The organism is Prochlorococcus marinus subsp. marinus str. CCMP1375, assembly GCF_000007925.1.
GTDB lineage: Bacteria > Cyanobacteriota > Cyanobacteriia > PCC-6307 > Cyanobiaceae > Prochlorococcus_E > Prochlorococcus_E marinus.
On sequence record NC_005042.1, the window covers coordinates 1 to 115,343 of the forward strand.

At 35.5% G+C, this 115,343-nt stretch carries 105 protein-coding genes, 1 tRNA gene, 1 pseudogene and 1 riboswitch (1 of these 108 running past the window's edge); of the genes and pseudogenes, 64 read left to right on the forward strand and 43 right to left on the reverse strand.

All coding sequences use genetic code 11. From position 1 onward, the window contains the following. The first annotated feature begins 173 nt into the window (after positions 1 to 173). Genes dnaN through purF form a run of 4 tightly spaced genes read left to right on the forward strand, consistent with a single transcriptional unit; the run spans position 174 to position 5,987 of the window. Positions 174 to 1,331, forward strand: a complete 1,158-nt coding sequence (dnaN, locus tag PRO_RS00005) for a DNA polymerase III subunit beta (protein ID WP_011124156.1) — start codon at positions 174 to 176, stop codon at positions 1,329 to 1,331. Positions 1,332 to 1,356: 25 nt separating this feature from the next. Beyond that, positions 1,357 to 2,079, forward strand: a complete 723-nt coding sequence (locus tag PRO_RS00010; RefSeq protein WP_164923190.1) for a PRC-barrel domain containing protein — start codon at positions 1,357 to 1,359, stop codon at positions 2,077 to 2,079. A 2-nt stretch (positions 2,080 to 2,081) separates the two neighbouring features. Beyond that, entirely contained in the window at positions 2,082 to 4,487 is a 2,406-nt protein-coding gene (gene purL, locus PRO_RS00015; RefSeq protein WP_011124158.1) for a phosphoribosylformylglycinamidine synthase subunit PurL, read from the forward strand. A gap of 42 nt (positions 4,488 to 4,529) precedes the next feature. After that, positions 4,530 to 5,987 (forward strand): amidophosphoribosyltransferase, encoded by a 1,458-nt coding sequence (purF, locus tag PRO_RS00020; protein WP_011124159.1) that lies wholly within the window; start codon positions 4,530 to 4,532, stop codon positions 5,985 to 5,987. Between the two features lie 4 nt (positions 5,988 to 5,991). Here the strand turns inward: purF and PRO_RS00025 are convergent, their stop codons facing one another. The 3 genes from PRO_RS00025 to queG form a co-directional block, all read right to left on the reverse strand. Next, entirely contained in the window at positions 5,992 to 8,478 is a 2,487-nt protein-coding gene (locus PRO_RS00025; protein ID WP_011124160.1) for a DNA gyrase/topoisomerase IV subunit A, read from the reverse strand. Positions 8,479 to 8,557: 79 nt separating this feature from the next. Beyond that, positions 8,558 to 9,433, reverse strand: coding sequence for a tetratricopeptide repeat protein (locus PRO_RS00030; protein WP_011124161.1), 876 nt, complete (start codon positions 9,431 to 9,433; stop codon positions 8,558 to 8,560). Then, positions 9,433 to 10,395, reverse strand: a complete 963-nt coding sequence (gene queG / locus PRO_RS00035) for a tRNA epoxyqueuosine(34) reductase QueG (RefSeq protein WP_011124162.1) — start codon at positions 10,393 to 10,395, stop codon at positions 9,433 to 9,435. Before queG ends, PRO_RS00030 begins: the two co-directional genes overlap by 1 nt. A gap of 125 nt (positions 10,396 to 10,520) precedes the next feature. Between queG and PRO_RS00040 the strand changes: the two genes are divergently transcribed. The 6 genes from PRO_RS00040 to PRO_RS00065 all read left to right on the forward strand — a co-directional run bounded on the left by PRO_RS00040 (position 10,521) and on the right by PRO_RS00065 (position 17,037). Then, positions 10,521 to 11,270: a DUF502 domain-containing protein gene (locus PRO_RS00040; protein ID WP_011124163.1), complete on the forward strand. Its 750-nt coding sequence runs from the start codon at positions 10,521 to 10,523 to the stop codon at positions 11,268 to 11,270. A 21-nt stretch (positions 11,271 to 11,291) separates the two neighbouring features. Then, positions 11,292 to 11,927, forward strand: coding sequence for a transcription antitermination factor NusB (gene nusB, locus PRO_RS00045; protein WP_011124164.1), 636 nt, complete (start codon positions 11,292 to 11,294; stop codon positions 11,925 to 11,927). Positions 11,928 to 11,965: 38 nt separating this feature from the next. Next, the gene (ftsY, locus tag PRO_RS00050; RefSeq protein WP_011124165.1) at positions 11,966 to 13,261 is read left to right on the forward strand and encodes a signal recognition particle-docking protein FtsY; all 1,296 of its coding nucleotides are present in this window, start codon (positions 11,966 to 11,968) and stop codon (positions 13,259 to 13,261) included. A gap of 66 nt (positions 13,262 to 13,327) precedes the next feature. Further along, positions 13,328 to 14,719 (forward strand): PP2C family protein-serine/threonine phosphatase, encoded by a 1,392-nt coding sequence (locus PRO_RS00055; protein WP_225866427.1) that lies wholly within the window; start codon positions 13,328 to 13,330, stop codon positions 14,717 to 14,719. A 50-nt stretch (positions 14,720 to 14,769) separates the two neighbouring features. Continuing rightward, a complete protein-coding gene (gene argH / locus PRO_RS00060) occupies positions 14,770 to 16,158 on the forward strand; it encodes an argininosuccinate lyase (protein ID WP_011124167.1) in 1,389 nt (462 codons plus the stop codon). A gap of 120 nt (positions 16,159 to 16,278) precedes the next feature. Further along, the gene (locus PRO_RS00065; RefSeq protein ID WP_011124168.1) at positions 16,279 to 17,037 is read left to right on the forward strand and encodes an RNA recognition motif domain-containing protein; all 759 of its coding nucleotides are present in this window, start codon (positions 16,279 to 16,281) and stop codon (positions 17,035 to 17,037) included. Positions 17,038 to 17,048: 11 nt separating this feature from the next. Here PRO_RS00065 and dusA read toward each other — a convergent pair whose 3' ends face one another. Further along, positions 17,049 to 18,050: a tRNA dihydrouridine(20/20a) synthase DusA gene (gene dusA / locus PRO_RS00070; RefSeq protein ID WP_011124169.1), complete on the reverse strand. Its 1,002-nt coding sequence runs from the start codon at positions 18,048 to 18,050 to the stop codon at positions 17,049 to 17,051. Between the two features lie 51 nt (positions 18,051 to 18,101). Here dusA and msrB point away from each other — a divergent pair, with 51 nt between their 5' ends. The 5 genes from msrB to rsgA all read left to right on the forward strand — a co-directional run bounded on the left by msrB (position 18,102) and on the right by rsgA (position 21,763). Beyond that, complete coding sequence (msrB, locus tag PRO_RS00075; RefSeq protein ID WP_011124170.1) at positions 18,102 to 18,602, forward strand: peptide-methionine (R)-S-oxide reductase MsrB; 501 nt, start codon at positions 18,102 to 18,104, stop codon at positions 18,600 to 18,602. A 104-nt stretch (positions 18,603 to 18,706) separates the two neighbouring features. After that, positions 18,707 to 19,435 (forward strand): nucleotide exchange factor GrpE, encoded by a 729-nt coding sequence (gene grpE, locus PRO_RS00080; protein WP_011124171.1) that lies wholly within the window; start codon positions 18,707 to 18,709, stop codon positions 19,433 to 19,435. Between the two features lie 45 nt (positions 19,436 to 19,480). After that, positions 19,481 to 20,617 (forward strand): molecular chaperone DnaJ, encoded by a 1,137-nt coding sequence (gene dnaJ, locus PRO_RS00085; protein ID WP_011124172.1) that lies wholly within the window; start codon positions 19,481 to 19,483, stop codon positions 20,615 to 20,617. After that, positions 20,617 to 20,847, forward strand: a complete 231-nt coding sequence (locus PRO_RS00090; protein ID WP_011124173.1) for a sulfurtransferase TusA family protein — start codon at positions 20,617 to 20,619, stop codon at positions 20,845 to 20,847. The genes dnaJ and PRO_RS00090 overlap by 1 nt, the downstream gene beginning before the upstream one ends. Next, entirely contained in the window at positions 20,834 to 21,763 is a 930-nt protein-coding gene (gene rsgA / locus PRO_RS00095; RefSeq protein WP_011124174.1) for a ribosome small subunit-dependent GTPase A, read from the forward strand. The genes PRO_RS00090 and rsgA overlap by 14 nt, the downstream gene beginning before the upstream one ends. Here the strand turns inward: rsgA and PRO_RS00100 are convergent. The 3 genes from PRO_RS00100 to murC are packed head-to-tail and all read right to left on the reverse strand — an operon-like array spanning position 21,747 to position 24,435. Beyond that, the gene (locus PRO_RS00100; protein WP_011124175.1) at positions 21,747 to 22,094 is read right to left on the reverse strand and encodes a YbaB/EbfC family nucleoid-associated protein; all 348 of its coding nucleotides are present in this window, start codon (positions 22,092 to 22,094) and stop codon (positions 21,747 to 21,749) included. The two genes, rsgA and PRO_RS00100, sit on opposite strands and share 17 nt — an antisense overlap. Positions 22,095 to 22,127: 33 nt before the next feature. After that, positions 22,128 to 23,012: a UDP-N-acetylmuramate dehydrogenase gene (murB, locus tag PRO_RS00105; protein ID WP_011124176.1), complete on the reverse strand. Its 885-nt coding sequence runs from the start codon at positions 23,010 to 23,012 to the stop codon at positions 22,128 to 22,130. Between the two features lie 4 nt (positions 23,013 to 23,016). Further along, complete coding sequence (gene murC / locus PRO_RS00110) at positions 23,017 to 24,435, reverse strand: UDP-N-acetylmuramate--L-alanine ligase (RefSeq protein ID WP_011124177.1); 1,419 nt, start codon at positions 24,433 to 24,435, stop codon at positions 23,017 to 23,019. A gap of 182 nt (positions 24,436 to 24,617) precedes the next feature. Between murC and gap the strand changes: the two genes are divergently transcribed. After that, the gene (gene gap / locus PRO_RS00115; RefSeq protein WP_011124178.1) at positions 24,618 to 25,640 is read left to right on the forward strand and encodes a type I glyceraldehyde-3-phosphate dehydrogenase; all 1,023 of its coding nucleotides are present in this window, start codon (positions 24,618 to 24,620) and stop codon (positions 25,638 to 25,640) included. Between the two features lie 35 nt (positions 25,641 to 25,675). Here gap and thiL read toward each other — a convergent pair whose 3' ends face one another. Together thiL and PRO_RS00125 are read right to left on the reverse strand one after the other, a co-directional pair. Next, positions 25,676 to 26,677 (reverse strand): thiamine-phosphate kinase, encoded by a 1,002-nt coding sequence (gene thiL / locus PRO_RS00120; protein ID WP_011124179.1) that lies wholly within the window; start codon positions 26,675 to 26,677, stop codon positions 25,676 to 25,678. Beyond that, a complete protein-coding gene (locus PRO_RS00125; RefSeq protein ID WP_011124180.1) occupies positions 26,670 to 27,746 on the reverse strand; it encodes a peptidylprolyl isomerase in 1,077 nt (358 codons plus the stop codon). Before PRO_RS00125 ends, thiL begins: the two co-directional genes overlap by 8 nt. Before the next feature lie 63 nt (positions 27,747 to 27,809). Between PRO_RS00125 and efp the strand changes: the two genes are divergently transcribed. Together efp and accB are read left to right on the forward strand one after the other, a co-directional pair. Further along, positions 27,810 to 28,370, forward strand: coding sequence for an elongation factor P (gene efp, locus PRO_RS00130; RefSeq protein WP_011124181.1), 561 nt, complete (start codon positions 27,810 to 27,812; stop codon positions 28,368 to 28,370). After that, on the forward strand, positions 28,370 to 28,891 hold the full coding sequence (gene accB, locus PRO_RS00135) for an acetyl-CoA carboxylase biotin carboxyl carrier protein (protein WP_036892082.1): 522 nt from the start codon (positions 28,370 to 28,372) through the stop codon (positions 28,889 to 28,891). The genes efp and accB overlap by 1 nt, the downstream gene beginning before the upstream one ends. A 3-nt stretch (positions 28,892 to 28,894) precedes the next feature. On the opposite strand, the gene pdxA is transcribed toward accB, so the two are convergent. Further along, the gene (pdxA, locus tag PRO_RS00140; protein ID WP_011124183.1) at positions 28,895 to 29,923 is read right to left on the reverse strand and encodes a 4-hydroxythreonine-4-phosphate dehydrogenase PdxA; all 1,029 of its coding nucleotides are present in this window, start codon (positions 29,921 to 29,923) and stop codon (positions 28,895 to 28,897) included. Here pdxA and PRO_RS00145 point away from each other — a divergent pair. Beyond that, positions 29,922 to 30,119, forward strand: coding sequence for a hypothetical protein (locus PRO_RS00145; protein WP_036892080.1), 198 nt, complete (start codon positions 29,922 to 29,924; stop codon positions 30,117 to 30,119). The two genes, pdxA and PRO_RS00145, sit on opposite strands and share 2 nt — an antisense overlap. Before the next feature lie 17 nt (positions 30,120 to 30,136). Here the strand turns inward: PRO_RS00145 and PRO_RS00150 are convergent, their stop codons facing one another. Beyond that, complete coding sequence (locus tag PRO_RS00150) at positions 30,137 to 31,030, reverse strand: oxidoreductase (protein WP_011124185.1); 894 nt, start codon at positions 31,028 to 31,030, stop codon at positions 30,137 to 30,139. Between PRO_RS00150 and PRO_RS00155 the strand changes: the two genes are divergently transcribed. Beyond that, on the forward strand, positions 31,029 to 31,283 hold the full coding sequence (locus PRO_RS00155) for a hypothetical protein (protein ID WP_036892078.1): 255 nt from the start codon (positions 31,029 to 31,031) through the stop codon (positions 31,281 to 31,283). The two genes, PRO_RS00150 and PRO_RS00155, sit on opposite strands and share 2 nt — an antisense overlap. A gap of 3 nt (positions 31,284 to 31,286) precedes the next feature. Here the strand turns inward: PRO_RS00155 and PRO_RS00160 are convergent, their stop codons facing one another. Both PRO_RS00160 and PRO_RS00165 read right to left on the reverse strand, forming a co-directional pair. Next, the gene (locus PRO_RS00160) at positions 31,287 to 31,679 is read right to left on the reverse strand and encodes an HNH endonuclease (RefSeq protein ID WP_011124187.1); all 393 of its coding nucleotides are present in this window, start codon (positions 31,677 to 31,679) and stop codon (positions 31,287 to 31,289) included. Positions 31,680 to 31,804: 125 nt separating this feature from the next. Then, on the reverse strand, positions 31,805 to 32,185 hold the full coding sequence (locus tag PRO_RS00165; RefSeq protein WP_052039707.1) for a DUF6554 family protein: 381 nt from the start codon (positions 32,183 to 32,185) through the stop codon (positions 31,805 to 31,807). Positions 32,186 to 32,246: 61 nt separating this feature from the next. Between PRO_RS00165 and PRO_RS00170 the strand changes: the two genes are divergently transcribed. Then, positions 32,247 to 32,492, forward strand: coding sequence for a hypothetical protein (locus PRO_RS00170; RefSeq protein WP_164923191.1), 246 nt, complete (start codon positions 32,247 to 32,249; stop codon positions 32,490 to 32,492). A 370-nt stretch (positions 32,493 to 32,862) separates the two neighbouring features. Beyond that, positions 32,863 to 33,150, forward strand: a complete 288-nt coding sequence (locus PRO_RS00175; protein ID WP_011124190.1) for a hypothetical protein — start codon at positions 32,863 to 32,865, stop codon at positions 33,148 to 33,150. A 38-nt stretch (positions 33,151 to 33,188) separates the two neighbouring features. Here PRO_RS00175 and PRO_RS00180 read toward each other — a convergent pair whose 3' ends face one another. Then, on the reverse strand, positions 33,189 to 34,343 hold the full coding sequence (locus tag PRO_RS00180) for a pyridoxal-phosphate-dependent aminotransferase family protein (RefSeq protein WP_011124191.1): 1,155 nt from the start codon (positions 34,341 to 34,343) through the stop codon (positions 33,189 to 33,191). 74 nt (positions 34,344 to 34,417) lie between these two features. On the opposite strand from PRO_RS00180, the gene cbiD reads away from it, so the two are divergent. The 6 genes from cbiD to mrdA all read left to right on the forward strand — a co-directional run bounded on the left by cbiD (position 34,418) and on the right by mrdA (position 40,956). Next, positions 34,418 to 35,563 (forward strand): cobalt-precorrin-5B (C(1))-methyltransferase CbiD, encoded by a 1,146-nt coding sequence (gene cbiD, locus PRO_RS00185; RefSeq protein WP_011124192.1) that lies wholly within the window; start codon positions 34,418 to 34,420, stop codon positions 35,561 to 35,563. Positions 35,564 to 35,616: 53 nt separating this feature from the next. After that, complete coding sequence (gene guaA, locus PRO_RS00190) at positions 35,617 to 37,203, forward strand: glutamine-hydrolyzing GMP synthase (protein WP_011124193.1); 1,587 nt, start codon at positions 35,617 to 35,619, stop codon at positions 37,201 to 37,203. 310 nt (positions 37,204 to 37,513) lie between these two features. Continuing rightward, positions 37,514 to 37,666: a hypothetical protein gene (locus PRO_RS00195; RefSeq protein WP_164923192.1), complete on the forward strand. Its 153-nt coding sequence runs from the start codon at positions 37,514 to 37,516 to the stop codon at positions 37,664 to 37,666. 491 nt (positions 37,667 to 38,157) lie between these two features. Next, positions 38,158 to 38,769, forward strand: coding sequence for a membrane protein (locus tag PRO_RS00200; RefSeq protein ID WP_011124194.1), 612 nt, complete (start codon positions 38,158 to 38,160; stop codon positions 38,767 to 38,769). Between the two features lie 48 nt (positions 38,770 to 38,817). Then, on the forward strand, positions 38,818 to 39,138 hold the full coding sequence (locus PRO_RS00205) for a hypothetical protein (protein ID WP_164923193.1): 321 nt from the start codon (positions 38,818 to 38,820) through the stop codon (positions 39,136 to 39,138). Positions 39,139 to 39,168: 30 nt separating this feature from the next. Continuing rightward, entirely contained in the window at positions 39,169 to 40,956 is a 1,788-nt protein-coding gene (mrdA, locus tag PRO_RS00210; protein WP_011124196.1) for a penicillin-binding protein 2, read from the forward strand. Between the two features lie 19 nt (positions 40,957 to 40,975). Here mrdA and PRO_RS00215 read toward each other — a convergent pair whose 3' ends face one another. The 6 genes from PRO_RS00215 to PRO_RS00240 all read right to left on the reverse strand — a co-directional run bounded on the left by PRO_RS00215 (position 40,976) and on the right by PRO_RS00240 (position 49,788). Next, positions 40,976 to 41,209 (reverse strand): hypothetical protein, encoded by a 234-nt coding sequence (locus PRO_RS00215; RefSeq protein ID WP_011124197.1) that lies wholly within the window; start codon positions 41,207 to 41,209, stop codon positions 40,976 to 40,978. A 203-nt stretch (positions 41,210 to 41,412) separates the two neighbouring features. Next, the gene (locus tag PRO_RS00220) at positions 41,413 to 41,946 is read right to left on the reverse strand and encodes an NAD(P)H-dependent oxidoreductase (RefSeq protein ID WP_011124198.1); all 534 of its coding nucleotides are present in this window, start codon (positions 41,944 to 41,946) and stop codon (positions 41,413 to 41,415) included. A 46-nt stretch (positions 41,947 to 41,992) separates the two neighbouring features. After that, complete coding sequence (locus tag PRO_RS00225) at positions 41,993 to 43,837, reverse strand: diflavin flavoprotein (protein WP_011124199.1); 1,845 nt, start codon at positions 43,835 to 43,837, stop codon at positions 41,993 to 41,995. Then, on the reverse strand, positions 43,837 to 45,609 hold the full coding sequence (locus PRO_RS00230; RefSeq protein WP_011124200.1) for a diflavin flavoprotein: 1,773 nt from the start codon (positions 45,607 to 45,609) through the stop codon (positions 43,837 to 43,839). Before PRO_RS00230 ends, PRO_RS00225 begins: the two co-directional genes overlap by 1 nt. Before the next feature lie 115 nt (positions 45,610 to 45,724). After that, positions 45,725 to 46,594 (reverse strand): SWIM zinc finger family protein, encoded by an 870-nt coding sequence (locus PRO_RS00235; RefSeq protein ID WP_011124201.1) that lies wholly within the window; start codon positions 46,592 to 46,594, stop codon positions 45,725 to 45,727. 5 nt (positions 46,595 to 46,599) lie between these two features. Then, entirely contained in the window at positions 46,600 to 49,788 is a 3,189-nt protein-coding gene (locus PRO_RS00240) for a DEAD/DEAH box helicase (protein ID WP_011124202.1), read from the reverse strand. A 195-nt stretch (positions 49,789 to 49,983) separates the two neighbouring features. Here PRO_RS00240 and alaS point away from each other — a divergent pair, with 195 nt between their 5' ends. Then, positions 49,984 to 52,662 carry an alanine--tRNA ligase gene (gene alaS, locus PRO_RS00245; RefSeq protein ID WP_011124203.1) on the forward strand — a complete coding sequence of 893 codons (2,679 nt, stop codon included), beginning with the start codon at positions 49,984 to 49,986 and terminating at the stop codon, positions 52,660 to 52,662. 2 nt (positions 52,663 to 52,664) lie between these two features. Here alaS and speA read toward each other — a convergent pair whose 3' ends face one another. Then, a complete protein-coding gene (gene speA / locus PRO_RS00250) occupies positions 52,665 to 54,611 on the reverse strand; it encodes a biosynthetic arginine decarboxylase (protein WP_011124204.1) in 1,947 nt (648 codons plus the stop codon). A gap of 149 nt (positions 54,612 to 54,760) precedes the next feature. Here speA and ndk point away from each other — a divergent pair, with 149 nt between their 5' ends. After that, complete coding sequence (ndk, locus tag PRO_RS00255; protein WP_036892097.1) at positions 54,761 to 55,216, forward strand: nucleoside-diphosphate kinase; 456 nt, start codon at positions 54,761 to 54,763, stop codon at positions 55,214 to 55,216. A gap of 42 nt (positions 55,217 to 55,258) precedes the next feature. On the opposite strand, the gene thiO is transcribed toward ndk, so the two are convergent. After that, the gene (gene thiO / locus PRO_RS00260; RefSeq protein ID WP_011124206.1) at positions 55,259 to 56,371 is read right to left on the reverse strand and encodes a glycine oxidase ThiO; all 1,113 of its coding nucleotides are present in this window, start codon (positions 56,369 to 56,371) and stop codon (positions 55,259 to 55,261) included. A gap of 106 nt (positions 56,372 to 56,477) precedes the next feature. On the opposite strand from thiO, the gene gatB reads away from it, so the two are divergent. Continuing rightward, positions 56,478 to 57,956, forward strand: coding sequence for an Asp-tRNA(Asn)/Glu-tRNA(Gln) amidotransferase subunit GatB (gatB, locus tag PRO_RS00265; protein WP_011124207.1), 1,479 nt, complete (start codon positions 56,478 to 56,480; stop codon positions 57,954 to 57,956). Between the two features lie 7 nt (positions 57,957 to 57,963). On the opposite strand, the gene coaE is transcribed toward gatB, so the two are convergent. Continuing rightward, a complete protein-coding gene (gene coaE / locus PRO_RS00270) occupies positions 57,964 to 58,542 on the reverse strand; it encodes a dephospho-CoA kinase (RefSeq protein WP_225866428.1) in 579 nt (192 codons plus the stop codon). A 57-nt stretch (positions 58,543 to 58,599) separates the two neighbouring features. On the opposite strand from coaE, the gene argJ reads away from it, so the two are divergent. Together argJ and PRO_RS00280 are read left to right on the forward strand one after the other, a co-directional pair. Next, a complete protein-coding gene (argJ, locus tag PRO_RS00275) occupies positions 58,600 to 59,883 on the forward strand; it encodes a bifunctional glutamate N-acetyltransferase/amino-acid acetyltransferase ArgJ (RefSeq protein WP_413315661.1) in 1,284 nt (427 codons plus the stop codon). Positions 59,884 to 60,126: 243 nt separating this feature from the next. Next, positions 60,127 to 60,273: riboswitch (cobalamin riboswitch) on the forward strand. 12 nt (positions 60,274 to 60,285) lie between these two features. Further along, positions 60,286 to 60,918: a HupE/UreJ family protein gene (locus PRO_RS00280; protein ID WP_011124210.1), complete on the forward strand. Its 633-nt coding sequence runs from the start codon at positions 60,286 to 60,288 to the stop codon at positions 60,916 to 60,918. A 148-nt stretch (positions 60,919 to 61,066) separates the two neighbouring features. Here PRO_RS00280 and PRO_RS00285 read toward each other — a convergent pair whose 3' ends face one another. Beyond that, positions 61,067 to 62,899 carry an ABC transporter ATP-binding protein gene (locus tag PRO_RS00285; protein WP_011124211.1) on the reverse strand — a complete coding sequence of 611 codons (1,833 nt, stop codon included), beginning with the start codon at positions 62,897 to 62,899 and terminating at the stop codon, positions 61,067 to 61,069. Between the two features lie 439 nt (positions 62,900 to 63,338). Between PRO_RS00285 and PRO_RS00290 the strand changes: the two genes are divergently transcribed. After that, positions 63,339 to 64,562 carry a glycosyltransferase family 1 protein gene (locus tag PRO_RS00290; protein ID WP_011124212.1) on the forward strand — a complete coding sequence of 408 codons (1,224 nt, stop codon included), beginning with the start codon at positions 63,339 to 63,341 and terminating at the stop codon, positions 64,560 to 64,562. A 4-nt stretch (positions 64,563 to 64,566) separates the two neighbouring features. On the opposite strand, the gene asnB is transcribed toward PRO_RS00290, so the two are convergent. Continuing rightward, positions 64,567 to 66,531, reverse strand: a complete 1,965-nt coding sequence (gene asnB / locus PRO_RS00295; RefSeq protein ID WP_011124213.1) for an asparagine synthase (glutamine-hydrolyzing) — start codon at positions 66,529 to 66,531, stop codon at positions 64,567 to 64,569. Between the two features lie 60 nt (positions 66,532 to 66,591). On the opposite strand from asnB, the gene PRO_RS00300 reads away from it, so the two are divergent. The 7 genes from PRO_RS00300 to PRO_RS00335 all read left to right on the forward strand — a co-directional run bounded on the left by PRO_RS00300 (position 66,592) and on the right by PRO_RS00335 (position 76,808). Next, positions 66,592 to 68,190, forward strand: coding sequence for an ArnT family glycosyltransferase (locus PRO_RS00300; RefSeq protein WP_011124214.1), 1,599 nt, complete (start codon positions 66,592 to 66,594; stop codon positions 68,188 to 68,190). Positions 68,191 to 68,268: 78 nt separating this feature from the next. Next, positions 68,269 to 69,663, forward strand: coding sequence for a glycosyltransferase (locus tag PRO_RS00305; RefSeq protein ID WP_011124215.1), 1,395 nt, complete (start codon positions 68,269 to 68,271; stop codon positions 69,661 to 69,663). Then, a complete protein-coding gene (locus tag PRO_RS00310) occupies positions 69,664 to 70,605 on the forward strand; it encodes a lysylphosphatidylglycerol synthase transmembrane domain-containing protein (RefSeq protein WP_011124216.1) in 942 nt (313 codons plus the stop codon). 187 nt (positions 70,606 to 70,792) lie between these two features. Continuing rightward, the gene (locus PRO_RS00315) at positions 70,793 to 73,054 is read left to right on the forward strand and encodes a tetratricopeptide repeat protein (RefSeq protein ID WP_036892072.1); all 2,262 of its coding nucleotides are present in this window, start codon (positions 70,793 to 70,795) and stop codon (positions 73,052 to 73,054) included. An 86-nt stretch (positions 73,055 to 73,140) separates the two neighbouring features. Continuing rightward, positions 73,141 to 74,268 carry a GDP-mannose 4,6-dehydratase gene (gene gmd / locus PRO_RS00320; RefSeq protein WP_011124218.1) on the forward strand — a complete coding sequence of 376 codons (1,128 nt, stop codon included), beginning with the start codon at positions 73,141 to 73,143 and terminating at the stop codon, positions 74,266 to 74,268. A gap of 14 nt (positions 74,269 to 74,282) precedes the next feature. Beyond that, a complete protein-coding gene (locus tag PRO_RS00325) occupies positions 74,283 to 75,287 on the forward strand; it encodes a GDP-L-fucose synthase family protein (protein ID WP_036892071.1) in 1,005 nt (334 codons plus the stop codon). Positions 75,288 to 75,659: 372 nt separating this feature from the next. Then, on the forward strand, positions 75,660 to 76,808 hold the full coding sequence (locus PRO_RS00335; protein ID WP_011124220.1) for a THUMP domain-containing class I SAM-dependent RNA methyltransferase: 1,149 nt from the start codon (positions 75,660 to 75,662) through the stop codon (positions 76,806 to 76,808). On the opposite strand, the gene PRO_RS00340 is transcribed toward PRO_RS00335, so the two are convergent. Together PRO_RS00340 and PRO_RS00345 are read right to left on the reverse strand one after the other, a co-directional pair. Beyond that, positions 76,805 to 77,191, reverse strand: a complete 387-nt coding sequence (locus PRO_RS00340) for a phage holin family protein (RefSeq protein ID WP_011124221.1) — start codon at positions 77,189 to 77,191, stop codon at positions 76,805 to 76,807. The two genes, PRO_RS00335 and PRO_RS00340, sit on opposite strands and share 4 nt — an antisense overlap. Further along, on the reverse strand, positions 77,192 to 77,656 hold the full coding sequence (locus PRO_RS00345; RefSeq protein WP_011124222.1) for a DUF883 family protein: 465 nt from the start codon (positions 77,654 to 77,656) through the stop codon (positions 77,192 to 77,194). It lies immediately after the preceding gene. A gap of 244 nt (positions 77,657 to 77,900) precedes the next feature. On the opposite strand from PRO_RS00345, the gene PRO_RS09565 reads away from it, so the two are divergent. From PRO_RS09565 to PRO_RS00365, 5 genes are all read left to right on the forward strand, one after another. Then, the gene (locus PRO_RS09565; RefSeq protein WP_011124223.1) at positions 77,901 to 78,032 is read left to right on the forward strand and encodes a hypothetical protein; all 132 of its coding nucleotides are present in this window, start codon (positions 77,901 to 77,903) and stop codon (positions 78,030 to 78,032) included. Between the two features lie 144 nt (positions 78,033 to 78,176). Next, complete coding sequence (locus PRO_RS00350; RefSeq protein WP_011124224.1) at positions 78,177 to 78,383, forward strand: hypothetical protein; 207 nt, start codon at positions 78,177 to 78,179, stop codon at positions 78,381 to 78,383. A 57-nt stretch (positions 78,384 to 78,440) separates the two neighbouring features. Beyond that, positions 78,441 to 78,821, forward strand: a complete 381-nt coding sequence (locus PRO_RS00355; RefSeq protein WP_011124225.1) for a hypothetical protein — start codon at positions 78,441 to 78,443, stop codon at positions 78,819 to 78,821. A gap of 63 nt (positions 78,822 to 78,884) precedes the next feature. Further along, entirely contained in the window at positions 78,885 to 82,493 is a 3,609-nt protein-coding gene (gene smc, locus PRO_RS00360) for a chromosome segregation protein SMC (RefSeq protein ID WP_036892070.1), read from the forward strand. 64 nt (positions 82,494 to 82,557) lie between these two features. Then, positions 82,558 to 83,631 carry a PRC-barrel domain-containing protein gene (locus tag PRO_RS00365; protein WP_011124227.1) on the forward strand — a complete coding sequence of 358 codons (1,074 nt, stop codon included), beginning with the start codon at positions 82,558 to 82,560 and terminating at the stop codon, positions 83,629 to 83,631. Between the two features lie 30 nt (positions 83,632 to 83,661). Here the strand turns inward: PRO_RS00365 and PRO_RS00370 are convergent, their stop codons facing one another. Beyond that, positions 83,662 to 84,957 carry a hypothetical protein gene (locus PRO_RS00370; RefSeq protein ID WP_011124228.1) on the reverse strand — a complete coding sequence of 432 codons (1,296 nt, stop codon included), beginning with the start codon at positions 84,955 to 84,957 and terminating at the stop codon, positions 83,662 to 83,664. Positions 84,958 to 84,969: 12 nt separating this feature from the next. After that, positions 84,970 to 85,051: transfer RNA gene (locus tag PRO_RS00375), tRNA-Leu, on the reverse strand. Between the two features lie 109 nt (positions 85,052 to 85,160). On the opposite strand from PRO_RS00375, the gene accC reads away from it, so the two are divergent. Next, on the forward strand, positions 85,161 to 86,510 hold the full coding sequence (accC, locus tag PRO_RS00380) for an acetyl-CoA carboxylase biotin carboxylase subunit (protein WP_011124229.1): 1,350 nt from the start codon (positions 85,161 to 85,163) through the stop codon (positions 86,508 to 86,510). 12 nt (positions 86,511 to 86,522) lie between these two features. Here the strand turns inward: accC and PRO_RS00385 are convergent, their stop codons facing one another. Then, a complete protein-coding gene (locus tag PRO_RS00385) occupies positions 86,523 to 86,843 on the reverse strand; it encodes a YggT family protein (RefSeq protein ID WP_011124230.1) in 321 nt (106 codons plus the stop codon). Between the two features lie 86 nt (positions 86,844 to 86,929). Between PRO_RS00385 and psbX the strand changes: the two genes are divergently transcribed. Next, complete coding sequence (psbX, locus tag PRO_RS00390) at positions 86,930 to 87,097, forward strand: photosystem II reaction center X protein (RefSeq protein WP_011124231.1); 168 nt, start codon at positions 86,930 to 86,932, stop codon at positions 87,095 to 87,097. Between the two features lie 86 nt (positions 87,098 to 87,183). Then, positions 87,184 to 88,242, forward strand: a complete 1,059-nt coding sequence (locus PRO_RS00395) for a Ycf66 family protein (protein WP_011124232.1) — start codon at positions 87,184 to 87,186, stop codon at positions 88,240 to 88,242. A gap of 37 nt (positions 88,243 to 88,279) precedes the next feature. Here PRO_RS00395 and PRO_RS00400 read toward each other — a convergent pair whose 3' ends face one another. From PRO_RS00400 to def, 4 genes are all read right to left on the reverse strand, one after another. Continuing rightward, on the reverse strand, positions 88,280 to 88,528 hold the full coding sequence (locus tag PRO_RS00400; protein ID WP_011124233.1) for a chlorophyll a/b-binding protein: 249 nt from the start codon (positions 88,526 to 88,528) through the stop codon (positions 88,280 to 88,282). An 8-nt stretch (positions 88,529 to 88,536) separates the two neighbouring features. Then, complete coding sequence (locus PRO_RS00405) at positions 88,537 to 90,525, reverse strand: ABC transporter ATP-binding protein/permease (protein WP_011124234.1); 1,989 nt, start codon at positions 90,523 to 90,525, stop codon at positions 88,537 to 88,539. 206 nt (positions 90,526 to 90,731) lie between these two features. After that, entirely contained in the window at positions 90,732 to 91,073 is a 342-nt protein-coding gene (locus tag PRO_RS00410) for a histidine triad nucleotide-binding protein (protein ID WP_011124235.1), read from the reverse strand. 194 nt (positions 91,074 to 91,267) lie between these two features. Then, positions 91,268 to 91,879 (reverse strand): peptide deformylase, encoded by a 612-nt coding sequence (def, locus tag PRO_RS00415; protein ID WP_011124236.1) that lies wholly within the window; start codon positions 91,877 to 91,879, stop codon positions 91,268 to 91,270. Between the two features lie 62 nt (positions 91,880 to 91,941). Here def and PRO_RS00420 point away from each other — a divergent pair, with 62 nt between their 5' ends. Next, complete coding sequence (locus PRO_RS00420; RefSeq protein ID WP_011124237.1) at positions 91,942 to 93,900, forward strand: alpha/beta hydrolase family protein; 1,959 nt, start codon at positions 91,942 to 91,944, stop codon at positions 93,898 to 93,900. On the opposite strand, the gene PRO_RS00425 is transcribed toward PRO_RS00420, so the two are convergent. From PRO_RS00425 to sufB, 4 genes are read right to left on the reverse strand one after another with little or no spacing between them, the layout of a single operon-like run. Then, positions 93,897 to 95,186 (reverse strand): aminotransferase class V-fold PLP-dependent enzyme, encoded by a 1,290-nt coding sequence (locus tag PRO_RS00425; RefSeq protein ID WP_052039706.1) that lies wholly within the window; start codon positions 95,184 to 95,186, stop codon positions 93,897 to 93,899. The genes PRO_RS00420 and PRO_RS00425 overlap by 4 nt on opposite strands. After that, entirely contained in the window at positions 95,159 to 96,376 is a 1,218-nt protein-coding gene (gene sufD / locus PRO_RS00430) for a Fe-S cluster assembly protein SufD (protein WP_011124239.1), read from the reverse strand. The genes PRO_RS00425 and sufD overlap by 28 nt, the downstream gene beginning before the upstream one ends. Before the next feature lie 7 nt (positions 96,377 to 96,383). Then, positions 96,384 to 97,175: a Fe-S cluster assembly ATPase SufC gene (gene sufC / locus PRO_RS00435; RefSeq protein WP_011124240.1), complete on the reverse strand. Its 792-nt coding sequence runs from the start codon at positions 97,173 to 97,175 to the stop codon at positions 96,384 to 96,386. Continuing rightward, positions 97,172 to 98,614 (reverse strand): Fe-S cluster assembly protein SufB, encoded by a 1,443-nt coding sequence (gene sufB, locus PRO_RS00440; RefSeq protein WP_011124241.1) that lies wholly within the window; start codon positions 98,612 to 98,614, stop codon positions 97,172 to 97,174. The genes sufC and sufB overlap by 4 nt, the downstream gene beginning before the upstream one ends. Positions 98,615 to 98,696: 82 nt before the next feature. Here sufB and PRO_RS00445 point away from each other — a divergent pair, with 82 nt between their 5' ends. The 5 genes and pseudogenes from PRO_RS00445 to PRO_RS00460 all read left to right on the forward strand — a co-directional run. Then, on the forward strand, positions 98,697 to 99,074 hold the full coding sequence (locus PRO_RS00445) for a hypothetical protein (RefSeq protein WP_011124242.1): 378 nt from the start codon (positions 98,697 to 98,699) through the stop codon (positions 99,072 to 99,074). Positions 99,075 to 99,370: 296 nt separating this feature from the next. Continuing rightward, positions 99,371 to 100,468, forward strand: a complete 1,098-nt coding sequence (locus PRO_RS00450) for a DUF4912 domain-containing protein (RefSeq protein WP_011124243.1) — start codon at positions 99,371 to 99,373, stop codon at positions 100,466 to 100,468. A gap of 21 nt (positions 100,469 to 100,489) precedes the next feature. Further along, positions 100,490 to 100,660 carry a membrane protein gene (locus PRO_RS09290; protein WP_011124244.1) on the forward strand — a complete coding sequence of 57 codons (171 nt, stop codon included), beginning with the start codon at positions 100,490 to 100,492 and terminating at the stop codon, positions 100,658 to 100,660. Positions 100,661 to 100,717: 57 nt separating this feature from the next. Further along, entirely contained in the window at positions 100,718 to 102,376 is a 1,659-nt protein-coding gene (locus PRO_RS00455) for an alpha-D-glucose phosphate-specific phosphoglucomutase (RefSeq protein ID WP_011124245.1), read from the forward strand. Positions 102,377 to 102,409: 33 nt separating this feature from the next. Beyond that, a pseudogene (locus PRO_RS00460) lies at positions 102,410 to 103,732 on the forward strand (AAA family ATPase); the annotation flags it as partial. A gap of 83 nt (positions 103,733 to 103,815) precedes the next feature. Here the strand turns inward: PRO_RS00460 and PRO_RS00465 are convergent. Then, on the reverse strand, positions 103,816 to 104,466 hold the full coding sequence (locus PRO_RS00465; protein WP_164923194.1) for a 4'-phosphopantetheinyl transferase family protein: 651 nt from the start codon (positions 104,464 to 104,466) through the stop codon (positions 103,816 to 103,818). Between the two features lie 4 nt (positions 104,467 to 104,470). Here PRO_RS00465 and bcp point away from each other — a divergent pair, with 4 nt between their 5' ends. Then, entirely contained in the window at positions 104,471 to 104,938 is a 468-nt protein-coding gene (bcp, locus tag PRO_RS00470) for a thioredoxin-dependent thiol peroxidase (RefSeq protein ID WP_011124248.1), read from the forward strand. Here bcp and PRO_RS00475 read toward each other — a convergent pair. Beyond that, entirely contained in the window at positions 104,886 to 105,626 is a 741-nt protein-coding gene (locus PRO_RS00475) for a type III pantothenate kinase (protein ID WP_011124249.1), read from the reverse strand. The genes bcp and PRO_RS00475 overlap by 53 nt on opposite strands. A 2-nt stretch (positions 105,627 to 105,628) precedes the next feature. Next, on the reverse strand, positions 105,629 to 106,378 hold the full coding sequence (locus PRO_RS00480; protein ID WP_225866393.1) for a phosphoadenylyl-sulfate reductase: 750 nt from the start codon (positions 106,376 to 106,378) through the stop codon (positions 105,629 to 105,631). A 61-nt stretch (positions 106,379 to 106,439) separates the two neighbouring features. On the opposite strand from PRO_RS00480, the gene PRO_RS00485 reads away from it, so the two are divergent. From PRO_RS00485 to PRO_RS00505, 5 genes are all read left to right on the forward strand, one after another. After that, positions 106,440 to 107,624, forward strand: coding sequence for an NAD(P)/FAD-dependent oxidoreductase (locus tag PRO_RS00485; RefSeq protein ID WP_011124251.1), 1,185 nt, complete (start codon positions 106,440 to 106,442; stop codon positions 107,622 to 107,624). Positions 107,625 to 107,725: 101 nt separating this feature from the next. Next, positions 107,726 to 109,546 (forward strand): SLC13 family permease, encoded by a 1,821-nt coding sequence (locus PRO_RS00490; protein WP_011124252.1) that lies wholly within the window; start codon positions 107,726 to 107,728, stop codon positions 109,544 to 109,546. 53 nt (positions 109,547 to 109,599) lie between these two features. After that, positions 109,600 to 111,003 carry a TrkH family potassium uptake protein gene (locus PRO_RS00495; RefSeq protein ID WP_011124253.1) on the forward strand — a complete coding sequence of 468 codons (1,404 nt, stop codon included), beginning with the start codon at positions 109,600 to 109,602 and terminating at the stop codon, positions 111,001 to 111,003. Between the two features lie 23 nt (positions 111,004 to 111,026). Continuing rightward, positions 111,027 to 111,731: a potassium channel family protein gene (locus tag PRO_RS00500; protein WP_036892153.1), complete on the forward strand. Its 705-nt coding sequence runs from the start codon at positions 111,027 to 111,029 to the stop codon at positions 111,729 to 111,731. Next, the gene (locus tag PRO_RS00505) at positions 111,732 to 112,865 is read left to right on the forward strand and encodes an anhydro-N-acetylmuramic acid kinase (RefSeq protein WP_011124255.1); all 1,134 of its coding nucleotides are present in this window, start codon (positions 111,732 to 111,734) and stop codon (positions 112,863 to 112,865) included. A gap of 8 nt (positions 112,866 to 112,873) precedes the next feature. Here PRO_RS00505 and PRO_RS00510 read toward each other — a convergent pair whose 3' ends face one another. Beyond that, on the reverse strand, positions 112,874 to 113,173 hold the full coding sequence (locus PRO_RS00510) for a ribbon-helix-helix domain-containing protein (RefSeq protein ID WP_011124256.1): 300 nt from the start codon (positions 113,171 to 113,173) through the stop codon (positions 112,874 to 112,876). A gap of 224 nt (positions 113,174 to 113,397) precedes the next feature. Between PRO_RS00510 and PRO_RS00515 the strand changes: the two genes are divergently transcribed. Next, positions 113,398 to 113,703, forward strand: coding sequence for a hypothetical protein (locus PRO_RS00515; protein WP_225866409.1), 306 nt, complete (start codon positions 113,398 to 113,400; stop codon positions 113,701 to 113,703). Between the two features lie 32 nt (positions 113,704 to 113,735). Next, complete coding sequence (locus PRO_RS00520; protein WP_011124258.1) at positions 113,736 to 113,966, forward strand: hypothetical protein; 231 nt, start codon at positions 113,736 to 113,738, stop codon at positions 113,964 to 113,966. Here PRO_RS00520 and PRO_RS00525 read toward each other — a convergent pair. Beyond that, complete coding sequence (locus PRO_RS00525) at positions 113,950 to 114,129, reverse strand: hypothetical protein (RefSeq protein WP_011124259.1); 180 nt, start codon at positions 114,127 to 114,129, stop codon at positions 113,950 to 113,952. The two genes, PRO_RS00520 and PRO_RS00525, sit on opposite strands and share 17 nt — an antisense overlap. Positions 114,130 to 114,222: 93 nt before the next feature. Here PRO_RS00525 and PRO_RS00530 point away from each other — a divergent pair, with 93 nt between their 5' ends. Next, a protein-coding gene (locus PRO_RS00530) for an ABC transporter ATP-binding protein (RefSeq protein ID WP_011124260.1) crosses the window boundary here: on the forward strand, positions 114,223 to 115,343 show its 5' portion. The gene runs 589 nt beyond the window's last position; the window shows 1,121 of its 1,710 coding nt (coding positions 1-1,121); it begins with the start codon at positions 114,223 to 114,225; its stop codon lies off the right edge, out of view.

Genomic DNA, 115,343 nt, shown 5'->3' on the forward strand with positions numbered 1-115,343 from the left:
AAAGCTAGATGGCAGAAAGGTTTTTGAATAATTTCCACAGATTCCACAAGACCTACTACTACTGTATTAATTTCATATAATTAAATTAGAATTACTAGAAGAAGAGAAAACTTTTATTAAAGCTATGAAAACTTTTTGTTCCTTTTTTGGTATTTCGTAGTTATGTTGAACCGATGAAACTTGTTTGTTCTCAAATTGAGCTCAATACAGCTCTTCAACTAGTTAGTAGAGCTGTAGCCACTAGGCCTTCGCATCCAGTATTGGCAAATGTATTGCTTACTGCTGATGCGGGAACTGGAAAACTAAGCTTAACTGGATTTGATCTTAATTTAGGAATTCAAACATCGCTTAGTGCTTCTATCGAAAGTAGTGGAGCAATTACAGTTCCCTCAAAACTTTTCGGAGAAATAATATCAAAATTATCTAGTGAATCTTCTATAACTTTATCAACAGATGATTCTAGTGAACAAGTTAATTTAAAGAGTAAAAGTGGAAATTATCAGGTAAGAGCTATGAGTGCTGATGATTTTCCTGATTTGCCTATGGTAGAAAATGGAGCTTTTTTAAAGGTTAATGCTAATTCTTTTGCTGTTTCATTAAAATCTACTTTATTTGCTAGTAGTACAGATGAGGCGAAACAGATTTTAACAGGTGTTAATTTATGTTTTGAAGGTAATTCCTTAAAGTCAGCTGCTACAGATGGTCATAGATTAGCTGTTTTAGATCTTCAGAATGTAATAGCTTCTGAAACTAATCCTGAAATTAATAATTTATCTGAAAAATTAGAAGTAACTCTACCATCTAGATCATTAAGAGAGTTAGAACGTTTTCTATCTGGATGCAAATCGGATTCTGAAATAAGTTGTTTTTATGATCAAGGTCAATTTGTTTTTATTTCTTCTGGGCAAATTATAACGACAAGAACACTAGATGGTAATTACCCTAATTATAATCAATTAATTCCTGATCAATTTAGTAATCAATTAGTTTTAGATAAAAAATATTTTATAGCAGCTTTAGAGCGTATTGCTGTTTTGGCAGAGCAACATAACAATGTGGTTAAAATTTCAACTAATAAGGAATTACAAATTTTGAATATCTCTGCTGATGCGCAAGATCTTGGTAGTGGTTCGGAATCTATACCTATAAAATATGATTCTGAAGATATTCAAATTGCTTTTAATTCAAGATATTTATTAGAAGGTTTAAAAATTATAGAAACAAATACGATTTTATTAAAGTTTAACGCTCCTACAACTCCAGCAATATTTACACCTAATGATGAAACTAATTTTGTATATTTAGTTATGCCTGTACAGATTCGTTCTTAAATTGAATATTCCAAGTCAATTTTTATTGAGCAATCTATTGAAGCTTAATGCTCGTTGTAGTAATGGTATTGATCATGGTATTGGAACAACGGCTTGGATGTATCCTCCTGTTCATCGGCTTTTAGGTTGGGCAAGCAGACCTTCTAAATTAAGTCTTAAGAGATCTGTTTGGCGTTTAGATCAAATAAAAGCAATTACTGATAAAGATTTATTTGTTAAGGGTGTTCCAGCAGAATCAGATCAGGCTACAATAAATCGATTTCCAACTTTGCTTGAAGCTTCTTTGTTGAGTAAACAATCAGAAAAAATAGCTAATATTGCTGATCTTGTATTTGATACTAAAACAGGTAATATTATTTATTATTTAGTTGCGCGTAGTAATCCTAAATTACCTGGAACTAGTCGATGGCGTTTTGATTTAGATAAAATTATTGATCAACAGCCTGGCTGTGTTTTTTCTACGTTAGAGACTTTAGATGAATTGCCTTTAGTTAAAAGTAGTATTAAGGAAGATTTTTTAAAAAGAAGTAAAGAAATTCGAGAAAATGTTTTAGAGTTTTCAAATATAGCTAATGAAAGATTAGAAGGATGGTTAGACGAAAATCAATTTGATAATCCTATTAATACTAACGATAATTGGGTTGATGATTATTCTAATAATAGAATAAATGATGACGAATATTATAATTCATCAGATTATGAGAGATCTAAGAATGTTTTTAATAATGGAGAAGATCCATGGATTTAGATATGATTGATATTTCATTTAATAGATTGATTAAATCTAAAGATTATTTAGTTGATTATAATGTTGAATTAGCTTTAAAAAAGGAAGGTTTAACGAAGGCTGATTATATTGAAATTTGTAATCGATTAAAAAGATCTCCTAATAGAACTGAATTAGGAATGTTTGGAGTTATGTGGTCTGAGCATTGTTGTTACCGTAATTCACGTTCTTTATTGTCCAATTTTCCAACAACAGGAAAAAATATTTTAGTTGGACCTGGTGAAAATGCTGGCGTTGTTGATTTAGGTGAAGGACAAAGATTAGCTTTTAAGATAGAAAGTCATAATCATCCTTCTGCTATTGAACCTTTTCAAGGAGCAGCTACTGGTGTAGGTGGCATATTGCGAGACATTTTTACTATGGGAGCACGTCCTATTGCTTTACTGAATTCATTAAGATTTGGTCCATTGGATACTCCTATAAATGTAGGTTTATTGGAAGGTGTTGTTTCAGGAATAGCCCATTATGGAAATTGTGTTGGTGTTCCTACTGTTGGGGGTGAAGTAGCTTTTGATAAAAGTTATTCAGGAAATCCTTTAGTAAATGCAATGGCTTTAGGCATTATGGAAACTAAGGAGATTGTTTGTTCAGGTGCAAAAGGAATAGATTTTCCTGTTATTTATGTCGGTAGCACTACAGGTAGAGATGGTATGGGAGGAGCTAGTTTTGCAAGTTCGGAGCTTACTCAAGCTTCTATAGATGATAGACCTGCTGTACAAGTTGGCGACCCTTTTCTAGAAAAGGGTCTTATTGAAGGATGCTTAGAAGCCTTTAAAACAGGTTATGTTGTCGCAGCTCAAGATATGGGAGCGGCAGGTCTTACTTGCAGTTGTTCTGAAATGGCTGCAAAAGGTGGTGTTGGTATTGAACTAGATCTGGATTTAGTTCCAGCAAGAGAAAAAAATATGACAGCATACGAATTTTTGCTTTCTGAATCACAAGAACGCATGCTTTTTGTTGTTGAACCAGGTAAAGAAGAGCTTATAATGAATAAATTTAGAAAATGGGGATTACAAGCTAAGGTGGTAGGGAAAGTATTAGAAGAAAATATTGTTCGTGTTATTCATGAAAAACAAATTGTTGTTAATTTACCTGCAGATTCTTTAGCTGAAGATACTCCTGTGAATAAACATGAATTGCTTGAAGAGCCTCCTGGCTTCATTAAAGATCATTGGAAATGGGATGAAACATCTCTTCCTAAAGTTTCAATTAAAGGAGTTCATTTTAAGGAAAATAACACTATTTTAGATTGGAATCAAATTATCTTGAGATTATTAGATGATCCCACAATTGCATCAAAAAGATGGATTTATAATCAATATGATTATCAAGTACAAAATAATACAATTATTGCTCCTGGTATAGGAGATGCAGCTCTGATTCGATTAAGAGAAATAGAGAATCAAAATCAAAATTCTAATCGTGGAATTGCTGCAGTAGTTGATTGCCCTAATAGATGGGTTGCTTTAGATCCAGAACGTGGTGCTATTGCTGCAGTAGCAGAGGCATCCCGAAATATTAGTTGTGTAGGAGCTAAACCTCTTGCTGTTACAGATAATTTAAATTTTTCTTCACCTGAAGATCCAATTGGGTATTGGCAATTAGCAAAGGCATGTAAGGGTTTATCAAAAGCTTGTGTAGTTTTAGAAACACCTGTTACAGGAGGTAATGTCTCTCTATATAACGAAACTGCATTGCCAAATGGATTAAAGCAACCGATTCAACCAACACCAGTTGTTGGAATGATTGGTTTAATCCAAGATATCAATTCTGCGACACGACAAGGTTGGAAAGATCAAGGAGATCAAATTTATTTATTAGGTACATCGATAGACCCCTCTATACTAAATAATCAAAATATTTCTTTAGCTGCAACCTCTTACTTAGAAAATATTTATGGCTTAAAAACAGGAAGACCTCCTTTAATTGACTTAGAGTTTGAAAAATTAGTGCAATTATTTTTAAGAGAATCAATTGCTAATAATTTAATAAAATCTGCTCATGATATTAGTGATGGTGGCCTCGTTATTGGACTTGCAGAATCATGTATTAGTTCTGGTTTAGGAATCGAATGCAATTTGCCGGAAATTGATAATCGCTTAGATAAACTTTTGTTTGCTGAAGGAGGCTCGAGAGTTTTAGTAAGTGTTTCTCCAAATAACATTCACAATATTAAAAATAGTTTGAATAATTTTAATATTGCTAACTCTGAACAAATTTCTTTTAATTATTTAGGAACAGTTACTGATAATAAATATTTTCAGATTAACATAAATCAGACAAAAATCATAGATTTATCAGTTAATGAAATTACAAATAAATTTGAAAGATCTATACCAAGAAGAATAAACTCTACTATAGTGAGCTAATCTTCAAGATCAAAATTATATATTTTATTTAAGGAGACAATTATGTGTGGAATAGTAGGAATAGTTTCTAATAATCAAATTAATCAAAAGATTTATGATAGTTTGCTTTTATTACAGCATAGAGGGCAGGACTCAACAGGAATAGCAACGATGGAAGGAAGTGTTTTTCACTTACATAAATCTAAGGGTCAAGTTAAAGAAGCATATAGAACAAGAGACATGAGAATTCTGACCGGCAATATTGGAATTGGTCATGTAAGGTATGCTACTTCAGGAGAGGCACATCGAGAAGATGAAGCACAACCTTTTTATGTAAATGCACCTTATGGAATTATTCTTGTACACAATGGAAATTTGACAAATACGCGTGAATTAGAAAAAGAACTTTTTAGTATTGATAGAAGACATACGAATTCCTCTAGTGATACAGAAATGCTTTTAAATGTATTGGCAACTGAAATTCAGTCTGAAAATTATGGAAGTTCATTATCTCCCGAACATATTTTTTCTGCTATATCATCATTACATAAAAGAGTAGAAGGTACATATTCAGCAATTGCAATGATTGCTGGTTATGGATTACTTGCTTTTAGAGATCCATATGGAATAAGACCTTTAGTCTTAGGTAAAAGAGTTTTAGATAATGGTAAAACCGAATGGATTGTTGCAAGTGAATCTTTGGTATTAGAAAATAATGATTTTGATGTAGTACGAGATGTTGTACCTGGTGAAGCTATTTTTATTTCTAATGAAGGAGAATTTTATTCAAAACAGTGTGCTGATAATCCACAATTGTTTCCTTGTTCTTTTGAATATGTTTATTTGGCTCGACCAGATTCTGTAATGAATGGTATTTCTGTATATGAAGCTAGATTAAGGATGGGAGATTATCTTGCCAAGACAATTCAGGAACAAATTACTTCGGGCGAAATTGATGTAGTTATGCCAATTCCTGATTCTTCTAGACCATCTGCGATGCAGGTTGCAAGACAATTAGGTCTTGAGTATAGAGAAGGATTTTTTAAGAATCGTTATGTAGGAAGGACTTTTATTATGCCTGGTCAGGCACAAAGAAAGAAATCTGTACGTCAAAAACTTAATGCGATGAGTAGTGAGTTTAAAGGAAAAAATGTATTATTAGTCGATGATTCTATAGTTCGTGGAACTACATCTCGAGAGATTGTACAAATGGCAAAATTAGCAGGAGCTAATAAAGTAACCTTTACTTCTGCGGCGCCTCCGATACGTTTTCCTCATGTTTATGGTATTAATATGCCATCAAAGATGGAGTTAATTGCTCATGATAAATCTATTGATCAAATACAAGAAACTTTATTGGCAGATGGTTTGGTATATCAAAAAATATCTGATTTAGAGCAATCTATTTTAAAAGGTTCTCAAGTGAAAAATCTTGACCTTTCTTGCTTTAATGGTGAATATGTAACTGGAAAGGTTACTGAAGAATATTTAGCTTGGGTCGGATCTAAATATTCTTCTTAATAGTTTAATTATAACTATTTTCTTCAATCAAAGGAATTATTTTTTCTAATAGTTCATTTTTTTCTAGGTTAAATGCTTTTTTTTGTTCTTCATTGAATTTTAGTTTTTCGATCTGATTTGAACTAACTCTTCCATGTTTACCTTGATTCGTTTTTATACCCACTAGTTGTTTTGCATTATAAGTTTGTATTAATCTATCTTTTTGATTGTTTTTGTCTTTAAAACTTATTCCTATTTCACCCAGATCCCCTTTAGAGGATTCTTTAATTGATTTTAGAGAATGTTTTATAACTGTTCCTTTCTCAGATATTAAAATTATATTGCAATTTTCTTTTTCTTTTGTAGTTAATGCACCAATGATATTTTCACCCGGGAAAAGCTTTATCATCACTGACCCTTGGGCAAGCTTACCCATTAATGGTATTGATTCTTCATTGATTTTAAGTTTGATAATTCTTCCTATATTAGTCACAACTAATAAATGACCATTTAATGGGCATAATAAAGCGGATTTTAGAAAAACCCCATCTTTTAATTTTAGTATTGTCGTTGCGCGTCCAGAAATATCAATTATTTCATTTAGATTAGTTCTTTTAAATCTTCCATCAGTACTCAATAAGCCAAGACTCAAATTTTCAGTATTTAATAACGGTAAAAGATTTGTGATTTTTTCTCCTTCAAGACCTGATGGTAGAAATCTATTTAATTGACCAGGTTGACTTCCAGCGAACTCCCATTTTAATAAGGCAATTTTTCCATGATTTGTAATAGCTAGAATTTTTGGTTGTTTTGCTATAGGCCAAAGTAATCTTGTTGGCACAGGTCCTTCACCTAGTAAACAACTTTCGGTTAAATTGAGTTTGGTAAGTATTTGTGGCCGTAAGATTTTAACTTGATCATCATCTTGAATTAGCAAATATCCATCTTTTGGAAGGCTTTCAAAAGCTTTTTTTCTTTGTAATTCTGCATTCGGTCTTAGATTGGCATTTCTTTCTGCTACTAATTCATCTCCTCCTTCTACAAGCTTTGTTTTTCTTTGACTTCCAAATTTCTTTTTTAATAATTTTAATTCATTGACCATCTCTGAAAGCAATTGGCTTCTATTTTCTAATATTTCACGAAGATTTTTTTCTAATATTTTTAAATCATTTGCTTCATTATAGAGACCTTGAGTTTCTAGATTAGTTAACTTCCTTAATGGCATAGAAAGTATTCCTTCAGATTGTTTTTCATTTAATTTTAATTCAGACATGATTTTGATTTTTGCATCAATTGAGTCTTTAGCATTTTCAATTAGATTTATTACTTTTTTTAAGTTCTTAAGAGCTTTAATTAAACCTTCTAATATTTCTAATCTTGCTAAAGTCTGTTTTAATTTATTTTTTGTTCTTTTTCTGATCGTTAATTCTCTATATTCTAGAAAAATTATTAATAATCTCTTTAAAGATAGTTGTTTTGGCTGTCCATTTACTAAGGCTAATAATGTAGCACTAAAGTTATTTTGAAGATTTGTTTTTTGATATAAAGTATCTTTTACTATTTCATGATCAATATCTCTTCTTAATTCTATAACTATTCTCATTCCATCTCTATCACTTTCATCTCTGATATCTGCAATTCCATCAATTTTAGAGTTGTTTACAAGATCAGCGAGTTTTTCAATCCATGCAGCTTTGTTTACTTGGTAAGGTAACTCTGTAATAACAATACCTTTTTTACGATGCTTGCCTTTTCCTGGATTAATTTCTTCTATATGTGTTATTCCTCTCATTGGAATACTTCCTTTTCCTTTTAAATATGTTTCTTTGATTCCATTACTTAAGAGGATTTCACCTCCAGTAGGGAAATCTGGACCTGGAATAATTTCAATTAATTTATCTTCTGATAATTCAGGTTTTTTTATTAGCGCAATTAATCCATTAATTATTTCATTGATATTGTGAGGAGGAATATTTGTTGCCATTCCTACGGCAATCCCAGAGCAACCATTAAGTACTAAAAATGGTAATTGAGCTGGTAGTACATCTGGCTCTTGTTGTGATCCATCAAAATTCTGACTAAAATCCACTGTTTTATCGTCTATTTCATTTAATAAGGCTTGATTAGCTATAGGGGCTAAACGTGTTTCGGTATAACGCATTGCAGCTGGAGGATCATCATCAATAGATCCAAAATTCCCATGACCATCTAGTACTGGATATCTGCTTGAGAAGCTTTGTACAAGCCGTACTAATGCGTCATATACAGCTTGATCTCCATGAGGGTGGTATTTACCTAGAACATCGCCAACTACACGAGCACATTTTCTAAAAGGCCTTTCAGGGGTCAATCCTAATTCATGCATTGCATATAGGATCCGACGCTGGACTGGCTTAAGACCGTCTCTTGCATCAGGTAATGCTCTACCCACAATTACGCTCATAGCGTATTCGAGGTATGAGCGTTGCATTTCCTGATGCAACGAAATAGGTTGAAAGCGTTCTTTAGCCATTCACTTTATGACTGTGCAAAAGGCTTAGATGATTCACAGTACAAATTTTTTTTCGTTACTACAAGTTTTATTGCTCTTTTTAATTTGTAAACCTTGAATTTGCAGAAGCTTTATTTATTACGGCTTTTAATTTCGGATTTTTGAAAAGGGTTTTTCCTGCTTCTTGTAGCTTTTCACCCCACAATTGCTCTTTTTGGTGCGCTTGAGAAAAGTAATTTGGATTTTCTTGTAATGCTTCCTTAGCTAATTTTATTGATTCTTTGTTAGCTGGTTCAATAGAATACAATGCTATTGCTAAAGCAAGCTTTGGTTCTGGATCTGATTTGATTTTTAGTACTTTCCTCCATATTTGGATTGCTTGTTTTTTATTCCCTAATTCAAAATAAATAAGGCCTTTATTATTTATTGCTTGCCAAAAGTTTGGTTTTACTTTTGTTGCTTTTGTGAATGCGTCTAAAGCTTCGGTGTGATTTTTTTGAATTAGTTTTGCATTGCCTAGTAAAAAATATGCATTTGAATTCTTCTTTTCTATCTTTAAGCATTTATTAATAGAATTAATTGCAAGTTGAATCTCACCCATTTGCATTTCTATTGATGCTTTTGTAAACCATAGAATTGGAATGTTAGGATTAATATTTTTAGCTCTTTCAATTGAAATAAGAGCTTCTTCTAGTTTATTATTACTTAATTGTGCTCTAGCGAGAATGATCCAAAGCTCTATTTCTTTTGGATTAAGACTGATTGCTAGTTTTGCAAGCCCAATTGCTTCTTTTGTTTGACCATATTTAATGTATTCAGAAGCAGTCAGCCCTATTCCTATGCTAGTGTCAATTAGTACTTTTGGATTTGGGCTATATATATTTGGTATGTAAGCATGCGATGGTTTGTTAATAACAAATAAATTTGTATTTAATATTATGCAAATTAACCAGTATATTTTTTTATAATTTTTCATTATTTTGACGAATTAAATTTATTATTTTTAAGAATATAATTTGCATTTCTACGCCACATCCATGGTTTAATTCTTTTTAATGAAGATCCTTTAAGCTTTTTTTGCCAATTTTTGTCATCCCATTCTTTTGCTTGTTTAGCTGTTAAATCTAATATCCATTCTTTTGGTTGCGTATCTGGATCAAGACTAATAGGAATTTTTTGTTGATTCCAAGGACATATTTCTTGACATATGTCACATCCTGCAATCCAAAGACCCATTGCTTTTTGAATTTCTATTGGAATGTCTTTATTTCTATTTTCAATATTATGATAAGCAATACATTTTCTTGAATCAATTACAAAAGGTTCAACAATTGCTTTGGTTGGGCATGCTTCGATGCATTTTTGACATTTACCACATAGAGATTCAGAAGGTTTGTCAGGTATTAGTTCTTCTGTAGATAAAAGATTACCTAGTACCATCCAAGATCCTTGTTTGGAGTTAATTAGATTACTGTTTTTTCCAATCCATCCTAAGCCTGCTTCTTCAGCCCATGCTTTTTCTAGAAGAGGTTTTGAATCTACACAGATTTTCCATTTTGAGTCTGGTCTTTTAGTTTGAAGCCATTTACCTATTTCTTTAAGTCTTTTTTCAATGACTTTATGATAATCATTCCCTTGAGCATAGCGACCAATTAACAATTGATTTGGTTTTTTATTTTCCGGAATAGTGAAATAGTTTAGCCCTACTACTAGTACACTCTTGACCCCATAAAGAAGCTTTTCCGCTTCGATTCTTGCTGGTGCTTTCATCCAATTCATGTCTGCATGATGACCTGCTTCTATCCACCTTTCCAGTGCATCAGTTCTCAATTTTATTCTTTTACTTTTTGTTATTCGTGCAATACCTACAGGTTGGAAACCCTTTTTTTCAGCTTCTCTTTTGAGTGAATAGCTTAATTCATCTTGACTTTCAGCCATGATTCATTCAACCCTCAGAAATATTTTGGGCTGTTATTTCGCTTATTTCCATTAAAAAATTCATTTATTCTAGTAAATTGTGTAACGTTAGTTGAATAAACTAATTAAAAGGCATTTGATCCTTCTTGGTCCAGTCCTCTCCTAGACAAGATCTTTCTTTACCTACGAGGCTTCAGCAAGATCTTAAAAACGACCTTATTGCAGGTTTATTGGTGGTCATTCCATTGGCCACAACAATCTGGCTGTCTACGATAGTCAGTCGTTTTGTTTTGGCTTTTTTGACGTCTATTCCAAAGCAATTAAATCCTTTTATTACGCTCAATCCATTATTGCAGGATCTGATAAACCTTTCTTTGGGACTAACAGTTCCTTTATTGGGGATTCTTTTGATTGGATTGATGGCAAGGAATTTTGTTGGTCGTTGGCTTCTTGAATTTGGAGAAGGAACAGTTTCTAGAATTCCATTGGCAGGTTCTGTTTATAAAACACTTAAGCAACTTTTAGAAACCTTTCTAGGAGATAATGCTTCTAGATTTAGAAGAGTAGTTTTAGTTGAATATCCCAGAGAAGGTTTATTTAGTGTTGGTTTTGTTACTGGATTGGTTGGCCCGACCTTGCAGGCTGAATTAAACGAACCTTTATTAAGCGTTTTTATTCCAACTGCGCCAAACCCTACAACAGGTTGGTACACATTAGTTCCTGAATCTTCAGTCAAGGATCTAAATATTTCTGTTGAGGATGCATTTAGAACTATTATTTCAGCTGGTATTGTGAATCCAGATGAAAGAAATAATAGTACAAATGCTAGTTTTTCTAGCTTATTACAACAGTTTAGATCTAGATCAACTCAATCTTCATTAACTAAAAAAACTTAAAAACTATTTAATATTTAATAAATGGAATCTAGATCTCTTGCTAGAGAAGTTGCTCTTTTAGTATTAGGCCAATTATCAGAAGACCATATTCAAAATTATACTTCCCTTTCTTTAGATGACCTGATTGGCTTGAGCTTAAATACACTTTTGAGTTATTGGCGCGAGCAATTAGATGATTGTGCTGCTCAAATAGATTTAGCCCAAGAGGAATTATTGAATACTGAATTACCTGAATCGGATAAAAGTTATATTCCTCGTACTAGGCAATATTTATTAAATACTTTAAAAAAGTCAGAGCATATTATAAATGTTCTTTCTGATACATTTGAATTGTCAAGGTTGCTTACTTTAAGTGATCAAGAACAAATTCGTAATGAAGCAATGAAAAGGGTTGATTTAGTAATTAATAAATATCAAATTATTAATGATGCATTAGATAATGTTATGGAAGGATGGAGATTAAAGCGCTTGCCTAGAATAGATCAAGATATTTTGCGGTTGGCTTATATAGATTTATATAATCTTAAAACCCCAATTGCAGTTAGTTGTAATGAGGCTGTTAATCTCGCTAATCGCTATAGTGATCAACAAGGTCGTAAAATGATTAATGGTATTTTGAGAAGATTGCAAAGCACTCCTTCACATAATACTATTTAACTATTCATAAACAAATAATAATCAATTCAATAACACATATGCAAGAACAAAAAGACAACAGTTTATTTGATAAGTCGAATGCTGAAGAACAAGATAGTCTGGACTGGGCTAAGGAAGCTTATGAAAAACTTAAAAAACAACAAGAAGAGAAGAAGAAATCAATTTTAGTTCAAGAAAGCAAAGAACTAAAATCTAACGATTCATTTTCTAATGCTTTTGAAGCAAGTTCACTGGATAATTCAATTACTTCAAATGATCAGTCTGATGTAAAAGAAAATGCTTCCGAAAATAAAGTTTTAGATAGCGAAGAACCAAGCTTGGGAGAATTTGATAAGACTTTTACTTGGTCAGCAAAAGTCTTGGAAGCACAAGGAAGAAAAGTAGAAAATATTTCATTAGATGAGATTAATTGGCTGTCTAGATTGCAACAAGGTTTGGAAAAAACTCGTAAGGGTTTTGTTACAGATTTACTTGATAAATTCGGAGATGATCCTCTTACCCCAGAGACATTAGATGAATTAGAAACTCTTCTTTTGCGTTCAGATGTTGGAGTTGATGCAACTGATCAAATTATTAATGCTTTAAGAAAACGTTTGAATGAAGAAGTTTTAGATTCAAAAGAAGGATTACGCTTTCTTAAAGAGCAACTTTGTAAAATAGTAGATCAACCTATTAAAAATAGTGGCAAAACTTTATTAATGCCTTCTGAAAACAGTCTTAATATTTGGTTAATAGTAGGTGTAAATGGTGTAGGTAAAACAACTACTTTAGGAAAATTGGCTAATTTAGCTTTGAGAAGTGGTTTTTCAGCATTAATTGCAGCAGCAGATACTTTTAGAGCTGCAGCAGTGGAGCAAGTAAAAGTATGGGGAGAGCGTAGTGGCGTTTCAGTTGTTGCGAATGAGACTCCAAATGCAGATCCTGCAGCCATTGTCTTTGATGCAATAGGTGCAGCTAAGTCAAAAAAGATAGAACTATTGTTAGTAGATACTGCTGGTCGTCTACAAACTAAAAATAATTTAATGGAGGAATTAACCAAAGTTCGGAAAATAATTGATCGATTGGCTCCTGAAGCTAATGTTGAATCTTTACTCGTTCTAGATGCAACCCAAGGACAAAATGGTTTGAGTCAAGCAATGTCATTTGCAAAATCAGCAAATCTTACCGGTGTTGTTATAACTAAACTCGATGGTTCAGCTAGAGGAGGTGTGGCTTTCGCAGTCTCTTCTCAGACAAATTTGCCTATTCGTTTTATTGGTGCTGGAGAAGGAATTCGGGATTTAAGACCTTTTAATAGTTTTGAATTTGTAGAAGCTTTGCTAGCAGATTCATGATTTATGCAGTCTTTTCTTGTTTTCTAGCTTTTAATTATTAAGAGATAAGTGAGCAATAATCCTTTAATTCCAAATAGAAATGAATCTTCCCAAGGTTTTCCGGAGCATGAATTGCCTTTTGAATCTGTTAGAGAGTTATTAGATAGTCTTTCTACTGAACAAAGTAGAAATCAAGAATTAATTAGTTCGATAGGCTTTAGCTTGCGAAGCTTTACCAATTTAGATCTTTTTTTAGAGTTAATTCCTGTAATTGCTTCTCGCTTAGTAGGTGTTAAAGGTGCTTTATTAATTCCTTTTCATTCTGATGGACGTATATCTAGAGAGCAGCTCCAAATTCTCCCTCAAGATAACTTTGATGTATTGATTCGCAAAATTCTAGATTTTCAACAAGCTCAAAGTGTTGCTTTTGCTAATGAGGGTAATCATATTAAAGCTTTGGATAAATTAATACATAGTCATATTGGTCAATCTGCGATTTTTTCCACTTCTTTGGTAGCTCGTGGAAAACAACGTGGGAGGTTGTATGTATTTGATTTGAATCGATCGTTTTCATTTAGTAATGTCCATAGACGTCAGCTTCAATTTATAGCTGACCTTGCAGGAGTTGCTATTGAAAATCACCTTTTGCTTCAACAAACTCGAAGTCATGAAAGTGTAGATAGGCAACTAAGTATAGGAGCAGAAATTCAGTCACAATTATTACCCGATCACTGTCCTGTTATTGAAGGTATAGAACTCGCAGCTTGTTGTAGACCGGCTTTCCAGGTTGCAGGTGATTATTACGATTTTATGCCTACTAGACCAGAGCTAATGGGAAAAAGTCGAGAGCGTGGTCGATGGGCTTTGGTTGTTGGTGATGTCATGGGTAAAGGTGTTCCTGCGGGGTTATTAATGACCATGCTTCGTGGCATGTTGAGAGCAGAAGTTTTAAGTGGCTTGCCACCTGATCGAATTCTTCATGATTTAAATCAACTGGCTTTAGATGATTTGACACAATCTCATCGATTTGTGACTCTTTTTTATTCAGATTATGAGCCAAAATCTAGAAGACTTCGCTTTGCTAACGCAGCACATAACCCTCCATTACTTTGGAGTGCCAAGGAAAAAGAAATTACACGATTGGATGCTCTTGGACTATTAATTGGGTTACAACAAGAAGCTGAGTATGTTTGTGGAGAAGTTACTCTTGATGCAGGTGATGTTTTGCTTTATTACACTGATGGTGTTACCGAGGCCTTAGGTATATCTGGAGAGCGTTTTAATGAAAAACGTTTAATTTCATTGTTAAATGAATCTGCTAGAAAATTTACAAAAGCAAAGGATATCTTGGACAATTTATTTAAACGTCTAGATAGCTTTGTTGGGGACAATCATCATTTAGAAGATGATGCGTCTATGGTAGTTCTCAAAGTCGATGAGGCAGTGAAGTTTCCTCATGTAAATAATTCAACTGCCTGACAAGACCAGTACAAACTGCTTTATTAGAGAAAAGGATTGGATTGCTTAATTTGCAAAAAACTTGGAGCGATAGATTTGAAGAAGGATTAAATCCTTTTATTGAAAGCTTTAATGCTTCTATTAATTTTGATTTTCTTCTTATAGAGGAAGATCTTGATGGTTCTATAGCGCATGCAAGAATGCTTGCTAAAACTGGGATAATTACTTCTGAAGAGGCTGATCAACTTGAGGCTGCTTTACAAAAAATTCGTTTAGAAGCTTCTCAAGGTCTTTTTAAGCCTGATATTTCTGATGAAGATGTTCATATGTCTGTGGAAAGACGTTTAATATCTATTCTTGGTCCTCTTGGTAAGAAATTACATACTGCTAGAAGTCGAAATGATCAAGTAGGTACAGATTTGAGATTATGGTTGCGTCGAAGAATTGATGACATAGATATTGAATTAAAGAAATTACAAGTTGCTTTATTTAAAAAAGCAGAGAAAAATTTATTAACTTTGATCCCTGGATATACTCATTTACAACGAGCACAACCATTATCTTTAGCACATCATCTACTTGCTTATATTGAAATGCTACAGAGAGATAGAAATCGTTTAGCGGATGTAAGAGAAAGAGTAAATATATGTCCTTTGGGTGCTGCAGCTTTAGCAGGGACTTCTTTACCAATTGATAGAGCATTTACTGCAAATCAATTAGGCTTTACAAGTATTTATTCTAATAGTTTAGATGCTGTTAGTGATAGAGATTTTACTGTTGAATTTACAGCTGCGGCATCTTTAATAATGACGCATATAAGTCGTTTAGCTGATGAAATTATTTTATGGGCTTCAGAAGAATTCTCCTTTGTACGTTTAACTGATAGATGTTCTACAGGTAGTAGCTTGATGCCTCAGAAAAAGAATCCTGATGTACCTGAATTAGTAAGAGGTAAAACGGGCCGTGTTTTTGGACATTTGCAAAGTCTCTTGACCATGATGAAAGGCCTTCCTTTAGCTTATAACAAAGATTTTCAAGAGGATAAAGAAGCAGTTTTTGACACTGTTAAAACAGTAAGGGATTCTTTAAAAGCAATGACCATTCTTTTAGAGGAAGGTTTAGAGTTTTCTCTTGAACGTTTGAAAGAGACAGTTGAAGCCGATTTTTCTAATGCTACTGATGTTGCAGATTATCTAGTGTCCAAAAATATTCCTTTTCGAGAGGCATATCAAATTGTTGGACGCGTTGTTAGGCTTTGCATTCAGAAGAAAATTTTACTAAAAGACCTAACTCTTAAGGAATGGCAAGAAATAAATACTTTGATTGATCATGATATATATGAAAAAATAACCCCTGAAAAAGTCGTAGCAGCTAGGATTAGTGATGGTGGAACAGGTTTTGATCGAGTTCGAGAAGAGTTGGAAAAGTGGCGAAATGATCTTATTTCACTAAATCAATAATCATTCTGCTTCGAAAGGCTATTAGGTATTAAAATTAATTGGTTAATGGTTTTTTTTAAATCATTAATTTTTTGGCTTTTAGCCTTTTAGGTACATTTTATTTTTCAGTCCAATTTTCAAGTGAGTATTTTTGTTGGCAACTTGCCCTTCCGCGCTGAGCAGGAAGATGTTATTCAATTGTTTGCTCCTTATGGAGAGGTTGCAAACTGTTCTTTGCCTTTAGAACGCGACACAGGTCGTAAAAGAGGTTTTGCATTTATTGAAATGGCTGATGAGGCAGCAGAAGCTGCGGCTATTGAAGCTCTTCAAGGTGCGGAATTGATGGGTCGCCCTTTGAGAATTAATAAAGCTGAGCCTCGTGGCGGCGGCGGCGGCGGTCGTGGCGGTGGCTATGGCGGCGGCGGTCGTGGTGGCTATGGCGGCGGCGGTGGTTATGGCGGCGGCGGCGGCTATGGCGGCGGTGGCTATGGCGGCGGCGGTGGTCAAGGCGGCTACGGCGGCGGTGGTCAAGGCGGCTACGGCGGTGGCGGTCAAGGCGGCTACGGCGGTGGTGGTCAAGGCGGCTACGGCGGTGGTGGTCAAGGCGGCTACGGCGGTGGCGGTCAAGGCGGCTACGGCGGTGGCGGTCAAGGCGGCTACGGCGGTGGCGGTCAAGGCGGCTACGGCGGCGGTGGTCAAGGCGGCTACGGCGGTGGTGGTCAAGGCGGCTACGGCGGTGGTCAAGATACAGAGCAACGTGCTTCAGGCGCTCAAGGTTGGGAGGATCGTAGTTATGGTTCTTCTGACTCTTCTGAAAGAGACGATACTCGTAGCAAGCGTAGAAGAGGGGCTTCTTCTGAAGCTGATCAAGATGCCGATTATGGAGGTGCTGAAGGTTAAATAACTAACTACTAAAGCCCGGCATCTTCTAGTTGTCGGGCAGCTTTTTCTAAAATAATTAATTCTGCTTTAGGGTTTTGTGCTTTTTGGCTTAGTTCATTTCGCCATTTTCGTGCTCCTTTTACACCTTGAACGAGATGCAGCGTATGTTTGCAAATATCCCACAATCGTCCATTTTTACTTAAATGTTTTTCTGCATAAGGAATTAAGCCTCTAAGAATAATAGAAGCATTAATTTTTACTTTTTTTTCTCCGAAAAAAATATCATCTATTTCTTTCCACATTAAAGGATTTGAATATATTGCTCTCCCAACCATTACTCCATCAAATGTTTTTAGTGCTTTTATACAATCATATTGATTTTGCAATCCCCCATTTAATTCTATTTTTAGATTAGGCCGACATTTTTTGATCTTTGCAACCTTTTCATATTCAAGCGGTGGAATAGAACGATTCTCTTTAGCATTGAATCCATTTAGCAATGCTTTTCTTGCATGAATTGAAAATCTGTCGGCTCCTGCAGAAGCCATTTTGTCTACAAAATCAAGAAGTAATTGTTCACTATCTAAATTATCTATACCTGTTCGATGTTTTATAGTTACAGGGATATTGGTCTTTTTTTTCATAGCTTCTATGCATTTAAAGACTTGGTCAGGTTGTCCCATTAAACATGCCCCAAAGTTCCCGGATTGCACTTTTGGACTAGGGCATCCTAGATTTAAATTAATTTCGTCATATCCCCATTCCTCTGCTATTTGAGCTGCTTCTGATAAAACTATTGGATCATCACCTCCCACTTGAAGCGCAATAGGGTGTTCTATTTCATCAAAATCCAAAAGTGATTTTCTATTTTTATATTTTAAAGCTTTAGCTACAATCATTTCTGTATAAACCAAAGCTCTACCAGTTATTTGGCGCATAAGCACTCTAAAATGTCTATCAGTACAATCGAGCATTGGAGCAACGCTGAATTGATAGGCTTCTGTAATCAGTGGTTTTGATTTCTGGACCATTTTTATTGGCCTACATTTAGGGTTTCCATAGAATGTTCAATTTTTTATCTTATGAATACAAACTTTTTTTTGTCTAGTCGCAGGAGTTTTTTAGTGGGAATTTTGTCAGCTTTTTTAGGAATTGTTCTAGGCCCTAAAAAAGTCTTAGCAGCTTCTAACTCAGATTCTTGGTCATTAACAAAAGATCAATGGAAACAACGTCTTTCAAGGGAGGCGTATTATGTGTTGAGAGAAGAAGGGACAGAAAGACCTTTTTCTAGTTTATTAAATGATGAGAAACGAGAAGGAATTTTTGCTTGTGCTGGATGTGATTTGCCTTTGTTTGATTCTTCAAGGAAATTTGATAGTGGAACAGGTTGGCCTAGTTTTTGGGAGCCCTTACCAAATGCTATAGAGACAAAAACGGATTTTAAACTAATTGTTCCACGTACTGAATACCATTGCAGTAGGTGTGGAGGCCATCAAGGTCATGTCTTTAATGATGGACCACGTCCTTCAGGTAAGAGGTATTGCAATAATGGGGTTGCTCTTGTTTTTACAGTAAGTAAGTAATCGACAGTCAAATTCAATGTATTTTTACTTGGTGCGGGCTTCCGTAGCTTGTTAGATCTTTACTCTTTGCCTCAATATTAATAATTAGAGTTTTATGTAAGCATATGAAAGAAGAAGTTTCCACTTCTAATCAAGAGGATCTAGTGGCAGATCAGGAAGTCATTGCATCTGAAGAAAGCGATCTTTCTCCAAAAGAAGAGAAAGTTTCTGAATCTACTATTGATGACGATGATTCTTTAAATGACGCTGAGCTTCAATCCAATAAGCAGACTCTTGATAATGAAGCTCGTCTTGAGCAGTTAGAAAAAGAGCATGAAACTTTACGAAGTCAATACGTAAGAATTGCAGCAGATTTTGATAATTTTCGAAAACGTCAAAGTCGAGATCAAGATGATTTAAAGCTTCAACTTACTTGCAATACACTTAGTGAAATTCTTCCAGTAGTAGATAATTTTGAGAGAGCTAGGCAACAAATCAATCCAGAAGGAGAAGAAGCATTAACAATTCATAGGAATTATCAAAATCTATATAAGCAGCTTGTTGATGTATTAAAGAAGTTGGGTGTTGCGCCTATGAGAGTCGTAGGACAATCTTTTGATCCCACATTGCATGAGGCACTCCTTCGAGAACCAAGTGAATTGATGGTTGAGGATATGATTTTAGAAGAATTAGTTCGTGGATATCATTTAAATGGTCGTGTTTTGCGTCATGCTCAAGTTAAAGTATCCATGGGTCCAGGTCCAAAAGTTGATGAAGAAGACAAACAAATTGATGAAGATAGTCAAGCTGATAAGAGAGATGAAGCTACAACTGCTTCTAATGAATTGGATTAAGAAGATGTTTTTTGACTTTTCCTCCAAATTTTTAATAAGCAGCTAATGGCAGATTTTTATGACACATTGGGCGTTAATAGAAATGCTGATGCTGACAGCTTAAAACGAGCATATAGGCGTTTAGCTCGTCAATATCACCCCGATATTAATAAAGAAGCAGGCGCTGAAGAACGTTTTAAAGAAATAGGGCGTGCCTATGAAGTCTTAGGTGACCCAGAGAAGCGTGCTCGTTACGATCAATTTGGAGAGGCTGGTTTAGGCGGAAGTGCAGGAATGCCCGATATGGGAGATATGGGAGGTTTTGCAGATATTTTTGAAACCTTCTTTAGTGGTTTTGGAGGTCCTGGATCATCTGGGGCTAGAACGCAACGTAGAGGTCCCCAGCAAGGTGACGACTTGCGATACGATTTAACCATTGATTTTAATCAAGCTGTATTTGGTCAAGAGAGAGAAATAAAGATTCCTCATCTAGAAACTTGTGATGTTTGTAGAGGAACCGGTGCGAAACCTGGAACTGGTCCAACAACATGTTCTACGTGTGGAGGGGCTGGGCAAGTTCGCCGAGCAACTAGAACACCTTTTGGCAGTTTTACGCAGGTATCTGATTGTCCTACTTGTAGCGGTTCTGGCCAGGTCATTTCAGATTCTTGTCAAAGTTGTGGTGGTCAAGGTGTTAAACAAGTTAGAAAAAAACTTCGTATCAATATTCCCGCAGGAGTTGATACAGGAACTCGTCTGAGGGTCTCAGGAGAAGGTAATGCTGGACCCCGAGGCGGCCCTTCTGGTGATTTATATGTTTTTTTGAAAGTAAAAAGTCACGCTCGCTTAAAAAGAGATGGTTTAAATATTCATTCAGAAGTTAATGTGAGTTATCTACAAGCAATTCTTGGAGATACTATTGAAGTTGATACTGTTGATGGACCTACAACTCTTCAAATTCCTTCAGGGACTCAACCAAGTGCTGTTTTAATTTTAGATAATAAAGGTATTCCAAAATTAGGTAATCCTGTTGCAAGAGGGAATCATTGTATTTCTGTAAACATTAAAATTCCATCTCGATTAACAGATGATGAAAAAATATTATTGGAAAAATTAGCCATTTATTATTCAGCTAAAGGACCGCAAAACCATCATCATAATAGTGGCTTATTTAGTAGATTATTTAAAAGTAATGCTAGTTGATGATTAAATCTATAGATCTTCGTGGAACTCCTTGTCCAATTAATTTTGTACGTTGTCGATTAGAGTTGGAAAAATTAAATGACGAACAAATTTTACAGATAGATCTTGATAGAGGAGAACCAGAAGAAATGGTTCTCTCAGGACTCAAGGATGAAGGACATAATATTCAAATAATTCTTGAAGAAAAAGATTGGATTAGATTAAGAATTATCTCCAATGCTAGAGATTAATAAAGATAGAATTAAAGGAATAGTCCTAGCATTAAAGGCCAATTATTATATAGTGCAGATTGATACAATTAATTTAATACCAGAGCTTTTTAAGAAAAAAATTGGCGATCATAATTTTAGATTACTATGTACAAAAAGAAGTCGGTTATCTTATAAAGGTCATTCTGTAAGTGTTGGTGATTTTGTGTTAATAGAAGCTATTGATTGGACTGCAGAAACTGGGGTTATAAGTTTTGTTGAGCCTAGAAAAAATCTTATTACTCGTCCTCCTGTGGCTAATGTAACTGATGTTATTATTGTAGTATCACTTTTAGATCCTAGCTTTGATTTAAATCAAGTTTCTAGGTTTTTGATGAAGGCTGAAGAAACAGGCCTAAAAGTAACTATAGTGTTAACTAAACGAGATCTTATTGATGAGAAAATCTTAGAGAAATATGATAAGAAACTACAAACTTGGGGTTATCAACCAATTCCAATTTCTATTGTAAATGGGGAAGGAATACAAAAATTATCTGCGCGATTAAAATCCATGAAATTAGGGGTCTTATGTGGGCCATCAGGAGTTGGAAAAAGTAGTTTAATTAACTACTTATTACCTAAAATTTCTATACCTATTGGTAAGTTATCTAAAAAATTAAAAAGAGGTCGGCATACAACCAGGCATGTAGAACTTTTTTCTATTTATTCTGATTCATTTATTGCAGATACTCCTGGATTTAATAAACCTGAATTTTATACAGAGCCTAGTCAAGTCCCTCAATTGTTTCCAGAATTGCGATCTCAGTTATTAATTAAAAAATGTAAGTTTCGTAATTGTATGCATTTAAATGAGCCAGACTGTGCAATTTCTAGAGATTGGGAAAGATATTCAAATTATAAGAATTTCTTACAAGAAATGCTTAATTATCATCATTAATACCTGGCAGATTGAGATTGAGCCCCCCTGTTAATTCCTGCATTCTGCTTTTCATATTACTCGTAGAAATTTCATGAGCTTTTTGCATGGCTTCTAGTATCGCTGCTTCTACGATTTCTTCTTCCTCTTTTAGAATAGAGTTCTCAACCTTGACTCGAATTGGTTGTTGATTACCTGATAGCCAAACAGTTACACGGCCATCTTCATTGGTCCCTTCGAGCTCCATGTCGTCCAATTCTTCTTGTAGCTTTTGTGCATCCTGTTGAATTTGTTGGGCTTTTTTGAAGGCCTCTGTGATTTGTCCAAAATTTGGGAGTCCGAATCCTGCCATTGTTTTAGTTAACCGAGTATTAGATTAAGAGATTTAGTGAAAACCAAGGCGTTTTACTTCTGGTTGGAGTATAAAGCCATGTTTTTTCTCAACCTTTTTTTGAATGATTGAGATTAGCTGAGTAATGTCTTTTGCAGTAGCGTCTCCTTTATTGACAATGAAATTTGCATGCATAGTTGAGACTTCTGCTCCTCCTTCACGGAGCCCTTTTAAACCAAGTTCTTCGATGATTTGACCTGCTTTAAGGTTAGCAGGATTCCTGAAAACACTTCCACAACTAGGTAGGTGGTATGGCTGTGTTTTTAATCGATGGTGCAGATTAATGTTTGTTGAATTGAGTACTTCTTCTTCACTATGACCAGGTTCAAGATGAAATCGTACCGATAAAACAATTAACTTTTCTTTTTGAATTAAACTTTGTCGATAAGAAAATTCTAGTTCTTTCTTTTTGATTTCATATATATTTCCACTTTTAGGAGAAATCACTTTCGCAGATATCAATCTGTCAGCAGTGCAGCTTCCTTGAGCACCAGCATTCATGACAGTTGCTCCACCAACTGTTCCAGGTATACCTACTGCCCATTCGAGTCCATGAAGACCTTCTCTAGCTACTTTTCTTGCTAAATTTGGTAATGGTTCCCCAGCTAATGCTTCAACAATACCAGTACGGTTGTTTAGCTCATATCCATGCATTTTCCTCATACATATTGCTAGACCTTGTATACCATTATCATTGATTAAGAGATTTGAGCCTGCACCTATTATCTCACAATTTATATTTCTTTCTTTAGCCCAAGATATTTGCTGGATTATTTCTTGAATATTTTCAGGTTCTCCTAGCCACTCTGCTTGTCCTCCAATTTTCCAGGTTGTTAATTTTGCTAGCTTTTTTGAAGGCTTAATATTTGTATTTAGCATATTTCTATTTTATTTTTTTACTTAGTTTTTCTGAAACTTTTGTTATATCACCAGCTCCCATAAATAAAAGAAGATCATTTTCCCTTGTTTTTAGATTAATAATATTTTCTAAGTCTCTTAATTGTTTACAAGTAAAAATAGGGAGGTTTGGATTATTTGCTAGTGTGCAAGATTTTAACTTTTCGCTAGTAATACCTTTAATTGGCTCTTCTCCAGCACTATATATTGGTGTTAATATAACTAAATCAGCGGCTCCAAGATTTTTAGCAAATTCCGTTATTAGATCTCTTGTTCTACTGTATCTATGGGGTTGGAAAATAACAACTATTCTATCAGCTGCCATAGGCAGAATACTTTTTTTAGTATTTATCATTAATCTTGCCATAGATAAAGTCTCTCTAATTTCACTTGGATGATGGGCATAATCATCAACAATTTGCCTGCCTTTCCAAATACCTTTGAATTGAAATCTTCTTTCTGGGCATTTGAGTGAACTTACATGTGGTTTAATATCTGAGAAATTTATATCTGCAGATCGGCATGCTGCAATAGCACCTAGTGTATTATTTAGGTTATGAACTCCAGGAAGAGATATGCTTATATCATCTATGTATTTACCATTTTCATAGTAACTTGCAAGAGTTATTTGACCGTTCATGATTTTGGGTATTGCAGCAAAATTAATATTTTTAAATTCATTTGTGGACCACCAAATTGTTTTATCTGGGCAAGCTTTTCTTAGATTATTGCAATCATAGTTTGCGACAATTTTTTTACAGTTTTTTGTGAATTTTTTAATAGTATTAATTAATGAATCAATATTTGTATAATAATCTGTATGGTCTAATTCAATATTTGTAAGTAAGCCTATATCCCCATCATATTTTGTAAGACTACCATCTGATTCATCGGCTTCTGCTATAAGAAATTTACCCTTGCCTACATAAGCATTGCTATTATAATATGGAACAATACCACCAATTATTGCTGTTGGATCTTGATTAGCTTTACCAAGTATTGTTGTAATTATTGTACTTGTAGTTGTTTTCCCATGACTTCCCGCAATTAATATTGAATATTGCTGCTTAATAAGAAAGGCAAGAATGTCTGAACGATGTAAAATTTTTAAATTTTTTTCATAGGCTTCTTTTAACTCTTCATTTTCTTGTCTTATTGCTGAGCTAATTACAATAATTAATTGCTCATTTTTGTCTTCAGAAAGTTGTGAGATATTGGATGCAGCTTGTTCCTTAAATATATTTATTCCCAGATCTTTTAAATTATTGATGGATGGATTGTTGCTTTTATCTGACCCAGATACTGCGAAGCCTCGTTGACGTAGAACCATGGCAAGACCTGACATCCCAATACCACCTATACCGATGAAGTGAAAATGCTTTATTTGATAAGGATTGTTAGTCAAATGGATCTACTAGTCGAATGAACGATAACTCCCTCTTCATAAGAAGGCCTATTTTTTGGCTTTTTTTGAACTTTTTGCATGGTTTTTCAACTTTTTTCATGAATAAAATCAAAAAATTTAGTTATTGCGCCACTTTTCTGTAGGATCATTGACCATTTACTATTTATTTGGCGGTTTAAAAAATGACTTTGCGTGTTGCGATTAATGGATTCGGCCGAATTGGTCGCAACTTCATGAGGTGTTGGTTAAGTCGAGGAGAGAATACGGGACTCGACCTTGTCGGAGTTAACGTCACTTCTGACCCTAAAACTAATGCTCATTTATTGAAGTATGACTCAATACTTGGCCAAATAAAGGATGCTGAAATTGATTACACAGACGATACTTTCGTAATCAACGGAAAGACAATCAAATGTTTTTCTGATAGAAACCCAATGAATCTTCCTTGGAGAGAGTGGGGAATAGATCTTGTAATTGAATCTACAGGTGTCTTTAATACCTTTGAAGGTGCAAGTAAGCATCTTCAAGTAGGTGCAAAAAAAGTTATTCTTACTGCTCCTGGTAAAGGAGAGGGTGTAGGTACTTTTGTTGTAGGTGTAAATGCTGATCAGTATCGCCACGACGATTTTAATGTTTTGAGTAATGCAAGTTGCACAACTAATTGTCTTGCTCCAATAGTTAAAGTGCTTGATCAGTCTTTTGGAATTAATAAGGGATTAATGACCACAATCCATAGTTATACAGGAGATCAAAGGATTCTTGACAATAGTCATAGAGACCTTAGAAGAGCTCGTGCAGCTGCAATGAACATAGTGCCTACTTCTACTGGGGCTGCAAAAGCTGTTGCTTTGGTATATCCAGAGATGAAAGGCAAACTTACAGGTATTGCAATGAGAGTTCCTACCCCTAATGTTTCTGCTGTTGATTTAGTTTTTGAATCTGGACGTTCAATTACTGCTGATTCAATTAACGCTGCTCTTAAGAGTGCATCTGAAGGCTCTATGAAAGGAATTATTAAATATGGAGATACTCCTCTTGTTTCTAGTGATTATGCAGGAACCAATGATTCTACAATTGTTGATACTGCATTAACTATGGCTATAGGAGATAATTTAGGCAAGGTTGTTGCTTGGTATGACAACGAATGGGGCTATAGCCAAAGAGTTGTTGATTTAGCTGAAGTAGTAGCTAAGAACTGGAAATAAAGATACAAATATTTTAATAATAGCGTTTTAAAACTTTAGAAGTGTTCAAATTTGGTGTCCATGGCTTTTTGAATTGTTTCTCCGTTAGACCACATTGCTTTGGCAGGACCTTCCTTCATTCTTCCAATTGCTTTTGTACATGGCATGGCTTTTAGCCATGCTTTGGCCCAATTAGGTGGCAAACTAACAACTAATTCAAAATCTTCTCCTCCTTCCAAGCACCAATCATTCCATTGCTTTCCTGATGGCCAGTCTGCATGTTTAGGAAGATTCTTATGGTCAACAACTGCTGTGCAGTTGCTACTTCGACAAAGACTTTCTATTGCTTCTAACAGCCCATCGCTACTATCTGTTGCGGCTGCATTCCATGGCATTGCATATGGCTTGCATTTAAGAAGAGTTTGGAGAGCTTTTATAGGTGGCTGAGGTTCTTGATGGGCTTTGATTGCATGTTCTTTTAGTAAATTAGGGACATTGATTGATTTTGTAATTGGATCTGATAGCAACAAACTTAGACCTAATCGACTTAGTCCATGTGGACCACTAGTGATTAGATAATCTCCAGGTCTAGCGTTTGATCGATGAAGGTTTAACGGCCCTTTTGTTCCTAGCGCTGTAATGCAAAGCGTTTTTTGTTTTCCATTAGAACAGTCCCCGCCTAGTAATTTTCCTCCAAATTTATTTAAGGCAGCTTTTATGCCTGTATATACTCCATCAACCCAAGACCAAGGAGTTGAACTTGGAGCTGATAAGCCAACAGTTATCCCTATGACTTCTTCTAAGCCACTACAAGCTAGATCAGATAGATTTGTGGCTACTGCTTTCCATCCAATATGGTTTGGATTAGTTGTTATTTCAGAAAAATGAACATCTTCAACAAGCATGTCAGTATTAATAATTAATTCTTTTTTATAAGATTTTATTAAGGCAGTGTCGTCATCAATTTGGCCATAATCCATATATTTTCTAAGGCGATTCAAAATCTCCTGTTCACCTAAATCATGAAGAATTTCTTGTGTATTTTCTTCTTTAAGCATGAGCGTGCAGATTTTCTGAGCCTGCTACAACTTTTATTGAAAGAATTCGATCATTTACACCTAATTCGTTAAGAATTTCTTCACCTTCAACTACATAGCCAAAAGCAGCATTTCTTCCATCAATTAGGTTTCTTCCTGCTGGATTTAACTCTGCTTCATACAGAAAAAAGAAAAATTGAGATGATCCATCATCAAGTGCTTGTTCAGAATGTGCCCATCCAAGAGTTCCAAGTGTTGCAAATGGTAGAACTGGCGTTTCTGTATAAAGGCCAAGCTCTTCAAAAGTTTGGTTATAAATTGTTTCTGTTTTTTTAGGAGCTCGTATTTCCAAAGGGACATGCCTTTCTTCCTTAGTTTCAGGATTGATATATCCGATAGCTTCTCCTTTAGGATCTCCAGTTTGTAGAACAAAAAATTCTTCAGCCCTATTCATAGGTAAACCGTCATAAAAGCCTTTACTGACTAGATCTATAAACGCACCGCCAGTTAAAGGGGCATTATATCCATCAATAATTGCATACATATCTCCTTTGGTAGTTTTAATATTTACACTTGCTCTTCCTAGCAGTCTAGGAAGAGAATCAAATTCTTTAGGAATGTCGTGAGGAAATTTCTCTGGCAGCATTAAGGCTTCTATTTCACCAATTTCTTTAAGAGATTTACGTCGTATTTCTATGAAGTCAGACTTATTTTTTAAACTGGCTTCTTCATTAAGTCTTGTTAGATTTTCTTTTAATTCAGATATAATTTTTTCCCCCTTATTTTTTTCTTCATCAGGAATTGATTGGAGAATCTGATTGGTTTTTGTATTTACTAAAAATTGGCTTCTGGATGCTGCTTGATTAATTGCTGGCCATCGGTTGCCTCTTACCAAGTCACTTGTATCTTCTAGAGTGTGTTGAATCTCTCTTAATTCCTTTTGATTGATCGGTAAGGAATTTCTTAGAATTGCATATGGGTCTTTTACTCGATTGCCCGTAGGGAGTGCTGCAGTTGCAGGATCTACCAACATAAAAACTATTGGAATTAATAGTGTTAGAAGAATTAGGAAGACAGTTTTTTTTGTCATGTGGTTTTCTACTCATGCATAACTCTGACACAGATTTATGATCGCGTGGTATGGTCAGCGACAATGATTTCAAGTAACGACTTCCGCACTGGCACCACTATTGAATTAGATGGTGCTGTTTGGAGAGTAGTTGAGTTTTTACATGTTAAACCTGGTAAGGGTTCAGCTTTTGTTCGCACTAAGTTAAAAGCTGTACAAGCTGGGAATGTGGTTGAGAAAACCTTTAGAGCTGGAGAAATGGTTCCTCAAGCATTGCTTGAAAAAGCTACACTGCAACATACATATATGGAATCAGGAGATTATGTTTTTATGGATATGAGTACTTATGAAGAAACTAGGCTTACTGCCAATCAAATTGGAGATAGCAGAAAATATTTGAAAGAAGGTATGGAAGTTAATGTAGTCTCATGGAATGAAAAGCCTCTTGAGGTTGAGTTGCCTAATTCTGTTGTACTTGAGGTGAAGGAAACAGATCCTGGAGTCAAAGGTGACACAGCCACAGGAGGAACCAAACCTGCCATTCTTGAAACTGGTGCTCAAATTATGGTTCCGTTGTTTATTTCAGTAGGTGAGAAGATCAAAGTAGATACTCGTAATGATAGTTATCTAGGTCGGGAGAACTAATCAAAATGAATCTTGATCACCAACAATTAGATCATCTGTTAGCCACTTTGGCTGATAGTGATATTCAAGAATTTTCCTTGGAGGGCAAGGATTTTAGATTAGAAGTTAAGCGCAATTTATTGCCTGCTGCGGGCTCATCTTTAGTACATTCATCAACTTCCGCTAATGAAGCAACCTCTGTTCTTTCATCACAACTAGTTGATCCTTCAGCAGCAGCCATATCTAACGTTCCTTCTTCGCCAAGCACTCCTCCACCAGCAGTGGCTTCTTCGAGAGGTGAATTTGTTGAAATTACAGCTCCTATGGTTGGGACTTTTTATAGAGCCCCTGCTCCTGGAGAGCCTGTTTTTGTCGAGATTGGAGCAAGAATAACGGTTGGCCAGACTGTTTGTATTTTAGAAGCAATGAAATTGATGAATGAATTGGAATCAGAAGTGAATGGTGAAGTTGTTGAAATACTTGTAGAGAACGGAACTCCAGTAGAATTTGGTCAGCCTTTAATCAAAGTTAAACCTTCTTAATTTTTAGACATCAGACAGCTCCCATGCTGTTTCAATTGCAGAAAACATACTTTTAGAATTTGCAATTCCTTTACCTGCAATATCAAACCCTGTTCCATGATCAGGAGAGGTTCTAATGAAGGGTAGACCTAATGTTGTATTGACAGCATAGTCAAATGCAATAATTTTTACTGGAATTAGCCCTTGGTCATGATAAAGGGCAAGTATTCCATCAGGACCTTTTGTTAGATGTGTATCTTTCCATGATTGTGCAGTTGATATCCAACAAGTATCAGGAGAGATCGGCCCTTCTAGAATTACGTTTGGATTATTAACTCGCCACTCTTCGATAACAGGATTTAACCATTGAATTTCTTCATTGCCTAATTGTCCTTTTTCACCAGCATGTGGATTGAGTCCAGCGATAGCTAATTTGGGCTCATTGTTAAATTTTTGACAGAAGTTTAAGAGCGTATCTAATTTTGAAATTATTAATTCAGGGGAGAGATTTCTGGGAACTTCAGCTAAAGGAATATGAGTAGTTGCTAGCAAGGTGTTTAATCGCCAAGAAGTAAATGGTGATTTCGCTGTGAAAAGCATTGAAGGATTTTTTGTACTTGTTAACTCAGCTAACCTTTCTGTCTGTCCAGGGTAGTTATGCCCTGCAGCGTGCCAAGTATGTTTTGCTATAGGTGCGGTTACAAGAGCTCTTGCTTCATTCTTCAGAACAATTTCATTGGCTCTGGTCAACCAATTAAAGCTTGCTTTTCCTGTTTTTTGGGATGGCTGCCCTGCTATTACATGTTCTTTAAAAGGTATATCTTCAAATTCAAGATCTTTTGGATTGGCTAAGGATTTAATGCCTTTTGTTTTTAGGTTGTAATAAGTGAGTTCTGCATTTCGTTTGCAACCAACCAGTAAAGGTTGCATATTTTTAGGTAAGAGCAATGAACCAAGTGCTTTAAGCGTTATTTCTGTTCCTATGCCTGCAGGGTCACCTAATGCTATAACGACTCGGTTTCTCGCTTCAAAATATTGATTCCTTTTTTTCATGCTGAGGTTATTTTTTTTAATTTTTTTGGTTTATGGCATTGCTCAAGGCATGCGGGATGGTTGGTTGGTTGTTAAGTGGAGTCAGCTTTTACATAATATTGGGTTTACTCAGGTTGATCCAAACAAACCAATGAATTGGTCTGAGTTTATTATTAATAGATTGGAAAATGATTCATCCAAAGATTCTGATGAATAGATTAAAGATTACTCTAATTAATCAATGCATTTCAAACAGTCTGTGAGGCCTGATTTATAGTCAGAATGAATAAGCTGGTATCCAAGAGTTTTGCACAAGACATGGTTACTTACTCTTCGATTTTCTTGCCAAAAAGATAAGGCCATCGGACTCATGTTTTTACAAGCAATGTCAAAGGACTCTATTGGCGGTAAAGGGATCTTTAAGAGGTTAGCTGCATAAGACATTACTTCTACATTTGTTGCTGGTACATTATCAGCTATATTAATAATTTTTGGACTAGTTTTGCTAGAGAATAAATGTATGAGATGCATTACAGCACCAGCTATATCGTCAATATGTACCCTTGAAAAAACCTGCCCAGGTTTGTTGACCACCAGATTTTTTTGAGATTTTACAGCTTCTAATGTTGATCTTCCTGGCCCATAGATGCCAGGGAGTCTAAGTATTTGTACAGGTAATCCTAATGCTTCCCATTTTTTTTCACAGGACAGTCTGCGAATGCTTCGCTTCTGTTTGGGATGAGTAAAACTCTTTTCTGTGACCCATTCTCCCTTGTAGTCTCCATATACGCCTGTAGTAGATAAATACCCAATCCAATTTGGTTTAATGGCTTTTAATTTTTCACTGAAGTTATTTAATACAGGGTCTTCCCCTTCTTTTGTGGGAGGGATACAACTAATTACATGAGTTACATGATTGAGAATGTGGTCAGGTATGCCAACTTTTTTGGAGCTGTCAAAAGCAAAGTCTGCGCCTTCTTTATTTAATTCTCGACGACTGCAAAGCACGTTTGCGCCAAGTTGACGAGCAACTTTTGCAATATGTTGCCCTGTAAATCCTCCTCCAAAGATCAACATCTTTGAATTTGAAGGAAATGATAGCGAATGCTTGACAACGTCTTCAATCATGAGTACAAATGTATTACTGAATGTTTTTTTGATGACTAGTTTTTCTTCTAAGAACCTTCGAGCAGGTCAGTTCTCTTGTCGCGATTTTCATCAAAGCGCAATGGAGATTGAAGAACAAAATAGATTGCAATTTATTATGGGAATTGTTATTTCGTGTATAGGGTTAGCAGTGTTTTTTGCACCTGAACAACCTCATGAATTTGCATCTATTTGTCAGAAGTACAATACATCTAATGCTTGTCAAGTTTGGTAATTCTTAGGCAGCTTTTATATCCCATTTAATTTTAGAATTTTTCTCTAATTCTTTTGGTTGGGCCCATTGAAGTAGTCTCATTGCCAAGCTTATATCTCCATCTATCCAAGCTCTTATTGCCATAGCTCTTCTTGGATCATAAAAACGTTGTTTTCTATACCAGTAAAAAGCTTCAGTATCTGATTTTTTACCATTGCATGATAGACAAGCTGGCACACAGTTTTCAGTAATACTTAATCCACCTTTACTGCGAGGTAGAATATGATCAATAGATTCAGAAGCATTTCCGCAATATATACATCTTTTTGCAGTGTAACTATGAAGTGATTTTCTCCATTGACGATCGCGTAATTTTGGGCAGAAATCTTCTAGGAAGACGGCATCCCGATTCTGCATTCGCGCTCGATAATTGATTTTATGGTGACTTACTTTTATAAATAGTCAATGTATAGAACACTGCATTGCTGAGCTTTTATGTGCTTTGTAAATGAATTGATATAGATATTTGCTTTAAATCCCTTTTAATAACTATATCTATCTTCGACATATCCTTTATTTACCTTTTTTTCTTCTACATTACCCTCTAGATCTTCCTCATTCTTAGGATAGAGGTCTCCAAGATGTTGAATACAGTCTTTATATGTATCTGGGCTACCCACTACCTGTTGAACGATAATAGTAGCGGCTTGCCTAGGGGATATTTTAAATAGTCCTCCTCTTTCATTTTTTAGTGACTGATAAGCTGCTAACCAGCTAGATGCATGGTCATTTCCACCATTTCTCATTACGCAGTAAATATCAACGCCTTGAGATCCTGCATTTGCTAATGATCCAACGATGGTTGAAATTGTTATTGCTGCAATTGATATAGGCAGAAAAAATAAATTTTTCTTGTTGCTCATAACTAAAAATTCTTCTTGGTTTCTTTCAAGATATCTATATGCTTTCGAATGTCTAGTTTGTTTGCCTGAATCATTTCTCGAATCTATTGCAATATTCGTACTAATAGAAGGTATTCAGAGTCAAATAGTAATTAATCTGACGGCATGTAATAAAGCTATTGCAGGACTGATGCAAGATTCAGCTTCTACTACACTCATATCCCTAATGCTTCCAGGAGTTGCACTTAACAAGGATTTATTTGATCAACTTCAATTAATCGTTTACTTCAAAGTCCAAGATTCATCCTTGTTGATACTAATGGAATAGTTTTTGAAAATTGATGTTTCTAAAGACCGGTATAAGGCTATGAGTAGGTTGTTAGTCTTTTCCAATAGCAATTTGAAGTATGTTTTTCTACCTTGAGGCCATATCAGCTATTGCCCTTGATGCTTAACAGTTCAACTCCTAATAATGCACCTGCAATAGTGGCCACTGGCATATCGTTGGGAATTTTTAGTATTCTAAAGAGATAAGCAGCGAGAACACAAATGAATAAACTACTCTAAATACATTTGTTAGGTTTTTTAGATTATGGTGAACTTCGCTATTAATAAGTTATTTGTTTTTTCTAGATGCATTAAGACTTGAGAATTTTGTATTTATGTGTTGTGATCAGTGCAAATGCAATTTTTACTAAATGGGATCTTCATGTTCATTCAGGATTACGCGGACCGCAGAAGATCTTGCTCAAACTGTTACTGCTATTTCTCAGAGATTAATCAAACTAGAGCAGCGAATAGAAGCTTTAGAATTGACATCAATTCAACCTAAAGAAGTTCAATCGGATGAAGAATTGGTAATGCTTGATGGTGTTGATCAGCTTTTACAAGAATGTAAGGGACTTTTGAATAACTCTTCTAATGATTTTGATTCTGATGAAGTATGGGTTGAAGAAGATAAAGGTAATCAAGAGATGGCTGCTTAGATTTACTGTCTCAGTAGATTTAGATAAAGTAAATATTCTTAATTACTTCTTTCATTAAGTATTTTTGTTGCTATAGCAACCCCTGTTCCTATAGGATATTTTGATTTTCCTAGTTTATTTAGAGTTGCTTCTATAGATGCTATAGCTGTAATTATGTCCCTATCGTTAATAAATCCAAGGTGACCAATTCTAAATATTTTGCCTTTAAGATTATCTTGACCGCCAGCAAGTAATATATCAAAATCTTCTTTTACAGTTTTTCTTATTTTTTCTGCATCTATACCTTCTGGCATTATTGAAGTGATTGAAGGACTTCCAAAACCGTTTTTAGCAAATAGATTTAATCCAATTGATTTCATAGCTTCTTGTGTAGCTTTCATATGTCTCTGATGGCGCATAAATATTGATTCCAGTCCTTCTTCTTTCATCATTATTAGGGCTTCTTCTAGAGCAAAATATAGATTGACTCCTGGCGTGAATGGATTACTATCTTTATCAACTGTTTTTTTATAAGATATTAAATCAAGATAAAATTTTGGTAAGTCTGAACGTATATTTGCTTGCCAAGCTTTTTCGCTCATTGCGACGAAACTTAAGCCTGGTGGCATCATATATCCTTTTTGGGATCCAGATGCAATAACATCTACTCCCCAATCATCCATTTTAACTTCACATGCACCAATACTCGTTACACAATCTGCAATTGTGATTGCATTCTTGTGATGTTTTACATAGCTACTAATTTTTTCTAGATCATTAATTACACCCGTTGATGTTTCAGAATGAGTGATAATTACTGCTCGTATATCTTGATGATCATTTAGAAGATTTTTAAAATTTTCAGGATCTAAAGGTTCACCCCAATTTGCTTTCACAGTTATTACTTCAAGTCCATATGCTTTAGCAACTTTGACCCATCTTTCACCAAATTTTCCATTTTCGCCGCAGATTACCTTGTCACCTTTGCTAAGTGTGTTAATTATTCCAGCTTCCATAGCAGCTGTTCCACTGCCAGTAATTGTTAAGACATCACCTTTAGTTTGATGAAGCCATTTTAGAAGTTCTGTAGTACTTTTGACAATGTCTTGAAACTCTCGACTCCTATGGCCAATAGGATGCTTGCTAAGTGCTTTGAGTACTCTTTCAGGGACAGGTGTGGGTCCTGGGATCATTAACGTAAGTTTTTCTTTCATGGACCAGGTATTGATAAAAGCTATCTTAAAAAACTATCTAGGAAATTGGTTTTGTTTTTTATTCTTTTGTTGATTTGAGAGGATTCACACTTCCAGTATGGGTGGTTGCTGCTGCAAAGGCTGCAGTGAAAGTTTTAATTGGAGAGTCTTGGCAGTCGCATGAAGTAATTGAATTGTTGAACAATGAAGAATCAATAGTTGTTCCAATTAGATCAGCATCTATTTTGGACAATGGAGAAAAAGCTTTAGGCATTACTAATTGTGATCCAGGGGAGTGTCTAGACTTAACAAGAGGTTTGGAGATTTGGGTTTGCCTTAGATACATAGAAAATCAGCAGATAATTTCTTCAGATGGTTTAGAACTTGAGCCATGGTTGAAAATTATTCCAGGTTATGGAGTAGGTAAATTTGATTTGACAAATGACATCTCTATTTCTGAATTTGCTAGACAATTGCTAATTGTAAATCTAAAGCCTTATAGAAAAGAAGGATATTCTCTTAATTTGGAAATAATTTTTCCTTCTGGACAAGAATTAGCAGAGAAAACAAGTAATCATGCTTTTGGAGTGGTAGATGGTCTTGCTTTAATTGGGACTCAAGCTGATGTTCAGGAAAGTGCATCTCCAAAGAAACTTCAAAGTACAATTCATGCTTTGCGTAGTCGATGTGCAGAATCAAGTTTCACTGGTTCTTTGATATTTGTAATTGGTGAAAATGGATTGGATTTAGCTTTGCAATATGGAATTGATTCTTCTAAAATTATTAAAACAGGTAATTGGCTAGGACCTTTGCTAGTTGCTGCTGCTCAAGAAAAAGTCCAGCAATTATTGATATTCGGCTATCATGGCAAATTAATTAAATTAGCTGGTGGTGTGTTTCACACTCATCATCATTTGGCTGATAATCGTTTGGAGACTTTGATAGCTTTCGCTGTTAAGGAAAGAATTCCGTTGTCTTTAATAAAGGAATTTGAGGAAGCAGTTTCTATTGAGGCAGCCTTATCAATATTGGAAAACAAAGATATTTCTACTGCCAAAAAACTTTGGAAAAGATTGGCAGTAGAGATTGAAAAAAGAAGTATTGACTATGTTAAAAGGTATGAGACATCTTCTATTGAAATAGGAGCTGTCATGTTTGATAGAGCCAGAAAAATTCGATGGGCTGGCAATTATGCTCTGAAGCAAATTAATTCTTTTGGACTGAAACTTGAAGACTATTAATACAATTCTCTCTATTCTAAGTTTTACAAGATTTTTGGTTTCTTTTTGTAGAGATGTCTGATCCTAAGGTTACAACTCAGCGGAACCCATCCATTGTCATTCTTGACTTTGGTTCCCAATATTCTGAGTTAATAGCCAGAAGAATTAGAGAAACAGAAGTTTATTCAATGGTATTGGGATACAACTCTTCAGTTGAAGAATTAAAGAAATTGTCTCCTCAAGGAATTATTTTAAGTGGAGGACCTAGTTCGGTGTATGAGGAAAAGGCACCACTTTGTGATCCAAGTATTTGGGATTTGGATATACCTATTTTGGGCGTCTGTTATGGAATGCAAGTAATGGTGAAACAATTAGGAGGTCTTGTAGGAGAAGCAATTGGAAAGGCTGAATACGGGAAAGCACTTTTGCAGGTCGATGATCCAACTGCATTACTAACTAATGTCGAGAATGGTTCGACAATGTGGATGAGTCACGGAGATTCAGTGAAGCAATTGCCCGCTGGATTTGTACGATTGGCACATACGACAAATACGCCAGATGCAGCGATTGCTTGCCATGATCGTCGTTTTTATGGGGTTCAGTTCCATCCTGAGGTGGTTCATTCGACGGATGGAATGGTAATCATTCGAAATTTTGTCCACAATATTTGTCGATCTAAGCCTGATTGGACTACAAATACGTTTATTGATGAGGCAATAAATGATGTTCAGGAAAAGGTTGGTAAGAAAAGAGTTTTACTTGCACTGTCAGGTGGTGTTGATTCTTCCACCCTTGCATTTCTTTTAAAAAAAGCTATCGGAAATCAACTTACTTGCATGTTTATTGATCAAGGTTTTATGCGAAAAGGTGAACCAGAATTTTTGATGGAATTTTTTGACAAAAAGTTTCATATAAATGTTGAATATATAAATGCTCGAGATCGATTTCTAGATAAATTACAAGGTGTTAGTGATCCTGAAAAGAAAAGAAAGATTATAGGTACAGAATTTATTCGTGTTTTCGAAGAAGAAAGTTTACGTTTAGGTCCTTTTGATTATCTTGCTCAAGGAACACTTTATCCTGATGTTATTGAGAGTTCTGGCACAAATATTGACCCCAAAACTGGAGAAAGAATAGCAGTAAAAATTAAGAGCCATCATAATGTTGGAGGTCTTCCTAAGGATTTACAATTTAAATTAGTTGAACCATTGAGAACATTATTTAAAGATGAAGTAAGAAAAGTTGGTAGATCATTGGGATTACCTGAAGAGATAGTTAACCGTCATCCTTTTCCAGGCCCAGGGCTTGCTATTCGCATCTTGGGTGAGGTTACTAAAGAAAAATTAAATTGTCTTCGTGATGCTGATCTAATAGTTCGAGAAGAAATAGCAGATGCAGGTTTATACCATCAGATCTGGCAGGCTTTTGCTGTTTTATTACCAGTTCGTTCAGTTGGCGTTATGGGAGATCAACGTACATATGCGTGGCCAATTGTTTTGCGATGTGTGTCTAGTGAAGATGGAATGACAGCAGATTGGTCTCGTTTGCCCAACTCTTTGTTAGAAAAAATATCCAATCGAATTGTTAATGAGGTTAATGGTGTTAATCGTGTGGTTTTAGATATAACAAGTAAACCTCCAGGAACCATTGAGTGGGAATAGCATTGACTACTAAAAAGTAGTTATAGATTAAAAGATACACTTCACCGTGGAACCTTTTCAATATTCAAGTGACAGAGTGACAACGGATCTCAAGCAGGTACTTCACCGTGACTTCACCGTGGGACGTTGTGAGTGTCTCTACGGAGAAATCGTAGATAGTATGTTTTCTCTACACTTGGGATTTAAATTTTAAGATTCAGTTCCTATGAATCTATCAACGACTTCTCTACTAAGTATTTAAATAGGCACAAATTAAAGCAAGGAAGTTAAAGATAGATAAAGTGAAAATGAATATCATTATTATTTTTTAATGCGTAAGTTTGCTCTTACTTTGATCGCTGGTTTTTCTCTACTCACTCCTATGCTTGTGACTGGTTGTCAGATGGGATCTGACGAAAAAACAGAAGAGCATCATCAGGACCATCATGATGATGACCATAAGGGACATCATCATGATCATTAATTAGTTAAATTATTTGCGATTTAAAAAGCACTCTTCTCATTTGAGTGGAGTGCTTTTTTGAAACAGAACTAGTGTCTGAAAAGGTGTGCTATTTTTCCTTTTCTAAGAATTAGACCTTGAAGAGACCAACATCACTAGAAATATTTGTTCGATTTAGAAGCAAAATATTGTAGTCACTTTTGCCAACTCAAAATATTCTTTGAAAAGAACTTCACCGTGACTTCACCGTGCTATTATTAAAGAAATAAACCCTGTCTATGACTGCGTTTTTACACCCCATATATGGTAGGAACTATTGAGTGGGAATAGTCGATAGCGTTAAATCATAGTTATAGTCTAAAAATTTATTTTTATAGGGGTTTAGTATGCTTTGACGATTTATTAAAGCGTTAGTTAAACTTGCTATGGGTTCTTGTTGTTTCTTTTATTTTTTTAGACTGGTTAATTAGCCTCATAATCGTTATTTTGACTTTGTATTTATAAAACTAAAATTGACAATAGCTAATCAGCCTGAATTAAGTATTGATCGGCGACTTCAGTACGACAGCATACAAGTATCAGGAAAAACGATTTTCTTGAATCCTTTTTTGTATTGGCGCCGATTTGATACTAATACTGATAGATGGTTACGAGAGCCTGGCCAGATTGGGGAAGATCAAATTGTTATTAATAGAGGACGCTTTTACCCAGAGCTAGATTGGGATTTTTTAGATGAGGAAGAGCGTAATATTAAGGATGCTGCGGTTGAGATGTTTTTAAAAAGCCTTGATCTGGTAAGTACTTTCCATCCAGATCTTAGTGCAGGGCAGCTATTGGAGGTAGAACGCAAAATGGCTGTCACTAAGAAGCGTGCGTTTGAAAGATGGGTGGAGAAGTCGTTTAGAAGAAGATTGAAACTGGAAAATCAAGAGAAGCAACGTTTTGCAAGAGAGCGCTTTTTGAGAGAATGGAAAGAATGGTTCATACTTGAAACTACTCAAAAAGCACTTTTGCCTTTTGTGGCTATTTGCTTTCTTGCAGTCTTTGGAGGTTGGTCCTTGGGTTTTTCTAGCAATAGCTGTACACCATATTTTTCATCTACAAATAACACAGTAATCAAGTAGCCTTTATTTATGGCTCAAAATAGATTTCAAAATATTCACCTTTCTTTGATGGAAGATTTCCTTCCAGTTGGAATGGCTTTCATAGAAAGAGTTCAGAAAGGAGGACTGGCAAAAGTAATCGATGGAGTTACTTCTAGTGATGATCCAATACAAACGTTTAGGGGTGAAGGCTCTTCAGCTGCTCAGTTAATTAGAGAAAAGCTAGATGAGTTTGTTCCTGGTTTAGGAAATCCTGCTCTGGAAGTTAAAGTTTCTACAAATACTTATGAAGAAAATGATGATACTTTAGTACAAATATTGAGTAGAATAGAGGATAGAGTTGATAAAATAAATTCTTGTTTAGAGAATTCTATAGATATTAAATATTAAATGCTTTATTAAGTTTAATTTTTCAATATAATGAATGTAAAGAACGATAAGAAAAGTAATTTTACAAATCAAAGTAACACTCTTGTTCTAATTATTGGGGTAATTTTTTCTTTAATTTCAGGAAGATTATTTTGGTTGCAAATTATTAAAGGCTCATTTTATAGAACGCTTTCAGATCAGAATCGTATTCGCTTAGTATCTAATCCACCTATTAGAGGAACAATAAGTGATGCAAAAGGTAATTTATTAGTAGATAATAAGCTTAGATTTGCTTTAATAGCTCAGCCTCATTTAATTGCAAAAGATAAATGGCCTAAGTTGCTCAAAAGACTTTCCAGGATACTAGAAACAGATAGAAACTCTCTCGACAATTTATACAGAGAAGGCGTTAAATATAATGATTTTAGTATTACTTTGCTTAGTAATATGACTAAGAAACAGGTTTTACGGTTTCAAGAACAGCAATCAACAATTGATGGAGTAAATGTTAGTATTGATTTAATTCGACATTATCCTAATAAGAATTTCGCATCTCATGTTCTTGGCTATACTCAATTGATTACTCGCGATGAATATAAGAAACTTTCTAAACAAGGTTATAAGATTAAAGATGTTATCGGAAGGAGTGGATTAGAAGCAGCTTTTGAAAGTCATCTGCGAGGTGAATGGGGAGGAGAGATGTTAGAGGTTGATGCTTCTGGTCGCATTCAACGAAGTTTAGGTTTTAAACCTCCTAAACAAGGAAATAATTTAAAATTAACATTAGATTTTGAGCTACAGAAAGCTGCAGAAAAAGCTTTGACTGATAAAATTGCAGGAGCAATAGTTGTTTTAGATCCCAATACTGGCGCTATAAAGGCGATGGCTAGTAAGCCAAGCTTTGATCCTAATTTTTTTACTAAACCAATTAGAACACAAAAAGAATTTGAAAAGATTTTCTTATCTTCTAGCAAACCATTATTAAGCCGTGCTCTAAATGCGTATGACCCAGGTAGTACTTGGAAGATTGTTACTGGGATGGCTGGAATGGAAAGCGGAAAGTTTCAGCCAGATGTAATTTTGGAGACAGCTCCTTGTCTTCAATATGGAGGTCATTGCTTTCCTGAACATAATCGAAAAGGCTGGGGATCAATTGGCTATGAAGATGCATTTAGAGTTTCTAGTAATACATTTTTTTATCAAGTAGGGGTAGGAGTTGGAATTAAGGAATTACATAAAGCCGCATTGCAACTTGGCTTTAATACTCGTACTGGTATAGAAATTGCAGACGAGGAAAGCAAAGGTTTTGTTGGTACTGAAGAATGGGCTGCTAAAGGTAGGGGCTGGGGTAGAGCTGGTACAACACCTTGGATTCCTGAGGATATTGCCAGTGCATCAATAGGACAGGCTGTGGTTCAAGTTACACCACTACAATTAGCTAGAGCATATGCTGTTTTTGCAAATGGTGGATATTTAATTACTCCACATTTCGTTGATGGTGATATTGATTGGTTATCTTCAAAATATCGAAAAAAAGTAGATATTAAACCAACTACACTGAAAACAATTAGAGAAGGTCTTAAGAAGGTAGTAGAATCTGGTACTGGTAGAAGTTTGCGGTGGGATTTACCAACTTTGCCACCCTTGGCTGGTAAGACTGGAACAGCAGAAGATAGTAGTGGTGGGAAAGATCATGCATGGTTTGCCTGTTTTGCTCCTTATGAGTTAAGTGAAATTGTCATTGTTGCTTTTGCTCAAAATACCCCTGGCGGTGGTTCAGTACATGCCCTACCAATGGCTCAAAATATTCTCAAAATTTGGTATCAGAGCAAGCTTTAGGTTGTTTGAATATTTGGTCTTAAGCAGCTTTTAACTTTTCTTTTTTTTCATCAAGCTTGGCATCCAGTATTAGTTTTGCTTCAATTAAAGAACAGATTTCTGTTCTAAAAGGAAGTAAGACTAGGGGACTTCTTTCTGGTCTAATTAACCAACTTTTATTTTGTTGTTCTATAAGAAGAAAGCCTCTATAGCGAATTGCGCAATTTGATGCTCGAAAATATGTCATTTGCTTGGCTGTGGTTGGCAAAACCATTCCATTAATTCACACCACATATCTAGTGTACCAATGAAAGAAAAACCTATCCTTATTGTTTCAAAATAGAATCAATAGTTGCTTGTAATTTCGCTAAATGCTTGTCTAGCAGCCATGTTCGATCATCTTATTCATTATGAATTCAATATTTGTAGAAAAGGGCTAATTGCTTTGGCTCACTATATATGGATGAGATGATTACTTTATGCCGGTTTAATTTTCAAAGGTTTCATTTGCAGTAATCTATCTAATATGTCTGTTATTGACGTATCTTGAGCGGGTGCCTTGTTATTGCTAGCTAATTGACGTCCAAGGACCTGAGCTCCTAAATGACTAAATTGTATACGCATGGATATTAATACTTCCATGCAGCCACCACCTGAGACACTAGCCATTGCAATGGGACGTCCGTTAAATAATTTGCGGAAATCTTTTTCTTGAACAGAAAGCCACGCAATTGCGTTGGTTAGTACTGGTGGTATTGAGCCGTTATACTCTGGCGCACAAACGACCCAATGGGAAATAGAAATCATTTCAGAATGAAGGAGTGTGATGGCAGATGGAATCCCTAATTCAGAATGCCTTTTTGGACTGAAGAGAGGTAACTCCAGACTTGTAAGATCTATCAATGTGGAATTGACCCCCATTTGTTCTGCTAAAACAACAAAACGTTTTGCAAGTTTTAAGTTTTCACCATCACTAGCAGTGATGATCAATACTTTGTTCTCTGAATTCATTAGATTGATTTAAAGCATCCTTAGGTAGGTATATCAGATTTTGCCATTAATAATTTGCTCCGGTATGACGATGATGTACAGCTGTAACTCCATTCGGATCTAAAACTTTTCCATGTAGGATTTCTGCATAAATTAGCCAGTGGTCACCACACTCCATTCGTTGTTTTACACAACCTTCTATCCATGCTATGGCCTCAGGAAGTATGGGTTGCTCTCCAGGGCTGCGTAGTAAATTTAAGCCTGATAATCGATCTTCTCCTGGCAAGAAAGGTTGAAGAAATTGTTTTAGGGAATTTTGATAATTATTTTCATTTAAAATATTTAAAGTAAAGAGATCTTGCTTATGTAGCAAAGCTTCTACAGCTCTATCTTTAGCTACGGCAATTGTGATTCCTGGTGGTGAGAAACTCGCTTGGCTAATCCAACTAGCTACCATTGCACTGCTAATGGAATTTTCTTCTTCATGTTTTTGAGCTGCCAAGATAGATAAGGAGCCGACAACTTTCCCAAGTGCTAATAATGCAGGGTCACTTTTTGTAGCATTAATACCTCCACTTAATCGACGTTGTTCTTGACGCTCTTTTTTAATAAGTTTCCTCCCTAACATTGTTCCTGTTTCTTCAAGTGTTTTTATTACTTCAGCATTTGGACTGAACTTGATTTTGATTGGATCAAAGGCAAATTCAAAGCCTCCATTACGTAACTTATTTTCTAGCAAATCTAAAGCTTCACCACTCCACCCGTAACTACCGAATATACCTACAGGCTTGTTTCTATCTCCTTCTGCAAGCAAAGTGCCTAGTGCAGACACAATCGGTGTCGGTGCATGTCCTCCTAGGGTTGGCGAACCAATGAGATATGCATCTGCTTTTTGTATCTCATTTAATAATTCATTGGCTGGTGTAAATTCGCAATTTAGACTTGTTACTTGAACTCCAGTTGAACTAATTCCTTTAGCTAGACTATCTGCAATTGATGCAGTATTTCCATATGCACTGGCAAATAACAGGATGATTTTGATAGAGGCTTTGCTTTGCTGTCCTCCCCATCTTTGATAATCATTTAATAAACTGCGCCAGCTTGTGTCAATTGCTGGTCCATGACCAGGTGCAATTGACGTAATATTAAGCAACTCAATTTTTTCAATAATTCGATTAATTTGACTCACCATTGGAGTCATAAGACAGTCAAAATAATGACGCCTTTCCTCTTCTGTGCTACTTCTATTGCTCTCGGCCCATTCTGCTGTACAAATATGTGTACCAAATAATTTGTCACTCATTAGTAAGCCTGTTTTTTCTTCCAAAGCTATTAGTCCACCAGGCCATCGAGCTGTAGGGGCAGGTATTAATCTCAATTCATAATCGTTGAAGATAGAAATAGATTCTTCTTGTTTTATTAAACGAATTTCTGGTAAAGAAGGAATAATTAACCCTTTCTCTTCATTCAGCTTTTCTTTAGAAGGCTTTTTTTGATACCAGAGTTCTTTAAGTAATTTTCCACCTGGATTAGAACAGATAATTTTTATATTTTTAAATTCTGTGGCGAGTGCTCGTAGAAGGCTAATGCGATTTGGATTGACATGACCAATAATAATATGTAGTTCTTTGGTTTTATTGATAAGCGTTTTTAATGTTGGTAGAAATACTTCTTGAAAGTTGGCTCCAGGTGGATTCACCAAAACAGCAGGAGAAATTATGTGAGATCCATTATTTTTTGAAAAAAGAAATGCATTGGAAGTTGTTCCTTTACCTAAGGAATATTCAATTTCAAACCTTAGTTTTTTGGGGCTAAGGCATCTAATAGAAATAAATCCATCTTCTATTGGTAGCTGAACTACATCTTTGCCATTCGAAGATTGTGTGAATTGATTCTTTGAATTATTGAACATTAGTAAGAAGTGCCAACTTTGCGATGGTGTACGGCTGTTTTTGTCTCTGTATTTGAAATATTGCCATGTTCAACTAATGCATAGATGATCCAGTGATCAGTTGTTTCAAGACGTTGTTTTACAAAACAATCTAAATATGCAAGTGCATCTCCTAAGACTGGACCTCCTTTGGCTACATCCTCCATAACAGTAATTCCTTCAAAACGATTAGCTCCTGGAGGGAATCTTTTTAGAAATTGTCTGAATAAGTGTTGATAGTTATTTTCTTCTAGCACATTTAAAACAAAACGATCACCTACTTGCATCAGCGCCTCAATTGCACGATCTTTTGCTACAGCAACTGTAAGACCAGGAGGATTGAAACTTGCTTGGCTAACCCAACTTGCAACCATGGCACCTCTACGCTTATTACTATCATCACCTTGGCTAGCTGTTACTACATATAGTCCTCCACTAATACGACCCATTGCTTTCATAAGATCTCCATCAAAGCTTTTGATGGTTGCAATATTTTTCTTTCGATTGAGTAATTGTCCCAGATCAGTTCCGGCTTCATCAAATTGTTGAAAAGTATTAGCATCAGGTGATTGCTTGACCCTTAGAGGCGAAAAAGCTTCTTTTTGTCCCAAACTTCTCAATTGATTCGCAACAACATCAATTGGCTCATCATTTTTTCCATAGCCTTCATATACGGCGACCCATTGCTTCGGTTTTAATGCAGCAAGCAATGTTCCTATCGAGCTTTGGAGTTCAGCGTCAGGCTTATTAGGCCAAGTTGGAACAACAACAGCTTTTGCATCTCCAATAAGTGCACTGAGTTCTTGTGCATCAGAAGCTCTGATGTCAACTAGTTGTACTTGTGCATCTGCTTTATTTATTCCTAATGCAATTGCTTGACTTAGTCGATCACAAAACCCATATTGACTGATATAGCATACCGCTGCATAATCTTCTCCTTGACTTCGTTGACCACTCCACTCCTGGTAATTATTTAACCATAGATCTAAATTATGACGCAAAAGAGGTCCATGACCTACGGCAATTGTTTGTATGGTTGGTAAATTTTTAATTCGCTTAAGTGCTTGAAGAACACTGCGCGCATTTGGACCCATTAAACAATCGTAGTAGTAGCGAAAATCGGGAAGAATTGCATCTGGATCAAGATCAAATAATTCATCTGTACAGTAATGAAGGCCAAAAGCGTCACATGTGTAAAGAATACTTGTTGCATGATCAAAAGAAAAAATTGTATCTGGCCAATGAAGATTTGGAGCACTAATGAAGTCAAGTTTGTGATGGATACCATTAGATGGATTAATACCTAAATCAAGTTCTCCCCCGGTTTTTATTGCTGTAGATTTAAAAGGCCGATGAATTTGGTTTTCTAAAAATTGAATGGCAACTTTTGAGCCAACAATTTCAATATCATTATTGAGATCTAGAATGTCGCTTATTAATCCAGAATGATCTGGCTCGGTATGACTGACAATTAAAAAATCAATTGTTTTTGGATCAATGCATTTGGTTAGTGCGTCAACCCAAGTGCTTCTGAATTTGACATGGCTGCTATCAATTAAGGCTGTTTTTTCTCCTTGAATAATAAAACTGTTGTAGGTTGTTCCATTTCGTAAACCAAATTCAATATCAAATCGACTGCGATCCCAGTCTAGTGATCTAATCGCGGTAGTATTGCTTGCAATTGGCTCGCATTGCAATGAAAGTCTAGGGCTAGTAATTTTTTGTTCGATGACTGCTCTTGAGTTAGTACTCATAGATTACATCCATCACTCTCAATATTTTAGGGCGTTTCAGTTCGGATATGAGCCTTGCTCTACAGAAAAAAATTTATAAGAAATTTAGGATCCTTGAAGTTAGTCAAAAAATGATCTAGTGATTGATTGACATTGCTTGAATCATTGCTTTTTGTCTTTGTTGTTGATGGTATGAAACTAAATTATTTAAAAAAGTAATTTGCGAGTCAGGAAAAGCAGGGGCTGTTGCAAGTGGTAATTCTCTGTCCAAATGTTCCCCTGATTTTTCTTCGATTGAGGGAGCTATGACTACTAGATCATCATCTAAGTTGTTTCTGTAACTCCACCATTGATTCAATATTTTTTTACTTCCATTCTCTGCATTGCTCTTTTTAGGTAATTTGTGCAATATATTTTTTCTTTTTCCTTCTTCATTTTTCTTAGTTGTTATTACTCTTTCTTTACTTAAATCTGACAACAATCTATTTTTGTTTCTGCCGCGTAGTTGAAAGAGGATAAAAGGATCTTCTTTAAATTGATCTCCCATCAAAAAATAAATTGCGCTGATATGTTTACATGGGTTGGCTTGATCAGGACAGCTACATTCACTTTTTACTTCTTGTAGATTAAATGGGAACAGACGTTTGCCACTAGTAGCAAATGCTTGTTCTATATCTTTAGGCATGACTCCAGCTAATAATTGTGCTGACCACTTTGCTTTTTTTGCTAACGCTTCTATTACATATTTCCAATCTTCATCGTCAAGAACATCTAACCATAGCTTGACTTTATATGGTTCTATTTCTGTGCCTTGAACTCTTGCATGAACTCTTTGCCCTTCGAAAATGATAGAAGAAACCTTGCCTTCTCTTGCATAGATCCAAGCCCGTTCTAAACGCTTCTTATAACGATAGGAATTAATCAGCTCCATCCATTGTTCTACCCACCATGATTGTTGGCCTAGTCCGTCTCGACCTATTGCTCTTGTTATTTCTGAGTTATTCATATTTTTTAGAATTCTGGATTGCTATCTAAAGCAACTAATTCACTCAATTTTTCAAGACTTAATTGCCCTAACCAGCTTTCTCCTGATCCGACAATATTTTCTGCTAGTTCAGTCTTTTCGAGAATCATTTGATTGATTTTTTCTTCGATTGTGCCGGTGGTTATAAACTTATGGACGATAACACTTTTTTTTTGACCAATTCGGTATGCACGATCTGTTGCTTGATTTTCTACTGCTGGATTCCACCAACGATCAATATGAAAAACATGATTCGCACGAGTTAGATTAAGACCCACTCCTCCTGCTTTTAGTGAAAGTAAAAAGATATTTGGCCCTCTAGGATCATCTTGAAAACGATCTATCATTTCTTGTCGCTTCCCTTTAGGAGTGCCTCCGTGTAGGAAAGGTACTTCTGATTCCCATTTTGTTTGTAAGTACGCTTGCAATAAATGCCCCCATTCAGCAAATTGAGTAAAGAGCAGAGCTCTATCATGAGATTCTTTCACTTCTTGTAGTATTTCTTCCAGTCTTTGTAATTTTGAAGATCTTAATAAGAAATTCTTCTCGACTTGAGTTTCTTTTAAAGCAATTGCTGGATGATTACAAATTTGTTTAAGACGAGTAAGTAGACCCAATGTTTTACCCTGGCGTTGACCAATGGGTAATGAGGCGAGTTCATCTAAGCTTTTCTCTACCGTTTGTTTATATAGAAGCTCTTGCTCTTGGCTTAGTCCAACCCACTCATTTAATTCAATCTTTTGAGGCAAATCAGAAATAATAGATTGATCGGTTTTCAATCTTCTTAAAATAAAAGGACTGACCTGTGTTTTGAGATCTTTTAATGAAGAGATGTCGCCATAATGCTCAATCGGTAACTTGTATCGCTGATTAAAAAAATCTTCTTCACCTAATACTTTTGGATTAAGGAAATCCATTAGTGCCCATAGTTCACTAATACGATTTTCTACTGGCGTTCCTGTTAAAGCAATTCTAAAGGGATTACTTATGAGATTTTTGCTTATTGCTCTAGTTATAATACTTTGCTTTGATTTGGAATTTTTAATAGCTTGAGCTTCATCAATAACTATTCCTTGCCAGTCGATTTCTTGTAGCAGCTCGCCATCTCGATAAAGTAACCCATAACTTGTGATCATAATGTCAACTTTTTTTAGATAATTTTGTAATTTTGGTATTGAAGAATGTCTCTTACTACCATAGTGTTCATGTATACATAGTTCTGGAGTAAAAGTGGCAGCCTCTCTTTTCCAATTTGTCAGCACAGATGTAGGCGCAATTAGGAGTACAGGCTTAGTAAGCTCGTTTTGAACTTTTAGGTGCTGAATAAAACATAATAATTGAATAGTTTTACCAAGCCCCATGTCATCTGCTAAGCATGCTCCTTGCTTAAAACGATAAAGAAATGCAAGCCACCCAAGACCTCTTTCTTGGTAAGGCCTTAATTGCCCATGGAATCCATTAGGTGCTGGTAAAGGTTCAGGCGCTTTCTGATGGTGATATTGCTCTAAGACACTTTGTAATCTTGGTCCAGATTCAAAATGATGTACTGGAAGTTTCATAAAAGTGTTGCCTTTATTAGCACTAAGCCTTAATGCTTTATCGAGGTTTAATTCTGGAGTATTAGCAAAAAATTTTGAAGCATTTTTCAGATCATTAGGACGTAATTCGATCCATGTCCCTTTGTGATTGAGTAGAGGACTATTTTTTTTTGCAAGCATTTCTAGTTCTTTCATGCTTAAATTTATACCTCCGATCATTAACTCCCAATCCCAGTTCAAACTTTCTCCTAGCATTACGCCTAGTGAAGACTCTGGTAATTCGGCTTGAATAGCAAGACCAAGTCGACTTGCAAATCCTTTGGACAAACTATTAGGCAGTATTACACCAATACCCATGTCACGAAGTTTTGCTGCTGCTGTTCTAATAAGTACAAATGCTTCTGATGCAGACAGTTTCATTGTGTGAGGAGTTGGGCTTTCTAGTCCTTTTTCAATTGGAGGGAAAATTTCAAGACTTCTTCCTAGGCCTTCTAAAAGAATTTCACTTGGGTTGTCAATTGTTATTCCGCCAACTTTGGTTACTTCTACGCCTGCTTCCCAAATTTGATCTGCAGCTAGTCTGATACTCGGATCTGATTCTGATTGCAATGAAAAGTTTAAGTCCCATAAATCTAGATCATCAATCGGTGCAATTAGCTCTAGACATGTTTTCGCAGGTTGAACATTACTAGACAACCCTCTTTTCCAATTCTTACTTGCTTTTTCTAATCTTTTAGCGTTTTCATTCGATAGGTTAATTATTCCATCTTTCGTGCCAAGTGCTTCTTGCCACGCTTTTAACAATGGATCCAAGTTTTTAGTTCTTGGTTGAAAATCTTTTCGAAGTTGTGCATCAATAAGTTCTTCGAGAAGATCCATCACTTCTACGCGATTGTGTCTTGGCCTATATAAAGAGAGTGTATTATTGTTTGAATTTGAGACTTGCTCAGTATTGACTATTTGTCCTTTAGCTTCTATCCATGGGACTGCACAAATAGCGACCAAGGGAATATTTTTTGCAAACTCTTCTAAGCGATTTCTTTCATTTTCTTGATTCAGCAGAGGTATCCATGATGCACGATATTCATTTCCTTCTTTCTTGTGTAATTTAACTTGAGGTAGCCATAGTCCACTCGCAATTAGATTAAGAGACCAACGCTCTAAATGAGCCCACCAAAGTAATTCTTCACTAAGATCAGAATCTTTTTTTGATAAAGGTAATTTTGTAAGCCATTCTGTTGCTTCGACAGTAGTGAGTGAAATTCCATCTACTTTCCATGGCCAACATTCATATTGTGTTGCTATTTCTTCATGAGCTTGTAAAGGGAGTCCCTTCCATTCAGATTCAATACCAGTTTTTTGATTCTTAGATTTTTGGTTATTTTTTTTGTGAATGGGTTTACTAGGAAGAGTGAGACATGCAGATGTATTAATACTCTCATTAGGCAATAATTTTTTGCTATTGAGCCATTCTTTTAATTCATCTGAAGATAGGCTAAACGGGTGAGGTGAAGGTGTTTGTATTATTTGTTTTGGAGTTACTACGCGCCATTGGTCTGCCCAAAGGAACAATTCTGATTGACCTAAATTAGATGGATGCCAATTAGTTGAAATCCAAGTGGCGTGCAGCAGAGTCATGGCTGGGATGTATCTATCATCATGAAATTTGCTTTATTTGATATGTTGTGACAAGCAATAAAAATAATGATTTTCAGAAACCTCATAGCTAATAATGACAGTTAATTGGCTAGATTTTATGAGAAGCTAATTACTTCTTTTCTATTGTTGTAGTGCATCAGTTTTGATGCCCTTTTTACAACTTCCAATTTTGCTATGGCAGTTGAACGATTGTCTTCTAACTCTGAGATGAAATCTCTTACAGGGGAAGAGATTAGGGCTGCCTTCCTCAATTTTTATGCAGAACGTGGTCATGAAATTGTGCCAAGTGCTTCTTTAGTTCCTAATGACCCAACAGTATTACTAACCATTGCAGGAATGCTCCCCTTTAAGCCTGTTTTCTTGGGGCATCAAGATAGACCTTCAGCGAGAGTGACTAGTTGCCAGAAATGTATACGAACAAATGACATAGAAAATGTAGGCCGAACTGCAAGGCATCACACTTTTTTTGAGATGCTAGGCAATTTTTCTTTTGGTGATTATTTCAAAAAAGAAGCAATTCAATGGGCTTGGGAACTAAGTATCAATGTTTTTGGTTTAAATCCATCGCACATAGTTATCAGTATCTTTCGCGAAGATGACGAAGCCGAACAGATTTGGCGAGACGTAATAGGAGTGAACCCTCGCCGAATTATACGAATGGATGAAAAGGATAATTTTTGGTCCTCAGGACCAACGGGGCCTTGTGGGCCTTGCTCAGAACTTTATTATGATTTTCATCCAGAACTTGGAGAAGAAGAAATTGATCTTGAAGATGATACACGGTTCATAGAGTTTTATAACTTAGTTTTTATGCAATACAATCGTAATTCTTCTGGTACTTTGACATCATTGGCGAATTGCAATATCGATACAGGTATGGGACTGGAGAGAATGGCGCAGATTTTACAAGGAGTTGCTAATAATTATGAAACGGATTTAATTTATCCACTTCTTGAAAAAATTGCTTCTTTAATCGATGTTCAGTATGAAGACTTAAATGCGACAATCAAAGCATCTTTTAAAGTGATTGGTGATCATACGCGAGCATGTGTGCATTTGATAGGAGATGGAGTTTCAGCAAGTAATTTGGGCCGTGGGTATGTTTTAAGGAGATTACTTCGGCGTGTTGTGAGACATGGTCGCTTAATAGGAATTACAAAACCTTTTTTAGTGCAAATTGCTGAAGTGGCGATTGAGTTAATGCAATCTGCTTACCCTCAACTATTGGAAAGACGTCAATTGATTTTCAAAGAGCTTCAGAGAGAAGAGACTCGTTTCTTAGAAACCCTAGAAAAAGGAGAAAAATTGTTAGCAGAATTACTTTCGAAAGCTCCATCGGTAATAACAGGGGAAGCGGCATTTGAGTTGTATGATACATATGGCTTTCCTGTTGAACTTACTGAAGAAATTGCTGAGGAAAATGATTTGAGAGTTGATATGAAGGGTTTTAAAAAAGCGATGGATGAACAACGTCGACGAGCTAAATCTGCTGCTATGACAATTGATCTCACTCTTCAAGATACTATTGATAAAGTTGTTTCTGAGGTAGGTGAGACTAACTTCTTGGGTTATCAACAATTAGAGCAATTCAGTCAGGTCCAGGCCATAGTGGTTAATGGAGTTTCGTCCCAAGAATGTAATGTAGGGGATAAAATAGATATAGTGCTAAATATGACTCCTTTTTATGGAGAAGGTGGAGGTCAAATAGGTGATAGAGGGATTATCAGTTCTGCATCTTCTGATGATTCTGAGTGCTTGATCGAAATTGATAGTGTACGTCGTGTTAAAGGGGCATTTGTACATTCTGGACTTGTTAAGAATGGAGTGTTGACATTAGGTGATAACGTTCAATGTACAGTTGATAGTTTTAGTCGCAGGTGTGCCCAAGCTAATCATACTGCTACTCATCTTTTACAGGCTGCATTAAAAAAGGCAGTAGACTCAGATATTACTCAAGCGGGATCTTTAGTGGATTTTGATAGACTCCGTTTTGATTTTCACTTTGTGCGACCTGTCTCTGGTGCTGAATTAGAACATATAGAAAAATTAATTAATGGATGGATTTCGGAAGCTCATTCTTTAGTTATTTCTGAAATGTCTATTAATGAGGCTAAACGGGTAGGTGCTATTGCAATGTTTGGTGAGAAGTATGGGGAAGTTGTTCGAGTAGTTGATGTTCCGGGAGTGTCGAAAGAACTTTGTGGTGGTACTCATGTTACTAATACAGCGGAAATAGGTTTGTTTAAAATAGTTAGTGAGACTGGGATAGCCGCAGGTATTCGTAGGATTGAAGCTATTGCAGGACAAGGAGTATTGGATTATCTAAATGATCGTGATGGAGTTGTAAAGATTTTAAGCGAACGTTTCAAGGCACAATCTAATGAGATTGTTGATCGAGTTATTGCTTTGCAGGATGAAGTGAAATCTTTAACTAAATTACTTGTCAAGGCTCAGGACGAAGTTGCATTTACTAAGGCTTTATCATTAAAGAATAAAGTTGTTTCTTTAACCAATAGTCAATACCTTATAGAACGTCTCGATGGTGTTACAGGAGATGCAATACAGTCTGTCGTCAAAACCTTAGTAGATGAATTAGGTGATAATGCTGCTGTAGTTTTAGCAGGAATGCCAGATCTTAATGATCAAAAAAAGGTAATTTTAGTAGCTGCTTTTGGTTCAGAAATTATTGCTCAAGGATTGCATGCAGGACAATTCCTTGGTCCGATTGCTGAAATTTGTGGCGGCGGCGGCGGCGGCCGCCCCAATTTCGCTCAAGCCGGTGGCCGGGATCCTACAAAATTGGATGATGCACTTGATTTAGCTAAAGAAAGAATAATACAATCCTTAGATTGATTTTACTCTTGTAAGTACGTACTTTGTCTAAGGCTTGTTTCGACATGCTCTATCAAACGTTGCGCATCGTTAATCTTTAAACTCCCTTGTTGAATTGCTGATTCGCTTGCCATTCTTATCCTTTCTAATAATTGTTCAGAGTCATGCTCCATGGCTTGCAGAACATCGCTTTTGCTATTTCCTCTAACTACATGATCAAGCTTATATTTTCCATTTTTAGTTAAACGAATGTGTATGGCATTGGTACTTCCAAATAAATTATGAAGATTGCCCATGACCTCTTGATAAGCACCGCCTAAAAACATACCTATCCAATAATTTTCATTAGCTTTTACTGTGTGCAGTTCTAGTAAAAATTTTTCTTGCCCATTATTTATAAAGCGTGCAAGTTTGCCATCAGAGTCACATGTGAGATCTGCAAAATGACCAAGTTGATCTGGTTTTTCTTGAAGACGATGAATTGGGAGGAGCGGGAATAATTGTTGGATTGCCCAAGTATCTGGTGCTGAACGAAAGATTGATATGTTTGCGTAATATGTCTCAGTCAGTCCTTTATTAATTGCAAGAAGTTCTTTGGGAATCTTAAGATCATTTGGTAAATGGGCAGCTATTTGTTTGGCGCATGCCCAGGTCAGTTGCTCAGCAGTGGCACGCTCAGTTAAATCTATAAACCCTAGACGAAATGCATTCAGTGCATCTTCTTTAAACTTTAGTGCGTCATTCCAAGCTTCTTGAAGTTTGGAGACATCAATTTTTTTCTCTTCACAAATCTGATGAAGAATCATCAATGTTTCTCGAAGATTTTTTACACTGAGGCATTCGTTGCTTGTTTCTATTGCAATTTGAGTAGGTACTGATGATGTACCTAAGACGTTAAATATTAATATAGAAAAATGACTTGAGAGAAAGCGCCCACTTTCACTAATTAATTTAGGTACCTTGACTTTCTTTGCTTTGCAACATTCTTGAATTGTAGCCACAACATCATTTGCATAATTTTGTAATGAGTAGTTTGTCGAAGCACTTGTAGCTGTGCGACTACCGTCATAATCAACACCTAATCCTCCTCCTACATCTAGATGGCCCATTGGTGCACCTAGACGATTTAATTCAACATAAATTTGACTTGCTTCTTGTAAAGCATTCTTGAGAATAGCAATATCGTTAATTTGACTGCCCACATGAAAATGGAGCAGAATTAATTCATTTAGGAGTCCAGCAGCAGTTAATTCTTGAACTGCTTTTAATATTTCTGGTATAGAAAGTCCGAATTTAGATTTCTCTCCAACTGAATTTCCCCATCTACCACTACTTTGATTCGAGAGTTTTGCTCTTATTCCAATCAGTGGAGCAGCACCAAGCTTTTGACTTGCTTTGATAATGCGTCCAACCTCATCAGATTGCTCAATAACTACAATTGGTTGCCTACCAAGTTGACGTGCAAGAATTGTTGTTTCTATATACCGGTTGTCTTTGTAGCCATTGCAGATTAGAAAAGCTTTAGGGTCATTGACTAAAGCAAGTGCTATTAGTAGTTCTGCCTTGCTTCCGGCTTCTAACCCAAAGTGCCATTTTCTTCCAATGGTTACTATTTCTTCGACAACATGTCGTTGTTGATTACATTTGATTGGGAAAACACCTTGGTAATCATTGTTGTAGCCGTATTGATTGATAGCATTTTCAAAAGCTTGATGCAGTTTCTTTAACCTGTCTTCTAGAATATCGTCGAATCGTAGTAATAGGGGAGTATTTAGGTTCCGCCCTTTTAATTCTTCTAAAAGATGAGTGAGCTCTAGACTATTTCCCTCTTTACCTTGTGGACTAACGGTGACATTTCCAGAATCGTTGATTGAAAAGTATTCTTCTCCCCAAAGGTCAAGACCATAAAGGGAGCAACTGTCTTTTACAGTCCATTCGTTTTTTTTTGTAGCGGGTTTTGATTTCGTCAAGTTTTGGTAAGAGCAACAAGCATTGAAATTCGGAAGATTTTAGATCTTTAAAAAGAATCTACGAAAAGTTTTATGTAATCCTATGGTTTTCCTTGCCAAGAGGGTACATTCCAGAAGACGATATCTCCATTCTTAATTTATTTGGTTTTATGAGTGTTGAAAGGACTTTTCTTGCTATCAAGCCCGATGGTGTTCAGAGGGGACTTGTGGGTGAAATCTTGGGACGTTTTGAACGCAAGGGATTTAAGTTGGTCGGACTGAAACAATTGATTCCCAGTAAGGAATTGGCCGAAAAGCATTATGGAGTGCATAAAGAACGACCTTTTTTTACTGGTCTCGTTGGTTTCATTACAAGTGGCCCTGTTGTTGCAATGGTTTGGGAAGGTGATGGTGTAATACTAAGTGCAAGGAAATTAATAGGTGCAACAAAACCTTTAGAAGCTGAACCAGGCACTATTAGGGGTGATTTGGGGATAAATATTGGTCGAAATGTAATTCATGGATCTGATGGCCCTGAGACTGCATCTTTTGAGATTGATTTGTGGTTTAATTCTTCTGAATTAAATAATTGGAATCCTTCTGATCAAAAATGGAGAGTTGAGTAAAGCGTGTAAAAGTAAATAAGCTTTAATTGAACTTATTTAAGTTCAATTAGTTTTAAAACGATTCCATTGGAAGGCCATTAACAGATCATGTTCTTTTTTAGTTAATTCTTCGTTGCAAATACTTTTTGTGATCAATTGGGATGTAATAGTTGCCAAAAGAACTCCATTCCTATGGTGACCAGTTGCTATCCATAGTCCTTTTAAAGAAGACTTGCCAAGTATTGGAGCTTCATCTGGTGTGCAAGGACGAAAACCCCACCATCTTTCCATGTGTGGCCATGATCTTGCTATCGGGAGTAATGCATTGACCCCTTCTTGTAATTCAATTTGTCCATTGGGGGTTAAACCTTCAGTAAAACCTGCATCCTTTTCACTTGTTGCCCCAACAACTATTAGTCCATCTTCGCGTGGAACCAAATAAATTCCTGGTCCAAATAAGATACGTTTGAGGGCATATTTGGGTCCTTGGATTGAGAACATTTGGCCTTTTAAAGGATATATAGGGATTTCATTGAGAAGTTGACTACTCCATGCTCCGCTACACAACACGGCTTGTTTGGCTGATATTTTTTTATTTTTCCCTTCAGCTGTTTTGATTAATACTCCTTCGAAGACATTTTTGTCTTTAATTAGCCTGATTACTTCAATACCTTCTTGAAATCTCACTCCCAATTCCACACAAGCTTTTTCAAGGGCACGCATTAATTTTCGCCTATTATCTATTTGCCCATCTTGTTTGAATAAGAGACCAGCTTTCCACTTAGAAGCAATTCCTGGAATTTCTTTTTTTAATTCTTTGTGATTTAGATGTATGCCTAAGGAAGCAGTGGAGTAGTTGTTTCTATCTTCACTATTTACAAAGGGGACTACTATTCCACATTGCCTCAGCCCACAACTCATCCCACTATCAGTTTCTATTGTTTTCACCCAGTTAGAAATTCCATTAAGACTTTCTAGACCAAGTTGTAGAAGCTGACCATTTAGTCCTTCTGCATGTGGAGCTAACATCCCTGCTGCTACGAACCCTGCTGCTTCATTTCTATTGCGGCTTAATACTTCTACAGATCTACCTTTTTTGGCCAATGAATGAGCCAAAGATAGACCAATTAAGCCACCACCAAGTATTAGTAAAGGTTTTGCATTTGATTGAGCCATTGTTTTGGCTGTTCTAAGACTAATTTTGAGCCTTTTAGACCATGATGTCCATCCAATTTGATCTTATTTTCCATAGTATGCATATATAGGAATCTTGAACTAAGCAATGACTGAACAGAAAGTTGATTGGGAACCTGTAATTGGTTTGGAAACTCATGTTCAATTAGGAACAAATAGCAAGATATTTACTTCTGCTTCTACTAGTTTTGGCGATGATCCTAATACCCATATTGACCCTATTGTTTGTGGCTTGCCAGGAACTCTTCCTGTTTTAAATAAAAAAGTTCTTGAATTTGCTGTTAAAGCTTCTATGGCTTTGAATTTAAAAATTGCTAAACATTGTAAGTTTGATAGAAAGCAATATTTTTATCCTGATCTTCCTAAAAATTATCAGATCTCTCAATTTGATGAGCCAATTGCGGAAGAGGGTTGGATAGAAGTAGAAGTTGCTGAAAAAGGCAAAGAAACTTATCTAAAGAAAATAGGGATTGAGAGATTGCATATGGAAGAAGATGCAGGGAAATTAGTTCATGCAGGTAGTGATCGCTTATCAGGTTCTAAATATTCTTTAGTTGATTACAATCGCGCAGGTGTTGCTCTGGCAGAGATTGTTAGTAAGCCAGATTTACGTTCAGGTCGAGAAGCTTCTGAGTATGCATCTGAGATTAGAAGGATTGTTAGGTATTTAGGTGTATCTGATGGGAATATGCAGGAAGGCTCCTTAAGGTGTGACGTAAATATCTCTGTTAGAAGAGGACCTAATGCTCCATTTGGTACAAAAGTTGAAATTAAAAATATGAACTCATTTTCTGCTATTCAGAAGGCATGTGAATATGAAATTAAACGTCAAATAAGTACATATGAAAGTGGAGGCATAGTTCATCAAGAAACACGTCTTTGGGATGAGACAAAACAACTTACAAAAAGCATGCGATCTAAAGAAGGAAGTAGTGATTATCGATACTTTCCAGATCCAGATTTAGGTCCAATTGAAGTTAGTGTTGAATTACAAGAAAAATGGCGATCAGAGTTGCCTGAACTGCCTTCTTCTAAGAGGCATAGATATGCAGAAGAGCTTGGTCTTTCAGTTTATGACGCTCGTGTATTAACAGATGATTATCAAATGGCTAGATATTTTGAAATTGTTGTTTTAGAAGGTGCTGATCCGAAGTTGGCTTCAAATTGGATTACAGGTGATATTGCTGCACATATAAATGCAAATAAAAAGAGCTTTGAGAATCTTTTGCTTACGCCTAAACAATTAGCGGAAATGCTTCTATTAATATCTCAAGGAAAGATCAGTGGAAAAATCGCAAAAGAAATATTACCAGAGCTTCTTGAGAAAGGTGGTTCTCCTAAGGAACTTGTGGAGGAAAGAGGCTTGGGGATGATTAGTGATCCTAAAGTCCTTGGAGCAATAGTGGATCAATTGTTGTCTGATTACCCTAATGAAGTTGAATCTTATCGTGGGGGTAAGAATAAACTCCAAGGGTTTTTTGTAGGTCAATTAATGAAGAAAACTAGTGGGAAAGCAGATCCTAAACTTGGCAATCAAATTCTTACAAAAAAACTTAAAGGTGAATAATATCTTATTATAATAATACTTCAACTTGGGGATAACTAAGATCCAATTTATTAGTATTATCTATAATATGATCTGAAAGTATTTTTTTACTTTCAAGTGGTAACTGCGCTTCAATTCGATATTTTGCTTGCTCTTTATTTAATCCATCTCTTTTCATTAATCGTTCATATTGCTCATCAAGTGAACAGTAGATAAGCCATACCTCACTACATAAATATGTAAAATTAGCCTCAAATAATAAGGGTATAATTAATACTATTGTAGATGATAGTTTATGTTTTTCTAATTCTTCTTCAAATCTTTTTTCAATAATAGGATGTAATAGGTTTTCCAGCCATATTCTTTCATTTTTATCGTGAAATATAATTTCACCTAATGCTGCTCTATTGATTGTTTTACTATTAGTATTTTCTTTATCTACAATAGTTCTTCCATATCGATTGATAATTGTATCTTTTATAGTTTGATTTGCTGTTAATGCTTCCCTTGAAAACATATCTGCATCAAGGATTGGTGTATTTTTTACACTTTCTATGTATTTCCCAATAGAAGTCTTACCACTGGCAATACCGCCTGTGATTCCAATACGACGCTGGGAGCCTTTCCAACGTTTTAGAGCATTAGCCTTTGAAACTCTCAGAAAATAGCGCAGGATAATAAAGAGTTTACTTTCTCAGGCGGGGCCTTGAGCTTTTTTCAATCATCTAAATGGTCTTTGATTGCAGGTGGCATAACCGCGCCATCTGGATTCAAGGCGTCTGGAGTAAGTGCTGGTCTTAAGCCATCAAAGAAATTAGACCTCGCCTTATTAGTGACATCTCCGAATGCTCAATGTAGTGGAACATTTACACAATCATTTGTTCGTGCCAAGTGTATTAATCTTTGCTTAGAACGTTTATCAAAGACTGCAGGAAAAGTTAGAGCAGTATTGGTGAATTCTGGCCATGCCAATGCATGTACTGGAAATAGAGGCATAGATGATAGTTTGATTGCAACTAGAGCTCTTGCAGAAAAACTTGATCTTTTAGAAGAAGAGGTCTTGATTTGTTCTACAGGTGTCATAGGTGAGCCAATTCCTATGCAAAAACTGCTTAAAGGTTTAGATCCTCTGGTGATGAATTTAAGTAAAGAAGGTGGGTCTGATGCTGCAAAAGCAATTTTGACAACTGATCTTATAGAAAAAGAAATTGCTATTGAGGGTTACCTAGGAGATCGATTGATCCGAATTGGAGGAATGGCAAAAGGCTCAGGAATGATCCATCCAAATATGGCAACAATGCTTGGTTTCTTAACATGTGATGCTGGACTGCCCAAAGATGTTTGGGATGCAATGATTGATCGTGTTGTTGATTGTTCTTTTAATGCTATAAGTGTTGATGGTGATACAAGTACTAATGATTCTTTTTTGGCGTTTGCACAGGGAGATATTTTAGATAGTCAGCATTTTAATGAGCTGGAAATTGGGTTGAAATTAGTTTCTACTTATCTTGCCCAGTCAATTGTTAGAGATGGTGAAGGTGCTAATTGCTTGTTTGAAGTTAAGGTAAAAGGCACTTCAAAGATTGCTCACGCACAAATCATTGCTCGACAGATTTGTAGCTCTTGTTTAGTAAAAACTGCTATCCATGGATGCGATCCTAATTGGGGCAGAATTTTATCTGCTGCAGGAAGTACAGGCATCCCATTCTCCTTGGATGAGGTTTCTATTTGGATTGGTTCATTCCAAGTCATGAGTAATGGTCAACCCGTTGAATTTAATCGAAAGTTAGTTATTAGATATATGAAAGAAATAATAAAAGGGAATAATGCAAGTGATGAGAAACTAATTATTAGTTTGGTTGTTGGTAGATCAGAGATTGAAGCTATAGCATGGGGATGCGATTTGTCTTCAGAATATATTCACATTAATGCCGATTACACAACCTAGATAAGATCCATTGCACTGCAAGCGATTAGAGCTAACATTAGTTTAAATAAAACAGTAATTGCTTCCTTGATATCTATTGATATGACTGAATTTTTCTTGTTATGAGTGTATTAATGCCGATTAGACCACTTTGCTGATAACAGTATTCATATCAATTGATTAGAAAGATTTCTTTTTTGGTCACATTTTGATCACTTTTGAAGAAAACAATTTTTCTTCTAGGTTTTCCTTATGAGAAGGAATTAGAATATTGACTAGATAGGTTCTAATGGGAATCAGCCATTGGAGGTAACGGGGAAAAGCGGTGAAAATCCGTTACTGTCCCGCAGCTGTGAAGTATCGATATTCTTCGATATCAGTCAGAATGCCCGCCTTATTGCACAATTCGACGAGGATCGATTTATGGGGTTTATTAACTTGGTGCGTAAGAATTTTTTTACGGTTTTAGTCACAGTATTTTTTTTGCTCAGTTTTATAGCAGATCTAGCGTTGGCTCATCACCCCTTTGGCATGGGCGAGAGCTCTGGACTTTCAGCATTGCAGGCTTTGTTTAGCGGTATAGGACATCCATTACTTGGACCGGATCATTTGCTTTTTATGCTAGGCATAGCCTTTGTGGGACTTAAAAGGACCAAGAAATGGGTTGTTCCTCTATTGGCAGTTGGCTTAGGAGGAAGTGCCTTTGCACAGTTGCAGCCTTTACCTGATTTACTAGTTCCCTGGGCTGAAGCACTTGTCTCTTTATCTTTGGCAGTAGAAGGCTTAATTGTTCTGAATATTTTTAGCAAATATTGGCTCTTGCCAATGTTTGCGTTTCACGGCTACTTGCTTGGCAGCACAATTGTTGGTGCTGAATCGACCCCTCTCGTAGGTTATTTTTCCGGCCTTTTCCTTGCCCAGGGATTCTTACTTTTATTAGTAACAGCAGGATCTCAAAAAGTGATCAAAATGTTTGACGTTAATCGTCGTAATTTGTTTGCTGGGATCTGGATAGGTATAGGGATTGCTTTCTCTTGGGTTGCTCTTATTCCATAGGATTTACATGTAAATAGATGGTATAAATGACTATAATTATTAATGGTAAAGTTTAGATAAAGTATTAGGTGTAAAAGTGTATTGTTTCCCTTTATTTACAGAATATGTAATATTCATATTCTAAAAACAATCATTTGATATATAGCAATTAAATAGTGTTATCTTTTTCTTTTGCGGCATTAATTGTATCTCTAAAACTTTCTGAATATTCAATTAGTTTTTCATAATTTCCAAATGCTTTAATTTGTCCATCTTCAAATTCATATATGCAATCACATCTTTGAACTGTTGATAATCTATGAGCGATAAATATTATTGTGCATCTTCTTGCAACTAAGTCTATAGCATTCATTACATTGGCTTCGGTTTTATTATCTAATGCGCTAGTAGCTTCATCTAGAACTAATAATTTTGATTTCCTATAAAAGGCTCTAGCGAGAACAAGTCTTTGTCTTTGCCCTCCAGAAAGTCGGATACCATTATCTCCTATTTGTGTATATAAACCCATAGGTAATTCAGAAACTAATTCATCTACATGAGCTGCTTTTAATGAGTCCCATACTCTTTCTTCATCTATCTGATCTGAATCTATTCCGTAAGCAATATTCTCTATTATATTGGTGTTGAGAAGATTTATCGACTGTGGTACATAAGAACAACTTGCTTGCCATGCAGGAACTTCTATTTCAGTAATATCTAGACCATCTAACTGTATAGATCCCGAAGAAGGTCTTAGAAGCCCAAGTATTTGATTTGCAGTTGTTGTTTTACCACTACCTGTCTTTCCTACAAAAGCTATTCTTGCTCCAACAGGTATATTTATATTAATGTCATTTAATACTAAATTTTCCGTATTAGGATATCTATAACTTAGATGATTGACCCTAATATATTTTTTAGGTAATAGACCAATCGGTGAGGGGACATTTTTTGATCTTAGAGTTAATCGAGTAGATTGCAGTTCTACTAATTTTAATATTTCTTGAAGATCAGGTACTCCACTTCTCAAATCAGTAAAGCCTCGAAATAGATCTTGTAACGGTGGAGTTAACTTTAGAGAAGCCACAGCAATGGTTGCTACAAAAGGCACTATTTCACTAATATCAGATCCACTATTCTTACTCAGAAGTGGAAACAATCCAATACTGAAAATAAGAGTGATTCCAAATGGCTCAATTAAAGCCCTAGGGAATTCTGGTAGCGTTTCAGCTTTCCATAAGAATGGGAAAGCTTTATCTCTAGATTTAGAATATTTTTTTTCAAAGTATGGCTCTGAACTTGTTAGCAGAACATCAATTATTGTTTTAATTGATTCTGTAATTACATTATTTGTCTCGGTTTCTAGTTTGATTCTTTGTCGAGCAGCAAATCTTATAAATGGTGTAACAATATATGATATAAAGGTATAGCAAAGTAAAAGACTAAAAATTAAATACACAGCTGTTAGTTTTCCAAAAATAAGTATTGCTATTGATATGAATGATACAATGAAGAAACCACTAACTATTTGTAAAATAGGCCGAACAAATTTTTCAGAAACTCTTGATACATTTAGCAGTAATTTTGTAGATAATTCAGAAGTTTTATTTGCTAGAAAAAATTCATATGGTTGTGATAATATTTTCTTTTGGGCTATTTCAGTTAAATCTAGCCAAATTGAATAAGTTAGTCTTTCTTGACATGCCCTTAGGAATAGTCTGAGCAATGAAGATATCCAATTTACAGCTATATAGACAATCACTAGCAAAATGATTTTAGTTTTTGGATCTTCGGTAAATAGTTGGCTAAAAGGAATTGATGGTTTATTTGGGGCTCCTATGAAAAGGGTGAAAATGCGTGATACCAGTGCTACTACAGCGACATCGACTAGCCCAGTTATCGCAGCAATTGGTAAAAGCAAAAGAAGTGATCTTTTCCTTTTCTTTGGTAGTGTCTTTAAAAGACGAACCAGTAACTTAAATGTTTGACTTCTACGTATCATTCCTTGAAATTACCCATCCTTAGCCTTTGAAACCTTTTTAGCAGGCCACTTTTTAGGCTGATCTTTGGTAATGGAAAGAGCCCTTTACTGGAACAATGGATCGTTAACAGTTAATCTTTTTCAGTCTGAGGCGATTCAATAAAAAGCGTTAATGATTTTTACTAGTCTTAGACAGTCAAATGAACCATTGGCCCTGTTTAGATATTTCAATTCTTGATCATTAGATTTTTTATAAATTTTTCTTATGAATCGTTAGAGATGCTATGGATTTAGTTGGTGTGTTAACTGTCACAATGCCAAAATCAAATTCTTCTTGAGCGATACTAGGTAGTAGTTATTATCTATTTCAATCTAATTGGCTACAGGAAATCGTATGTAAAGCATACCAAATACTCTTGATATAAACATAAGCATAGATTTCACAGCAATTGATTTTTGTATGAATAGGTGCAAAATAAGGCAAAATATATATAACCAAGAATTGAGTCTATTGGCACATATTGTTTTGCTTTCTACAGCTGATTGGGATCATCCTTTATGGACAAATAAACAACATGTGGCTTGCTCTCTTGCAGATGAAGGCCATTATATTCTTTATGTAGAGTCATTAGGATTGAGATCAGTCAATGCTACTAGTAAAGATTGGATTCGTATATTTAAGAGATTAATCAAAGGTTTATCTCCTCCTAGGAATGTATATAAGAATATTTGGGTCTGGTCTCCATTGGTGATACCTGGCTCTTCAAAGGGAATATTTCTAATAATTAATAAATTTATGCTTTTTTTTGGTATTTATATCGCTAGAAAAATTTTAAGATTACGTTGTGAATGGCTCTGGACTTATAACCCTTTAACAACAAAGCTTCTAAATATAAAAAACTTTTCACAAATAATTTATCATGCTGTTGACGCTATTCAAGAACAACCAAATATGCCGAGAGAAATTATAGAAAGTGAAGAAAAAAAATTATGTCTTAAAGCTAATAATGTTTTTGTTACCTCTCCAGCTATTTATAGAAGATTAAAGCCCTATTCTCATAATATTAAATACTATTCAAATTGTTGTGACTATAATCATTTTTCAAAAGCACTAAATATTAAAAGAAATAATATTCCAGAAGATCTAATGATTTTAAAGTCACCAGTCATAGGTTTTGTAGGAGCCATTAGCAATTATAAACTTGACTTTTCATTAATTTATGAGTTGGCTAAAAATAATAAAATGTGGAATTTTGTATTTATTGGACCTGTTTCAGAAGGGGAGGCAAATACTGATACAAGTTTAATTGATAGCTTGCCAAATATACATCTTTTTGGGTATAGGCCTTATTCAGTACTTCCCTCTTATTGTGCTGGTTTTGATCTTGCTTGGTTGCCACTACAAAAAAATCCGTATACACATTCTATGTTCCCAATGAAGTTTTTTGAATACCTTGCTGCTGGTTTGCCAGTGGTTGCTACTTCTATTGATAGTCTTCAAGAATTTTCCAACGAAGCAATATTATGCGAAGTTGATTATAAGCATTTTGAATCAGCAATTAAATCATCTTTAACCACTTCTTACTGTGATTTGGAGTTAAGACTGAATCTTGCAAAGCAATATACTTATAAGAAACGTACTCAAAGTATGCTCCATGATATTCAAGAATTGATCAATGCTTAATGAGCTATATATTTTTATCAATCCAAGATTCCCAAATTAGAGCAGACCATAATTTTTTACTATTATCTTTTACACCTTGAATGTGTTCATTTAATAGCTTTGTTGTAATTTCTGGATTAAGAAAACCCTCATCCCGCACTTTATTACTATTTAACATTTCTTCTGCCCATTCTCTTAAAGGTCCTTTAATCCATTCATTTATAGGTGTTGCAAAACCTGCTTTGGGCCTTTCAAATAATTTTTTAGGTATATAGTCTGCAAGAATTTCCTTTAAAATATATTTTCCACAATTATTTTTTATTTTCAGATTAATAGGTAACCTCCAGATGAGTTCGCCAACATTTTTGTCTAGAAAAGGTGACCTTGTTTCCAGACCAACAGCCATTGATGCCCTGTCTAATTTAACTTGATTATTTCCTGGCAAATATGATAAACAGTCTATGACCATCATAAAAGTAACTGGATCTAATTTTAATTCATGTATAGATTGATTTAATCGTTCATTACTAATAGGTGTAAAAGGTTGATTATATTTGTATTCAGTTATTGAAGAAACATCACTCCATTCACGAATTAAACGATAATATAAATCTTCCAATGAATTACTGTAGCTTATTTTATCTGTGATTTTATATAACCTTTCCCTAAATTGACGTATTTTTAAAATTGAACCTATTAAATCAATACTTTGGGTAGATAATTTATTGACTGAATTTATTAACATAGGCTTCATAAAATTTGGAATAATTCCAAAATACTTCCATATTTTAGGTGCCATTGTATATCGATTATATCCTCCAAATAATTCGTCGGCCCCATCTCCACTTAAGGCAACTGTGTAACCTTGCGACTTAGCAGCATTGCAAAGTAATAAAGTAGGAATTGCAGCAGGATCTGCAAATGGCTCTGAATAGTATTCATTGATTTTTGGCACAATATTCAGAGCATCTTCATTGGTAAATATTAACTCTGAATGATTTGAGCCTAAATAGTTTGAAATTCTTCGAGCATAAGTAGCTTCGTCAAACCTTTTATTTTCGAAACCTATTGTAAAAGTATTGATTTGGGAATTTGATGTTTCTTGTAATAATGCTGATACTAAGGAGGAGTCTATTCCTCCAGATAGAAAGGAAGTTATTTTCACATCAGCTTTTGATTGAGATTTTACTGATTTAATTAATTCTTGCTTTAATAAATTAATTGCTTCAGATTCGTTCTCTATCTCTCTACCATCTACGTTTTTTATCGTATCTTCTAGTTGCCACCATGACATCGGATAAATCTTGCTATAATCGTCATCAGTAACATCAATTTCTAGAATCTTTCCAGCCTCTAATTTCCAAATATTTTCATAAATGCTATGGGGATCTGGTACATAATTATAGTTAATAAATAAGCCCATAGACTCTCTGTTAATAGTATTATTAAATTCAGGATATGATTTTAAGGCTTTCAAATCTGATCCAAATATCAAGACTTTTCTAGTACCTACACCAGTAATGCCCCAGTAAATTGGTTTTTCTCCGAATCTATCTCTTGCTAAATAAAATTTATTTTCTTTTCTATCAAATATTCCAAAGGCAAACATTCCTATTAATTTTGTTAATGTTTTATATACTCCCCAGCACTCAATTGCCTGTATTAATGTTTCGGTATCAGAATGACTTTTCCAATTTTGTGAACCTTGAGTTATTTCCAATTCTTGCCTTAAATCCCAGTGATTATATATTTCACCATTAAATGTTAAAACAAATCTGTTAGAACTAGATAACATGGGCTGATGTCCAGCTTTTGATAAATCATTAACAGACAACCTCGTATGACTAAGCAGTATTCCTATGTCATTGTCTATCCAAATTCCACTATCATCAGGTCCTCTATTTAGCAGGGAAGTATTCATTTTCGAACCTATTTCATCTAGTGCTAATATTTGTCTATCTTTGCAAATCAGTCCTGCAATACCACACATATAAAATGAGAAACCTTATATTAGGTTACTCTATAATATAATCGTAGATATGATCTACATATGTTTCGCAATCTCAGACCTAATCATTTCAAACTAGCTAGTTTACTAGGATCTATAAATTTTTTAAAAGAAATATATTTATATATACCTTTAATATTTACTTTTGGTCCAAGAAGTTTTGTCGCACAAGATGAGGGATATTATGCTCTTCAGTCTAAATGGATTTTAGATACAGGTAATTGGCTAGCGCCTATGTGGTGGTCAGTTCCTACTTATGATAGGACAATAGGGGTCCAATGGCTAATTGCTGGTTTTCAGAAAATTTTTGGACAATCTATTTTCGTAGCTCATTTGCCATCAATAATATCTGGTATTATTTCCCTTTTTCTAACCTATAAAATTTCTTGCTTTCTTATAGGTAAAAGTTTTTCTTGGTTATCTCCTTTAGTACTTTCCCTTAGTTATTTGTGGATAGATAATCTACATTTGGCAACTCAAGATATGCCTTTGTTGGCTGTGGAATTATTTGGAATATATTCGATTTTAAAAGCTTCAAAATCCTACAAGAGTAAATGGTTTTTCTTTTCAGGTATAAGTATTGGAATTGCTTTTATGCTAAAGAGCTTTATGATTTTTCTTCCAATTATTGCAATAATACCTTTTTTATTCTCCAATTCTAAGGATATATTCTTATCAAAGTATTTTTATATTGGATTAATTATCGGTTTCTTACCATTTTGTATATGGATAGCATTAAGTTTAAAAGTATATGGCACTGAAAATGTATCACTTTTATATACAAAGCTTTTAGATTTGTCTACTACGAGTAGTTATAGTAGATCCCCTATCTATTATTTTTGGAATCTCCCTATAAATACATTTCCTTGGTGTATACTCGCACTACTAGGAATTATAAGAAGCTTTCAATCCTTTTCAATTAACAAGAAATTGCTGATTATCGGCTATCCATTCATGTTGTTTGTATTATTAAGCTTATTTAATACTAAAACCCCATATTATGGATTGCAGTTAACTCCATTCATTGCAATAAATGCAACAATAGCTATTAAGGATATTTTACACAATGATACTCAACTTAGTAGAAGCTGCTTGTTTATAATCTCACTTATTGGATCTCTAATACTCTTAATAGGATTTATAAACTTAACTTTTAAATTTACAGATATATCTTCAAACTTCCCACAAGAATTACTGGTAACAATACTCCTTCTTACTGGATTTTCTTTAACTTCAGTTTATTTTGCTCGGAGTAAATCAACTCTTTTACTAGCATTATTTGCAGGGCCATATCTATCCTTCATTTTAGCCACTCAGAATGGACTTTTTACAGATCGAAACCCCAATTTTAGGAAAGCATATTTTACTAATGATATTTCGCATAAATTAGAAAATAATTATGTCAATTTTATCTTCCCTGATTATCAGCTAAGCTCACAATCCTTTTCTCAGGTCGTTCGCTTAGGCCTTTATTCAAAAAATTCAGGTAATATTAAATTAAACCCTTTATCACTGAGAGAAGGAGAATATGCTTGGATTGAAGATTCAAAAATTAAACAATTACCTATAAACTCCTATGATGTCATAAAAGATGATCCTATCTTCGACCCTTGGACACTTATTTTCTACTCAAAAAAGTAACTTTAATCGATGACCTCTTTGAACATAGAATCTTTTTGTATTAGTATCATAGTTAACTATCTAGATATATAGTTCTTCATGGAAAGCACCCACAATAAACTTCACTATAGAAACCTCAATAAAACATATTACCAAGATCTCGAAAAAATCCATCAAGTACTTATTCCTGAAGGACAAAGAATACTCGAATTAGGGTGTGGAGTTGGAGACTTGCTTTCTTCTCTAAAACCTAGTTATGGTGTTGGCATCGAGATTGATCTTGAAACTGCAAATATCGCTAGAGAACGGCATAAGCATCTTCATATTTATAACTTAGATGCTGAAGGAATTACTCAAACTAATTTTAATACTTCAGAACCATTTGATATCATTATTATCAATAATACATTAAATACCATTAATGATGTTCAAGCACTATTTGTTAAACTTGAGGAATTTAGTCATTGTCAAACAAGATTAGTTATAAGTTTTCATAATTGGCTATGGCAACCATTATTGAAGTTGTCCGAGAAAGTTGGACAAAGAGAACCTCAACCCCCTGAGAGTTGGTTGACTCCAGGTGATATTTCTAATCTGTTAGATATTTCTGGATGGGAGGTTTTAAAGCATGGTCATAGGTGTTTAGTACCCAGAAATATTCCCGTGATTTCTTCTTTTGCAAACAGATGGCTCAGCCAATTGCCACTATTAGAGAATTTTGATTTAACACACTGGATGATTGCAAGACGCAGACCTAAAGAACATAAAGAAGCCAGTATTAGCATTGTGATACCAGCAAGAAATGAGTCAGGAAATATTTCTTCTGCTATTAAAAGAATGCCAGACTTTGGTTTACCAACAGAAGTAATATTTGTTGAAGGACATTCAAATGACGATACTTGGGAAGAGATCAATAGAGTCTGTGCAGATTATGAAGGCCCTTTAGCTATAGAAAAATATAGGCAAACAGGCAAAGGAAAGGCAGATGCTGTTTGGTTAGCCTTTGAAAAGGCTAAGGGTGATATTTTAATGATTTTAGATGCTGATTTAACTGTTAGGCCAGAAGATCTGCCTGTATTTGTAAGAACTTTATTGGAAGGTAATGGTGAATTTGTAAATGGATGCCGACTTGTGTATCCAAGGACAAATTTAGCTATGCCTTTATTAAATACTTTGGCTAATCGTTTTTTTGCTGCTGTATTTTCTTGGTTATTAAGACAAAGGTTTAAAGATACTCTTTGTGGAACAAAAGTTTTATGGAAGAAGGATTATCAGAGGTTAAAAGATGGAAGAAGCTATTTTGGTGATTTTGACCCCTTTGGAGATTTTGATTTATTATTTGGAGCCAGTAAGCTTAATTTAAAAATAGTTGAAGTACCTGTAAGATACCAGGAACGAATTTATGGTAGTTCAAATATATCTCATTTTAAAGAGGGTTTGGTGCTAGCAAAAATGTGTTTTATAGCAGCTAAAAAATTAAGATTCATTCCTTAAATGCAAAATATAAATTGGATAAAATTATTTGTAATAGGACTTTTTGCATATACACTTTTAGCTCTTTATCTAGGGGTATCAGATCTCAAAAATTCTATTTCATACCTGCCTCATAGTTTTTGGCTTTTCTCATTAATTTCACCTTTATCTGTTCATTTAATTTTGTCATTACGATGGCATTTCTTTCTTCGATATTTGCAATGCAATATCAATTATTTTGAATCTTTTAGCATTTATTTACCTGGATTATCTTTAATCGCTGCTCCTGCAAGATCTGGAGAGGCTATTAGGGGGCTTTGGTTGAAAAGTAGATTTAATTTGCCAGTTAGCCTTGGTATAAGTTGTACATTCGTAGAGAGAATTGGTGAATTAATTAGTGCATTAATAATAATAATATGGTCTCTATATTTCACTAATTTTTTCTCTATACCTATATTGTTATTTTTTACAATTACATGCTCTTATTTTTTTCATCACTTTAAAATTATAAAAAAACTTACGATTTTTTCGAAAAACTTACATTTTTATAATTCGAAATTTCTACAGAGAAAGATATTTAAAAATGCTTCCCTTTTAGTTGATAAAGTTAATACCTTATGTCTCCCTTATCCATTGGCTTTGTCGGTTTTGTTAAGCCTAGTTGCATGGCTGATAGAAGCATACTTACTGTATCGAGTATTTTCTTTTCTCAATGTCGAAATTGCTTTTAAACATTCGGCACTTATAAGAACCGTAATGGGAATGGGAGGAGTTATCTCATTCCTACCAGCGGGCTTAATTACAGCTGAATCTACAGGAATAGCAATGGCTTTAGCATATGGCTCTGGTCGCGTTGAGGCGGTTGCTGCAACAATCTTTATACGTATTTATACATTGTTTATACCATTTATTTTAGGATTGTTCTCCTATTCTTTTCAGAAGGATATCCGTTTTTCAAAATAGTTATAATTTTTTAAAATTTATGTACTTAATAAAAGCCAATTTGAATCGAATTAAAATCTTTAAGAGTGATTATTTAATATTATTTTCTTTGTGGGTCTTAGGATTAATAATGGACTCTATTTGGATATCTAATCATAATATACCACCGGCATGGGATCAATCATTCCATTTGACGAATCTATATAAGATGTCTTATATATTAAGGGAATTTCAATTATTTAGTTTTAATTGGTGGTACCAGATTTTATCGGTCACAGATAATTATCGAGGACCATTAACTTATTTAATATCTTCTCCATTCTTTTTAACTTTTGGCTCAACTTATAAAGCAGCAATACTGTCTAATTGTCTTTTTAATGCAATTCTTTTATTCTCAACTTATTATTTAGGACGTATTATATATTCGAGAGAGGCTGGCTTGTGGTCAGCTTTTATTTGTTCTTTTTCGCCAGCATTAGTAGTTCAAAGAACTGACTTCTTAATTGACTTTAGTCTGACTTCAATACTTACCTGCACCTGGCTTTGCTTCAGCTATTGGTATTTTAGAAAGCACAAGTTGAATGTAGCTTTTTCAATATTGACTGGCTTGTTATTAGGTTGTACAGCGCTTGTTAGACCTACTGGAATTATTTTTCTGATTTTACCTATCATAATTACTTTATTTAAAGCTTTCTTTTCTTTCTTTAACCGAAATTTCATCCCCTTAATAAACTCTTTTATTGTATTTATTTCTTTTATATTTATATTCTCTCCTTGGTTTTCTATAAATTGGTTAACAATACTTACTAGTCTAAATCGAGCTAGACAATGGGGTATCTCTTACCAAGAAGGCTTAGAAGCCAATACTTTAGAAGGTTTACTTTTTTATCCATTACTTCTTCCGAAAATGATAGGTGTATGCTTCATTACATCTATTATTATTTTACTAATATTTTCATTTAAGAGGAGATCTAATAATGTTATCTTTAATAAATTCTCTTCTCAACATTCTATATGGTTTATAAGCTTTCCTCTGGGAGGCTTGCTGATATGTACCTTAATGACAACAAAGGACTATCGATTTATTCTTCCTCTTTTACCTCAGTTTGCAATAGCTTTAGGAATTATAATCTCATCAAACTATTCTAAAAGGGTTTTTAATAAGTTTTCAAAAGTATTTTTAGTTTTAATATTATTTTTTACAATAATATGGAATCAATTTGGTTTCGGGTTTAATCTATCTGCTTTCCCAGTAAATAAGCCCAACTCTCAGGATAAATGGCCTATAGAAGATATTATTAAAACTATAGTAACTGAAAGTCCAAATGTGTCTTCTACATTAGCAGTACTTCCTGATTCAAAATACCTCAATGCATTTAATTTAGAAGCGGAAGGCCAGCGACAATTGGGACAAGTTTCTGCAAGACAAATTGTTAGTAATTTGGAAAATGTAGACGATGATTTATATAATTATGATTGGTTTTTAATTAAAACAGGTGAACAAGGTGTGATGAGTAATAATAGACAAGCTAAATTAACTAACTTACTTTTAGATTCCTCTGCATTTGTAGTTATTCGAACTTGGACACTACCAGATAAAAGTGAAGCATTCTTATTGCATAGACAGCCTTTAAGCTTGACTGTATCACCAATAAATTGTTCAGACACTTTTCCAAAGGCAATTATCAAACCTTTACCTTCAGGTTTAGATATTAGTATTCTAGGTAAAATTAGTAATATTCAGGACAAAAGACTACTTATAGATTTAGTAACTTCCTCAGAAAAAATTACTTATGACCATATGATAGGTCAAGGAATGTTATATTTAAGAACAGTAGATCCAGAAGCTTGCATCAATGTATCTGAAAGATATAGGCTACAAGCACCACAATCTCTTTTAAATTTACCTGTAAAAACTAATATTCGGCTTATCTCATCTGATGGTCATATTGATAATATCAATACCGATAATACATTCTATTTTAATAATAAACTAGACAAAGTATTACTTAATAATCGCGTTAACTTGCTTTTAGAGATGGGACAAATGCTACGAAATGGTAGTTTAGACGATTTATTTGATAAGGTTGGACAAGTCAATCAAAGTGATCCTAACCAATTATATCTTAGTAATTCTGAGGCTATTTTAATTCAGCGATTTGAGGAAAATCCTAATAACATTGATTATCTTTATTCTTTAGCATTAGCTCAGGCTTTGAAGAAGAAAGCTACTGATGCATATCAAACATTAGATTATTTAACTAATATTGATTCAGAAAATGAGTATGCATTCTTAGCAAGAGCTGTAGTTGAACTCTATATATTTAATCCTCGAAAAGCATTAGAATCAATAGAGCAAGTTAATCAATTAACAGCAAATAAATCTTTGCTAGAAATTAACCATACTCTTAAAATAATTTCTCATATTATGCTTTTAGACTTCTTTAAATTATTTAGTTTTATAGAATAAATGTGTCTTTGATATAAGAAAACATTGTAGTGCTATGCTTTTATGGAATGATCTAAATAGATTTAGATTGGTTAAGTATCTTTTGTATGGCTGAGAAGAAAAAGACAGCACTGATAACAGGTATAACTGGTCAGGATGGAAGTTATTTGGCTGAACTTCTATTAGAGAAGGGTTATGTAGTTCATGGAATTAAACGCCGAGCAAGTACCTTCAATACTAGTCGCATTGACCATCTCTATCAAGATCCACATGTTTCAGATCAAAGTTTAATTCTCCATTATGGAGACCTGACTGATAGTACAAATCTTATTCGTATTATTCAACAAGTTGAGCCAGATGAGATATATAATCTTGGCGCGCAAAGTCATGTTGCTGTAAGTTTCGAAGCTGCAGAATATACCGCTAATTGCGATGGATTAGGGACTTTGAGAATTCTTGAGGCTGTTCGAATGCTAGGACTGTCCAAGAAAACAAGGATTTATCAGGCAAGTACTAGTGAACTCTATGGTTTAGTTCAACAAATACCCCAAACGGAAACTACTCCTTTTTATCCACGAAGCCCTTATGCAGTAGCCAAGTTATATGGCTATTGGATAACTGTTAATTATAGAGAAGCTTATGGAATGTATGCATGTAATGGAATTCTTTTTAATCATGAATCTCCCAGAAGAGGCGAAACTTTTGTCACCAGAAAAATAACTAGGGGATTGGCTCGTATTGATGCTGGTTTAGATGAATGTCTTTATATGGGCAATTTGGATTCGCTTCGAGATTGGGGACATGCAAGAGATTATGTAGAAATGCAGTGGTTAATGCTTCAAAATGAAACTCCTGAAGATTTCGTTATTGCAACAGGTCGTCAAGAAAGCGTTAGGCGTTTCATTGAATTAACAGCGCTGGAGTTGGGTTGGGGCTCTATTGAATGGGAAGGTAAAAGTATTAATGAGATAGGAAGACGAGGAGATAATGGTCAAGTCGTGATACGAATTGATTCACGTTATTTTCGCCCTGCAGAAGTTACTACTCTTTTAGGTGAAGCATCTAAGGCTCATCAGAAATTAGGTTGGAAACCTTTGACTAGTCTTGAGCAAATAGTTGCAGAAATGGTTGCTGTAGATAAGGAAGAAGCTGCTAAAGAAGCATTGTTAAGTAGTAAAGGTTTTTCGGTTATGAGCCCTATGGAGTCTCCTCCTTCTAATTCTCTTAATAAGTAATTTATTTGCGAAATATGATTAAAAAAAGTTTACTAAAGAAAGAAGATAAGATTTTTGTTGCTGGTCACAAAGGGATGGCTGGATCAGCGATTTGCCGTTCCCTTTTGCATAAAGGCTTTGAAAACATTTTAACTGTAGATCGTAATGATTTGGATTTAACGGATAATCATAATGTTAGGAATTGGTTTGATACTTATCAGCCCTCCATTGTTGTTCTTGCAGCAGCAAAAGTAGGTGGTATTCAAGCCAATAGAATTTATCCAGCAGATTTCTTATTAGAAAATCTAAAAATACAAAATAATGTTATTGAAACTGCTTGGAATAAAGGTGTAAAAAGATTTCTATTTCTTGGTAGTAGTTGTATATATCCAAGATGTACTCCCCAACCTATAAGAGAAGAAAGCTTACTTACCAGTTCTTTGGAATCAACAAATGAATGGTATGCTCTAGCAAAAATTTCTGGTTTGAAATTATGTGAAGCATTAAGAACTCAACATGGTTTTGATGCAATTACTTTAATGCCTACCAATTTGTATGGACCAGGAGATAATTATCATCCTGAAAATTCTCATGTTCTGCCTGCAATGATTCGTCGTTTTCATGAAGCAAATGAACAAGGAGTTTCATCTATAAAATGCTGGGGAACAGGTGATCCATATAGAGAATTTTTGCATGTAGATGATCTTGGTGATGCATGTGTTTTTGCTCTAGAAAATTGGGACCCTTCTTCTTCTCAAGCACCTTCTGATTCATATGGTAATCCTTTATATTTTTTAAATGTAGGAACAGGAATAGATATTAAAATACGTGATTTAGCTAGCACGATAGCTAAAATAGTAGGATATAAAGGAGAGATTATTTGGGATAAAAGTAAACCAGATGGAACACCTAAAAAACAATTAGATGTTAGTAGATTATTACAATTAGGTTGGAAATCTACTATTTCTTTTGAAGATGGCTTGAAAAATACCATTCAACATTTTAGAGATGAATTAAAACAAAATAAAGTTAGAATTTAAACAACTATAATTTCACTTACCATCGTGAAGATTATGAAAAGGGCTCTTCCAAGCCCAATGGATCATTTGGTTGATAAGGCTGATCTAACCCCATCTCCTTTATAAGGTCAAGCAGCAACAGGTGCTGTTTGACGGGAGAAACTAACGATTTTGTTAGCAGTTATGGTTTTGCTCTAACCGAGCAGGTTTCAGTCAAACTCCTAGAACCCCGTCGAAGCCATTGCAGCCCCAGAATAGATGGAGCTGAGCGGAATCGAACCGCTGTCCGAGATAATGGTGTGAATCACCTAGTCCATTCAAAATGGACATATATATTCTGACAGATTTTGAAAATTCTTTCCATTTCAATAACAAACTATTTTTAGAATCGTTTTGTTTAACAACCTAAATCAAGAAATTAATCTTGTTGCCTTCCTTCCGGAGGGCTTAGAGGAAGCAGGAGCAATTGAGCTAAAAAGTTTAGGTGCATATTCGCTTAAATCTTTTAAATGTACTCTTACATGCAAGGCGGATTTAGCATGTTTTTATCGTTTAAATCTTCAAGCTCGCTTACCTTTTCGTTTTCTTAGAGAAATTAGTCAATTTCTTTGCAAAGGTAAAGAATCACTTTATTGTGAAATTCAAAATGCATGTGCTTGGCACGAATGGCTAGACCCTTCTAAAAGTTTTCGTGTAAATGTATCAGGAGTTAATAATCAATTACGACATAGTCATTTCACAGCATTGCAAGTAAAGAATGCTATTGTTGATTTACAAAGAGAGATTTGGGGCAAACGTTCTAGTATAAGTATTGATTCACCTGATGTATGTATTCATTTACATCTTCATGGCCCTCATGCAACTTTAAGTCTTGATAGTTCAGCTACTAGTTTACATAAACGAGGATATAGATCTGCAATGGGTCTTGCTCCATTAAAGGAAAATATTGCAGCAGGTTTATTAAAACTCTCTAAATGGAATGATTCCATAAATTTGGTCGATCCTTTATGCGGATCTGCAACATTTTTGTTAGAAGCTGCAAATATTGCAAGGGGTATAGCTCCAGGACTTAATAAAAGATTTCTCTTTAAAAGTTGGCCAGATTTTGATATAGAAATATGGAAATCAGAGAAAAGCTCTGCCAATAGTCTTTTTTCACCTAATAAAAAATTACCTAAATTAATAGGATGTGAGGAGGATAATCATATTGCGAATGATGCAATATCTAATATAACTAATGCTGGATTTCTGAAAGAAATTGATATAAGAAAAGGACATTTTAGGGATTTTGAATTTCCTAAATCTCCTGGTTTAATTGTTTGTAATCCACCTTATGGTAAAAGAATTGGCAACGAAAAACAATTAGAATCTCTATATATAGAATTAGGTCATTTTTTCAAGAAAAAAGCATCTGGTTGGGACTTGTGGTTATTAAGTGGAAACCCTAGATTAACTAATTTCTTAGGGATGAAGTGTACTAGGCGTTTCCCTATCAGTAATGGTGGTATTGATTGTAGATGGCTACATTATGAGATTTATTAAAGCTTTCCAAAGACTGCTTTTGTGCTTTTAGACAACCCTTCTAATGTTTCTGGCAAGTAAGGACCTTTAGTTAAATACCCGCCTAACCTAAGACTTAAGCCAGCCAAAGTAATATCAATTAATGCAATAATTAATAAGGAAGTTTCTATATTCCAATTGAAAGCATTTTGCATCCATAAAATGATTATTATTTGAATAGCTAGTAAAGTAAATAACATAAGTATTCCACCTATTGCAAGAAAAATACCACCACTTATTAATCTTCTTTTTTCACGATCAACCTCTTTTAGAGCAATTCGAACATGAAGATCCATAATTGAGCTTGCCAGAGCAGTAACTCTTGCTGCTGCTCCTAATCCTTTAGAACGTTGCGAATCTTCCATTTATGACCTCCTCCCTCCTGACATAAGTATCCCTAATAGAACACCAAGGCCTGTTGCTATGCCAATTGCAAGTAAAGGTCTTTGACGTACTGGGGTTTCAATTTTTGGCCGTAGAGTGCAATTTAGTTCATCTAAAAGATCTTCTAATTGTTTTTCTAATGGTTCCAGACTTTCAGCGAGATCTTTCGTTCTATCACTTGCTGAATTCAATAAATCCTCTAATTGTTCAATTACACCTATAGAAGTTTTGCCAGAGTGTGAAGCTAAGACCTTTACTAAATCATCCAAGCTTCCTCGAGTTGCTTCTATTGTTTGTTTTGCTAGATCAGGCCATTGCTCTTGAATTTTTGGCAGTAAGTCATCAAACTGATCGCTAAACCATTGGTTTGAAATACTCTGGTCTTCAGAGGAAGGAATCTCCACTGATGCCTGGGTATCGCAAGTAGCGGAATTCTCTGATTCCATAATTTTCCAGACTGTTTTTTAAAGCCTAGTGAGCTCTTGGATTCTAGGAAACCCTTTTATTGATTTCATTCTTTCCAATAATAAACAGTAAGCAACCTAACAAATGCGTGTAAACAAAGTCACATTCTGCCATCTTTCGCTTTTTCCTTCTGATTTAATAACATTCAGACGTCGCCTTTGATTACATTTATTGCTATATGAAGCCTTCTAGTGCTAAAAATCTCCTGTATTTAATTTAGTGATCATGGACGTCGGGTTGTCAGCAATGTTTTTTGCGTCCAATACTATCCCTACAGATTTTGGTTTAGTTCTTGCTGCCATGGCAGGTGCTGGGAGCTTGCTCTTAATTGCATTGAGATTTGTTCCAACTGATTAGAGGAGCACAATAAAATCATTCTTCATAGGCAGATCTAAGCCTAGGTAGATTTTTAGTGTTTATTTTGTTAGCCTATATATCTTTTTCGAAGTATGTTCATTAATTTATATTATAGTCTTTATTTATTATTAGTGATTTATCTAAATGAATGAATCTATAGAGTTAAGTCTGCAATATCAATTTCAAGCAGAAAAATTGCGAAGAACTATACAAGAATGTAATGATATTGATTTGTTAAAAAGAATTTCTATACAACTTTTAGAATTAAATAAGAAAAAGACATCAATAGCCCAGATTGCATCTAAAATGGCATTTGAAGCTGAGCAAAGGAATTTAAATGATTCTAAATAAATAATTTTTATATTTTTTCTTGAAGAATCTTTTTTATCAGAAAAACTTTATTGCCTTATGAGTCAAAGATGGGTCATACTTCAACATACACTCAGTCAAGAGTCTCTAGAAGGTATGCATTTTGATTTGTTGTTGGAAGACAATGGATCTTGTCGCACTTGGCGCCTTCCTTGTATCCCTGATATAGATGGGCCCTCGGTTTCAGCTACCCCTCTTTTGCCTCATAAGCTTCATTGGTTGGAAAGAGAAGCTGGTGCTGTGTCAGGAGGAAGAGGATGGGCCAAACGCATAGTTGGTGGCAAATTTTATGGATCTTTACCTTTCGAAAAAGATGGTGATATATCTATAAATATTAATAGCAGCAACCTTACTGGCAGATTGTTCCTGAGTAATAATCTTTGTCAAATCACTTGTTTTTCCAATTTCGATGTCATTTAAACATTTAATACTTGAGCTTCTCTGAGGTTTCGCTAATCTTTGTTTTCAAGATTCTAACTCCTGTTGGTTTACATCAATCAGGTAGGACTAACTAATTTCAAGTCCTTTGGGGGTGCTATGACTATTCCCCTTGAGGAGGGGTTTACTGTCGTTACAGGTCCCAATGGTTCAGGGAAAAGCAATATCCTTGACGGAGTTTTATTTTGCCTTGGCTTAGCGACTAGTAGAGGAATGAGGGCAGAACGTCTTCCTGATTTAGTAAATAGTGCTGTTTTACGAGCAGGTAAATCTGCTGAGACTGTTGTCAGTGTGAAGTTTGATCTTTCAGATTGGCATCCTGATGCTGCTGAGGAGGGCTTAGAAATCCCTGAAGAAGGACCTTGGATTAAACCTGGCCAGAAGGAATGGACAGTTACAAGACGACTTCGAGTGATGCCAGGAGGATCTTATAGTTCTTTTTATAGTGCAGATGGCGAGAGCTGTAATTTGCAGCAGCTTCAGACTCAATTAAGACGTTTGAGGATAGACCCTGAAGGTAGCAATGTAGTCATGCAGGGCGATGTTACTCGCGTTGTATCCATGAGCAATAAAGACCGAAGGGGTTTGATAGATGAACTTGCTGGAGTTGCATTATTTGATAACAGAATTGAGCAAGCACGCCTGAAACTAGATGATGTATTTGAACGTCAAGAACGTTGCAGAATTGTGGAGCAGGAGCTGCTTTCTTCAAAGCTACGCTTAGAGAAAGATTGTGAAAAGGCTCGTTTATATAAACAACTTAAAGAGCAGATGCAGTTAGGTAGAAAACAAGAATCAGTTTTAGTTTTTGAATTAGCTAAGAAAGATTTAGAAAATTTACTTTTACGTCAAAAGGATTTAATTGAGAAGGAAGCTCGAGACCAGGATTTTGTTATCAAATTCAAAGAAAAAGTAAATGAATCAGATAAGAAATTACAAACACTTCAAGCAGAGGTTAAAGCTTTAGGTGAAGATAAATTGATAGCAATTCAAGGAGAAATTGCGGGGTTAGATAGTCAGGCACGTGAATTAGAACGCCAAGCTATTCAACATAAAGAAGAAGGTGAGAAACTAAAACTCAAAAGACAAGATATCAAAATTCTTCAAAATGAAGTTAGACAAGATAGTTTAAAAAAGACTAAGGAATTTCCTCAAAGTACAATTGATTCTGCAGAGAAAAGGGTCAAGGATGCACAATCTGCGGTTGAAGTCTCACGCAGAAGACTGACAGATATTGCAGGTCGATCTGGCGTTTGGCTAGAAGAATACAAGGAGAGAACTGATATTAGACAAAAACTTCAATCTAAATTAAAACCATTACAAGAAGAACAGCAGAAATTACAGGAGAGATTGGTCCAAATTAATGAACGTTTGGAAGAGCTTAGAATTGATCAGGATAGAGATATAATAGAAAATCAAAAATTAAATAAGGAATTAGAGGTTCTAGATGACGAGTGGCAATCACTTTTAAAATTGATAGTTATTCAACAGGAAGAAATTGATAAGTTTGTGGATGAACTATCAATTCAGCAAAGAACTCGCTTGCGTTTAGAAAATGAACAAACAAAAGTGGAAAAAGATATCGCTCGATTAGAAAGTAGAAAAGAAACATTACATGAAAGTAGAGGAACAGGTGCTTTAAGACTTTTACTTGAAGCTGGCCTAGAAGGAATCCATGGTCCTGTTGCTCATTTAGGAGAAGTCAAAAATGAATATCGACTTGCTCTTGAGGTTGCAGCAGGAGCAAGAATAGGTCAAATTGTTGTTGACGATGATTTAATTGCTGCTAAGTCAATTGAATTACTTAAAAGACGTAAAGCAGGGAGATTAACTTTTCTTCCATTAAATAAAATCAAAAATAGTTCGGGCAGTAATAAAAATGTTTTTAAGAGACCAAGTATTGATGAAAATTCCAATTGCAATAATGGCTTTATCGCTAAAGCAATTGATTTAATTGAATTTGATACTATTTATAAAGATGTTTTTAGATATGTATTTGGAGAAACCTTTGTCTTCAATGATTTACATTCTGCTCGTACTCAATTAGGAGTCTCTAGATCCGTCACGCTTGCTGGAGAATTAATTGAGAAAAGTGGAGCAATGACAGGAGGTAGTTTTTTAGGTAGGAGTAGTGCATTAAGTTTTGGAAGTAGTGACGAAAAAGATGATATCGAGCCTTTACGTCAAAAGTTGCTCGAGATCGGCGAGACCCTAGTGCAATCTAAAAAGGAAGAATCTCGCTTAATTAGCTGCTTAGATCAAGCTAGGCCAAAATTGAAATCACTCGAGAAAAAACAGACTTCTTTAGATGCTCAGCGTTCTGCTTTTAAGAGATCTAATGGACCTTTCTTAACTAGACATAATGAACAAAAGGAACGTTTAATTTCTCTTAATAAGGCTAAGGAAGAGCATCAAAATCGTTTAGATCTAATTGCAGAATCAATTAAACCATTTGTAAATGATCTTGAGATAATAGATGCTAAAGAAAAAGTTCCTCAAGCAGATAATTCCAATAGCAATATTAAGGAATTACAGGAAGATCTAAATAGTTCTGAAGAAGTTTTAGAAAGAGCAAAAGAGGAGCGTGATGATTTACTTAATCAGAAACGTCATGAAGAATTAGCTTTAGAAAGGCTTGAAGGCCAACAAAAATCTCTTTCAGAAGAAGAAGAAAGATTGCAAGAAGCGATTGATTTACTTACTAAACAGCATAAAAAATGGAAAGAAGAAAATCAGAATTTGCAAACTCATAGAGAAAAATTAGATATTTTGAAAAAAACTTTAGAAACATCTTTTGGTGAAAAACGCCGAGCTAGAGATGCTGCTGAGCTTCAGTTAGCTAATTTCAGGCAAAAGTTTCAAGATTTGACATGGAAACTTGAGAGATTGCAAGATGATATTAAGGCTATTCATGAAGAGCTTCGTAGTGGAAATATACGTATTCAAGAATTAGAAAAACTTCTTCCTGATCCATTGCCAGAAATCCCATCATTAGTTAGAGAGCAAGGTTTAGAACATCTTCAAAATCAATTGCAAAATCTTCAAGACCGTATTGAGTCATTGGAGCCAGTAAATATGTTGGCTTTGGAGGAACTTGAGAAATTGGATATTCGTCTAAAAGATCTTGTTGAGAGATTAGAAGTTTTGACCGAAGAACGTTCTGAATTATTGCTGCGAGTAGAAACTGTAGCAACTTTGCGTCAAGAAGCCTTTATGGAAGCTTTTGAAGCCGTTGATGTTCATTTTCGTGAGATTTTTGCAAGCCTTTCAGATGGAGATGGACACCTTCAATTGGAAAATATTGAGAATCCTTTAGAGGGCGGATTAACATTAGTAGCGCACCCTAAGGGGAAAGCTGTAAGGCGTTTAGCAGCAATGTCTGGAGGAGAAAAATCTTTAACCGCACTTAGTTTCCTTTTTGCGTTGCAACGTTTTAGACCTTCCCCTTTTTATGCTTTAGACGAAGTAGATAGTTTTCTAGATGGAGTTAATGTAGAAAGGCTTTCTGCTTTGATTGCTAGACAATCTGAAAGTGCTCAATTTATGGTTGTGAGTCATAGACGCCCCATGATAGGAGCTGCAACACGTACTATAGGTGTTACGCAGGCTAGGGGCGCTAACACACAAGTCGTTGGATTGCCTTTGGCTGCTTGAGATGTATCTACTAATCAAGTTATGCGCCAAAATGATTCGAATAGTTCAAATCTAAATCTCTAGCTTGACCAACTCGCAATTTCCAAACGATTTAGGTGAAACGGTGCCCAGTGAAAGACTCTGGCTTCGTTCAGAGTTAATGGGCACCCAAGTCATTACTCGTGATACAGGGCGCCGCTTAGGTGTCGTAGGTGAGGTAGTTGTCGATATTGATAGGAGAGAAGTTATTGCATTGGGACTTCGTGATAACCCTTTAACTAGATTTTTACCTGGGTTGCCAAAATGGATGCTTTTGGAACGAATTCGCCAAGTTGGTGATGTAATTTTGGTTGATTCGATTGATTCTTTGAGTGAAGAATTTACTCCTGATAGATATAGCAAAGTTATTAATTGCCAAGTAATTACTGAATCTGGTGAGCAATTAGGAAGAGTCTTAGGATTTTCGTTTGATATTGAAACAGGGGAACTTATTAGTTTAGTTATGGGTGCGCTTGGTGTTCCTCTTTTAGGTGAAGGAGTCCTCAGTACTTGGGAGATACCTGTTAATGAAATAGTCAGTAGCGGGGCGGATCGAATTATCGTTTATGAAGGTGCTGAAGAAAAATTAAAACAGTTAAATAGTGGATTGTTGGAAAAAATTGGTGTAGGTGGTGGAGCTTGGGATGAGAGAGAAAGAGAACGTTACCGAGTCAATTTGGTTCCAGTTGAGAATCAATTGACTTCAGGAGAAGAAATTGAACAATTCCAAAAGACACTTGAACCTTCTTCTGATGTAGCTTTTAATGAGGAAGAAGAAGAATTGGAATATGTTGAAGTAGAAGAGAGAAATCAATTTGATGATAGTCAATCTCGTTATCTTGAAGATATTCCATTGTCAAGACCGTCTAATCTTGGAGAGCCACTAAAAGAAGAATATGATGAGCAATTATCTAATGAAGAAAATTATATTCCTCAGCAAACTCTAGAATCAAAATCTGAAAATAATAGACGAAATCGTTCTGTCAATCGAAAAGCTATTTCTAACTTAGATGATCCATTAGATGTTGAGCCAATCAAGATTGATAGACCTATTAATGATCATTTAGAAGATAAGAATGATGAAAAAATGCAATCTTCAGAGATTGAAGATCCATGGTGAAAAAAAACTTAATTAGTTCTTCTTTAAAAATTAAATATTTGATTTATATAATAAATTAATAATTTCTTTTGCCATTGAATCTATTGCTCCAGGATTCCCACGAAGTGAGCGTAAGTCTTCTTTTTGGCCCTGCAGCCTTTCTGGTGAACTTATCCAATCATTAGATTCTTTAGCTATTTCGCTTGGAAGAATTTTACCAATTCTTTCAGGAACAATCATCTTCTTTGCTGTAATATTAGGCCAAGCCATATATCTATTACTTCTCATTCTCCATATGCTAAGTAATATTCCAAAGCACCATTTGAAGATAGGTAGTCGTGCAATTATCCCCAGGAAACCATCCCAGGCTTGCATTACATGTATATGTTGAGTTGGGACAACGACTATCATAGGTATTGTTAATGCTCCTAATTCTGCAGTATTAGCTCCTATAGTTGTTAAGGCTAGATTGCATTGACTAACAAAACCATGAGCAGGGTAATCTTCAATTAAATGGATCTCATTCCCTGCCTTTGTTTTGAGCCTTTTCCAAGAAAATTGTTCATTAGGAAGTTCAATACTTTGTATTTTAGACTTGTATTCCTTAGTAATTGGATTTTTAGAACTGTTGAAATTGATGATTTCTTGTAGATTTGTTGTTGGTGCTATTGGCATTAAGAAGTTGCATTCTGGAGATAGTGCAGATAATTCATCTACAACTTGAAGGAAAAAGGGTATTCCTACGCAAAGTTTTGCCTTTTTAGAACCTGGAAATATTGCTATCCATTTCCCTTTAGGTAGAAGTGTTTCATGTGTCCTTTGCTTTTGAAGATCTGCCATTAAATCTCCTACAACAACACAACGCTTTTGTAATTTCTTAGGCAAATTTTCTTTTACTTTTGGAGACATTGCGGCAATCCGATCATTCCAAAAAGGCCATCTTGCAACCCATTCCGCATAGGTAATATTTTTATATTTGAGCCTTGCTGCAAGTAGAACACTCCAAAATTGATCTCCGCCTAAAAATACAACAACTCCTTTTGATGGCCAAAATCCATATTTCTGAGGATTGATTAAGAGGCTCCAGAAATTGTTTGCCTTTGAAACTGTTTCAAAAATTCCCCACTTTTCAGCAACTTCTTTTTCTTTTCCTGTTGCATTTGGGCATGGAACTAAAACAAGCCTGAGACTGACTAGTGAATAGGGTTTAGATGGGTGAAGTGAAAAAGATGAATGTAATTTTTCAGCCAGGGGTTTTACCCATGTAGTTAATTCCCCTGGTCCATTAGAAACCATTACTACTACTAGATTAGGTTTTTTAGTTGCAGCAGTTGTTATGGAAGTCAATGTTCTTGATTATGCGGATGGCGAGACTTGAACTCGCAAGGCCGAAGCCACACGCTCCTTAGACGTGCGTGTCTACCAATTCCACCACATCCGCAGTTGAAACAAAGTTGTGAACTAAGTCAAAGATGATCATATACGGTATACGTTTGAGAATGATGGGTCTAAGCACTGATACGATTCATTTATATCATTCAATATCTTGAGTGTCTTTAGGCAAAGTTTTAATAGCGAACCGAGGCGAAATCGCTTTAAGAATTCTCCGTAGTTGTAGGGAGTTAGGTATTGCAACGGTTGCTGTGTATAGCACTACTGATAGAGAGGCTTTACATGTCCAACTTGCCGATGAAGCAGTTTGTGTTGGAGATTCGCCTAGTAGCAAAAGTTACCTAAATGTTCCAAATATTATTGCTGCTGCAACATCTAGAGGAGTCGATGCTATTCATCCTGGTTATGGTTTTCTGGCTGAAAATGATCGCTTTGCTGAGATTTGCAAAGACCATGGCATTGTCTTTATAGGTCCCTCGCCAGATTCCATTAGATCTATGGGCGATAAATCTACTGCCAAATCAACAATGATGGGAGTAGGAGTGCCTACTGTGCCTGGGAGCAAAGGATTATTGGCTAATTGGGAAGAGGCTTCATTGCTTGCGAAAGATATGGGCTATCCAGTAATGATTAAAGCTACTGCTGGGGGAGGAGGAAGAGGGATGCGATTAGTTAATGATCAAGAATCTATTGAAGAGCTTTTTAAGGCAGCTCAGGGTGAATCAGAAGCTGCATTTGGGAATGCTGGTCTATATATGGAGAAATTTATAGATAAACCTAGACATGTAGAAGTTCAAATTTTGGCAGATAGTCTTGGAAATGTTGTTCATTTAGGAGAAAGAGATTGTTCTATTCAAAGAAGGCATCAGAAATTATTAGAAGAATCCCCTAGTCCTGCTTTAGATGAGCAATTAAGAATGCGAATGGGGGAAGCAGCAGTTTCAGCAGCGAAAAGTATCAATTATGAGGGTGCTGGCACTGTTGAATTTCTTTTGGATAGATCAGGTAATTTTTATTTTATGGAAATGAATACGCGAATTCAGGTTGAGCATCCAGTCACTGAGATGGTTACAGGTATTGATTTAGTGGCCGAACAATTGCGGATAGCAGGAGGTGAGCCAATTTCTCTTACGCAAGATCAAATAGAGCTGCGAGGTCACTCTATTGAATGCAGAATTAATGCTGAGGATGCATCTCACAACTTCCGTCCTTCTCCAGGGAGAATTACAGGGTGGCTGCCTCCAGGGGGCCCCGGTGTAAGAGTTGATAGTCATGTTTATACCGGTTATGACATACCGCCTTTCTATGATTCTTTAATAGGTAAATTGATTGTTTGGGGTAATGATAGAGAGTCAGCATTGAAACGTATGAAAAGAGCTTTAAATGAATGTGCTGTTACAGGTATTCCAACAACAATTGACTTTCATTTGAAATTGCTTGAACGTGATGAATTTCTTAAAGGCGACGTGCATACAAAATTTGTTGAGCAGGAAATGCTCAACAAATAATTGAATTGCTTTTTAACCTTGCATAGCTTGTTTGAGTAACATCTGGGAGATTATTCCTTGCGGTCCAACTAATAATTCTCTACTAAGGCTAATTAAGCCAAACCATATAACAGGTGTAATATCAACCCCACCAATTGGCCCAACAATTTTTTTTGTAATTGTCAAGAAAATCTCAGTAGGAAGATAAAACAAAAGCCAAAAGCCATTTTTCAGATTTATTTGCGGATACCAAGTGAGAATAATTCTCATTAGGAATGCCAATGACCAAGCTCCTAAAAGAAAACTTGTTGAAAAATGGATGATTGGAAGTATTTTTATTAGGTTTGGCGTCACAAAGCTGTAAGTATCTGTACATCTATCGTATAAATTTCCATTTAATCCGTAAGATAATTGAGCTTTTGCTTTTATAAAGAGCTGTAATGGCTTTTACTTTGCTATTTGGTGCAGGTGTCTCAGGCGACGTTGCTACTGCTTCAGCTGTAGGCATGATCGGTAGTTTTCTTGCCGCTGCCGCTTTAATCGTTGTTCCTGCCGCATCTTTTTTACTTTGGGTTTCCCAGAAAGATGCTCTTGAACGAGGACGATAGGACTAGGCAATTCCTGCTTATTTCTTAGACTATGTTAAACGAGTTGGATTACTTCTCGTTTACGGGTCATTTCGTGGAGCTTTATTTTGGTCAATGCCAGTCTTAATTGGGCGAGCATTGTAGGAATTGCCTTGGCCATATGTGGTGGAGGCCTTTATTTCTTGCGGTCTTTTAAGCCAGCGCTTGCTAGAGATTACGATGTATTTTTTGCTGCAATAGGCCTGCTTTGTGGAGGAATCCTGTTTTTCCAAGGTTGGCGTTTAGATCCAATTCTTCAATTTGGACAGTTTTTGCTTGCAGGAACTACGGTATTTTTTGCATATGAAAGTGTTCGACTACGAGGTATAGCGACTGACCAAGCTAGAAGATCCTCATATTTTGATGAAGAATTTGAATCACCTTCACGTCCAAACTCTGGTTTTAGATCTAGAGATGAAGGGAGATTTGATCAGTTTCAAGAATTAGAACCTATTAGTCGGCGTTTTGGAAGTAGAGATTCTGCAGGATATGAAACAGATGAGGACGAATTATATAGATCTAGTAGAGCGTCAAGACCAGCAATACCTGAGCAAGCTGCAAGTAGGAGAAGTCGCCCTCAGCGTGATTCATTTAAAAGTGAGTCAAGAGAATCTCGAAGGATGGCAAGATTTTCCAATGATAATCCTGATGATGAAATCGTAGGAAGATCTTCATTTGGCGATCGTAGAACTTATAGACAAGAAGACAAACGAGGAAGTAGACCTAGGGCTAATTCTCAAGCTTCAAGAGGAATCAGTGATAGTAGACAAGGGCGATCAACTATGAGTAGAGATCAAAGTAAGTTTCAATCCCAATCCAATAGATACTCTGCTCCTAAAGGTACGCCTATTTCTGATAAGGCAGAGGATGCGGCTTTTGCTTCTCCTGAGTCGCAATCAGTTCGCAGACGATCAACACAATCAGGACCTTCTGACAGAAGAAGATCAGTTGGGACACCAGAGAGGTCTTCAACTTCTCGAAGACCTAATTCAAACAATTCAATGCCAAGAGATAATTCATCCAGAAGACCTAATTCAAACAATTCAATGCCAAGAAATAATTCATCCAGAAGACCTAATTCAAACAATTCAATGCCAAGAGATAATTCATCTAGATTTGACGACTAACTATCTATTTTAATTTTTTCTTTTTGAAAGTCATTTCTTATGGGACTAAGCCAGCCCAGTGAAGAAAACCTGATTTACTAATAGTTTCTATGAGCAATATTGCTATAAAACCAATCATGGCGAATCGCCCATTAACTCTCTCAGCATATCCACTCCATCCAAAGGAAGGGATATCAGGAGTTGTGGCACTAGGAGTCATTTGGACATCATTTGTTTCATCATTGTTTTCTTGAGATTCGCTTTTGGAAGATTCCACTTTGGATAATTCTGGATTGTTTGAAGTCATAAATAAAATCAGAGTCTGTCAAATTCATAGTTTGAGGAAGGTTGAAGATGCCATGAGCCATCTCCATTGAGCTCCAGAACCGAATCATGAAAGTCGATAAGGGTTGGCCTATGACCAACACTAATGACTGCTAGATCTCTTTTTCTTAAAAGACTATATAAGTGCTGCTCTGTATTTATATCCAAAGCGCTGGTTGCTTCATCTAATACTGCAAATCTTGGTGAATTTAAAAGCAACCTACCAAAAGCAAGTCTTTGCTGTTCTCCTAATGAAAGTATTCTGGGCCAATCTTGTTTGATTGTTAAGTCGGGATAACGATCTATAAATGAAGTGAGGTTTACTTCATTAAGTACAGCTCTAAGATGCTCATCACTAAATTTATTTTGATCAGTTGGATAGCACAGTTGTTCTCGTAGAGAGCCTAAAATCATATATGGTTTTTGAGGAATAAATAAGAGATCACCTTTTTTTGGTGCATCAATTTGCCCTTGACTAGGTTTCCATAAACCACTAAGCATTCTTAATAATGATGTTTTTCCACAGCCTGAAGGACCTACTACTAACAAACTATCATCTGGATTAATACTAATATTTAGACCTGCAATGATTTTCTTATTGCTATTTGGAGGATAAAGGTCTGCATTTTTTATTATTATAGAATTATTCCACGAATCTATATTTTCTTGAGAAGAATCTTTTTGCCTACTAACTTTCTCTACTTTTGATTGAAAACCTTCAAGTCGACTAATGCCAGCAGTAAACTTTGCTAATTCTTCGATTTGATTGACTATAAAAAATAATGATCCTTCTACCATTCCAAAAGCAAAACTTGCTTGAATAAATCTTCCATAATCAATCTCGCCAGCAAAATATGGAACTGCCATTATTAGGTAAGGGAAGAAATTTCCTGCATAATTAATTGAACGTCGCATTACATCGATAATTACTCTCCAAATTATTAGAAGATTAAAATTATTGACTACTTCTAACAGTCTTCTTTTTGTCTCTGCTTTTTCAGGTTCTTCGCCAGAATAAAAAGCAATTGATTCTGCATTATCACGAATGTGTACTAAACCATATCTAAAATCAGCCTCATATCTAAGCTGATCAAAATCAATCCTTACTAAATTTTTTCCTGCTATAATTAAGATACTTGTTGCAAAGGCTGCATAAGCAAATAGAGATAACGTTAAAGTCGTACTTATAGTCCAAAGAATAATAATATTTAGAGAGAAAGTTAAAAACGCATCAAATATTCCTAAGGTAAAAGATAAACTTTGGCCAGTAAATGCTCTTGTATCATCTGTAATTCGTTGGTCTGGGTTGTCTACATCCGTTTGTTCTTCATCATTTGGATTGAGAATATAATAAGCTTTATTCTTCATATAATCAGATATTAAGCTTTTTGAAAGCCATTCTCTCCATATAATCCCTAATTTATAAGTAACGAATATTTGAGATACACGTATAGGTAATGCAACTATAAAGCAGCATGCATAAATACCTAAAATCTTGTAAAAACCTGCTTCTTGTTTTTGTACTAGTGCATTTGTCAAATCTCTTGCAATAAAACCAATTCCTGCATTGATTCCGTTAACTGCCAAAAGCATTAGGACAATAATACCTAGTAAAGACCAATGCACCCATCTTTTATTTCTCAGTTGATGCCTATAATTAAAAAAAGTTAAACTTCCAATAGCAAATACTCCTGAAAAGAAAAACCCCCACCAACTAGACCATATTGAAGTTACTATTTCAACTACCCCATTAAAATATTTTTCTAATAAAATTGGCTGTATTTTTTCAAAGAATTCTATTAAGCCAGTTAATAATATTAGAACGATTCCCCCTACACAAAATAATAGCGAAATCAGTAGCCATATAAAACTCCACCCACTATTTTGTTCAAGTGGCAAAAAGAAAGGCTGCGCTAATTTTCTTAAGCTACTGAGTTGATCCCTTAAGCGTTTATTATTAGAGATGGTTTGTTCTGTCATAGCAATATCATAAGCTTCTAGTCATCTCGGAACTTATGCAATCTAATTGTATTCTTAACGCTCATAAAAAGTTAAGAAAAAGCTGCAAACTCTCATCAAATTAGTTGATTTTCTACAATTTATGAGGCTCTAAGAGTCTGATTAAGAAAAAAGTATCTACAAATCAGGGATTCTCAATAGTTATATTTTTAATTTTCTTTTCTAATTTAGCCTGGAGGCCAGTTTAATTTTCTACCACCAATTACATGAATATGAAGATGAAAAACTGTTTGACCAGCCTCACTACCGCTATTGATAACTGTTCTCCAGTGGTTTAAACCTTCTAACTTCGCTATTTTCGCTGAGACTAGTAATAAATGACCTAATAAGCTTTCATCTTGAATTTCAGCCTCTCTAAGACTTGGTATGGCTTTTCGAGGAATTACCAGTATATGAACTGGAGCTTGAGGTTGAATATCACGAAAGGCTAGACACATTTCATCACTATAAATTTCATCACAATCAATTTCTCCTCTTAGAATACGACTAAATATTGTTTCTTCAGACATAAAATATTTCCTTATAATGGTTAATGATTTAGATGAATAAATTATATATGCTTTTATTGATATGAACTTAATAAGTTTACCATTTAAGTAGCAATATTAGTTTGTATTATTGAAAACATTGTTAATACCTGTAGGAATTAAAATTTTGAGCTTTGTAAGAAATTATTTTTTTTAAAATCTTTTTTAGATGGATTTCAATCACTACATAACCTTAAAACATCTTTTTTCTTAAAGCCATGCTCCTTTAACTCTTTATTTAAAGCTTCTTCATTAATTGCTCTGTCTACGAAAAGCACTCCATTCAAATGATCCATTTCATGCTGAATGCAGCGAGCAAGTAGGCCATCAGCGTTTATTTTTTTTGGTCTTCCCATTTCATCACGAAAATTTACTTTAATAGATGATGGTCTGATTACATCAAGGTATACCCCTGGGATGCTCAAGCATCCTTCTTCATATGTATCAATAGTGGCACTAAATTCTGTGATTTCGGGATTAATTAAAATAATTGGAGGAGTGGCTGAATTTTCAATGTCTAAATCAATAACTAAAAGTTGTTGTTGAGAGCCTATTTGCGGTGCTGCCAAGCCAATGCCTTTCGCTGCATACATGCTGTGAAGCATTTTCTTTACTAGATCTCTAATATTTTTGTCGACTTTGCTAATTCTTTTAGCTGATTGCCTTAATGCTGAATTGCCTAGTGTGTGAATTTCAAGTTCAGGCTGATCCGTTGGTTTTTTAGAAACCGCAAGAGAAGTTCTTTGCTTTTCTGCATTAATAGCAAGTTGCGAAAAACTGCGAGCCAAGGAGGTTAATGTTTAACTAATACTAATTTTACCTATTTTAGGGCTAATTAGATGGTTCCTCTGTGAAATTCAAAAATAGAGATTCTGAGCGCACTTCATTTTTAAATACTCCATTAGATGCAAAGACAGTTTGCGCTTCCTCTCCGAACATAAAAGAACCACGGTTAATCGATGATTGGGTTTTATGGCTAGAGCAAAGGCCAAATGAAGGAGGAAGGACAACAGCATTGGTGCGTCCATGGGGCAAAACTGATTGTTCCCCACAAGAATTAACTCATTTTAAATGGAATATAAAAAGTTCTATTCATGGATATGGTGGAGCGGCTTTAGCTGCTGTATGTTCTTGTGATCAAATTTTCTTAACTTGGGTAGATCATTCTGATGGTTGTCTTTGGTCACAATCGTGGCAAGGTCTGCAAACTTCTTTAGAAAAAAAGGAACCCCTATTAATTCAATTAACAGAACCGATTTGTTTGTCAAAGAAAGCAGATTTTTACTTGGGAGATGGCTTGATTGATTTAAAAAAAATGCGTTGGTTGGGAGTTATGGAGAAAGATGATAGAGACTATTTAGTTTCATTTTCTTTAAATGATGCATTGCAAGAACCTAAAGTTATTTATATAGCAAAAGATTTTCTTGGATATCTTAAGTTAAGCCCTAACAGCAATAAGTTGGCATGGGTTGAGTGGCAGAAACCTTCAATGCCTTGGGATCAAAGTGAACTGTGTCTGGCTTCAGTATCTGATGAAGGGGAATTATCATCTCATAAGATTTTTGTAAACCCTTTAATTAATTCCTCCAAGAAAGTATCAGTTTTCCAGCCAACTTGGTTAAACAATGATCAATTGGTATTCGCTGAGGATAGTAATGATTGGTGGAATTTAAAAAGAATAGATTTTAAAAATGATTTAATATCAAATTATAAGCATATATGTAATATACAGGCTGAATTTGCCATGCCGCAATGGATTGCTGGAATGTCTACAATTGCTATTTCTCAAGATCGAATACTAGCCTTAAGTTGTAAGAATACAACATGGAAATTGAATCTAATTAATCATAATCAAAAGACAATAAATATTGACCTACCTTTTGATAATTTATCTTATTTAGATGCTAATCAAGGTAGAGTAATTCTTATTGCAGGTAATTCGTTTAAAGAATCAAGTCTTTTAGAAGTTGATTTAGTTGAAAAGCCTTATACCTATAAATTAGAAGAAAAGAATTCTATATTAAATCAAGATGAAATAAGTGTTGCTGAGGATTTTTGGTTTAAAGGGTTTCATGGTCGTATAACCCATGCTTTATATTACGCACCAAATCCTAGGAGATTTAATGTAATACCTCTTTTAGTCAAGATACATAGTGGTCCAACTTCAATGGCTTCTAGAGGTTTGAACCTTTCGACTCAGTTTTGGACTTCTCGAGGATGGGCAGTAGTAGATGTTAATTATGGAGGTTCAACAGGATTTGGTAGAGACTATCGTGATCGCCTTCGAGAAGGATGGGGAACTGTCGATGTAGTTGATTGTTATTCAGCAGTAAAGGAACTTCTGAAATTAGGCAAGGCACATAATAACTATATTGCTATTGAAGGCTCTAGTGCTGGAGGATTTACTGCTTTAGCATCTTTATGCTATTCAAAGATTTTTAATGCTGCTGCTTGTAAGTATCCAGTGACTGATTTGATTGATATGTCTGAAACGACTCATCGTTTTGAGAGCAATTATTTAGATTATCTAGTAGGCCCTTTGTCTAAAAATAAAGAAAAATATTATGATAAATCACCCATTAATCATATCAAAAAAATAACTTCACCCGTTATATTTTTTCATGGGATGAAAGATAAGGTTGTTAAATTAGAGCAAGTAAACAAAATCTTTTTTGGACTTAAAAAGAATCAAATTCCTGTAGAACTATATACATTTAGAGATCAAGGCCATGGTTTTCGAGATGCACTTGTAAATATTGAGGTATTAGAGTTAACTGAAAGGTTTTTTAATGTACATTTAGGGCTTTAGGAATGTTCCTTAATAAAATTAATACTGGACATCAGTTCTTGAGTAAAAAAATCTATTTCTTTTTTTGTTGATGTAAAGCTAAGACTTGCACGCGCAGTTGAGCTTATTCCATAGTATTCATGAATTGGTTGGCAGCAATGATGGCCACTTCTGATACAAATATTTTTTGAATCTAATAATTCTGCTATATCATTAGAGTGTATATTTTCTATATAGAAGGTTGCTAAAGGTGCACGATTGGGCTGTTGTTCAGGAGTGGGACCTAAAATTCTAATTCCTTCTATAGTTTCTAGATTTTTAAACAAGTATTGTGTCAGTTCTTTCTCATATAAACCTATATTCTCTAAACCAATAGACTGAAGATAAGAAATTGCTGCTCCCATACCAATAGCTTCTCCTATTGCAGGAGTTCCAGCTTCAAATTTGTGTGGTAAATCGGACCAGTTACTTTTTTGAAGAGAAACATCTTGTATCATTTCACCTCCAGCTAAGAAAGGAGGCATTATTTCTAATATTTCTTCTTTAGCCCATAAAAAGCCACAACCTGTTGGTCCACATAATTTATGAGATGAACCAGCTAGAAAATCTATATCTAATGCTTCAACATTTATTTTTTTGTGGGCAAGGCTTTGGCAAGCATCTATGAGTATTAAAGCTCCAGCACTATGAGCAATTTCTGAGATTTTTTTAATAGGGTTGCAGGTTCCTAATGTATTACTGACATGAAGAAGGCATACTAATTTAGTTTTTTCATTTACTTTATTCTTTAGATCATTGAGATCTAATTCTCCTGTTTTTGTTATACCAATATAACGCAGCTTACAACCTTTTCTTTTTGCTAGTAGTTGCCATGGAACAAGATTACTATGATGTTCCATTAAAGTAATCAATATCTCGTCTCCTTCTTTTAATTGAGAATCTCCCCATGAATATGCGACTAAATTAATTGCTTCAGTTGCATTGCGAGTAAAAACAATTTCTCTATTTGACTTTGCTTGAACAAATTGTGATGTTATTTCTCTGGCATCTTCAAATGCCTGAGTTGCTTTGGCACTTAACTGATGAGCACCTCTGTGAACATTTGCATTTTCATATTTGTAATAATGAACCATTCTCTCAATCACAAATTTTGGCTTTTGACTAGTTGCTGCATGATCTAAATAAATTAAATCATTATTTTCTTGAGAGCCTAAAGAAAAGAGTTCAAAATCCTTTCTTGTTATTTCAGCTAGATTCTTTTTACTTTTCATGTAATTCTTTATAGATATTTTGAGAGAGAGGACCATTTAGTTATTTCTAATGGCATGCCATTCAAAATTTCATTGCAAAATCCATTGATTATTAGAGAGTTCGCGAGATTCTGATCAATTCCCCTACTTTGTAAATAGAAAAGTTCTTCTTTTTCTAATTGACTAATTGTTGCACCATGATTACATTGAACATCATCAGCAATAATATTTAGTTTCGGACTAGTATCTATTTTTGCGTTAGAAGACAAAAGCAGATTCTTACTTATTTGACTTGCTTTAGTTTGTTGCGCTACTTGAGGCACATCAATTAATCCATTAAATATAGAATGAGACTCATTGGCTGCAATTGCTTTATGGATTTGTTCGAGGGACCCATTAGGACCACCAAATTTAACTATAGAATGAGTTTCAATATTTTCACTGTTAGATGTTATTTGCAGTCCTTTTATATTTGTACTAGCGTTTCCATCTAATTGAAATATATGTTGCTCTATTCTGCTGAAATACCAGTCTTCCAACATTGAGCAAAAAGAATATACACTTTCTTTTTCTTGTATGATAGATATATGGCTCAATAGCTTTGAATATTGTTTACCTATCGCGATACAGCCATGATTGACTATTGCTTGATTTTCAATATAAATTTCAATTAAGTTACTATGAGCACAGAAATCTTCGCTATTTAAGATTTCTAGTATGTCTAATTTAGCACCCTTTTCTACGATTAGCATAACCCTATAGGGACTTAATCCATTTTTACTTTTTGGCAAAATAATTTCTAATGAAGCATTACTATCTTTTTTTATTTTTAGTGCAATTAATTGACTATTTATTGCTTCATTGAATTTTTTTAGGAATATATCATCTCTATTTTGCTTAAAGGAAAACTTAGAAAAATATTTCTTTAATTCATTTTCACTAATTTGTTCAATATAATTTGGTAGACTTTGACATTCAATCGGAGAATCTGTATCTAAACTAATTTGTGTTGATTTTTTGTTAGCTTTATTATTAACTTCAACAGAAATCTTGTTTTTTTTCTGATTAACTGGAAGTGTAAAAAATTCATTCATACGTGTTAGGTCTGTAAGACGCCATTTCTCATTAGATTTCTTTGGAATTCCATATTCTTGAAGAAATTTTCTACCTTCTTTTTGATTGTTTGCTAATACTCCTTTAGTGTGAGGGAGTGAGTTTATCCATTCACAGTAAATCTTAGGATCCATTAATTTATTAAGTTTCCACCTGCTCTAGTCCTTCATAGCCAGACTTTTCTAAGGCTATTGCGAGTTCTTTGGTACCTGTTTTAATAATTTTTCCGTCTTTCATTACATGAACATAATCAGGTTTGATTTCGTTTAATAGGCGCTGATAATGTGTAATTAGTATTGTTGCTTTATTCTTTGAATGAATTTTATTTATTCCATTTGAAATAATTCTTAGAGCATCTATATCTAAACCAGAATCTGTTTCATCTAAAATAGAAACTATAGGCTTAAGCAAAGCCATTTGTAGTATTTCATTTCTTTTCTTTTCTCCCCCTGAAAAGCCTTGATTTACGCCTCTTTCTAGAAAATCCTTATTCATTTGCACTATTCCTAGAGTATTATTTACGATTTCATCAAATTCAAATGTATCTAGCTCGCTTTCTTTTAACTCTTTACGCCTTGCATTGACTGCTGCTCGTAAAAAGTCAATATTTTTTACACCAGCAACTTCTACAGGATATTGAAAACCTAGGAATAACCCTTTGTTAGATCTTTCTTCTGGTTCTAAGCTGGTTATACTTTCACTTTCTAATAATATTTCTCCCTCAGATATTTCATAAGATGAATGCCCAGCAATTATTTTGGCTAGTGTACTTTTCCCACTACCATTCCTTCCCATGATCGCATGTATTTCACCTTCATATATTGTTAAGTTAACACCTTTAAGGATACTATTACCATCAATTCCTGCATGTAGATTTTTAACTTCTAGAAGTATTCTTTTTGGCTCCATTCTTTTATCTAATTGCTTAGTCATCCTATAGTTCCTTCCAGTTTAAGCCCCAATAGACTATCAGCTTCTGATGCAAATTCCATTGGTAATTTATTGAATACATCCTGACAAAATCCACTTACCATCATTGACACAGCCTCCTCAGAATTAATACCTCGACTTTTCAGGTAGAATAATTGATCTTCAGATATTTTAGAAGTACTTGCTTCATGCTCAATACTAGAATTCATTTGTTTTGAATGTATATAGGGATATGTATTAGCAGAAGCTTGATCTCCAATTAATAATGAATCACATTGGCTATAATTTTTGGCGCCAAATGCTTTGCTTCCCATATGAACTAATCCTCTATAACTATTTTTTGATTTTCCAGCACTTATACCTTTGCTGATAATAGTTGATTTTGTGTTTTTTCCAATATGAATCATTTTTGTCCCTGTATCTGCTATTTGCTTATTATTAGTTAGTGCTACAGAGTAAAATTCACCAACTGCACCATCTCCTTCTAGAATACAACTTGGATATTTCCATGTTATAGAAGAGCCAGTTTCAACTTGAGACCAACTAATCTTGCTTCTTTTCCCTTTGCATCTTCCTCGTTTGGTGACAAAATTATAAATACCTCCAATCCCATTTTTATCTCCTGCATACCAATTCTGAACGGTTGAATATTTGATTGATGCGTCATCTAAAGCAATTAATTCTACAACAGCTGCATGAAGAGTGTTGGTATCAAACATTGGCGCTGTGCATCCCTCCAAGTAACTTACTGATGATTTTTCTTCGGCGATAATTAATGTTCTTTCAAATTGCCCAGTATCTCCAGAATTGATTCTAAAATATGAGGATAGCTCCATAGGACAATTAACACCTTTGGGTATATATACAAAGGATCCATCACTAAATATAGCTGAATTTAAGGCTGCGAAAAAATTATCGCTCATTGGAACTATTGTGCCTAAATATTTATCTACAAGTTCAGGGTATTTTTGAATTGCTTCACTAATTGAACAAAAAATAACTCCATCTTCCGCTAATTTCTCTTTAAAAGTAGTTGCAATTGAGACACTATCAAATACAGCATCTACAGCTACATTAGTAAGTCTTTTTTGCTCATTAAGGGGAATTCCAAGTTTATCAAAAGTAGCTAATATTTCTGGATCAACATCATCAAGACTAGTTTTCTTTTCTATATCTTTTGGTGCAGAATAATAAACTAAATCTTGATAATTAATGGGGGGATAGTTTAAATCTGCCCATTTTGGTTCTTCCATCTTTTCCCACTTCCTAAAAGCTTTCAAACGAAATTCCAACAGAAAGTCTGGCTCACTTTTTTTTTCTGAAATCAAACGAATAATACTTTCGTTAATTCCCTTGGGAATTTTTTCAGACTCCACATCTGTGAGAAAACCATACTCATATGATTTCTCGAGAACTTGCGATACCGTTTTGTTTTTAGTCATGGCTCTTGAAAGCACTACCCACTTGGGGTAAAAATGACATGGTTAGCATAGGTTACATCCTATACAACCCTTAAATTATTTTATGTATGAACAGTCAGACGAACACAACAAGAATACTTACCTGACTTTAGAAGATTTACGACGTATTGAAGAAACGGATTTATCTAGCTTGGATAAGCATTACGTTCGATTGTTAGCCCATTGCTTGGCTTCTTTTAAGTCAATGGTTAAAGATCAAGCCATTGGTGAGATTCCAGATGTGAAGACTCGCTCGCAATGGTTATTAACTCAATATTCTCCAGAAACAGATGAAGCTTTTCTCTATACCTTGTTGGAACAATTGGGATCAGCAGCTATTCAATTGGAACATTTGGCCATTTATTATCAACTATCTCCATTGGAATTGACTCTTGAGCATTTAATTAGTTCTATTCAAGGACGGTTGGGAAATGATCAATAACTTTCTTTAGTCAATGCATGAGAAATTGGAAAATTTATTGATCCCAAAGAAATGCTGTTTAAAATTCCGGACTAAGATAGCTCTCAATAAACTTAGATCACTCCTCAAAACGAACTATTTTTTTAAATAACCTTTTTAATAAGTACCCTTTTATACCAAGCTTTTTGGACATGACTTCGGCTTTTGAATCCTTTCGTTGCAGTCAGTAGATCCTGACTACAGCCCCGAAAAAGTTCCAATCATACGACAATCAGAAGATACTATTGATCCCGAACAAAAACGGAGGTTCTAAAAGCGTGGCCCAGGATAAAGAATCATTGTCACGTTTAACACTTCGTCAGTTGCGCATACAAGCAAGTGAATTAAGAATTCCGCTTTATAGCCGTAAATCCAAAGCTTCTTTAATCAAAGAAATCTCTTTATTTAAAGAAAGGGAGCAAACTGATAGGAAATTAATATCATTTTCTGGATTAAATCCTTTAAAAAGAAAGAAAGATAGCTTTGACTCTGCTTCAACTGAACAAACAAGAGTTGTTTTTCTTCCCAGGGATCCTGACTGGGCCTACGTTTTTTGGACTATTTCTGAAGCAGATCGTCAACGTGCTCAATCTCAAGGAGCAAGCAGACTTTGTTTACGTTTGTCAGATGTTACGGGCATACAAAATGGAGGACAATATGCAGGAACTTTAAGAGAGGTCATTGTTGATAGCCATAGTACTGAGTGGTATTTACCTATTCCCGTTGGAGATCGTGATTATAAAGTAGAACTTGGTTATCGCTTTGGGGCTCAATGGATTTCCTTGTCATTCTCTTCAGTTGCAAGAGTTCCTTCTTTGCGTCCAAGTGAGCAGGTATTGGATCAGTTTGTTCCTTTTAGCTTGGATGCACCGTCAAGTAATGATGTTGTTGAGGAAGAAAAGAATTTATTGACTGACCAACGGGAGAGTGATTTGCATGAACGCTTATATCAAACAGCCACCACACATTTCCGTAAGTCACGAATTGGCTCCGAAGAATTTCAAGAAAGAACAGGCCATGATGAAGTGATTAATGAATCAGGTTCTGGTTTATGGGCCAGTGGTAGAAATGAATCTGGTTTGGGTGGTATTGAACAGCGCGAGCGTTCTTTTTGGCTAATTGCCGATGCTGAATTAATTGTTTATGGCTCTACTGACCCTTCAGCAAAACTATCTATAGGTGGTGAGGAGGTTCCTTTGGCGTCTGATGGAACATTTAGATTACAGGTTCCTTTTAGAGATGGAGTGCAGAATTACTTAATAGAAGCAACAGATGTTATGGGTGAACAGAAACGTAATATAAACATGAAATTTGAACGTGTTACTCCTCAAGACAATACAAACCCAATAGATAAAGCAAAATCTGAATGGTTTTAATATATTTACCAACTGACTAAAATGGCGCGTTGGTTAGTAGCAATTACCCCGATTGCAGGTGCAATACTTTTTCCTTTAATAGTGCCAATTACTATTAGTAGACTTGGCATAAGTTATGGCGTTGTTGTTGCATTGGTTCTAAGTAGCTTATGGTTTGTTGCAATGTTACGTACCTCAGAGATGCCTCACTGAAATCGGATTTAGTGAAAGCTCTTCTGATGGTTTATTTCTTCAGATGTTTTTTGTCAAATGTCTCTTAAAAATCTTTCAGCAGATAGCCAATTTAAGGTCGTATTGGAGGCACCTTTTACTGATCAAAAGCCTGGGACTTCTGGCCTTCGTAAAAGTACAAAACACTTTCAGCAACCTCATTATTTAGAGTCTTTTGTGGAGGCAATATTTCAAACTTTGCATGGTTTAGAAGATGGAGTTTTAGTACTGGGTGGAGATGGTCGTTTTGGAAATAGAAATGGAATTGATGTCATCATTCGTATGGCTGCTGCCCATGGAGTCCGAAAAGTAATTACTACAGTGGATGGAATTCTTTCTACGCCTGCTGCATCTCATTTAATTAGGACTAAGAAAGCTGTTGGAGGAATTATCCTTTCTGCAAGTCATAACTCTGGAGGTCCTGATGGTGATTTTGGGGTCAAAGTTAATGGCCCAAATGGTGGTCCAGCCTCTGAATCCCTAACAGATGCTATTTATGCCAAAACACAAATACTTGATAGTTATCAAATAATCAACCATGACTCTATATCTTTAGAATTACCAGCTAAATATGAAGTGGGGGGAATGATTGTAGAGGTTATTGATGGCATAGAAGATTACATAGCTTTAATGCAGAAGATTTTTGATTTTGACAGAATCAAATCTTTTCTCAAAGATGATTTCTTGATTGCATTTGATGCTCTTAATGCAGTTACAGGACCATATGCAAAAAGATTGCTAGAAGATTTTTTTGGTGCTCCTACCGGGACAGTCAGAAATGGCATACCTTTGGAAGATTTTGGCGGTTGTCACCCTGACCCTAATTTGACTTATGCCAAGGACTTGGCTGATTTGTTGCTTAATGGGTCGGAATATTCTTTTGGAGCTGCTTGTGACGGCGACGGCGATCGCAATATGATTTTGGGCCGTAATTGTTTTGTTAATCCAAGCGATAGTCTTGCGGTATTGACCGCAAATGCCAATTGTGTTCCCGCTTATTCCGGGGGATTATTAGGCGTTGCACGTTCAATGCCAACTAGTTCAGCAGTTGATGTTGTAGCTAAAGATTTGGATATAAGTTGTTTTGAGACACCTACAGGTTGGAAATTCTTTGGGAATCTTTTGGATTCAGGTCAAATTACTCTTTGTGGCGAGGAAAGCTTTGGTACTGGCAGTAATCATGTTAGAGAAAAAGATGGATTATGGGCAGTTCTTTTTTGGTTGCAGATTCTTGCACATAAGAAGTGTTCTGTAGAGGAGTTAATGCATAAACATTGGGATCATTTTGGCCGACATTATTATTCTCGACATGACTATGAGTCTATTGCAAGTGATATAGCACAGAATTTATATGAGACAGTTGAATTAAGGTTGCCTTCATTAATTGGTAATTCTTTTGCAGGAAGACAAGTTACCACTGCTGATAACTTTACATATACAGATCCTGTTGATCATTCAATTACGGCTCGTCAAGGGTTGAGAATTCTTTTGGATGATGGTAGCAGAGTAATTCTACGCTTATCGGGGACAGGTACAAAGGGTGCAACTTTAAGAGTCTATTTAGAAAGTTATGTCTCTTCTCAGGGAGACTTAACTCAAAATCCACAAAACGCGCTTTCTCAACTAATTACTTCTATAGATTCTTTTGCGGAAATTAGCAACAGAACGGGTATGAGTAGACCTACTGTAATTACCTGAATCTTTTGATGAAAAACTGTTTCCCTAATTATTTTGAGTAAGGATCTATTCACTTTTAATAGTGATGAGCAAATTCAGAGGAATGCACCTCTTGCTGATAGATTGCGCCCTACAAAAATTGATGAATTTGTTGGCCAAGATGCAATTCTTGCTGAAGGTAGACTATTAAGAAGAGCGATAGAGGCAGATCGAGTTGGGAATCTTATTTTTCATGGCCCACCTGGAGTTGGTAAGACTACTTTGGCAAAGATTATTGCTGCAAACACTCGTTCATATTTTAGTGTTCTTAATGCCGTATTAGTTGGTGTCAAAGAGATTCGAAAGGAAGTTGAAGATGCACGTGAAAGGTTGGGCCGATATGGGCTAAAAACCATTCTTTTTCTTGATGAGGTGCATCGTTTTAATAGTGCTCAGCAAGATGCATTATTGCCATGGGTTGAAAACGGTACTTTTATTCTTATAGGAGCTACAACAGAGAACCCTTACTTCGAAGTCAATAAAGCATTAGTAAGTCGATCTAGAATCTTTCGCCTAACTCCAATAGAGCCGCATCATTTACATAAACTACTAGTTAGAGCTTTATCAGATTCTGAGAAAGGTTTTGGTAAAAAACAGGTCAAGCTAAGTAGCGATGCAGCTAATCATTTGGTAGATGTGGCGAATGGAGACGCTCGATCTTTACTTAATGCTCTTGAATTAGCTGTTGAAACTACTGCTATTGATGCAAAAGGCGTCATTAATATTGATCTGCAAATAGCTGAGGAATCTATTCAACAGAGAGCTGTTCTCTATGACAAAGAAGGGGATGCACATTTTGATACCATTAGTGCTTTTATCAAATCGATGCGAGGATCAGATCCGGATGCATCTTTATTTTGGATGGCCCGTATGCTGGAAGCAGGAGAAAATCCGAGATATATCTTTCGACGTATGCTTATTGCTGCATCAGAAGATATTGGTTTGGCTGATCCACAGGCAATTGTTGTTATTGAATCTTGTGCTTCAGCTTTTGATCGTGTTGGTTTACCAGAAGGCATTTATTTCCTTTCGGAGGCTGCACTTTATTTAGCATGTGCTGAAAAAAGTAATAGTATTTTGGGAATACTTTCAGCTCAGCGCGCTGTTAGGACTACTCAAAAACAAGATGTTCCTAGACATCTTCGTGATTCTCATCGAGATGGTGTTCATTCTGGAGATGGCGATGGTTATTTATATCCACACAACTTTGCGGATAACTGGGTGTCTCAAAATTACTTACCCCATGAACTTACGAAAGAAAAATTTTGGGAGCCAACTTCTAATGGTTGGGAGGGGAAGAGAAAAGAAATATTACGTGAATGGAAAACTAAACAAATAGATGATCAAATTGAATAATTTTATAATTAAAGAATTTTTTGTAAACTAAATATTAAAAGCTAGTATCTGAAATTACGATTGCTTTAATTAGCACAAATCATTAAATCACCTTTTCCCTGATTGTCATTAGATGCAATAGCAATTATCCATGATCTATAAATTGTTGTTTGAATTTTTACTTCATGATTTAGTGTTTGATGAATAGCAACATTTGATTTGTTCTTAATATGCCAATTTTTTAAATCTTTGGATAAAGTTCCTCTTTGCCATTTAATAGCAGCTTCCTTAATTACCCACTGCTCTAAAACTTTTTTTCGAAAGTCCTCATTATTTAAGCTTTTTAAATTATTTTGGTCATATTTATGAAAAAAACGTTCAGATATTCCTTCTGCTGATAAGGCTCTATCGCTTCTTTCTATATCCACTCCTAATTTAGTTGGGGACCATCCAATTAATAGAGCATCATTACAATGACTAAAACTTACATGTCCAAGATTATTCCCTAATAAAGGTGCTTTGCCAATAGAGGCTTTTAATGGTATCTCTAGTGGATTAAGCTTAAAAAATTGAGATAATGCAAAGCGAACATAACTTCTAGCATGTTTATATTCTTTAGCTCTCCTTGGATGAAGAGAATTAGCTATTTTCTCTTCGCTAATAGAAATTTCTTTTAATGGTGAATCCATTGGAAATATCCAAAGAGGCAGTACTCTTGGTTTCTGAATGTCAGTCAATCGCATGTCTCTTCAAATTGGCGAAAAAGCACCAGATTTCACTCTTCCAGATCAAGATGGGAAATTAATAAAACTTTCATCTTTTAAGGGCGAGAGAGTTGTGATCTATTTTTATCCCAAAGATGACACTCCTGGATGCACAAAGGAAGCTTGTAATTTTCGTGATCGCTGGGACATTTTGCAAAATCATAAAATAAACGTAATTGGAATTAGTAAAGATCCAGCGAACAAGCATTCAAAGTTTATTAATAAATATCAGTTGCCTTTTATTCTTCTTACTGATTTAGAGCCTTGTCCAGTAGCTACTTCTTATGAAAGTTATGGATTGAAAAAGTTTATGGGCAAGGAGTATATGGGAATGAAGAGACAAACTTTTGTAATTGACTCTGAAGGAAAATTGGAAGTCATTTATTTGAAAGTCAAGGCTGCCAGTATGGCTGATCAGATTGTTCAGGATTTGGCTTTGGAATAGAAGGTAGATCAATGTCGATCATTCCTTCTAAAACCAGATTAGGTCGATGATATACATCAATTTGTCTATTTATTAAATGGTTAAATAAGATTTCTGAATCACCTCCACATATCCAAAGAGGCAGATTACTGTCTTTTTGTGCTTCGATTATGCTTCCTAGTAAAGCTTGAAAACTACCTTTTAGCATCGCTGCTTCTGTAGAAATAGGAAATTGATTGGCTGGTAAATTGTCGGTGCATACCGGCTTAAGTTTTTGAGCACCTTTTGCCATGGATGATCTTTGTAACTTAAGCCCAGCAATTAATTGCCCTCCTGCAAATTCTCCATTGGCTGTAATTCTTGTAAGACTTAACACTGTGCCTGCATCTGCTAAAAGGATTCCTTTGCTATGGAGGTTTTGAGATTTTGCTTGTTTAAAAGCGGCCCAACCTCCTAAAGCTCGATCAATACCTATCCAATCTGTCAGTTTCAATAGAGGAACATCTTTAATTCCAATGCATCTTTTAGTTTCCAAGTTAATAGATGAGGGTATAGGGCCTACTGCCGCCCATTTCCACAAATGATTTTTGAGCTTTTTTAGTTGTTTTGGATTGGGATCGGTATGAGAAAAAGACCATTGTTCCTGTTTTTGAATTGCCCAATGCCAGCGACTGTTACCTATCAAAAGACAATATTTTTGGTGTTTCACTTTTACTTGTGTTCTTTATTACTGTCCTCAATATGAATTCCACATTCTTGTTGTAAGCCTCCAAATCGTGTTTTTCTTCCAGCTGCATCAGTAGTATCTGGGGAACTTGAATGCCAATCACCTATTGTTGAATACCCTTTTTCAAAAAGAGGGTGTTGAGGTAAATCATTGGTTTGCATGTAATAAAAAATGTCTTTTTGCGACCATTCCAATATTGGTCTAAGAGATAGACGGTTTCTAATACGATCTAATATGCTCATTGAGCTCCTATTGTCAGTTTGACTGCTTCTGACGCCACTTGCCCAGCAATAGATATCTAAATCTTCTAAAGCTTTTTCTAAAGGTTCGACTTTTCGAATGCGGTGATATTTTCCCATATCTTTTAGAGAGTTAGTATTCCAAAGTTCACCGTATAAGGCTTCCATTCTTGCTGGAGTTATTATGCTTTGTGCAACAGTGACATCTAGCTTAAGTCTGTCTGTAAGTGCAGCTGCATATTGATAAGTCTCTTTTGGTAAATACCCTGTATCAACCCATATTACTTTTATAGTATTGCCACTATTGAGCTGGTAAAGCATGTGAAGTAAAACCGATGATTGAATCCCGAAACTTGTCGTAATAGCAAGATGAGGACCAAATTGTTCATAAGCCCATGTCAAGCGTTTTTGTGGAGATAGTGGTTCAAGATGCTTACGAGCTTCTTTTAAGGGAATCTTTAAGAATGGAATTTTTTCCAATTTTCTAGAAGTCATGTGTTTATCATCCATTATTGCTTCTCATTAGGTTCCTTTAATCATCTCAGGCATAGTTCAGATGAAGTCTAATTTTTCCAAAAATGGCGCTGTTGTTGTAGTAGGAGGCGGCTTTGGAGGCCTCACGGCTGCACTTTCTTTAAGTAGATGTAAACAAAGGCCTCCTATTATTTTGATAGAACCCAGTTCTAGATTTAATTTTTTACCATTATTTTATGAATTGTTAAGCGGTGAACTTGAAGTATGGGAGGTTGCTCCTTTCTATAAAACTTTGCTTGCATCTAAGGGCATTGTCTTGATAGATCAATTTGTAGACAATATTGATTTAGATAAAGAGGTTGTATCTACATCAGCTGGACAAGTTATTAAGTATGGGCAGTTGGTTATTGCAACTGGTTCAAAGCTAAATAGTTTTGGGATTTCAGGTGTGAATGAACATTGTCTTAAGTTTAATAAATATCAGGATGTATTAACCCTTAAAAGAGTAATTAGGAGGCTGAATCATTCCAATGAAAATAGACAAAACTTAGTTATTGTTGGAGCAGGAGCAACTGGAGTAGAACTTGCTTGCAAAGTTGCGGATCTTGTAGATGCGCGAACGGAAATTCATTTAATTGAAGTTGGAGAGAATATTTTGCCTAAAGGGAGATCTTTTAATCAAGAACAAATTCAAGAAGCAATACGAAAAAGATCTATTAATTTGCATTTAAATACTAATGTTTTAAAGGTTTTAGAAAATAATGTGGAAATTCAGAGTTTGAGCAAACAACATTCTCAGCCGTTCAGTTTGAATCATTCTGGAATAATATGGACTGCCGGAGTAAAATCAGCTATCCCTTCTGGTTTGCCTGAAACTTTGATTAGGAATGGAAGAGTTGCGATTGATTCGAAACTACAAATCATTGGACGTAATAATGTTTTTTCTATTGGAGATATGGCTATAGATCAAGAAAACCCTTGCTTAGGAACTGCTCAAGTTGCAATGCAACAAGGAGAACATCTAGCAAAGAATGTAATTGCGGCTCGTCAAGGTAAAGACTTGACTCCCTTTGAGTTTGTTGATCGTGGTGAAATGCTTAGCATGGGAATTGGAGAGGCAACTATTACAGGTATGGGTTTGACCATTTCAGGTTCAATTGCTTTTAAAATGAGGCGAATGGCTTATTTATCAAAGTTCCCTAATTTATTTTTGAGTATTCGCTCTGCAGGCTCTTGGTTACTTAGTGATGGTAAGAAATTCATTTAATTGGGAGAATATATATCAAGAGGGAATACTTGTTTTGTCATGTGCCATGCTTTCGGATGATTTTACTTTTTCATCGATTATGAAAATACAAAAAGAAAAATATGAATGAATTAATAGTTGTTTTAGATAACCCTCAAGCACTTATTACTTTAGGTGTTTTGTTCATAGCGGTATTGCTTTTTATAAGTGGTTGGCTTGCACCTGAGCTTACGGGGCTTTTAAGTGTTGCGTTGTTAATGGCTACAGGTGTACTTGAGCCTCAAAAGGCGCTAGCTGGTTTTGGTAGCCCTGCTTTAATAACTTTGATGGGTTTATTTGCAGTTTCTGCAGCTTTGTTTAAAAGTGGAGCTTTGGATCGTTTAAGAGAGTTAATAGCATTTGAAAGCATAAAAACACCACGACGTTTAATTGGTGTTTTGGGGTTTGTTGTTGCTCCTATCTCTGGAATTGTTCCCAATACGCCAGTTGTTGCATCTCTTTTGCCTGTTATAGAAGCTTGGTGTGTTAAACGAAATATCTCTCCTTCAAGAGTTTTATTGCCTCTTTCTTTTGCAACTTTATTGGGAGGAACTCTCACTCTTTTGGGTAGTTCGGTAAATTTATTAGTTAGCGATATAAGTGCTCAGCTTGGGTATGGGCCTTTAGAACTTTTTAGTTTTACTGCTATTGGGATACCTATATGGTTTATTGGAACAATTTATTTGTTATTAGCTCCACAATCACTTTTACCAGACAGAGGTAGAGAGAAGAGTGACTTTGGAAGTAGGCCTGATCAAACTGGCTACTTCACAGAGGTAACTATTCCGATTGATTCAGAGTTGGTTGGCCAATCTTTGCGCAATAGCAGATTACAGCGTCGTTTTGATGTGGATGTTTTAGAGCTTCAAAGAGGAAAGGAAAGGCTGCTACCTCCTCTCGCAGATCGTACAATTGAGCCTGGGGACCGATTATTGCTAAGAGTTACTCGCTCTGATCTTTTAAGGCTGCAGCAAGAACATACTATTCAACTCGCAAAAAGAAATTTAAATGATTCAATTAATCCATTTGAACGGTTTGTTGTTGAAGGTCAAAAAACAGTAGAAGTTCTTTTGCCAGCAGGTTCAACTCTTGCTGGAGCAAGTTTAAGGGAATTAAGATTCAGACAACGTCATAATGCAACGGTATTAGCACTAAGGCGTGGTCAACAGACAGTTCAAGAACGCCTTGGACAAGCGATTTTGCATGAAGGTGATGTATTGCTTTTACAGGCCCCTATAGACTCAATTCGTGGTCTTCAAGCAAGTAATGACTTGCTTGTACTCGATCAGCTTGAAAATGATTTGCCTACAGTAAAGAGTAAGCCAATCGCTATTGCAATCGCTATTGCAATGATACTTTTGCCTTCTCTGACGAACTTGCCTTTAGTGGCATCAGTTCTTATTGCTGTTATTGCAATGGTTGTTGGTGGTTGCATTAGGCCTGCTGAAGTCCAACGTTCTATACGTCTAGATGTAATCCTGTTATTGGGATCATTGTCTAGTTTTAGCGTTGCAATGCAAACTACTGGCCTTGCAGATGCTTTTGCTGGGAGTCTTCAATATTTCTTGGAGGGATTACCTAGATATATTGCATTATTAGTAATTTTCTTATCTACAACTATCTTCACCCAGTTTATTAGTAATGCTGCTTCTGTTGCATTATTGGCACCAGTTGCAGTGCAACTGGCTCCTAGTTTGAATCTCCCCCCAACAGCTCTTTTAATGACAGTTTTATTTGGAGCGAGTCAATCATTCCTTACTCCTATGGGTTATCAGACAACTTTGATGGTATTTGGACCTGGTCGCTATCGTTTCTTAGATGTCACACGTTATGGAGCTGGTCTAACTTTACTTATGACTATTGTTGTTCCTGTATTAATTCTTTGGCAATACTCAGGTCTTTGAATTATACCAAGAATTATGAATACTCTTGCAACTTTTAAATAGCCACTAATTCAGTGCCTTTTTCAAAACAAGTCAATTTAAAACTAGCTTGGTATCGAAAATTAACGGTACCTCAATTTACTGTTTTAACAGGCTTGCTTCTTATTTTTTCTTGCACTGTTTTACTTGCAACTCCTTTATGCTCTTCTGCAGAAGTTGGTATTTGGGAATCTTTTTTTACGGCTACTTCTGCTGTCACGGTAACAGGTTTGACGATAATTGATATAGGTAAAGATTTAACGATCTATGGACAGATTTTGCTGGCATGCATGCTGCTTATTGGTGGCTTAGGTTTAATGGCTATTACAACTTTTTTACAAGGGTTTGTTGTAAGTGGAACAGAGTTGAGAACCCGCTTGGATCGAGGAAAAACTCTTGATGAATTTGGAGTAGGAGGAGTTGGTAGAACTTTTCGAGGTATTGCTCTTACCGCTTTTGTACTAATTGCGATTGGAGCATGTATTCTTTTTTATTTTGGTTTCACTGATATTAGTAATTTAGGAGAAAGAGCATGGGCGTCTATCTTTCATAGTATTTCTGCGTATAACAATGCAGGTTTTGGACTTTGGTCGAATAGTATGCAAAGTTATCGCAGCAATTGGGTAGTTAATGGTGTCGTTATTCTGCTCGTATTATTAGGTGGTTTGGGTTGGCGAGTGACAAGTGATATATGGACAAATCGTAAAAATTTGCATTTTCGACGTTTGAGCCTTCATACTCGCTTAGTCATTAGAACCTCAGTATTTTTAATATGTCTAGGAACTTTTGGATTATTTCTTACTGAGTCCATAGAGAAAGGTGCTTTTTTCTTCACTATCAATTGGCATGAACGTTTTTTAACTTCTTTATTTGCATCTATAAGTGCAAGGACTGCTGGCTTTACAAGTATGCCGATATCAATCGAGACTATTTCTGACTCAGGCCTGTTGCTCTTAATGACTTTAATGTTTATAGGTGCCAGTCCAGGAGGTACTGGTGGTGGAATTAAGACCACAACCATTGCTGCCCTTATGGCAGCAACACGATCAACGTTGAGAGGCCAAGATAATGTTGTTATTCGCCATAGACAGATTTCTGACAAAGTTGTTTTAAAAGCAGTAGGTATTACAGTCGGCTCTCTTTTGTTTGTTTTAATAATGGCGTTATTGATAAGTATGGCAAATGGTTTTGGAGGCCAAGATAACTTTTCTTTTTTAGAAATATTGTTTACATGTATTTCAGCCTTTGCAACAGTAGGATTTGATCTTGGAGTTACGCAGCATTTAAGTGGGATTGGTCAATTTATTTTGGTTCTAGGAATGTTTGTTGGAAGGCTTGGGATACTCTTATTGTTAAGTGCGATTTGGCAAGCTCTTAACAGAGGTGGGATTAAAGATCAGAATAGAATTGGCTATCCACATGAGGATCTCTATGTTTGAATTCTATTGTTGGAGGTAAGAAAATGAGTCAATGGTGGAGATGGTTACGAAATAAAGATGATGAATCCCTTGGATTTGCTGTCGTTGGGATTGGTCGTTTTGGAACAGCTGTGTGCCGTGAATTGATCCGCAATGGGGCAGAGGTACTTGCGGTTGATTCTTCTGAAAGAGCAATTGAAGATTTACGTCAATTGGAGCCTTCTATAGAGGCACGAGTTGTTGATTCAACAGATGAGGAATCTATGAGAGAAGCAGGAGTTTTGGAAATGGGCACAGTGGTTGTTGGGATTAGTGAACCAATAGAGGCAAGTATTACTACCACGCTCATTGCAAAAGATACTGAAGGCAGTCGAGTGCAACAGGTGATTGCTAGGGCTACAAGTGATTTACATGAACGGATGCTCACTAGAGTTGGCGCTGATAGAGTGGTTTTCCCTTCTAGAATGCAAGGAGAACGGTTGGGCTTAGAACTAGTACGACCTAATTTGATAGAGAGGTTAGAATTGGATGCTCAAACAGGAATTGATGAAATTAAGGTTCCTGAACTTTTTATAGGTAGTTCTTTAAGAGATCTGAATCTTCGTAAGAATTATCTAGTTAATGTTTTAGCAGCAGGGCCAGCAGAACGATTAACAGTTAATCCCCCAGCTAAATATATTTTAGAAAAAGATCATGTTTTGGTGGTAATGGGTTTGATGGAAGATCTTCAGAAATTACCTCAAGTCTGAATGTATGTTTTGGGTTTAATGAGTGGGACTAGCGCTGATGGTGTTGATGCTGTGTTAGTGGATTTTAGAGGTAATTTAAATAAACCTAGATGGAAATTACTTAATTCAGTCTCACTCAAATATTCGGTTGATTTGCAGAAAGCAATTATTGATGCTGGACAGGGTTCTAAGTTGAGTGGCTGTGATTGGCTGGAACTTTCTGAAGCGATTACAGAAGCCCATTTTTCAGCAGCAAGTAGATGTGACCCTGATGGAATTTCTACTGTTGTAGGTTGCCATGGACAAACTGTTTGTCATAGACCACCGAAACCCTCTTTTAGAGGAGCAAGCTGGCAGCTTATTCAAGCACCTTTATTAGCAACTCTTCTAGGGAAAAATGTCATTTATGATTTCAGATCTAAGGATCTTGCTTTAGGAGGACAAGGTGCTCCTTTAGCCCCATTTTTGGATTATGCATTAATAGGAAGAGGGAAGACTTGGAGAGGAGTTCTTAATCTTGGAGGTATTGCCAATCTTTCATTAATTCCGCCTCTTAAGGGTCCTCATCGCAAATGCCATTTATTGGGATGGGATTGTGGTCCTGCTAATACTCTTATAGACCTTGCCGTTCAGAAAATCACTAATGGGCAAATGAATTTTGATTGTGATGGATTGATGGCTTCAAAAGGAAAACCTGACTTGGATGCAATAAAAAAATGGCTTAAGGAAGATTTTTTTCAACAGCCTCCTCCAAAATCAACTGGTAGAGAATATTTTGGTTCTCTTGATTTAGCCAAAAGATTCTCTGAGATTAATTCAGCCAATGTAAATGATTTAGTTGCTACTATCACTTGCTTTACTGCTTGTGTTGTTGCCCAAGATTTAAATAATTTATTTAAAAAGTCTTGGATTAAGCCTGCTGAATTGTTTGTAGCAGGTGGAGGAAGTAGAAATATTTTCCTTATGAAAGAAATTACGAATAGATCCCCAGGAATACGAGTTTTGTCTACTGAAAAAATTGGAATCCCTTCGCAAAGTAGAGAAGCTATGGCATTTGCATTATTGGCATGGTGGAATATTAATCAAAAGCCTATTAACACTAACGTTACAGGGTTAAAAGAACCCTCTGTTCTTGGCATTGCAGTTAGACCATAAAAATAAGTTCATGGCTTGGTCAATTTGATTCTTCTTGGTGCACCTCTAAGCCGCCTTGATTGTTGGGTCTCTAAAGAAGACCTGAAACTTTCTGTATGGCTTGTGTTTGTACTTTCTTCGCTCTTGGATAGATATTCAGTTATTAAGCTATCAACTCCTTCTTGGATAAGAACTTTTGCCATATTGCTGACTGTTCTGGATTCTTTTTTGGCTAAAAAAGTTAGCTGAGCGCATAGCTCCTCTGGAAGCACAACTTGCACCCTGGGAGACTTTTGCTTCCCGCTTGATGAATTTTGCCGGGTAGCCATGACCCAAAAGATGTAACGGGTATTAATTAGTGTACACTTATAGTCAAGGATAGTATCCAGTACTATGCTTATTTTGAGATTAATCTTTGATCTCTTCAAATTCCAATCTTGCCTATTGGCCCAATTTCTAGATTTTCACAGCTACTCAAGCAAAAGTATTTTCAATGACTAAAAAACCCACCCTTCCATCTTCCCCTGCCTCAGCAAGAGTTCAGAACTCTTCTATGAATGAGAGCAATGAAAGGACAAAGGCATCGCGCAATAAGCGCAGAAGGGGAAAAGCAAATAGTGATGTTTTAGTTTCTGCAGTCATTAGCTCTTATCTACTTACTCATTTGCACCATGTTTTACAAAAAGCTGAATATTCGGCTACTAATGAAGGCCGCATGATTCAGGCAGATAATTTTGCACAATTAAGGAAAGTTTTATGCATGGATGCAAGAAGCATGAAGGATGCTTCTGCTTTAGGAATGAAAGAAGTTGATTCAGGAAAGTTTCATGATTCTAATTTTGGCCCAAAAGTGGCTTAAATTAATAGTCCAAACTAAGTTGAAAATTTTTAATGAGTAGTAACGCTGAAGCTCTTTATAAGCGTATTGAGGCTGACCCTGCCTATAGAAATCTCCTTTTTCGTCAAGCTCTTCAGAATCCGCAAGGAGCTTTGCAGAGGATCTGTGAAATAGGAGAAGAGCTGGGCCTTCCCGTTACTGTGGAAGAAGTTAAGGATTATATTTCTAAGCTAGATGATTTAGATACAAAGCAATGGTTGATAAAAGCTAGAGGGGGCCTTTGATTCCTCCTGTTTTATTTATAATTTGTTTTTCAATTAAAGGAACTTGTTTGATTTCTCTTTGTTCGTACCCTCCTCCCCCAGCCAACGTCCAAAAGAACCAATAGCTAGGTATAGCTAAACCTGCAGCCAGAATCAAAGCAGTAATTTGTTCGAGTCTGACCATTATTTAAGATCCGGAAACCTGAAAGTTTAGTATTGCAAGTTTGCATCCAATATTAGTTTAAATATATTGACTATTGAAAAAGGATTTCCTTTAGTGATCAGACTTGAGAAAGTTAGTAAAATTTACCCTACAGCTGAAGTTCTCAAAGAAATTACGTGGGAAATAAAACCTAGTCAGCGCATAGGTCTTGTTGGTGTCAACGGTGCTGGGAAGTCAACGCAATTAAGAATTATTGCAGGCTTAGAGGAAGTCAGTTCAGGTGAGGTCTTATATGAGGGACAACCGCGTATTGCATATTTGCAACAAGAATTTGATGTTGATGTAAATAGGACCTTGAGAGAAGAATTGTTTCAAGCATTTGCTGATGCTGCAGAAGTTTTAATTGAAATCAACAAGATAGAGCAACAGATGAATTCAGAAAAAGCTAAATCAGATGATCAATTTTTAAATTCTTTGATTAAACAATTAGGTACTCTTCAAATGCGTTTTGAAGCGTTGCATGGTTATGAGTTGGAGGCACAAATTGAGAAGCTTTTGCCTCAAATAGGCTTTTTTTCAGATGACGCAGAACGATTGGTTGGCGATTTTTCAGGTGGTTGGCAAATGAGGGTTGCATTAGGGAAGATTTTGTTACAAGAACCTGACTTATTGTTATTAGATGAACCAACTAATCATTTAGATCTAGAAACAATTGAATGGCTCGAGAAGTATTTATTAAAGCAAACAGCTGCGATGGTAATTATTAGCCACGACAGAAGTTTTTTAGACAGAATATGCACTAATATTGTAAGTACAGAAAGAGGAATTTCCAGGACATATAATGGCAATTATTCTGATTATTTAAACCAGAAAGAATTAGAATCTGAATCAATTAAGGCAGCTTTTGATCGTCAACAAAAAGAATTAACAGCTCAACAAGATTATATTGAAAGATTTAGAGCTAGTGCAACTAGAAGTACCCAAGCCAAAAGCAGAGAGAAGTTGTTAAATAAACTAGATAAAATAGAAGCACCTATTTCCGAATTAAAAAAACCTAATTTTTCATTTCCTAAAGCTCCAAGATCGGGGAAAAGTGTTGTTAGAGTGGATGATTTGACACATACTTATAACGATAAAATTATTTTTCTAGGAGCTAAGTTGCATATAGAGACCGGAGATCATATCGCAATATTAGGCCCTAATGGAGCAGGCAAATCTACATTATTGCGCTTAAT

Coding starts and splice junctions, on each gene's coding strand:
- murB (WP_011124176.1), bottom strand. CDS start 23,012: ATGCTAAATACAAATATTAAGCCTTCAAAAAAGCTAGCAAAATTAACA.
- alaS (WP_011124203.1), top strand. CDS start 49,984: ATGGCAGTTGAACGATTGTCTTCTAACTCTGAGATGAAATCTCTTACA.
- dnaJ (WP_011124172.1), top strand. CDS start 19,481: ATGGCAGATTTTTATGACACATTGGGCGTTAATAGAAATGCTGATGCT.
- PRO_RS00150 (WP_011124185.1), bottom strand. CDS start 31,030: ATGATTGAAGACGTTGTCAAGCATTCGCTATCATTTCCTTCAAATTCA.
- PRO_RS00425 (WP_052039706.1), bottom strand. CDS start 95,186: ATGGTCCTCTCTCTCAAAATATCTATAAAGAATTACATGAAAAGTAAA.
- dnaN (WP_011124156.1), top strand. CDS start 174: ATGAAACTTGTTTGTTCTCAAATTGAGCTCAATACAGCTCTTCAACTA.
- PRO_RS00510 (WP_011124256.1), bottom strand. CDS start 113,173: ATGGCTACCCGGCAAAATTCATCAAGCGGGAAGCAAAAGTCTCCCAGG.
- PRO_RS00205 (WP_164923193.1), top strand. CDS start 38,818: ATGGAAGATTTCCTTCCAGTTGGAATGGCTTTCATAGAAAGAGTTCAG.
- ftsY (WP_011124165.1), top strand. CDS start 11,966: ATGCAAGAACAAAAAGACAACAGTTTATTTGATAAGTCGAATGCTGAA.
- purF (WP_011124159.1), top strand. CDS start 4,530: ATGTGTGGAATAGTAGGAATAGTTTCTAATAATCAAATTAATCAAAAG.
- psbX (WP_011124231.1), top strand. CDS start 86,930: ATGGCTTTTACTTTGCTATTTGGTGCAGGTGTCTCAGGCGACGTTGCT.
- PRO_RS00030 (WP_011124161.1), bottom strand. CDS start 9,433: ATGAAAAATTATAAAAAAATATACTGGTTAATTTGCATAATATTAAAT.
- ndk (WP_036892097.1), top strand. CDS start 54,761: ATGAGTGTTGAAAGGACTTTTCTTGCTATCAAGCCCGATGGTGTTCAG.
- PRO_RS00090 (WP_011124173.1), top strand. CDS start 20,617: ATGATTAAATCTATAGATCTTCGTGGAACTCCTTGTCCAATTAATTTT.
- sufB (WP_011124241.1), bottom strand. CDS start 98,614: ATGACTAAAAACAAAACGGTATCGCAAGTTCTCGAGAAATCATATGAG.
- thiL (WP_011124179.1), bottom strand. CDS start 26,677: ATGCTTAAAGAAGAAAATACACAAGAAATTCTTCATGATTTAGGTGAA.
- PRO_RS00455 (WP_011124245.1), top strand. CDS start 100,718: ATGTCTCTTAAAAATCTTTCAGCAGATAGCCAATTTAAGGTCGTATTG.
- gatB (WP_011124207.1), top strand. CDS start 56,478: ATGACTGAACAGAAAGTTGATTGGGAACCTGTAATTGGTTTGGAAACT.
- PRO_RS00515 (WP_225866409.1), top strand. CDS start 113,398: ATGAATGAGAGCAATGAAAGGACAAAGGCATCGCGCAATAAGCGCAGA.
- PRO_RS00230 (WP_011124200.1), bottom strand. CDS start 45,609: ATGAGTACTAACTCAAGAGCAGTCATCGAACAAAAAATTACTAGCCCT.
- grpE (WP_011124171.1), top strand. CDS start 18,707: ATGAAAGAAGAAGTTTCCACTTCTAATCAAGAGGATCTAGTGGCAGAT.
- pdxA (WP_011124183.1), bottom strand. CDS start 29,923: ATGAAAAAAAGGAATCAATATTTTGAAGCGAGAAACCGAGTCGTTATA.
- guaA (WP_011124193.1), top strand. CDS start 35,617: ATGTCTGATCCTAAGGTTACAACTCAGCGGAACCCATCCATTGTCATT.
- PRO_RS00405 (WP_011124234.1), bottom strand. CDS start 90,525: ATGACAGAACAAACCATCTCTAATAATAAACGCTTAAGGGATCAACTC.
- msrB (WP_011124170.1), top strand. CDS start 18,102: ATGAATACAAACTTTTTTTTGTCTAGTCGCAGGAGTTTTTTAGTGGGA.
- PRO_RS00485 (WP_011124251.1), top strand. CDS start 106,440: ATGAAGTCTAATTTTTCCAAAAATGGCGCTGTTGTTGTAGTAGGAGGC.
- PRO_RS00345 (WP_011124222.1), bottom strand. CDS start 77,656: ATGGAATCAGAGAATTCCGCTACTTGCGATACCCAGGCATCAGTGGAG.
- PRO_RS00235 (WP_011124201.1), bottom strand. CDS start 46,594: ATGAATAACTCAGAAATAACAAGAGCAATAGGTCGAGACGGACTAGGC.
- PRO_RS00410 (WP_011124235.1), bottom strand. CDS start 91,073: ATGTCTGAAGAAACAATATTTAGTCGTATTCTAAGAGGAGAAATTGAT.
- PRO_RS00400 (WP_011124233.1), bottom strand. CDS start 88,528: ATGACTTCAAACAATCCAGAATTATCCAAAGTGGAATCTTCCAAAAGC.
- sufD (WP_011124239.1), bottom strand. CDS start 96,376: ATGGATCCTAAGATTTACTGTGAATGGATAAACTCACTCCCTCACACT.
- dusA (WP_011124169.1), bottom strand. CDS start 18,050: ATGGTCCAGAAATCAAAACCACTGATTACAGAAGCCTATCAATTCAGC.
- PRO_RS00125 (WP_011124180.1), bottom strand. CDS start 27,746: ATGACAAAAAAAACTGTCTTCCTAATTCTTCTAACACTATTAATTCCA.
- bcp (WP_011124248.1), top strand. CDS start 104,471: ATGTCTCTTCAAATTGGCGAAAAAGCACCAGATTTCACTCTTCCAGAT.
- PRO_RS00155 (WP_036892078.1), top strand. CDS start 31,029: ATGAGTACAAATGTATTACTGAATGTTTTTTTGATGACTAGTTTTTCT.
- PRO_RS00145 (WP_036892080.1), top strand. CDS start 29,922: ATGCTGAGGTTATTTTTTTTAATTTTTTTGGTTTATGGCATTGCTCAA.
- PRO_RS00175 (WP_011124190.1), top strand. CDS start 32,863: ATGGGATCTTCATGTTCATTCAGGATTACGCGGACCGCAGAAGATCTT.
- PRO_RS09290 (WP_011124244.1), top strand. CDS start 100,490: ATGGCGCGTTGGTTAGTAGCAATTACCCCGATTGCAGGTGCAATACTT.
- PRO_RS00285 (WP_011124211.1), bottom strand. CDS start 62,899: ATGATACGTAGAAGTCAAACATTTAAGTTACTGGTTCGTCTTTTAAAG.
- thiO (WP_011124206.1), bottom strand. CDS start 56,371: ATGGCTCAATCAAATGCAAAACCTTTACTAATACTTGGTGGTGGCTTA.
- PRO_RS00220 (WP_011124198.1), bottom strand. CDS start 41,946: ATGAATTCAGAGAACAAAGTATTGATCATCACTGCTAGTGATGGTGAA.
- purL (WP_011124158.1), top strand. CDS start 2,082: ATGATTGATATTTCATTTAATAGATTGATTAAATCTAAAGATTATTTA.
- PRO_RS00325 (WP_036892071.1), top strand. CDS start 74,283: ATGATTAAAAAAAGTTTACTAAAGAAAGAAGATAAGATTTTTGTTGCT.
- PRO_RS00195 (WP_164923192.1), top strand. CDS start 37,514: ATGCGTAAGTTTGCTCTTACTTTGATCGCTGGTTTTTCTCTACTCACT.
- mrdA (WP_011124196.1), top strand. CDS start 39,169: ATGAATGTAAAGAACGATAAGAAAAGTAATTTTACAAATCAAAGTAAC.
- PRO_RS00310 (WP_011124216.1), top strand. CDS start 69,664: ATGCAAAATATAAATTGGATAAAATTATTTGTAATAGGACTTTTTGCA.
- PRO_RS00480 (WP_225866393.1), bottom strand. CDS start 106,378: ATGACTTCTAGAAAATTGGAAAAAATTCCATTCTTAAAGATTCCCTTA.
- PRO_RS00525 (WP_011124259.1), bottom strand. CDS start 114,129: ATGGTCAGACTCGAACAAATTACTGCTTTGATTCTGGCTGCAGGTTTA.
- PRO_RS00165 (WP_052039707.1), bottom strand. CDS start 32,185: ATGAGCAACAAGAAAAATTTATTTTTTCTGCCTATATCAATTGCAGCA.
- PRO_RS00305 (WP_011124215.1), top strand. CDS start 68,269: ATGGAAAGCACCCACAATAAACTTCACTATAGAAACCTCAATAAAACA.
- PRO_RS00300 (WP_011124214.1), top strand. CDS start 66,592: ATGTTTCGCAATCTCAGACCTAATCATTTCAAACTAGCTAGTTTACTA.
- PRO_RS00215 (WP_011124197.1), bottom strand. CDS start 41,209: ATGGTTTTGCCAACCACAGCCAAGCAAATGACATATTTTCGAGCATCA.
- PRO_RS00240 (WP_011124202.1), bottom strand. CDS start 49,788: ATGACTCTGCTGCACGCCACTTGGATTTCAACTAATTGGCATCCATCT.
- asnB (WP_011124213.1), bottom strand. CDS start 66,531: ATGTGTGGTATTGCAGGACTGATTTGCAAAGATAGACAAATATTAGCA.
- efp (WP_011124181.1), top strand. CDS start 27,810: ATGATTTCAAGTAACGACTTCCGCACTGGCACCACTATTGAATTAGAT.
- PRO_RS00180 (WP_011124191.1), bottom strand. CDS start 34,343: ATGAAAGAAAAACTTACGTTAATGATCCCAGGACCCACACCTGTCCCT.
- PRO_RS00160 (WP_011124187.1), bottom strand. CDS start 31,679: ATGCAGAATCGGGATGCCGTCTTCCTAGAAGATTTCTGCCCAAAATTA.
- PRO_RS00100 (WP_011124175.1), bottom strand. CDS start 22,094: ATGGCAGGATTCGGACTCCCAAATTTTGGACAAATCACAGAGGCCTTC.
- gmd (WP_011124218.1), top strand. CDS start 73,141: ATGGCTGAGAAGAAAAAGACAGCACTGATAACAGGTATAACTGGTCAG.
- PRO_RS00490 (WP_011124252.1), top strand. CDS start 107,726: ATGAATGAATTAATAGTTGTTTTAGATAACCCTCAAGCACTTATTACT.
- PRO_RS00505 (WP_011124255.1), top strand. CDS start 111,732: ATGTATGTTTTGGGTTTAATGAGTGGGACTAGCGCTGATGGTGTTGAT.
- PRO_RS09565 (WP_011124223.1), top strand. CDS start 77,901: ATGGACGTCGGGTTGTCAGCAATGTTTTTTGCGTCCAATACTATCCCT.
- PRO_RS00225 (WP_011124199.1), bottom strand. CDS start 43,837: ATGTTCAATAATTCAAAGAATCAATTCACACAATCTTCGAATGGCAAA.
- PRO_RS00445 (WP_011124242.1), top strand. CDS start 98,697: ATGTATGAACAGTCAGACGAACACAACAAGAATACTTACCTGACTTTA.
- gap (WP_011124178.1), top strand. CDS start 24,618: ATGACTTTGCGTGTTGCGATTAATGGATTCGGCCGAATTGGTCGCAAC.
- PRO_RS00280 (WP_011124210.1), top strand. CDS start 60,286: ATGGGGTTTATTAACTTGGTGCGTAAGAATTTTTTTACGGTTTTAGTC.
- PRO_RS00520 (WP_011124258.1), top strand. CDS start 113,736: ATGAGTAGTAACGCTGAAGCTCTTTATAAGCGTATTGAGGCTGACCCT.
- sufC (WP_011124240.1), bottom strand. CDS start 97,175: ATGACTAAGCAATTAGATAAAAGAATGGAGCCAAAAAGAATACTTCTA.
- PRO_RS00340 (WP_011124221.1), bottom strand. CDS start 77,191: ATGGAAGATTCGCAACGTTCTAAAGGATTAGGAGCAGCAGCAAGAGTT.
- PRO_RS00290 (WP_011124212.1), top strand. CDS start 63,339: ATGAATAGGTGCAAAATAAGGCAAAATATATATAACCAAGAATTGAGT.
- nusB (WP_011124164.1), top strand. CDS start 11,292: ATGGAATCTAGATCTCTTGCTAGAGAAGTTGCTCTTTTAGTATTAGGC.
- PRO_RS00025 (WP_011124160.1), bottom strand. CDS start 8,478: ATGGCTAAAGAACGCTTTCAACCTATTTCGTTGCATCAGGAAATGCAA.
- PRO_RS00355 (WP_011124225.1), top strand. CDS start 78,441: ATGAGTCAAAGATGGGTCATACTTCAACATACACTCAGTCAAGAGTCT.
- rsgA (WP_011124174.1), top strand. CDS start 20,834: ATGCTAGAGATTAATAAAGATAGAATTAAAGGAATAGTCCTAGCATTA.
- PRO_RS00350 (WP_011124224.1), top strand. CDS start 78,177: ATGAATGAATCTATAGAGTTAAGTCTGCAATATCAATTTCAAGCAGAA.
- PRO_RS00500 (WP_036892153.1), top strand. CDS start 111,027: ATGAGTCAATGGTGGAGATGGTTACGAAATAAAGATGATGAATCCCTT.
- queG (WP_011124162.1), bottom strand. CDS start 10,395: ATGGCTGAAAGTCAAGATGAATTAAGCTATTCACTCAAAAGAGAAGCT.
- PRO_RS00315 (WP_036892072.1), top strand. CDS start 70,793: ATGTCTTATATATTAAGGGAATTTCAATTATTTAGTTTTAATTGGTGG.